98 protein-coding genes and 5 tRNA genes are annotated in these 111,204 nt (G+C 32.0%); 66 read left to right on the top strand and 37 right to left on the bottom strand.

Going from position 1 to position 111,204, the window contains the following annotated elements:
- Positions 1 to 2,826: Calx-beta domain-containing protein (locus Q0945_RS14470; protein WP_299435813.1), on the bottom strand; the 2,826-nt coding region annotated here is incomplete at its 3' end.
- 580 nt (positions 2,827 to 3,406) lie between these two features.
- Between Q0945_RS14470 and Q0945_RS14465 the strand changes: the two genes are divergently transcribed.
- Positions 3,407 to 4,750 carry an NAD(P)/FAD-dependent oxidoreductase gene (locus tag Q0945_RS14465; protein ID WP_299435811.1) on the top strand — a complete coding sequence of 448 codons (1,344 nt, stop codon included), beginning with the start codon at positions 3,407 to 3,409 and terminating at the stop codon, positions 4,748 to 4,750.
- Between the two features lie 72 nt (positions 4,751 to 4,822).
- Here the strand turns inward: Q0945_RS14465 and Q0945_RS14460 are convergent, their stop codons facing one another.
- The gene (locus tag Q0945_RS14460) at positions 4,823 to 5,602 is read right to left on the bottom strand and encodes a C4-type zinc ribbon domain-containing protein (RefSeq protein WP_299435809.1); all 780 of its coding nucleotides are present in this window, start codon (positions 5,600 to 5,602) and stop codon (positions 4,823 to 4,825) included.
- Between the two features lie 2 nt (positions 5,603 to 5,604).
- Positions 5,605 to 6,699 carry a Nif3-like dinuclear metal center hexameric protein gene (locus tag Q0945_RS14455; protein WP_299435807.1) on the bottom strand — a complete coding sequence of 365 codons (1,095 nt, stop codon included), beginning with the start codon at positions 6,697 to 6,699 and terminating at the stop codon, positions 5,605 to 5,607.
- A 53-nt stretch (positions 6,700 to 6,752) separates the two neighbouring features.
- On the opposite strand from Q0945_RS14455, the gene lpxK reads away from it, so the two are divergent.
- Complete coding sequence (lpxK, locus tag Q0945_RS14450; RefSeq protein ID WP_299435804.1) at positions 6,753 to 7,760, top strand: tetraacyldisaccharide 4'-kinase; 1,008 nt, start codon at positions 6,753 to 6,755, stop codon at positions 7,758 to 7,760.
- Here lpxK and Q0945_RS14445 read toward each other — a convergent pair.
- The 9 genes from Q0945_RS14445 to Q0945_RS14405 all read right to left on the bottom strand — a co-directional run bounded on the left by Q0945_RS14445 (position 7,747) and on the right by Q0945_RS14405 (position 16,570).
- Entirely contained in the window at positions 7,747 to 9,960 is a 2,214-nt protein-coding gene (locus Q0945_RS14445) for an ATP-binding protein (protein WP_299435802.1), read from the bottom strand. The genes lpxK and Q0945_RS14445 overlap by 14 nt on opposite strands.
- Positions 9,957 to 10,967, bottom strand: a complete 1,011-nt coding sequence (gene gap, locus Q0945_RS14440) for a type I glyceraldehyde-3-phosphate dehydrogenase (protein WP_299435800.1) — start codon at positions 10,965 to 10,967, stop codon at positions 9,957 to 9,959. Before gap ends, Q0945_RS14445 begins: the two co-directional genes overlap by 4 nt.
- Before the next feature lie 25 nt (positions 10,968 to 10,992).
- Complete coding sequence (gene lipA / locus Q0945_RS14435) at positions 10,993 to 11,868, bottom strand: lipoyl synthase (protein ID WP_121069198.1); 876 nt, start codon at positions 11,866 to 11,868, stop codon at positions 10,993 to 10,995.
- A gap of 85 nt (positions 11,869 to 11,953) precedes the next feature.
- Positions 11,954 to 12,511, bottom strand: coding sequence for a sigma-70 family RNA polymerase sigma factor (locus Q0945_RS14430; RefSeq protein ID WP_298489087.1), 558 nt, complete (start codon positions 12,509 to 12,511; stop codon positions 11,954 to 11,956).
- Between the two features lie 43 nt (positions 12,512 to 12,554).
- The gene (locus tag Q0945_RS14425; protein ID WP_298489086.1) at positions 12,555 to 12,764 is read right to left on the bottom strand and encodes a membrane or secreted protein; all 210 of its coding nucleotides are present in this window, start codon (positions 12,762 to 12,764) and stop codon (positions 12,555 to 12,557) included.
- A 74-nt stretch (positions 12,765 to 12,838) separates the two neighbouring features.
- Positions 12,839 to 13,597: an anti-sigma factor gene (locus Q0945_RS14420; RefSeq protein WP_299435797.1), complete on the bottom strand. Its 759-nt coding sequence runs from the start codon at positions 13,595 to 13,597 to the stop codon at positions 12,839 to 12,841.
- A gap of 2 nt (positions 13,598 to 13,599) precedes the next feature.
- Positions 13,600 to 14,160 (bottom strand): RNA polymerase sigma factor, encoded by a 561-nt coding sequence (locus Q0945_RS14415; protein ID WP_298489082.1) that lies wholly within the window; start codon positions 14,158 to 14,160, stop codon positions 13,600 to 13,602.
- A 203-nt stretch (positions 14,161 to 14,363) separates the two neighbouring features.
- On the bottom strand, positions 14,364 to 15,380 hold the full coding sequence (murB, locus tag Q0945_RS14410) for a UDP-N-acetylmuramate dehydrogenase (RefSeq protein WP_299435795.1): 1,017 nt from the start codon (positions 15,378 to 15,380) through the stop codon (positions 14,364 to 14,366).
- Complete coding sequence (locus Q0945_RS14405) at positions 15,380 to 16,570, bottom strand: pyridoxal phosphate-dependent aminotransferase (protein WP_299435793.1); 1,191 nt, start codon at positions 16,568 to 16,570, stop codon at positions 15,380 to 15,382. Before Q0945_RS14405 ends, murB begins: the two co-directional genes overlap by 1 nt.
- Positions 16,571 to 16,853: 283 nt before the next feature.
- Here Q0945_RS14405 and Q0945_RS14400 point away from each other — a divergent pair, with 283 nt between their 5' ends.
- Positions 16,854 to 18,047, top strand: coding sequence for an aspartyl protease family protein (locus Q0945_RS14400; protein WP_299435791.1), 1,194 nt, complete (start codon positions 16,854 to 16,856; stop codon positions 18,045 to 18,047).
- A 47-nt stretch (positions 18,048 to 18,094) separates the two neighbouring features.
- On the opposite strand, the gene Q0945_RS14395 is transcribed toward Q0945_RS14400, so the two are convergent.
- The gene (locus Q0945_RS14395; protein ID WP_299435789.1) at positions 18,095 to 18,484 is read right to left on the bottom strand and encodes a DUF1573 domain-containing protein; all 390 of its coding nucleotides are present in this window, start codon (positions 18,482 to 18,484) and stop codon (positions 18,095 to 18,097) included.
- 188 nt (positions 18,485 to 18,672) lie between these two features.
- Here Q0945_RS14395 and Q0945_RS14390 point away from each other — a divergent pair, with 188 nt between their 5' ends.
- Together Q0945_RS14390 and Q0945_RS14385 are read left to right on the top strand one after the other, a co-directional pair.
- Entirely contained in the window at positions 18,673 to 21,303 is a 2,631-nt protein-coding gene (locus tag Q0945_RS14390) for a valine--tRNA ligase (RefSeq protein WP_299435787.1), read from the top strand.
- Positions 21,304 to 21,316: 13 nt separating this feature from the next.
- The gene (locus Q0945_RS14385) at positions 21,317 to 21,931 is read left to right on the top strand and encodes a fumarylacetoacetate hydrolase family protein (protein WP_299435785.1); all 615 of its coding nucleotides are present in this window, start codon (positions 21,317 to 21,319) and stop codon (positions 21,929 to 21,931) included.
- Positions 21,932 to 21,985: 54 nt separating this feature from the next.
- On the opposite strand, the gene Q0945_RS14380 is transcribed toward Q0945_RS14385, so the two are convergent.
- The 6 genes from Q0945_RS14380 to rsfS all read right to left on the bottom strand — a co-directional run bounded on the left by Q0945_RS14380 (position 21,986) and on the right by rsfS (position 26,752).
- Positions 21,986 to 22,243, bottom strand: coding sequence for an acyl-CoA-binding protein (locus Q0945_RS14380; RefSeq protein WP_298489068.1), 258 nt, complete (start codon positions 22,241 to 22,243; stop codon positions 21,986 to 21,988).
- On the bottom strand, positions 22,221 to 22,901 hold the full coding sequence (locus Q0945_RS14375; protein WP_299435783.1) for a phosphatidylserine decarboxylase family protein: 681 nt from the start codon (positions 22,899 to 22,901) through the stop codon (positions 22,221 to 22,223). The genes Q0945_RS14380 and Q0945_RS14375 overlap by 23 nt, the downstream gene beginning before the upstream one ends.
- A complete protein-coding gene (locus tag Q0945_RS14370; protein ID WP_299435781.1) occupies positions 22,891 to 23,694 on the bottom strand; it encodes a phosphatidate cytidylyltransferase in 804 nt (267 codons plus the stop codon). Before Q0945_RS14370 ends, Q0945_RS14375 begins: the two co-directional genes overlap by 11 nt.
- Position 23,695: 1 nt before the next feature.
- The gene (locus Q0945_RS14365) at positions 23,696 to 24,307 is read right to left on the bottom strand and encodes an LUD domain-containing protein (RefSeq protein WP_121069211.1); all 612 of its coding nucleotides are present in this window, start codon (positions 24,305 to 24,307) and stop codon (positions 23,696 to 23,698) included.
- Positions 24,308 to 24,378: 71 nt separating this feature from the next.
- On the bottom strand, positions 24,379 to 26,367 hold the full coding sequence (gene ftsH / locus Q0945_RS14360) for an ATP-dependent zinc metalloprotease FtsH (protein ID WP_299435774.1): 1,989 nt from the start codon (positions 26,365 to 26,367) through the stop codon (positions 24,379 to 24,381).
- A gap of 7 nt (positions 26,368 to 26,374) precedes the next feature.
- Positions 26,375 to 26,752: a ribosome silencing factor gene (gene rsfS / locus Q0945_RS14355; RefSeq protein WP_121069213.1), complete on the bottom strand. Its 378-nt coding sequence runs from the start codon at positions 26,750 to 26,752 to the stop codon at positions 26,375 to 26,377.
- Positions 26,753 to 26,845: 93 nt separating this feature from the next.
- On the opposite strand from rsfS, the gene Q0945_RS14350 reads away from it, so the two are divergent.
- The gene (locus Q0945_RS14350) at positions 26,846 to 27,577 is read left to right on the top strand and encodes a biotin--[acetyl-CoA-carboxylase] ligase (protein WP_299435772.1); all 732 of its coding nucleotides are present in this window, start codon (positions 26,846 to 26,848) and stop codon (positions 27,575 to 27,577) included.
- Here the strand turns inward: Q0945_RS14350 and Q0945_RS14345 are convergent.
- Together Q0945_RS14345 and pyrE are read right to left on the bottom strand one after the other, a co-directional pair.
- Complete coding sequence (locus Q0945_RS14345; protein WP_299435770.1) at positions 27,574 to 27,966, bottom strand: SRPBCC family protein; 393 nt, start codon at positions 27,964 to 27,966, stop codon at positions 27,574 to 27,576. The two genes, Q0945_RS14350 and Q0945_RS14345, sit on opposite strands and share 4 nt — an antisense overlap.
- A gap of 7 nt (positions 27,967 to 27,973) precedes the next feature.
- Positions 27,974 to 28,615 (bottom strand): orotate phosphoribosyltransferase, encoded by a 642-nt coding sequence (gene pyrE, locus Q0945_RS14340; RefSeq protein ID WP_299435768.1) that lies wholly within the window; start codon positions 28,613 to 28,615, stop codon positions 27,974 to 27,976.
- A 7-nt stretch (positions 28,616 to 28,622) separates the two neighbouring features.
- Between pyrE and Q0945_RS14335 the strand changes: the two genes are divergently transcribed.
- Positions 28,623 to 29,213 carry an NUDIX hydrolase gene (locus tag Q0945_RS14335; RefSeq protein WP_299435766.1) on the top strand — a complete coding sequence of 197 codons (591 nt, stop codon included), beginning with the start codon at positions 28,623 to 28,625 and terminating at the stop codon, positions 29,211 to 29,213.
- 58 nt (positions 29,214 to 29,271) lie between these two features.
- Positions 29,272 to 29,661, top strand: a complete 390-nt coding sequence (locus Q0945_RS14330) for a VOC family protein (protein ID WP_299435764.1) — start codon at positions 29,272 to 29,274, stop codon at positions 29,659 to 29,661.
- A 110-nt stretch (positions 29,662 to 29,771) separates the two neighbouring features.
- Here Q0945_RS14330 and Q0945_RS14325 read toward each other — a convergent pair whose 3' ends face one another.
- From Q0945_RS14325 to Q0945_RS14305, 5 genes are all read right to left on the bottom strand, one after another.
- Positions 29,772 to 31,520 (bottom strand): M14 family metallopeptidase, encoded by a 1,749-nt coding sequence (locus tag Q0945_RS14325; protein WP_299435762.1) that lies wholly within the window; start codon positions 31,518 to 31,520, stop codon positions 29,772 to 29,774.
- Between the two features lie 83 nt (positions 31,521 to 31,603).
- The gene (locus Q0945_RS14320; RefSeq protein WP_299435760.1) at positions 31,604 to 32,008 is read right to left on the bottom strand and encodes a response regulator; all 405 of its coding nucleotides are present in this window, start codon (positions 32,006 to 32,008) and stop codon (positions 31,604 to 31,606) included.
- On the bottom strand, positions 31,995 to 33,851 hold the full coding sequence (locus tag Q0945_RS14315) for a PAS domain-containing protein (protein ID WP_299435758.1): 1,857 nt from the start codon (positions 33,849 to 33,851) through the stop codon (positions 31,995 to 31,997). The genes Q0945_RS14320 and Q0945_RS14315 overlap by 14 nt, the downstream gene beginning before the upstream one ends.
- A gap of 228 nt (positions 33,852 to 34,079) precedes the next feature.
- On the bottom strand, positions 34,080 to 34,535 hold the full coding sequence (gene coaD, locus Q0945_RS14310) for a pantetheine-phosphate adenylyltransferase (RefSeq protein WP_299435756.1): 456 nt from the start codon (positions 34,533 to 34,535) through the stop codon (positions 34,080 to 34,082).
- A 19-nt stretch (positions 34,536 to 34,554) separates the two neighbouring features.
- Positions 34,555 to 35,529 carry a D-alanine--D-alanine ligase gene (locus Q0945_RS14305; protein WP_299435754.1) on the bottom strand — a complete coding sequence of 325 codons (975 nt, stop codon included), beginning with the start codon at positions 35,527 to 35,529 and terminating at the stop codon, positions 34,555 to 34,557.
- Positions 35,530 to 35,625: 96 nt separating this feature from the next.
- Between Q0945_RS14305 and Q0945_RS14300 the strand changes: the two genes are divergently transcribed.
- From Q0945_RS14300 to Q0945_RS14180, 25 genes are all read left to right on the top strand, one after another.
- Complete coding sequence (locus Q0945_RS14300; protein WP_298489039.1) at positions 35,626 to 36,213, top strand: PASTA domain-containing protein; 588 nt, start codon at positions 35,626 to 35,628, stop codon at positions 36,211 to 36,213.
- 5 nt (positions 36,214 to 36,218) lie between these two features.
- Positions 36,219 to 37,247 (top strand): RluA family pseudouridine synthase, encoded by a 1,029-nt coding sequence (locus Q0945_RS14295; protein WP_299435752.1) that lies wholly within the window; start codon positions 36,219 to 36,221, stop codon positions 37,245 to 37,247.
- A 95-nt stretch (positions 37,248 to 37,342) separates the two neighbouring features.
- Positions 37,343 to 38,104: a peroxide stress protein YaaA gene (gene yaaA, locus Q0945_RS14290; RefSeq protein WP_299435750.1), complete on the top strand. Its 762-nt coding sequence runs from the start codon at positions 37,343 to 37,345 to the stop codon at positions 38,102 to 38,104.
- A gap of 51 nt (positions 38,105 to 38,155) precedes the next feature.
- The gene (locus Q0945_RS14285; protein ID WP_299435748.1) at positions 38,156 to 38,521 is read left to right on the top strand and encodes a hypothetical protein; all 366 of its coding nucleotides are present in this window, start codon (positions 38,156 to 38,158) and stop codon (positions 38,519 to 38,521) included.
- Between the two features lie 175 nt (positions 38,522 to 38,696).
- Positions 38,697 to 42,149 carry a pyruvate carboxylase gene (locus Q0945_RS14280; protein WP_299435746.1) on the top strand — a complete coding sequence of 1,151 codons (3,453 nt, stop codon included), beginning with the start codon at positions 38,697 to 38,699 and terminating at the stop codon, positions 42,147 to 42,149.
- A gap of 126 nt (positions 42,150 to 42,275) precedes the next feature.
- Positions 42,276 to 44,822: a phosphoenolpyruvate carboxylase gene (locus Q0945_RS14275; protein ID WP_299435744.1), complete on the top strand. Its 2,547-nt coding sequence runs from the start codon at positions 42,276 to 42,278 to the stop codon at positions 44,820 to 44,822.
- Between the two features lie 95 nt (positions 44,823 to 44,917).
- Positions 44,918 to 45,286 (top strand): DoxX-like family protein, encoded by a 369-nt coding sequence (locus Q0945_RS14270; RefSeq protein WP_299435742.1) that lies wholly within the window; start codon positions 44,918 to 44,920, stop codon positions 45,284 to 45,286.
- A 7-nt stretch (positions 45,287 to 45,293) separates the two neighbouring features.
- Positions 45,294 to 46,031 (top strand): DUF2071 domain-containing protein, encoded by a 738-nt coding sequence (locus tag Q0945_RS14265; protein WP_299435740.1) that lies wholly within the window; start codon positions 45,294 to 45,296, stop codon positions 46,029 to 46,031.
- Positions 46,025 to 46,777, top strand: a complete 753-nt coding sequence (locus tag Q0945_RS14260) for a methyltransferase domain-containing protein (RefSeq protein WP_299435738.1) — start codon at positions 46,025 to 46,027, stop codon at positions 46,775 to 46,777. The genes Q0945_RS14265 and Q0945_RS14260 overlap by 7 nt, the downstream gene beginning before the upstream one ends.
- 9 nt (positions 46,778 to 46,786) lie before the next feature.
- Positions 46,787 to 47,185 carry a hypothetical protein gene (locus Q0945_RS14255; RefSeq protein WP_299435736.1) on the top strand — a complete coding sequence of 133 codons (399 nt, stop codon included), beginning with the start codon at positions 46,787 to 46,789 and terminating at the stop codon, positions 47,183 to 47,185.
- Positions 47,186 to 47,753: 568 nt separating this feature from the next.
- Positions 47,754 to 48,296, top strand: coding sequence for a DinB family protein (locus tag Q0945_RS14250; protein WP_299435734.1), 543 nt, complete (start codon positions 47,754 to 47,756; stop codon positions 48,294 to 48,296).
- Positions 48,297 to 48,613: 317 nt separating this feature from the next.
- The gene (locus tag Q0945_RS14245) at positions 48,614 to 50,416 is read left to right on the top strand and encodes an AAA family ATPase (RefSeq protein ID WP_299435732.1); all 1,803 of its coding nucleotides are present in this window, start codon (positions 48,614 to 48,616) and stop codon (positions 50,414 to 50,416) included.
- A gap of 87 nt (positions 50,417 to 50,503) precedes the next feature.
- Positions 50,504 to 51,592 carry a hypothetical protein gene (locus tag Q0945_RS14240; protein ID WP_299435730.1) on the top strand — a complete coding sequence of 363 codons (1,089 nt, stop codon included), beginning with the start codon at positions 50,504 to 50,506 and terminating at the stop codon, positions 51,590 to 51,592.
- A gap of 151 nt (positions 51,593 to 51,743) precedes the next feature.
- The gene (locus Q0945_RS14235) at positions 51,744 to 52,355 is read left to right on the top strand and encodes a hypothetical protein (protein WP_299435728.1); all 612 of its coding nucleotides are present in this window, start codon (positions 51,744 to 51,746) and stop codon (positions 52,353 to 52,355) included.
- A gap of 229 nt (positions 52,356 to 52,584) precedes the next feature.
- A complete protein-coding gene (locus Q0945_RS14230) occupies positions 52,585 to 53,016 on the top strand; it encodes a hypothetical protein (RefSeq protein WP_299435726.1) in 432 nt (143 codons plus the stop codon).
- Positions 53,017 to 53,072: 56 nt separating this feature from the next.
- Complete coding sequence (locus Q0945_RS14225) at positions 53,073 to 53,477, top strand: hypothetical protein (protein ID WP_299435724.1); 405 nt, start codon at positions 53,073 to 53,075, stop codon at positions 53,475 to 53,477.
- Positions 53,478 to 54,123: 646 nt separating this feature from the next.
- On the top strand, positions 54,124 to 54,585 hold the full coding sequence (locus Q0945_RS14220) for a hypothetical protein (protein ID WP_299435722.1): 462 nt from the start codon (positions 54,124 to 54,126) through the stop codon (positions 54,583 to 54,585).
- 79 nt (positions 54,586 to 54,664) lie between these two features.
- On the top strand, positions 54,665 to 55,204 hold the full coding sequence (locus tag Q0945_RS14215; RefSeq protein WP_299435721.1) for a Crp/Fnr family transcriptional regulator: 540 nt from the start codon (positions 54,665 to 54,667) through the stop codon (positions 55,202 to 55,204).
- Between the two features lie 330 nt (positions 55,205 to 55,534).
- Positions 55,535 to 55,969 (top strand): hypothetical protein, encoded by a 435-nt coding sequence (locus Q0945_RS14210; RefSeq protein ID WP_299435719.1) that lies wholly within the window; start codon positions 55,535 to 55,537, stop codon positions 55,967 to 55,969.
- An 88-nt stretch (positions 55,970 to 56,057) separates the two neighbouring features.
- Positions 56,058 to 56,486 carry a hypothetical protein gene (locus tag Q0945_RS14205; protein ID WP_299435717.1) on the top strand — a complete coding sequence of 143 codons (429 nt, stop codon included), beginning with the start codon at positions 56,058 to 56,060 and terminating at the stop codon, positions 56,484 to 56,486.
- A gap of 116 nt (positions 56,487 to 56,602) precedes the next feature.
- Complete coding sequence (locus tag Q0945_RS14200) at positions 56,603 to 57,550, top strand: tRNA-dihydrouridine synthase family protein (protein WP_299435715.1); 948 nt, start codon at positions 56,603 to 56,605, stop codon at positions 57,548 to 57,550.
- 68 nt (positions 57,551 to 57,618) lie between these two features.
- Positions 57,619 to 58,002 (top strand): hypothetical protein, encoded by a 384-nt coding sequence (locus Q0945_RS14195; protein WP_299435713.1) that lies wholly within the window; start codon positions 57,619 to 57,621, stop codon positions 58,000 to 58,002.
- A 23-nt stretch (positions 58,003 to 58,025) separates the two neighbouring features.
- On the top strand, positions 58,026 to 58,604 hold the full coding sequence (locus tag Q0945_RS14190; protein ID WP_299435711.1) for a DUF1287 domain-containing protein: 579 nt from the start codon (positions 58,026 to 58,028) through the stop codon (positions 58,602 to 58,604).
- Between the two features lie 279 nt (positions 58,605 to 58,883).
- Positions 58,884 to 59,351: a hypothetical protein gene (locus Q0945_RS14185; protein ID WP_299435709.1), complete on the top strand. Its 468-nt coding sequence runs from the start codon at positions 58,884 to 58,886 to the stop codon at positions 59,349 to 59,351.
- A 346-nt stretch (positions 59,352 to 59,697) separates the two neighbouring features.
- The gene (locus Q0945_RS14180; protein ID WP_299435707.1) at positions 59,698 to 59,970 is read left to right on the top strand and encodes a hypothetical protein; all 273 of its coding nucleotides are present in this window, start codon (positions 59,698 to 59,700) and stop codon (positions 59,968 to 59,970) included.
- Positions 59,971 to 60,204: 234 nt separating this feature from the next.
- Here Q0945_RS14180 and trpA read toward each other — a convergent pair whose 3' ends face one another.
- The 10 genes from trpA to Q0945_RS14130 all read right to left on the bottom strand — a co-directional run bounded on the left by trpA (position 60,205) and on the right by Q0945_RS14130 (position 68,864).
- A complete protein-coding gene (gene trpA / locus Q0945_RS14175) occupies positions 60,205 to 60,966 on the bottom strand; it encodes a tryptophan synthase subunit alpha (RefSeq protein WP_299435705.1) in 762 nt (253 codons plus the stop codon).
- A gap of 7 nt (positions 60,967 to 60,973) precedes the next feature.
- Positions 60,974 to 62,155, bottom strand: coding sequence for a tryptophan synthase subunit beta (trpB, locus tag Q0945_RS14170; protein ID WP_299435703.1), 1,182 nt, complete (start codon positions 62,153 to 62,155; stop codon positions 60,974 to 60,976).
- A 204-nt stretch (positions 62,156 to 62,359) separates the two neighbouring features.
- Complete coding sequence (locus tag Q0945_RS14165) at positions 62,360 to 63,034, bottom strand: phosphoribosylanthranilate isomerase (RefSeq protein ID WP_299435702.1); 675 nt, start codon at positions 63,032 to 63,034, stop codon at positions 62,360 to 62,362.
- A gap of 5 nt (positions 63,035 to 63,039) precedes the next feature.
- Positions 63,040 to 63,822 carry an indole-3-glycerol phosphate synthase TrpC gene (gene trpC / locus Q0945_RS14160; protein ID WP_299435700.1) on the bottom strand — a complete coding sequence of 261 codons (783 nt, stop codon included), beginning with the start codon at positions 63,820 to 63,822 and terminating at the stop codon, positions 63,040 to 63,042.
- Entirely contained in the window at positions 63,822 to 64,814 is a 993-nt protein-coding gene (gene trpD, locus Q0945_RS14155; RefSeq protein WP_299435698.1) for an anthranilate phosphoribosyltransferase, read from the bottom strand. Before trpD ends, trpC begins: the two co-directional genes overlap by 1 nt.
- An 80-nt stretch (positions 64,815 to 64,894) precedes the next feature.
- Complete coding sequence (locus tag Q0945_RS14150) at positions 64,895 to 65,485, bottom strand: aminodeoxychorismate/anthranilate synthase component II (protein ID WP_299435696.1); 591 nt, start codon at positions 65,483 to 65,485, stop codon at positions 64,895 to 64,897.
- Between the two features lie 21 nt (positions 65,486 to 65,506).
- Positions 65,507 to 66,904, bottom strand: a complete 1,398-nt coding sequence (locus Q0945_RS14145) for an anthranilate synthase component I family protein (RefSeq protein ID WP_299435694.1) — start codon at positions 66,902 to 66,904, stop codon at positions 65,507 to 65,509.
- Positions 66,905 to 67,163: 259 nt separating this feature from the next.
- Positions 67,164 to 67,742 (bottom strand): YceI family protein, encoded by a 579-nt coding sequence (locus Q0945_RS14140; protein ID WP_299435692.1) that lies wholly within the window; start codon positions 67,740 to 67,742, stop codon positions 67,164 to 67,166.
- A gap of 38 nt (positions 67,743 to 67,780) precedes the next feature.
- The gene (locus Q0945_RS14135) at positions 67,781 to 68,413 is read right to left on the bottom strand and encodes an NAD(P)H-dependent oxidoreductase (protein ID WP_299435690.1); all 633 of its coding nucleotides are present in this window, start codon (positions 68,411 to 68,413) and stop codon (positions 67,781 to 67,783) included.
- Between the two features lie 4 nt (positions 68,414 to 68,417).
- Entirely contained in the window at positions 68,418 to 68,864 is a 447-nt protein-coding gene (locus Q0945_RS14130; protein WP_299435688.1) for a MarR family transcriptional regulator, read from the bottom strand.
- A 161-nt stretch (positions 68,865 to 69,025) separates the two neighbouring features.
- On the opposite strand from Q0945_RS14130, the gene Q0945_RS14125 reads away from it, so the two are divergent.
- From Q0945_RS14125 to Q0945_RS13995, 27 genes are all read left to right on the top strand, one after another.
- A complete protein-coding gene (locus Q0945_RS14125; RefSeq protein ID WP_299435686.1) occupies positions 69,026 to 70,402 on the top strand; it encodes a DUF1800 domain-containing protein in 1,377 nt (458 codons plus the stop codon).
- 13 nt (positions 70,403 to 70,415) lie between these two features.
- Positions 70,416 to 71,603, top strand: coding sequence for a DUF1501 domain-containing protein (locus Q0945_RS14120; RefSeq protein ID WP_299435684.1), 1,188 nt, complete (start codon positions 70,416 to 70,418; stop codon positions 71,601 to 71,603).
- Positions 71,604 to 71,657: 54 nt separating this feature from the next.
- A complete protein-coding gene (locus Q0945_RS14115) occupies positions 71,658 to 71,969 on the top strand; it encodes a rhodanese-like domain-containing protein (RefSeq protein ID WP_299435682.1) in 312 nt (103 codons plus the stop codon).
- 79 nt (positions 71,970 to 72,048) lie between these two features.
- Positions 72,049 to 73,332 carry a DUF2851 family protein gene (locus tag Q0945_RS14110; RefSeq protein WP_299435680.1) on the top strand — a complete coding sequence of 428 codons (1,284 nt, stop codon included), beginning with the start codon at positions 72,049 to 72,051 and terminating at the stop codon, positions 73,330 to 73,332.
- Positions 73,333 to 73,341: 9 nt separating this feature from the next.
- On the top strand, positions 73,342 to 73,569 hold the full coding sequence (locus Q0945_RS14105; RefSeq protein ID WP_121069260.1) for a PspC domain-containing protein: 228 nt from the start codon (positions 73,342 to 73,344) through the stop codon (positions 73,567 to 73,569).
- 2 nt (positions 73,570 to 73,571) lie between these two features.
- Positions 73,572 to 74,579 (top strand): potassium channel protein, encoded by a 1,008-nt coding sequence (locus tag Q0945_RS14100; protein WP_299435678.1) that lies wholly within the window; start codon positions 73,572 to 73,574, stop codon positions 74,577 to 74,579.
- 89 nt (positions 74,580 to 74,668) lie between these two features.
- The gene (locus Q0945_RS14095) at positions 74,669 to 76,255 is read left to right on the top strand and encodes an alanine/glycine:cation symporter family protein (protein ID WP_299435676.1); all 1,587 of its coding nucleotides are present in this window, start codon (positions 74,669 to 74,671) and stop codon (positions 76,253 to 76,255) included.
- 37 nt (positions 76,256 to 76,292) lie between these two features.
- Entirely contained in the window at positions 76,293 to 76,958 is a 666-nt protein-coding gene (locus tag Q0945_RS14090; protein ID WP_299435674.1) for a helix-hairpin-helix domain-containing protein, read from the top strand.
- A gap of 212 nt (positions 76,959 to 77,170) precedes the next feature.
- Positions 77,171 to 78,343, top strand: a complete 1,173-nt coding sequence (locus Q0945_RS14085; RefSeq protein ID WP_299435672.1) for an acyl-CoA dehydrogenase family protein — start codon at positions 77,171 to 77,173, stop codon at positions 78,341 to 78,343.
- Between the two features lie 87 nt (positions 78,344 to 78,430).
- The gene (gene rpsU / locus Q0945_RS14080; protein WP_121069265.1) at positions 78,431 to 78,625 is read left to right on the top strand and encodes a 30S ribosomal protein S21; all 195 of its coding nucleotides are present in this window, start codon (positions 78,431 to 78,433) and stop codon (positions 78,623 to 78,625) included.
- A gap of 89 nt (positions 78,626 to 78,714) precedes the next feature.
- Positions 78,715 to 79,605: a tyrosine-type recombinase/integrase gene (locus Q0945_RS14075; protein WP_299435669.1), complete on the top strand. Its 891-nt coding sequence runs from the start codon at positions 78,715 to 78,717 to the stop codon at positions 79,603 to 79,605.
- 37 nt (positions 79,606 to 79,642) lie between these two features.
- A complete protein-coding gene (gene raiA, locus Q0945_RS14070) occupies positions 79,643 to 79,945 on the top strand; it encodes a ribosome-associated translation inhibitor RaiA (protein WP_299435667.1) in 303 nt (100 codons plus the stop codon).
- A 101-nt stretch (positions 79,946 to 80,046) separates the two neighbouring features.
- Positions 80,047 to 80,120, top strand: a tRNA-Thr gene (locus Q0945_RS14065).
- 28 nt (positions 80,121 to 80,148) lie between these two features.
- Positions 80,149 to 80,230, top strand: a tRNA-Tyr gene (locus tag Q0945_RS14060).
- 149 nt (positions 80,231 to 80,379) lie between these two features.
- A tRNA-Gly gene (locus tag Q0945_RS14055) sits at positions 80,380 to 80,452 on the top strand.
- Positions 80,453 to 80,556: 104 nt separating this feature from the next.
- A tRNA-Thr gene (locus Q0945_RS14050) sits at positions 80,557 to 80,628 on the top strand.
- A gap of 57 nt (positions 80,629 to 80,685) precedes the next feature.
- A complete protein-coding gene (tuf, locus tag Q0945_RS14045) occupies positions 80,686 to 81,873 on the top strand; it encodes an elongation factor Tu (RefSeq protein ID WP_121069268.1) in 1,188 nt (395 codons plus the stop codon).
- Between the two features lie 66 nt (positions 81,874 to 81,939).
- Positions 81,940 to 82,012 (top strand) — tRNA-Trp (locus Q0945_RS14040).
- A gap of 61 nt (positions 82,013 to 82,073) precedes the next feature.
- A complete protein-coding gene (secE, locus tag Q0945_RS14035) occupies positions 82,074 to 82,262 on the top strand; it encodes a preprotein translocase subunit SecE (protein WP_121069269.1) in 189 nt (62 codons plus the stop codon).
- 8 nt (positions 82,263 to 82,270) lie between these two features.
- On the top strand, positions 82,271 to 82,822 hold the full coding sequence (nusG, locus tag Q0945_RS14030) for a transcription termination/antitermination protein NusG (protein WP_298488947.1): 552 nt from the start codon (positions 82,271 to 82,273) through the stop codon (positions 82,820 to 82,822).
- A gap of 67 nt (positions 82,823 to 82,889) precedes the next feature.
- Positions 82,890 to 83,327, top strand: coding sequence for a 50S ribosomal protein L11 (gene rplK / locus Q0945_RS14025; RefSeq protein WP_121069271.1), 438 nt, complete (start codon positions 82,890 to 82,892; stop codon positions 83,325 to 83,327).
- A 19-nt stretch (positions 83,328 to 83,346) separates the two neighbouring features.
- A complete protein-coding gene (gene rplA, locus Q0945_RS14020) occupies positions 83,347 to 84,036 on the top strand; it encodes a 50S ribosomal protein L1 (protein ID WP_299435662.1) in 690 nt (229 codons plus the stop codon).
- Positions 84,037 to 84,062: 26 nt separating this feature from the next.
- Positions 84,063 to 84,578 carry a 50S ribosomal protein L10 gene (gene rplJ, locus Q0945_RS14015; protein ID WP_299435660.1) on the top strand — a complete coding sequence of 172 codons (516 nt, stop codon included), beginning with the start codon at positions 84,063 to 84,065 and terminating at the stop codon, positions 84,576 to 84,578.
- Positions 84,579 to 84,628: 50 nt separating this feature from the next.
- A complete protein-coding gene (gene rplL / locus Q0945_RS14010) occupies positions 84,629 to 85,006 on the top strand; it encodes a 50S ribosomal protein L7/L12 (RefSeq protein WP_299435658.1) in 378 nt (125 codons plus the stop codon).
- 134 nt (positions 85,007 to 85,140) lie between these two features.
- Entirely contained in the window at positions 85,141 to 88,950 is a 3,810-nt protein-coding gene (rpoB, locus tag Q0945_RS14005; RefSeq protein WP_299435656.1) for a DNA-directed RNA polymerase subunit beta, read from the top strand.
- Between the two features lie 58 nt (positions 88,951 to 89,008).
- Positions 89,009 to 93,304, top strand: coding sequence for a DNA-directed RNA polymerase subunit beta' (gene rpoC / locus Q0945_RS14000; RefSeq protein WP_299435654.1), 4,296 nt, complete (start codon positions 89,009 to 89,011; stop codon positions 93,302 to 93,304).
- Between the two features lie 109 nt (positions 93,305 to 93,413).
- Positions 93,414 to 93,725 (top strand): DUF3467 domain-containing protein, encoded by a 312-nt coding sequence (locus Q0945_RS13995; RefSeq protein ID WP_299435652.1) that lies wholly within the window; start codon positions 93,414 to 93,416, stop codon positions 93,723 to 93,725.
- A gap of 51 nt (positions 93,726 to 93,776) precedes the next feature.
- On the opposite strand, the gene Q0945_RS13990 is transcribed toward Q0945_RS13995, so the two are convergent.
- Positions 93,777 to 95,366 (bottom strand): peptide chain release factor 3, encoded by a 1,590-nt coding sequence (locus Q0945_RS13990; RefSeq protein WP_299435651.1) that lies wholly within the window; start codon positions 95,364 to 95,366, stop codon positions 93,777 to 93,779.
- Positions 95,367 to 95,720: 354 nt separating this feature from the next.
- On the opposite strand from Q0945_RS13990, the gene Q0945_RS13985 reads away from it, so the two are divergent.
- The 6 genes from Q0945_RS13985 to Q0945_RS13960 form a co-directional block, all read left to right on the top strand.
- Positions 95,721 to 98,915 (top strand): gliding motility-associated C-terminal domain-containing protein, encoded by a 3,195-nt coding sequence (locus tag Q0945_RS13985; RefSeq protein WP_299435649.1) that lies wholly within the window; start codon positions 95,721 to 95,723, stop codon positions 98,913 to 98,915.
- Positions 98,916 to 98,930: 15 nt separating this feature from the next.
- On the top strand, positions 98,931 to 99,884 hold the full coding sequence (locus tag Q0945_RS13980; protein ID WP_299435647.1) for a type IX secretion system membrane protein PorP/SprF: 954 nt from the start codon (positions 98,931 to 98,933) through the stop codon (positions 99,882 to 99,884).
- A 10-nt stretch (positions 99,885 to 99,894) separates the two neighbouring features.
- Positions 99,895 to 101,826 carry an OmpA family protein gene (locus tag Q0945_RS13975; RefSeq protein ID WP_299435645.1) on the top strand — a complete coding sequence of 644 codons (1,932 nt, stop codon included), beginning with the start codon at positions 99,895 to 99,897 and terminating at the stop codon, positions 101,824 to 101,826.
- Positions 101,827 to 102,111: 285 nt separating this feature from the next.
- Positions 102,112 to 104,376, top strand: a complete 2,265-nt coding sequence (locus Q0945_RS13970) for a Calx-beta domain-containing protein (protein WP_299435643.1) — start codon at positions 102,112 to 102,114, stop codon at positions 104,374 to 104,376.
- 180 nt (positions 104,377 to 104,556) lie between these two features.
- Complete coding sequence (locus Q0945_RS13965) at positions 104,557 to 110,217, top strand: FG-GAP-like repeat-containing protein (protein WP_299435641.1); 5,661 nt, start codon at positions 104,557 to 104,559, stop codon at positions 110,215 to 110,217.
- Between the two features lie 295 nt (positions 110,218 to 110,512).
- The coding region (locus Q0945_RS13960; RefSeq protein WP_299435639.1) for a hypothetical protein at positions 110,513 to 111,204 on the top strand (692 nt) is incomplete at its 3' end.

The raw sequence follows: 111,204 nt of genomic DNA, 5'->3' as shown, positions 1-111,204 counted from the left end.
ACCAGTCAGGGTAACATCAAAGGTAGCAGTAACGCCAACCCCTTCTGTAACTACCACATCGGTTTGTACGATAGATAAGCCTTCCGTTCCAGTACTATCATCATCGTTGATTGTAGCTGTAGCTGTATCTGTGCCAAAAGTTATTGTACTATTAGAGACATTAGTAATTTGGGCAATAACAGTTTCATTACCTTCTATTATAGTATCTTGAGTAGTTGGTACATTAATAGTTCCAGTAGAATCTCCAGAGGCAATAGTAATTGTTGCATTACTAGGAATAGATGTATAGTCCGTTCCAGAAGTTGCAGAACCAGTGGTTAGGTCGGCAAAGTCCACAGTAATAGCAGTACCAGTATTGTTGACTGTAGATAGTGTAGCAGTAAATATTATATCATTACCTTCAGTAGCATTGGTTGCAGAAAGTGCTATGGTTGCGTTATCATCATCGTTGATTGTACCAATTCCGGTACTATCAGTAATATTTACAGAACTAGTTGAAGTTGAAATTACTACATTAAAAGTTTCATTAGACTCAAGAATTGTATCTTCTTCAGCGGTCACATTAAAATCAACGGTATTTGAACCTGCAGGAAGAACAACTGTCGTTGGACCAGTATAGTCAGCATTGGTAGTAGTGTTATTTGTATAATTTAGATTAAATGTAATATCGGTTTCATAGGTATGTGTTGTACTTATTGTAAAAGTCATGTCATTACCTTCATCCGCAGAAGCATCATTAATAGATACACTTGGTAAAATACTAAATTGCAGAGGGTCATTGTTTCCAAAACCACAGTTTTCTAAACTTCCAGAGCTCAGCGTACTTCTATTTTCTGGATTAATGTTTCCATCATAGGAAGCCAAAGCTTGAATACCTGTATTGAGAGAGCAATTAGTACAAGGGCTAACAACTTGAACATCAAAATCAATTTGATATGCAGGGTCATTTATATCAGATATTCCATCTGGAATTTGTATTGTCAATTTTCGTGTTGGAGCATCATAAGAAGAGGTTGTTCCTACTGGGAAATCAGTAAGTGCTGTAAAATCTAATTGATCAGGAAAAACAAGGGTTACTTCTAAATTCTCAATATTATCATTACCAAAATTCTCGAAGTTTAATGTTAGCGGAATAGTGGATCCAGGAGCTACATTTGTTGTTGTGCTTGATGTCTCTAATTGAAAAGAACCTAAATTTGGCTCATAAATTTCAATACTTAAACCCAATAGATAGATTCCATAAGATTCTTGGTTGGAAGTAATACGCATAGTCGCAGCCGTTTGGTTGTTACCTATGAGTATATTTCCACTATTGTCTAATTCAAATATAGAAGCATCAAAACCTAAAGTATTTGTACTAGCTGGTGTTCTGCTCATAAATTGAGCATCATCTATAGTTATTTTACTATTAAAGAAATTATTACTGGGTCTTTCCGTAGTTGAGAGGCTTGTCCAATTATTTGCAGTATCTAAGATTTGAAGTTCATCTCCTGTAATTTCACGATCCCCTTCTAGTGCTCCAATGATTACGTCTGCTTTAACATTACCTGTAGGAATAGTTTGGAACCCATCAAAATCAATATCTAATATGTTTTCTGTGCCAGTAACATGCGCATAACCATCAAAAAGGGTTATGTTTTTCGGAGGAAGATCATAACTTTCATATACAAAAACTACTTGCCAACCACCAGAAGTTCCAGTATTGCTTCCTGAGTGAGATTGTAATACACCTTCTGCCCCTTTTACATTTGCAACTTGATATGTTCCATAAGGGCTTGCAAGGGCATTAACGTCATCTGTAATATCTTTAAATAAAATAATAGGGTCATTTTCAAAATGTTCAGCTCTACCGTTATAAATAACTTCATCGGCAGTCATTGTTTGGTAGCTACTAGTTCCTGGTAGCTGGATTTTAACCTGATCAAAATCCCAAACTGGTTCGGAACCACCATCGCCAGTATTAGCACTATATTCTTTATTGGAAGCTGCCCAGTATAAAAATACTTTTTTATAATTTAAACAAGCTGTTGATAATTCTGGATTATTCAATACTGCATTACTGGAATTGAATGTAGTAGGGTCAGAATCAATATCAATAAATTCAGTAGTTATGGTAGAGTTACCTCCATTACCATTATATGGGGTTGTTGGGTGTGTACCAATTGTTGTATTTGCAATGAATGTAAAATCACCATTTAAACTAGTAGAATATCTAGGAGCAAATGGTCTTTTAATCTCGGCATCGGTACTACTGTTTGATATGTTAGTAGAAAAACGAACATATCTCATATCTATATGATTAGTGGATCCCCATGATCCGGAACCACTAACAAAACGTATACCAGAATTACTATGTATAAATTGCGATTCTAATGTCCTTGTTGTTGTAGAGCTTGTATAAGAACCAGTAACTCTATGCCATTCTACCCAAACTCCAGAGCTATTTCGTAATTGAATTATAAGTTCTTCGTTGCCTCTACTTGCAGAGTTATAGCTTATAGATAATGTTGCAGAAGTAGCAGTACCTAAGTTAAGATTTCTATAAATTTCTCCAGTACTTTGAATATTATTAAACGTAAGATTACCATTAGATATAGAAATATTACCAGATGTAGCTCCTCCTCCATTAGAATCATTCTCTATCCAATTACTAGAAAAAGTATTTGAGCCGTCATTATTGGAGTATGTAGAGTTATTAAACTCATCATTAAAAGTTACTTGGGCAGCTAGTTTATTTCCGCTTGTTAAAATAGCGATGAATATAGAAGCTTGTAAAATACAGTATAAAACAGGTTTTAATTTGTTTCTAAAGTAAAATTGTATCATGGTCTTTGATTTCTATAAATTGAAAGGCGGTTTTGATATTAGCGCAAAATTATTACCTAGAATTTCTTTAATTAGTTGATAACTATGACTTTGATTTGCGTTATGTAATTCTTTGTAATACAATATGTAATCCCTATATTTTTATAATTACAATCATATTATGATTTTTGTTAATTCAAATAACGCTTAGATTACTAGTATATTGTAGATATACTTGTTTAAGCCTTAGCATTAATCGATGATAAACAAAATTGCCGATTAAGCGATATTTTTATCCGTTGATTGCTTTCTATTATAAAATGTATTTTGTCGATGAAGGGCTGTAAAATATCTATGATTGGGAGTTTTTGTATAGCAATTATTTAGATATATAGACTTATTTTATAGTTTAAATATTTTAATAAAGTAGTTTAATAATATATAGAAAGTAAGATTAGGATTACAATTAATAATTAAAGGCTATTTATTTTTAATCTTTTTTTTATAAAGTAACATTGAGTTTAAAATTTTCCTTTCTAAAAGAAGCAATTTATTATTTGCTATTTTTGTAGACAACTTAAAAATTAACATAAAAACATTTATGTCTCATTCTAAGAAAAAAATCGCGATAATTGGATCCGGTTTAGTAGGTTCTTTGTTAGCTATTTATTTAAGAAAATACGGGCATGATATTACGGTTTTTGATAGGCGACCAGATATTAGAAACGTAAAGTTTTCTGGGCGTTCTATAAATCTTGCAATGAGTAATAGAGGTTGGAAGGCCTTACATGAAGTTGGTATAGATGAAGAAATAAAAAAAATTGCAATACCTCTTAATAAAAGAGCTATGCACGTTATAGGAAAGCCTCTTTATTTTCAGAATTATGGTAAAGAAAATGAAGCTATCTGGTCAATTTCTAGAGGGGTTTTAAATAGAAGAATGATTGATTTGGCTGAAGCCTCTGGAGTAGTTTTTAAGTTTGAAGAGAAAGTGTGGGATGTAGACTTACCTTCTGCAGAACTATTTACTGGCGCTACAGAAAAAGGGGAGTGGAAGTCTTATAAATATGACTTAATTTTTGGTTGCGATGGCGCTTTTTCTCGTGTTAGGCATAAAATGCAACGAAGAAGTAGGTTTGATTATTCTCAAGATTTTATAGATGTTGGTTATAAAGAACTTACCATTTTACCCAATGCAGACGGAACGCATAAGCTAGATAAAAATTCTTTTCATATTTGGCCTAGAGGCAATTTTATGTTTATTGCCATGCCTAATTTAGACGGTAGTTTTACATGTACTCTTTTTATGCCTTTTGAAGGAGAAGTATCTTTTGAAAAGATTAAAACAAAAAAAGAAGCAAAAGACTTTTTTACTACTTATTTTCCTAATGTAATGCATGACATTGAAAATTTAACACAAGACTTTTTTAATAACCCAACAAGTGCAATGGTAACTATGAAATGTTACCCTTGGACGTATTGGGATAAAGTAGCTTTAGTGGGAGATTCTGCACATGCTATTGTCCCCTTTTACGGTCAGGGTATGAATGCAGGTTTTGAAGATATTTTTGTTTTAAATAAGCTCATACAAGAGAATAAAGACAATTGGGGAACGATATTTAAAAAATATCAAGAAACTAGAAAGCCAAATGCCGATGCAATAGCAGAACTTAGCTATCGTAATTTTATGGAAATGAGTCATAAAACAGCAGATTCAATGTTCCTGTTACAAAAGAAGATTGAAAAGCATTTTGCAAGTCTGCATCCTGAAAAGTGGATTCCAGTATATTCTAGAGTAACTTTTTCTGATAAACCTTATGCAGATGCTTTAGCTTATGGAGATAAGCAAGAAACTATAATGCAAGAAGTAATGAAAATACCTAATATTGAGGCTATTTGGGATAGTGTAACGGTTGAAAATAAAATTTTAGAGCTTCTTTCTTAATAATGAGAAGATATTGTAAAAAAGAAAAGCCATCTTTTATAGATGGCTTTTCTTTTTATTGGTGTTTGCTAATTAAAGTTTAGCAAATAATTTTCCCATTTTCACAGCTTCTTCTTCAGCTAAAACAGGGTCTACTAATATTCTACCACTGTGCTCATCTGTAATAATTTTTTTACGAGAAGCAATCTCTACTTGCACCTGTGGAGGAATAGTAAAGAAAGAACCTCCAGATGCACCTCTTTCAATAGGTACTACTGCTAAACCATTTTTTACATTAGTTCTAATACGAGCGTATGCTTTTACCAAACGGTCTTCAATTTTTCCTTGGTATTTTTCAGATTCTTCTAAAAGTGCTTTTTCTTCTTTTTCAGTTTCCGCTAAAATTGCATTTAACTCACTTTTCTTATGCTTAAGGTGTGCATCTCTTTGAGATAAACGCTCTTTAGTTTCAGAAATAATTACTTTCTTTTGTTCTATTTGAGCTTTAAATTCTTTGATGTTCTTTTCCGCAAGTTGAATTTCTAATTCTTGAAATTCTAATTCTTTACTAATAGAGTTAAATTCTCTACTATTACGAACATTTTTTTGTTGCTCTGCGTACTTTTTAATTAAAGTTTTTGCTTCTTCAATTAAATTCTTTTTTGCACCAATTTCAAAATTGACAGTTTCAACATCTGTTTTTAACTTGTCCAGTCTTGTTTTAAGGCCTAGTACGTCATCTTCCAAATCTTCTACCTCTAATGGTAACTCTCCTCGAACATTACGAATCTCGTCAACTCTAGAATCAATTAATTGCAAATCATACAATGCTCTTAACTTATCTTCTACCGTAGCTTCTGCTTTTTTTGCCATATTTATAAATACTTGATTGGATTTGTTATACTTTCCGATAAATGGATTGCAAAATTAGGGATTTTTTTTGTAAGATAATCAACTAAAAGGTTTTTTGTAAACTGCTCAGTTTCATAGTGTCCAATGTCTGCAATCACAATTTTACTTTCTGCCTGATAAAATTCATGGTATTTTATATCAGATGAAATAAAAATTTGCGCTCCAGATTGCTTTACCGCATTAATGGCAAATGCACCGCTACCCCCTAAAACAGCAACTTTAGAGATGTTGTTGCCTAAAAATTTAGAGTGTCTAATTCCAGAAGCCGACATTTGTTTTTTTACAAAATTTAAGAAGTCTTTTTCTTTAGCAGGAGCTTTTAACTCTCCTACCATTCCCATTCCTATATTCTGATTTTTATTTTCTAAAGTGATGATTTCATAGGCAACCTCTTCATAAGGGTGGCTTTTAAACAGTGCATCTAGAACTTTTTCTTCTTTAGATTTAGAAAATGTAATGTTTATTTGTGCCTCTTTTTCATAATGAGTTTTGCCCACTTCTCCTAAAACAGGATTCGCATTTTCATTAGCTTTATAACTTCCAGTGCCTTCTGTTGTAAAACTACAGTTGCTATAGTTGCCTATAGAGCCAGCCCCAGCATTATATAGGGCTTCTTTTATAGTCTCTATAGCGTTAATAGGTACGTAGGTGGTTAGCTTTTTTATAGTGTCTTTCTGTGGAATTAAAATTTTAGTATTTTTTAATCCTAAAACTTCACAAATTTTTGCATTTACACCAGCTTGGTTATTATCTAGCGCTGTATGCATGCTATATATAGCAATGTTATGTTGTATTGCTTTTATAACCACTCTTTCTACATAATTAGCCCCAGTTATTTTTTTTAAACCCTTAAAGATTATGGGATGAAAACTTACTATTAAGTTACATTTTTTAGTGATCGCTTCTTCAACAACCTCTTCCAGAGTATCTAAAGTAACAAGTATTCCTGTTACATCAGTATTTTTGTCTCCAACTAATAAACCCACATTGTCAAAACTTTCTGCATAATTTAGTGGCGCAAATTCTTCTAATATAGTAGTTACTTCTTTAACAATCATTTTTAATTGGGATTATAAGGTTATCAAAGATAAAATATTATATTTTCGTTCTAATGCAACTACTCAGAAAATTACTTTTTCCTGTTTCTTTACTATATGCTTTAGTAGTATATGCACGTAATTGGTTTTATGATATCGGTATTTTTAAGTCTAAATCGTATAAAACACCCATTATTTGTATTGGAAACTTAAGTACAGGAGGTACCGGAAAAACTCCTATGATTGAAATTTTATTGCGTTTGTTTACGCAAACCTATAAAATTGGAGTATTAAGTAGGGGTTATGGGCGTAAGTCTAAAGGTTTTTTGTTGGCTACTAAGAATTCTACAGTAGAAGAACTAGGGGATGAGCCGTACCAGATATATTCTAAATTTCCAGAAATTACAATGGTGGTAGATGCCGATAGGCAAAATGGTATAGCTACTATGGAGTCTAAAAGTACTTCAGACTTTATTTTGCTAGATGATGGTTTTCAACACAGAAAGGTTACACCAGGTTTTTCTATTCTCCTAACTACTTATGATAAATTATATGTAGATGATTGGTATTTGCCTACCGGAAACTTAAGAGATAGTAAAAAAGAAGCAAAACGAGCATCTATTATTATTGTTACAAAGTGCCCAGATGATTTATCTAATGATGAACAGAATAAGATTAAAAAAAGGCTGCAGAGGTATCCAGATCAAGAAGTTTTATTTGCTTACTTTGGTTATAACTCTATTCTAAAAGGAAATTTTAATACAGATTCTTTAGAAGTATTAAAGAATAAAAAGATAACCTTAGTTACAGGTATTGCAAACCCAAAACCTTTGGAAAAATATTTAAGTAAACAAGCTGTACAATTTGAGCATTTAAAATATACAGACCATCATTTTTTTACAGACTCTGAGATTAAGTTATTACAATCTAAAAAATGTATTATTACTACAGAAAAAGATTATGTTAGGTTAAAAGATAAAGTAAGTAATCTTAGTTATATTGAAGTATCTCATCTTTTTTTAAACAAAGGTGAAGATGAATTAACTAAACAAATAGAATATTATTTATCTAGGAGTCGCTAATTTTTTTATCAAAAATATTTTCTCCTATTTTCTGGTAAAATACCTCGGGTTTAAATGGTTTTGTAACAACATCATTACAACCAGCAGCATAAAAACTCTCTAAACTATCATCTAAAGATATTGCTGTAAGTGCAATTATAGGGGTGTGTTTATTAAATTTTCTAATTTCAATGGTAGCTTCTTCTCCACTAATACCAGGCATATGAATATCCATTAAAATGGCATCATACGTATTATTTTTAGCCAAATCTATAGCTTCCATACCATTACTAGCTATATCACTAGTAATCTCTTTTTTGGTAAGCATCTTTTTGGTAATTACTTGGTTTATTTTATTATCCTCTACAATCATTAAATGCAAGCCTTTAAACTCATATTCTTTTTCTGTAATTTCAAAAGGAATATCATCTACAATGGCATCTTTACTTTTTACGGTAACTTCAAAAAAGAAAGAACTACCATTTCCTAATTCGCTTTCTAATTGTATTTTACTATCAAATAAACCTAGTAAACTTTTTACAATAGTTAGTCCTAGTCCTGTGCCACCATATTCTCTATTAATTTGTATAGAACCCTGCTCAAAACCTTCAAAAATACTTTCCTGCATTTCTTTAGAAATACCAATGCCGTTATCTTCTACTTCAAAATATAAGGTAACATCATCCTCTACTTTCTTAAGTAATTTAGCAATTACTTTTACCTCTCCATTTTTAGTAAATTTAAGGGCGTTTCCAACAAGATTCATGAAAATTTGAGAGAGCTTAAGAGGGTCACTCATTAAATGTCTAGGAATATCTTCGTCGTATTGTAAAATAATTTTTGTGCTATTTTCTTTGGCACTTTGCTGTAAGGAGTCAATAACTTCTTTTAAAACCTTTTTAAGGTTAAACTCCATGTTTAGAGGCTCTAATTTATCTGCATCAATTTTATTAATTTGTAGAATGTCATTAATAAAATTTAAAAGATAGTCACCAGAGAATTTTAGTGCTTTTAGGTGTTCTTTTTGGTTCTCACTAGGGTTTTCTTCTAGGAGTAAATGAGTGAGCCCTGTTACAGCATATAAGGGTGTACGGAGCTCATGACTAACTGTAGAAAGAAAATTAGTTTTAGCTTCCATAGCTTGTACTGCACCATCTCTTGCAGCCTGTAATTCTTTATTTTTAGTCTGTAATAAGTCGTTTGTTTTTAATTTAATTTGATTGTTTCTATAAAGTGAAACAGCTAAAAGAGAAATTATAATTAAAAAGGCAGAAGTTAAAACAGCTGTAATTTCTGATCTATTAGCAGATTCATTTAACTCTTCATTTAATTTTTCTAACCTATTAATTTCAGACGTTTTAAAATCGTCTCTAATTTTATCGGCAGTTTTTTGTTCTACTTTTAATTTGTCAATATTAAAAACAGAATCTTTTAGTACTACAAGTTTTTGACTTTGTTCTAATGCTAAACTAAATTCATTTTTCTTTTCATACGCAGTTGTTAAGAGCTCTCTGGCTTCAAAAATTTCTTTGCTAAATTCTTGTTGCTCTGCAAGTTTTAAAGCGGCTTCTCCGTTTGTTATACTTTCTTCAAATTTTTGTGTTTTTATATAAAGCTTGGTTAGGCCAATATGTGCTTTTGTAGCTAAATATTCTTTTTCAAAAACATCGGTATTTATAACTAAAGAGTTAAAGTTTTTAGAGGCACTTTCATATTTTTCTAAATTTAGATAAATATCTCCTTCTGCTAATAAAATATGATTAAAGAAATTACGATCGTTATTTAACTGCTTTGCTTCATTTAACATAAAAATCGCTTGAAAATTTTTATTGTTTCTATAAAGTACTAAAGCTTCTATAAATTTATGAATGGCATCTCCGTATGGGTATTCTATATCTTTTAACAAAACTTCGGCTCTGTCCCAATAGAAAAGAGTAGTTTCTTCGTTATCTAATTTTAAGTATAACTGAGCAAATTCGTGGTAACTATCTATTAAAGATTTTACATTTTCATTTTTTTCTGCTTGTTCAGAAGCTTTATTTAATGCTTCTAACGCTAGATCTATTTTATTTTGATTTTTTAATGTTCTGGCTAAATTAAAGTAAGAAACAGCATCCTTTTCTTGTGTAGAATTTTGCGAAAAAGAGTACGAGCATACTAATAGCAATGCTATTAATAAAGATATTTTTTTAAGGTTTCTATATGTAGATAGATTATTCAAATGTAATTTTTACGAATCATTATATTAATTAGGTCTATTATTCTGGAGCTATAACCAGTTTCGTTATCATACCAACCAATAATTTTAACCATTTTTCCGATAACTGACGTCATCTGAGAATCAAACGTACAAGAATACGAACTATTGTTTATATCTATAGATACTATAGGGTCTTCAGTATAATAAACTATGTTTTTTAACGTGCTGTTTGATGCTTTTTCAAAAGTATCATTAATTTCTTTAATATTTGTAAGTCTTTTTACATTAAATGTGATATCTGTAAGAGAGCCGTTTGGTACAGGAACTCGAATGCCACAACCACCAATAACGTTTTCTAGTTTTGGAAAAATTTTTGTTAAGGCTTTTGCTGCTCCAGTTGTTGTTGGAACAATAGATTGTCCGGCTGCTCTTGCTCTTCTTAAATCATTATGGGGTTGGTCATGTAAACTTTGGTCCGAGGTATAAGAATGTATAGTAGTAATATATGCCTGTTCTATACCGCAAAGTTCCTCTATAATCTTTATCATTGGAGCAGCATTATTTGTAGTACAAGATGCATTAGATATAATATGGTCCTTATTAGTAAGAGAATTTTCATTAATCCCGCAAACAATCATTTTAATAGAATCTTCTTCTGGAGGTACAGATAAAATTACTTTTTTTGCACCATTAGATATATGGTAATCTAAATCTTTTTTAGATTTAAATTTCCCCGTAGATTCTATAACAAGATCAACGGCTTGGTCTTTCCAGTTAATATCTTTTGGGTGGTTGTTATTAAACAGCTTTATAAATTGTTCTCCAATAATAATATGATCTTGGTTATGGCTTATATTTTCATGGAATACACCATGAATACTATCATATTTTAAAAGATGTGCTAGTGTTCTTGCATCCGAAAGGTCATTAATAGCAACTACTTCTAAGTGGTTATGTTGGTTTAATAATCTACAAACGGTTCTTCCAATTCTTCCAAAACCATTAATACCAATTTTTATTTTTTTCATGGAAAAAATAAGCTCTTAAAGAAATTTAGTTTATGTGTTTGTGAGCTTTGTAAGATGACCTTACTAGTGCGCCACTTTCTACATGTCTAAAACCCATTTTTAAACCAATTTCTTCATACTTCTTAAATTGTTCTGGAAGTATAAATTGTTGAACAGGTAGGTGTTTTTTAGTGGGTTGTAAATACTGCCCAATAGTTACAACATCTACTTTTGCATTTCTTAAATCCTCCATTGTTTGGATTACTTCTTCTTCTAACTCTCCTAAACCTAACATAATACCAGATTTTGTTCTGTTTATACCATTTTCTCTTAAGTATCTTAATACCTCAAGACTTCTTTCGTATTTAGCTTGTATTCTTACCTCTCTGGTTAATCTTTTTACAGTTTCCATATTGTGAGAAACAACTTCTGGAGAAACTTCTATAATACGATCTAAATGTCTTTCAATACCTTGAAAATCTGGGATTAAGGTTTCTAAAGTTGTGGTAGGATTCATTCTACGAATTGCTTTTACCGTTTCTGCCCATATTATTGAGCCCATATCCTTTAGGTCATCTCTATCTACAGATGTAATAACTGCATGTTTAATGCTCATTATTTTTATAGAACGAGCAACTTTCTCGGGCTCAGACCAATCTACAGTTTCTGGTCTACCCGTTTTTACACCACAAAAACCACAAGACCTTGTGCAAACATTTCCTAAAATCATGAAAGTAGCAGTGCCTTCTCCCCAACATTCGCCCATATTTGGACAACTACCAGAGGTGCAAATAGTATGTAGGTCATACTTGTCTACTAAGCCCCTTAACTGCGTGTATTTTTTACCTGTTGGTAATTTTACTCGTAACCATTTTGGTTTTCCTTTTGGTGGCTTAACGTGATTTATAGAATCTGTGCTCATAGGTAAATTTTATACAAATATACGAACTAAATTAAGGTGTTATGCTTATAAACAAGCTAGGAAACCTTATTAAAAAAAGTATATTTTATTTGTTTCGGGTAATAACTTCGGCCAATAATTTTTTTGCTCTTAAGAGTTTTACTTTCACATTATTAATAGGCTCATTTAGTTGGGTAGCTATTGCAGCATAAGAAAGTTCATTAAAATATCTAAGATTAATGACTTCTTGGTAGTGTGGTTTTAATTTTTTTATATGTTGTAAAAGCGTTGCTAAATTCTGTTCTGTTATAAGTTGGTCTTCAGCAGAAGGAGCATCATCTAAAACTTTTTTGTAGTCTTCGTTATTATCTTTTACGTTTATGATATCTTTTTTTCTTTTTCTTAAAAGGTCTACATGTATGTTTTTAGAAATTGTAATTAACCATGTCTTAAACTTATAAGAAGAATCATAAGTGCTTAATTTGTCAAAAGCTTTAGAGAAAGTTTGTATGGTTATATCTTCTGCATCACTTTCGTTTTCGGTTCTTTTTAATTGAAAACCATAAACATCATTCCAAAAGATATGCAATAATTTACTATAAGCAATTTGATTGCCTAATTTAGCTTTTTCTATAGTATTATTAATAGTTTGCTTGCTATCCAAAACAGGAGATTTAGATAATGACAGTTTATTTTGTGGCTTTTAACTACTGTAATTCTGGAGTAGCATCTTTTTTGCAATCTTGTTCGCTTGGTAATTTTCCACACATTCCGCAAGCTTCACCTTCTTTATTTAAAAATGGGCTTTGACTAGCACAAGTGCCAGCAAATTTACCATCTTTTTTAGCCCATATTTTAATAGCAATTCCTGCAAAAGCAATGGAAAGAAGACCTATAGTAAGTAGTATCAACTTCATAAATATTTTTTTTACAAAGATATAAAAATAAAGCCCCATTTTGGGGCTTTATGAATACTTTATAAAGGGGTTGCTTAATAAGCAATATTAGCAACTATTTTGTTTGTAGTTGGGCTTATATTACCACCTTTTGGCTCTATTGTTATATAACTAACTGCATTATCGGAATAGGGTAGTGCTGTTAATTTATCTTTACTAGCAGCTTCTTGTACTATTCCTAAATTTAACATTTCTCCATTTACCTCTGCCCACATTTGGTAACATTGGTCTTCAGGTAACTCAGGCAACTTGCTAACATTTATGTAAGATAATTTCTTTACAGGATTAATGTAAGCAACGGCTTTTAAATCTCTAGCCATTTTATTACCTCTTACATTGTATTTTTTAGTCTGCGGATTGTTAAGAACAATAAATTGGTTTCTTACGTCTTCCAATTGTTGTCTCATATCTGCTTCTAATGTTTTTATTTTATTAGTAACAATAGTGTTTTCTTGCTGTAAATTCTTGTTTTGATTCCAGAAAAAATAAGAAGCACTAGCAAACATACACGCAACAATACTTGCAGCAATTGTATATCTAAAAAATTGCTTACGACCAGAACGTTCTGATTTTATTCTAGCATGTATTTTTTCTTTAAGACCTTCAGGAGTTTTTATAGCATGTAATTTAGCATAAGTCTCTAAGTTGTCTTGTAACTCATCGTAGGTTTTTTTAACCTCTGGATACATTGCTATATAACGTTCTACTTGCATAGACTCCATATCATTAGTAGAACCTAATAAATATTTTTCTAGCAGATCAGAATCTAAAAATATTTTTATCTTTTCTTTCATAACTATATATTTAATAGAAGCGCAAGTAATATAGCTGGATTGTATATCTTCTTTAATTCGCGTAAACCAATTTTTAATCTAGATTTAATAGTTCCTAAAGGAATATCTAACTCGTCGCTAGCTTCTTGTTGTGTCATTCCTTGAAAAAACAAGGCTTCTAAAACAATTTGATATTTACTTTCTATTTTATCTAAATTTTCTCGGACGTCAATTAAATCAGGCCTAATACTTTCTACTCCTAAATTATATACGTCAGAAACATCCATTTGGATTTCCTTATCTGTTTTTGTGTTAACACTTCTTAATTTATCTATAGCGGTATTTCTAGTTATTCTAAATAACCAAGTAAATAATTTTGCTTTAGAGGGGTCATAAGAATCCGATTTTTTCCAGATTTTAACAAAACTTTCTTGTAAAACATCTTGAGCTAAATCATTATTTCTCACAACTTTATGAGCTACACCATATAAAGTGTCTCCATAATGTTCATAGAGAAGAGAAATTGCTTTTTCATTCCTCTCTTGCAAAAGTTCTACAATATGTTTTTCAAGTAGTGCGCTCATATAATATTATAAAGCTTTATAAAAATGGAGTTCTCGGCATCCAATAGCTTCTTTTTTACCGTATATATTTGTAAACGCTAAATTATTAAATTGATTGTTATACTTAGCGTATATAAAAAAATATTAAAGTTGTAAATGTACAACTGGTTATTGTACATTTATTTTTGGTTGGTTTGATGTAACCCTCGTATGTTGTACGGGGGTTATTTTATTATGTTAACTTCTGGTACAATGGTAATATTAAATTTTATTTGTACCTCTTTTATAATTTTAGATGCTAATTGTACTATTTCTTCTCCAGAAGCATTTCCATAATTTACTAAAACTAATGCTTGTTTAGTATGTACGCCTGCATCTCCATATCGTTTTCCTTTAAAACCACTTTGTTCTATAAGCCAACCTGCGGGTATTTTATATTCTTTTTCTGTTATTTTATAGAATGGAGCCTCTGGGTTTTTTAAACTAAATTCTTTAAAATCTTTTTCCGAAATAATTGGGTTCTTAAAAAAACTACCACTATTTCCTATTTCTTTTGGGTCTGGTAATTTACTTTGTCTTATGGCTATAACGGCATTAGAAACATCTTGAATAGTAGGATTTGTAATATTTTCCTTTTTTAATTCTTCTTCTATAGAGCCGTAAAATGTATTTAAGATATGATTTTTTTTAGTAAGCTCTAGAAAAACAGCAGTTATTATATGCTTACCTTTTCCTTCTTGTTTAAAAAAAGAATCTCTATATCCAAATTTGCAATCTTCTTTAGTAAAAGAATGTTCTTCTAAAGTTGAGGTATTTATGGTTTGGCATTTTACAAAATGGTCTTTTAATTCTACCCCATAAGCGCCTATGTTTTGAATAGGGGCTGTACCAACTTTACCAGGAATTAGAGACATGTTTTCTAGACCTCCGTAATTGTTTTTTAGAGTCCACAAAACCATGTTATGCCAGTTTTCACCAGCCATTATTTTTAAGGTTACATGTTTTTCGTCTTCTTTAGCAATAGTAATTCCTTTAAGGTTAATGTAAATTACAAGCGCATTTATATTTGTAGTAAGTAGCAGGTTGCTTCCGCCACTTAAAATAAATTTAGAAGGGTAGTCTTTTAAACAAAGAGCTTCTTTTAGTTCTGCTAAAGTAGTAACCTCACAAAAGTTTTTTGCTGTAACAGCAATACCAAAAGTATTGTAATTTTTTAAAGGTATATTTTGTAATATCTGCATTACCCTATATAACTCTTAAGCGCTTCTTTTAGTATAGTAACTGCTCTTTTTAAACTTTCTTGGTCTAATACGTATGCAATTCTTATTTGGTTTAACCCTAAACCATTAGTTGCATAAAAACCAGCTGCAGGAGCTACCATTACTGTTTCTCCTTTGTATCTAAAATCTTCTAACAGCCATTGCGCAAAATCATCGGCACTTTTTACAGGTAGTTCAGCAATACAGTAAAATGCACCATTAGGCATTGCAACTTTTACACCATCTATTTTTTTTAATTCAGTTATTAAGGTATTTCTTCTTTCTACATATTCTTCTTTTACATCATCAAAATAACTTTGCGGCGTATCTAATGCAGCTTCACTTGCTATTTGTGCATAGGTAGGTGGGGATAGTCTTGCTTGAGCAAACTTTATAGCTGTTTTAATAAATTCTTTGTTTTTACAAACTAAATACCCAATTCTTGCGCCACACATACTATATCTTTTAGAAACAGAATCTATTACAATAGCATTATCTTCTAGTCCTTCTTCTTGTAAAATAGAGTAATGTTCTTTATTGTCATAGGTGAATTCCCTATAAACTTCATCAGCAACTAAAAACAGGTCGTGTTTTTTTACAATTTCTGCAAGCCTTTTAATTTCTTCTTTGCTGTACAAGTATCCAGTTGGGTTGCTTGGATTACATATTAATATTGCTTTTGTTCTAGGGGTAATTAGTTTTTCAAAATCATCAATAGGAGGCAGTGCAAAATTATTTTCTATTGTGGATACAACTGGTACTACTTTAATTCCGGTTGCAGTAGCAAACCCATTATAATTAGCGTAAAAAGGTTCAGGAATAATAATTTCATCATCATAATCTGTAATACTACCCATTGCAAAAGATAGTGCTTCAGAACCACCAGTAGTTACAATAATATCTGAAGAATTAACAGAAATATTATTTTTTAAATAATAAGCAGCAATCTTTTCTCTAAAAATATCAGAGCCTTCTGTTTTACTGTAAGCAATAACACTTAATGTATTGTTTTTAACAGCATCTAGAGCTATTTGCGGCGTTTTTATATCTGGTTGCCCTATGTTTAAGTGTATTACCTTAGCGCCATTCTTTTTTGCTTGTTCTGCAAAAGGAACCAATTTACGTATTGGAGACTCGGGCATATTAATCCCTTTATTAGAAATTTTAGGCATATAACAAATTTTATACAAAAATGAGGAAACCTAACAAGACATACAATAAATACGGAGGTTTATTTAGAAGGCTTTTTTTGTTAAATATCTAGGAAATTCACCTTATTTTTTATAATTTTTACAACGTAATGTGTTAAAAATTAAAGGTTTGAAGTGTAGTTTCTCTTTGTGTATACTACTTATTGTGTTCTTTTTTAGTAAAGGATTTTCGCAAACGTTTTCGTTACCTGCTTCAAAAAAGAGTCAAAAAGTAAAATTTCAACTAATAAATAACTTAATTATAATGCCAATTGAGGTTAATGGCACGGAGTTATCTTTTATTTTAGATTCTGGTGTTCAGAAACCTATATTATTTAACTTATCAGACCGAGATTCTGTTCAAATTAATAACGTATCAGAAATAAGTATTAGAGGCTTAGGAAAGGGAGAACCAATAAAAGGACTTAGCTCTATAGGTAACACTTTTAAACTAGGTGATATTAAAAATAGTAATCAACATTTATATGTTGTTTTGGATAAAGATTTAAATTTTTCTCCTAGCATTGGAATTCCAATTCACGGAATTATAGGATATGATTTATTTAAAGACTTTATTGTAGATATAAACTATTCAAAAAAAAGGATTAAGTTTTATTCTCCAGAAAATTATGTATATAAAGAGAGTAAGAAAAGTGAAACATTGCCTATAAATATTATTAGAAAGAAAGTATATGTTGGTGCTAGTGTTTATTTAAATGGAAAAGAAAATTTACCAGTTAAGATGTTAGTAGATACTGGTAGTAGTGATGCTGTATGGTTATTTGAAGATGAAAATATTAATGTGCCTCAAGACAATTATGAAGACTTTTTAGGGAAAGGTTTAGGCGGGAATATTTTTGGAAGACGTACTAAAATTAACAGTATTACATTAGGGACTTTTTCTGTGAAAGATGCGAAAGCTGCTTTTCCGGATATGGAAACTTTTAATTCTATTAAAAGATTAGGAAATAGAAATGGAAGTGTTGGCGGAGAAATATTAAAACGTTTTAATATTGTTTTTGATTATAGAAATAAAAAAATGACGATTCGTAAGAATGGGAATTTTAATAAAGCTTTTCAATACAATTTAAGTGGAATAGATTTACAACATGATGGGGTACGGTATGTTTCTGAACGTATTGCAAATACAAATGGTCTAGTAAAGAAAAACGATAAATCTTTTGGAGATGTTCAAATTCTTTTAGAGAATACTACCAGATTAAGTTTGGTGCCAGAGATTGTGGTATCTGGGATAAGATTGGGAAGCCCTGCAGAAGCGGCAGGATTGCAACAAGGAGATGTAATATTAGCTGTAAATGGCAAACGTATACATAAATACAAAATTCAAGAAGTACTACAAATGCTAAACGATAAAGAAGGGGAAAGAATTGAAGTACTTATAGAAAGATACAATCAAGATGTACTTTTTAGTTTTGTTCTTAAAAATTTGTTTAAATAAGAAAAGCTCGGTATAACCGAGCTTTTCTTTATTATTTTATAGTAAAATTACTTTCCTGCTCCAGAATCTTTTACTTCTCCTTTTATTTTTAAAACTTTTGTAGGAGTGTCTGCATTAGAAATAACAGTTATCGCTTTTCTGATAGGGCCTACTCTGTTAGTATCATATTTAACAGAAATTTCTCCAGTTTTCCCTGGTAAAATTGGGTCTTCTGGCTTTTTTGGAATGGTACATCCACAGCTAGAGCTAACTTTACTTATAATTAATGGCGCATTACCAGTATTTGTAAATTCAAATACACGTACACCATCAGCGCCTTTAACAACTTCACCGTAATCTACGGTTTCTGATTTAAATTCAATTTTTGCAGCAGTTTCCTGTGCAGTAAGGCTAAATCCTAATAAACCTACAAATAATACAAGTACTATTTTTTTCATCATTTTTAGTTTTGGGTGAATTTCAAAAATAAATCTTTTAAGATGAACCTCCAAAATTCTTTTGTTATACTGTAACGTTACTTATTTTTGTTTCGTATTTAAAATTAGATGCAATTTAGATATTTTAACATATCTTTTAATTTAAATATTTAGTAACGTAAAAAATATTATTCAAAAACTGTTCCAAAATGGAAATGCCATCAAAATATAACCCCCAATCAATAGAGAATCACTGGTATGATTATTGGATGAAAAACAATTTTTTTCATTCTACCCCGGACAATAGAGAACCCTATACTATAGTAATACCTCCGCCAAATGTTACAGGAGTGCTTCATATGGGGCATATGCTTAATAATACCATACAAGATGTTTTGGTAAGAAGAGCAAGGTTAATGGGGAAAAATGCTTGTTGGGTACCAGGTACGGACCATGCTTCTATTGCTACAGAAGCTAAAGTTGTAGCAAAATTAAAAGAACAAGGAATAAATAAAAAGGACCTTAGTAGAGAAGATTTCTTAAAACATGCTTGGGATTGGACAGAAGAGTATGGTGGAGTAATCCTTGAGCAACTAAAAAAACTTGGTTGTTCTTGTGATTGGGAGCGTACTAAATTTACTATGGATGACGATATGTCTGCCTCTGTAATAAAAGTTTTTGTAGACTTATTTAATAAAGGGAAAATTTATAAAGGAAACCGAATGGTAAATTGGGATCCTGAAGCAAAAACAACGCTATCTGACGAAGAAGTAATTTACGAAGAAAAGCAAGGTTTGTTATACTACTTGTCTTATGCCATAGAAGGTTCCGATGAAAAAGTTACTATTGCTACTACAAGACCAGAAACTATTTTAGGAGATAGTGCTATTTGTATAAATCCAAATGATGACCGTTTTACGCATTTAAAAGGAAAAAAAGCAATTGTACCATTATCTGGAAGAGTAATTCCTATAATTGAAGACACCTATGTAGATATGGAGTTTGGTACTGGTTGTTTAAAAGTTACACCAGCACACGATATTAATGATAAAGCACTAGGAGAGAAACATAATTTAGAAATAATAGATATTTTTAATGAAGATGCTTCTTTAAATAGTTTTGGATTACATTATGAAGGTAAAGACCGTTTTGTAGTTCGTAAAGAAATATCTAAAGAACTAGAAGAAAAAGGCTTTCTAGTAAAAACCGAGCAACATATTAATAAAGTAGGAACCTCGGAAAGAACAAAAGCTGTTATAGAACCTAGACTCTCGGACCAGTGGTTTTTAAAGATGGAAGAGTTGGCAAAACCAGCTTTAGATGCCGTTTTAAAAAATAATGAAGTAAAATTATTTCCTAAGAAGTTTGAAAATACCTATCGCCATTGGATGGAAAATATTCGAGATTGGAATATTTCTAGACAATTATGGTGGGGACAGCAAATACCTGCTTTTTATTTTGGTGATGGGCAAGATGAATTTGTAGTTGCAGAAACTATAGAAGAAGCATTAGAATTGGCTAAAGATAAATCTGGAAATGAGAGTTTTACTTCTGAAGATTTAAGACAGGATGAAGATGTATTAGATACTTGGTTTTCTTCTTGGTTATGGCCAATAAGTGTTTTTGGTGGAATTTTAGAACCAGAAAATGAAGAAATACAATACTATTATCCTACAAACGATTTAGTAACTGGTCCAGATATTTTATTTTTCTGGGTAGCACGTATGATTGTTTCTGGATATGAGTATAGAGATACAAGACCTTTTGAGAATGTTTATTTTACAGGGCTGGTAAGAGATAAGCAACGCCGTAAAATGTCTAAATCTTTAGGGAATTCTCCAGATGCTTTAAAATTAATAAAGGATTATGGAGCAGATGGTGTTCGTGTAGGTTTATTGTTAAGTGCTGCTGCTGGTAACGATTTAATGTTTGATGAGGCGCTATGCCAACAAGGAAAGAATTTTGCAAATAAAATCTGGAATGGCTTTAGATTAATAAAAGGATGGGAGGTAGAAGATTTACCACAGCCTGAAGCATCTAAACTAGGAATAGAATGGTATACTGCTAAATTCAACGAAACTTTATTAGAGATAGAAGACCACTTTAGTAAGTATAGAATTTCAGACGCATTAATGGCAATTTATAAATTAGTTTGGGACGATTATAGCTCTTGGTTATTAGAGATAATAAAACCAGCATATCAAAAGCCAATAGATAAAACTACATTTAATGCCGTAATTAATTTGTTTGAGCAGAACTTAAAATTATTGCATCCTTTTATGCCGTTTTTAACAGAGGAAGTATGGCAGCACATAACAAAAAGAACTTCAGAAGAAGCACTTATGGTATCTCAATGGCCAGTTTCTAAGGAGGTAAATAAAAATATAATTTCAGAATTTAATTTTGCATCAGATGTTATTTCGGGCATAAGAACTATTCGTAAAGAAAAGAATATTCCTATGAAAGAAGCACTTTCATTATCAGTTTTAAATGCCGAGAAAAATAACAATACATGGGACTCTGTTATTCGTAAACTAACTAATGTAGAATCTATAACGTATGTAGATGCTGCTGTAGAAGGAACATTAACATTTAGGGTAAAAAGTAATGAATACTTTATCCCTATGGAGGGAGCTATAGATGTTGAAGCCGAAATTTTGAAAATAGAAGAAGAATTAAAGTATACTAAAGGCTTTTTAATTTCTGTTCAAAAGAAACTTTCTAATGAGCGCTTTGTAAATAATGCTCCAGAAAAAGTTATTACAATAGAAAGGCAAAAACAGAGTGACGCTGAGGCTAAAATAGAAACTTTAGAAAAGAGTTTAGCAAGTTTAAAATAATTATATAATTAAGATGAAAATAATTGGAATAGGTAAAAATTATGTGAATAATTTAAGTGAAATGCCAAAAGGAGAAGTTGTTCCTTTAATTTTTACAAAACCAGACAGCTCATTACTAGAAAATGATGGGGATTTAGAGTTGCCTTCTTTTTCTGATAACGTTTGGTATGAAGTAGAGCTTGCATTTAGGATAGGAGAAAAATGTAAAAATGCAACAACTGAAAATGCTTTAAGTTTTGTTGATGCTGTAGCTTTAGCAAATGATTTAACTGCAAAAGATGTTCTAACAAAAAGTAGAGAGCCAAATAAAGGTCCTTGGGCTTTAGCAAAGGGTTTTGATGGGGCTACGCCAATATCTTCTTTTTTGCCTATTTCAGATTTTTTAGATGTTACGAATATAAATTTTTCCATGACAGTAAACGGAGAAGAAAGGCAAAAGGGTAATAGTAGTTTAATGATTACTACTTTGGCAGAACTAATAACATATCTATCAGGAATAATGACCTTAAATCCTGGAGATATTTTATTATCAGGAACACCTGCTACAGGAGCTAATAAAGTTAATTCTGGAGATCATATGGTTGGTTATCTAGAAGGGAAACAAATGTTTAGTACTAAGGTTAAGTAAATACACTAGCATATTAATAAAAAAAGTTCCTAGTTTTTTAACTAGAGACTTTTTTTATTTAAGTTCTTTTTCAACTAATAGAATATATTCCCTCATGGCATCTTCTACAGAGTATTTTTTTGCTTGAATTAATGCATTAGCTTTAAAAGCATTAATTAAAGGGGTTTTACTTCCTGGAGAGCTATGGTTTTTATTAGCAATTCTGTAGTAGGCATATAGTTTTAATAAAATATCTGGGGGAATAGGATCATTATAACTATTAATATAATCTACAGTTTTAAGATATTCATTATATAGTTTTTTGTTTTTCATTTGTGTCTACAAAACTAGCAATACATGTTTTAGCTCCTTTAACTTTTTGGTTTAGCTTAACTGTAATAGCACAGTCTAAAGGTAAGAATAAGTCTACCCTTGAACCAAATTTAATAAACCCAGCATCATCCCCTTGTTGTACACTATCACCTTTCTCGGCATAATTTACAATACGTCTTGCTAGAGCCCCGGCAATTTGTCTGTATAAAATATCACCAAATTTTGGAGTATTTATTACTACGGTAGTGCGCTCGTTTTCTTCACTAGCTTTTGGGTGCCACGCCACTAAATATTTACCAGGATGGTACTTAGAAAATTTAATGCTTCCGCTTGCAGCATACCTTGTAACGTGAACATTTAAAGGAGACATGAAAATAGAAACTTGTTTTCTTTTTCCTTTAAAGTATTCATTTTCTTCTACTTCTTCAATTACTACTACTTTACCATCTACAGGGGCTAAAATTTCATCAAAACTTTTTAAAGCAACCCTTTTTGGGTTTCTAAAAAATTGGAGAATTAATATAAGTATTGCAATAGCAATAACTTGTATTCCCCAACGTAACCAAAGAGGAGTAACATAAAATTGTGCTGAAAGAATAAGTATACTAATAATGAAAAAAGTTATTAGAATTATGGTTTGTCCCTCTTTATGAAACATAATTGAATATATTTAAAATTAAATAGGCAAATGGTGCCGCAAATATTAAACTGTCTAATCTATCTAACATACCCCCATGACCAGGAAGTATTGCACCACTATCTTTAACCCCGGCAACTCTTTTTAATTTAGATTCTATTAAATCTCCAAGGCTACCAGTAATTACAATTATAGTAGATAATATAATCCATTGCATTGGACTAATTAGTGTTTCAAATTCACTAATAATGTACGCTGCTATTAATGCAAATATAAAGCCTCCAATGGAACCTTCTATAGTTTTTTTAGGAGAAACTGCAGAATAAAGTTTTGTTCTTCCTATACTACGACCTACTAGGTAAGCAAAAGTGTCATTTACCCATATTAAAATAAAAATTCCCATGATTAGAATTTTTGCAAATTCATTTTCTTGGTAAGGAATCATTGTTAAAAATATGCACCCGCCTCCTACATAAAATAGGCCAATAACAAACTTTTTGGAGGTGTTAAATGGTTTGCTTTTTTTTGAAAATAAGAAATACAAAAGTGCAAAATCTACTACTAAAGTTATGCTTAGTAAAAGGTTAATAAGAATTTTATCGTGAATAAAATATATAAACAGCCACCATAGCGCTAAATAGGCCATGAATATATAGTAGCCTTTAAGGTGAACTAATTTTTTGTACTCGTAAAGGCAAGCTAGGCCAAAGGCCATAAACAAGAAGTCAAACGCATCAGAATTTAAAAAAACGGCAGACAGTAGTAATATTATGTATACGGCTCCTGTTAATGCCCTTCTTAAAATTTCTTTCATACTATAAATCTTCCAAGAATAGCAGGTATAAATTTTTTGTCGTACTACCGTATGTTAAAAAATCATCTGCATTTTCTTTTGTGGCATGAAAGTGTTTTAAAGTAGTAATGTTTGCAGGAATACTATGGCCGTATTTTTTCTTTATTGTTTTTAAGCCTTCACCAATGTTTTCAACTAACTGGCTAGTTGTAGCAAATACTATAACATTGTCAGGAAGTTCATTTAATTTTTTCTCATTTAGTTGATTGGAGCAAACTAAAATAGAACCGTTTTGAGCTATTAAGTGCTCACAGGTGGTAAAAAAGACTTCGCTGTCATTTGCTTGTGCCGTAAATTTTACACCTTCCTTAGAAAATTTAGTCTTTAGTTGTTTGTTCATCACAAAAAATGGAGAGTTCTCCCAATTATTTTCTTGAACAATACTTTTTAATGCTAAAGATATTTCATTAAAAGAGTCGCAATACAAAAATTTACCACCATTTTTTTTAAAATGTATGGTAAATTTTTCATCTACAGGTAGATTTAAATCTGGCATATGAACCCCTCTGGTTTCCGCAGTTTCTTTGGAAATTTTCTTTTTGCCACCGCCAAAAAGGATATCAAATAGCCCCATTTAATTTTCTAAACTTCTATTTTTATTACTTCGTAGTATTATACTTGGACAACGAATATATTTAATATTTATTATTTATTCGTGTCTTCTTGTGCGTTATTAACTGTAGCATCTTCAATAATGGTACTTTCTAGTTTTTTATCTTCATCAGTAAATAACCTTTCTCCAAATATTTTTTCTAAATCTTCTTTGAAAATAACTTCTTTCTCTAAAAGACGTTCTGCCAAAATAGTTAGTTTGTCTTTGTGTTCTGTTAAAACTTCTATAGCTCTTTTGTACTGTTCTTCAATGATTTTAGAAATTTCTTCATCTATTTTTCTTGCAGTTTCTTCACTATAAGGTTTAGAGAAACCATAAGAATCTTGTCCTGAAGAATCATAATAAGTTAAGTTTCCAATTTCATCATTAAGTCCGTATACGGTAACCATTGCTCTTGCTTGTTTGGTTACTTTTTCTAAATCACTTAAAGCACCTGTAGATATTTTATTAAAAATTACTTTTTCCGCGGCTCTACCACCTAAAGTAGCACACATCTCATCTAGCATTTGCTCCGGGCGTACTATTAATCTTTCTTCTGGTAAGTACCAAGCAGCTCCTAAAGATTGACCTCTTGGAACTATAGTGACTTTTACTAATGGAGCAGCATGTTCTAACATCCAGCTAGTTGTTGCGTGTCCAGCTTCGTGGTATGCTATTGTTTTCTTTTCTCCAGGAGTAATTATTTTATTCTTTTTCTCAAGACCACCAACAATTCTATCCACTGCATCTAAGAAATCCTGCTTGTCTACTGCTTTCTTTTCGTTTCTAGCAGCAATTAAGGCAGCTTCATTACAAACGTTAGCAATATCTGCTCCAGAGAATCCAGGAGTTTGTCTTGCTAAGAATTCTAAATCTAAAGTTTCTAGTGTTTTAATTGGTCTTAAGTGAACTTCAAAAATTTCTTTACGTTCTCTAATGTCTGGTAAGTCTACATATATTTGTCTGTCAAATCTACCAGCACGCATTAAAGCTTTGTCTAATACATCTGCTCTGTTAGTTGCAGCAAGTACAATAACATTGGTATTAGTACCAAAACCATCCATTTCTGTTAAAAGTTGGTTTAAGGTATTCTCACGCTCGTCATTAGATCCTGTAAAATTATTTTTACCTCTTGCTCTACCAATAGCATCAATTTCATCAATGAATATTATGGCAGGCGATTTATCTTTAGCTTGTTTAAATAAATCTCTAACTCTAGATGCTCCTACACCAACAAACATTTCTACAAAGTCTGAACCTGATAAAGAGAAGAAAGGAACTTTAGCTTCTCCGGCTACAGCTTTAGCTAATAAGGTTTTACCTGTTCCTGGAGGGCCTACTAATAAGGCTCCTTTTGGAATTTTACCACCTAATGAGGTGTATTTATCTGGGTTTCTTAAAAACTCTACAATCTCTTCTACCTCTTCTTTTGCGCCTTCTAAGCCTGCAACGTCTTTAAAAGAAGTTCTTGTGTCTGTTTTTTCATCAAAAAGTTTTGCTTTAGATTTTCCAATATTAAATATTTGACCACCAGCACCGCCGCCGCCGCCGCCAGACATTCTACGCATTAAGTATATCCAAATACCTATTATTATTACAAATGGGAGTAGGGATATTAAAATATCAGCAATAACGTTAGATTCTTTTCCAAACTCTACAACTGTATCTAAATTATTGTCCTTTTTTATTGCTGTAATTTCATTTTGGAATATTGCTAAATCTCCATAATCCAAAGTGTATTGGGCTACAGTACCAGAAGAAGGTATTATAGGTTTAGAAACAATGTCTTTATGTGCATCTTTTTCTAAAGCTTCTTTGGTAAGAAAAACCTTTGCTTGGTTTGTATTGGTAATAATTAATATTTTATCTACATCACCGTTACGTAAGTAATCCTGTAATTCTGATGTTGTAGTTTTTTTAGCACTTGAAAAATTTTCACTACTAAAATATTGAAAACCTATTAGTAGAACAGCTATTAAGCCATAGATCCACCAAGAATTAAATTTAGGTTTTTTTGAATTTGTATTGTTATCTTTTGCCATTCTTTTATTAATTATTTATGCTAGTTTCTATGGTAGAAAATTTTGCGTCACCCCATAGACCTTCTATGTCGTAAAATTCGCGTACTTGTTTTTGAAAAACATGTACCACTACATTTACATAATCCATTAAAACCCACTCCGCGTTATCCTCGCCTTCTACATGCCAAGGTTTATCTTTAATAGCTTTGCTAACTGTTTTTTGGATAGAGCCGACTATTGCTTTTACGTGTGTATTTGATGTACCGTTACAGATTATAAAATAGTCGCATACTGTATTTTCAATTTCTCTTAAATCAAGTAAGTTTATATCAACTCCTTTTACTTCTTCTATTCCTTGTAAAATTAATGCAATTAACTCATCTGGACTAACTTTCCCTTTCTGCATTCAAAATTTTTAGTTTATACAAAGTTATTATTTTTTTGTTCTTTTACCTCTTGTTTTTAACAATACATTATAAGTTTGTCAAAAAGAATATCAATGGAGATAATCAAACTTAATGCCACGAGCTCTACAAATATGTATTTGAAAGATTTAATATTGTCTTCTTCTGTTAATGATTTTACAGTTGTTACAGCAAAAAAGCAAACATTTGGTAGAGGGCAAATGGGAACTTCTTGGAACTCTGAAGAAGGTAAAAACCTGACTTTTAGCGTTTTAAAAAAGTTTGATAATTTTTTTATCGATAATCAATTTTTATTAAGTATTTGTGTTTCTTTATCTATCTATGAGACATTATATAATTTAAAAGTCCCTAATTTAACTATAAAGTGGCCAAACGACATTCTGTCAGGTACTTCAAAAATTTGCGGAATACTTATAGAAAATTCACTTTCTGGAAGTAAAATACAAACTTCAATAATTGGAATTGGGTTAAATGTTAACCAAATAGTTTTTAATAACTTATTAAACGTCTCTTCTTTAAAATTGTTGTTGGGTAAAAGTATTAATTTGGATGAGTTATTACAATTAATACTTAAAGATTTGAAAGACCACTTATCTTCTTTTCAAAATAGGAGTAAAGAAGAGTTGTGGTCTGTTTATGAGGCTAACATGTTTAGAATTAATAAACCATCTACTTTTGAAGATGGTAATGGTAATTTAATAATGGGTTTTATTAGAGGTGTTACACCACAGGGTAAGCTCCTTGTGGAGTTAGAAGACTCTATTTTAAAAGAATATGGGTTAAAAGAATTGAATCTTAAATACTAAATCTTTGTAAGATTTTCAGATAGTGTTCCCATAAAGTTTGTAATAGGAGACTTTATCATCATAGCCATCATAGCATTAAATTCTCCTGAAAAACTTAGTGCTACTTCACTTTCATTTGTATTTACAGCAGTAATGTCTGCTGTTAAAGTAAATGGTAATTTTTCATTAGCAGCTCCTAGTACTAATTTGCTATAAGGTGTTTGTATTTTTCTTTCTAGTACAATTTCTGGCATTCCTTTTAACGCAAATAAGAATCTATCTTCAGACAAGACTTCAAACTTTGCAATATTATCTGGCATTAATTGCTCAAAATTTTCAAGATTAGTTAAAAATTCAAAGGTTGCTTTATCTCCTTTTGCAATTTTCTTTTTTGGTGTTTCTAAAAACATAAATATATTATTGGTTCCATTGGGATGGATTTTTACGCCACTCCATTAAGGTGTTTAATTGTTCTTCTTTTATGTACCCTGTGTTAGATGCTTGCTCCATTAAATAGGTATAATCTCCTAAAGTGTGAAGGTCTACATCTTTATCTGCAAAATTCTTTTCGGCTACATCAAAACCATAGGTAAAAACTGCTATCATTCCTTTTACATTAGCATTTTGTTCTCTTAGAGCATCTACGGCATTTAAGCTACTCATACCAGTACTTATTAAATCTTCAATAACTACTACAGTTTGGTTTGCTTCTAAATAACCTTCTATTTGGTTTTTTCTTCCATGAGATTTTGGTTCTGGACGAACGTAAATGAAAGGTAAACCTAAATAATCTGCTACTAAAGCTCCCATTCCAATAGCTCCTGTAGCAACACCAGCAATAACATCTGGCTTGCCGTAAAGTTTGTCTACTTGTTTTGCTATTTCTTCTTTAATATAGTTACGTATTGTAGGATAAGAGAGTATAATTCTGTTATCACAATATATTGGAGATTTCCATCCAGAAGCCCATGTAAAAGGATTTTCTGGTTTCAACTTTATTGCATTAATTTGCAATAGTAGTTCTGCTGTTTTTTTAGCTGTATCTTTATCTAAAACCATAACGCAAATGTATAAAGTTTTTGTGAATGAATTGCCTCTTATTTTAACAAATAAAATGCCAGAGACAAGTAGTAATAATGTTTTTTTATTAAACGACGAAGATGCTATAGATGAAGCAATTAATGCGTTAAATAAGAAAAAGTTTTTTAAAGCCTACATATATCATCCTGTTGCAGAGGAGATATTAATAAAATTTACAAAAAAAATTCCTTTAGTTGCAGCAGCAGGTGGGGTAGTAACTAATGGTAAAGGAAAAGTACTTTTTATTTATAGGAATGATAAATGGGATTTACCTAAAGGGAAATTAGACCCAGGAGAAACTATAGAAGAATGTGCTATACGTGAAGTAGAGGAGGAGACTGGAGTTAGAGGTTTAGAAATTCAGAATTTTTTAAAAACAACGTATCATATTTTTAAAAGACATAATATTTATAAGCTAAAAGAAGTGCATTGGTTTGCTATGAAAACTAGTTTTGATGGCGAGTTAAAAGGGCAAAAAAGCGAAGGCATTGAAAAAGTAAAATGGCGAGGGCCTAAAAAAATTAAAGAGCTTTTGCGTAACTCTTATGTTAATATTAAAATTCTTTTTGATGAATAAAAAGTGTTATGGCGCATTTGAATAAAAACTCTCATAATTTGAAATAAAAATAAGGATAATGAAGGCAATTAGTAGAATTATGACAAATATTTGTTCGGTCAATTTAACGGAAAGTAGAGATTTTTATACCAAATTGTTCGACTTTAATGTGGATTATGACAGCGATTGGTTTGTTCATCTAGTTTCAAGGGACAAAAAATTGGAATTAGGGTTAATTGACCGAACGAACGAAATTGTGCCTAAAGATTTTCAAAACAATCCGCAAGGATTCTATGTGACGTTTGTAGTTGAAAATGTGGACGAAATATTTAAAATTGCGAAATCTGAAAAATTTGAAATTTTAAGCGAACCGAAGGACACGTTTTACGGACAAAGAAGATTATTATTGAAAGACCCGAACGGAACTTTAGTAGATATTTCTTCACCGATAAAGGACTTTGAATTTTAAAGTATAAAAATTGGAGTTAAATTTTGACCGAACTAAAAAACATAAAATTAGGTTCTGCGCTTGCTTGTAAAGGCAGCATCTTTTATTACCTATGTTTTTGCAAAAGGTATTTATTCCTCTTTAGGAACTCTATAAACGGGGTAACTTAAGTGCTCTTTTTCGTAAAATTTAGAATTTTTGTAAAGCCAGTTTAATTGCATTTCCCAATTAGCTGCAAAAATTGAATCTTTCGTCTTTTTTTCTAGAAAGTTATTTCTTAATATAGAGTCTTTTTGAAGTATTCTTAGAGCTGTATCTTCAAAAATGTAGGGAGAAAAATGTTCTTTTTGCTGAAGAATAGTATCAAAGAAATTCCAGTTAAAAAAAGAATCTACACAGGCAGGTTCAAGAGTTTCTATTATGTATCTTATGCCAGTTTGGTCTGTAGGTATTATATAGTCTCCTTTATGTAAAGCTGTTTTCTTAAAAGATTTTTTTATGGTCGTGTTATAGTGGTTATAATGCCCTTCGTAGGAGGATGTATTTGTTTCAAAAGTTTTTATCCTATAGTGTTCTAAATTAACTACAGTATCCTTTTCTACTAAAGAATATTCTATATGGTTAAGAGATAAAAGGTCTATAACTTTAGTCCATTCTTTTTTTAGGATATAAGCTTTGGGTACAATTATAGAATCTGTCGCTTTATAATAATTTTGATACGTAACTTCTTTTGTAAAAGGCTTTGTTCTGTCATATTTTAATCTAGGTAAGCCGGTTATTTTGCTAATAAGGGTATCTGCTTTAAAACCTTTAAAACTTAATTTTGTGTTTTTTAATGTATCTATTTCCCATCTTATAGGGTACTGCTTTAAGATGCTTATATTTTTTATGGATTCGTTTCTTATTTCTTTTATTTCCTTATAGTTTTTCTCACTTATGGTAATCATAGATTGTAATAAGCTATACGTGCCTAAAACTCTTTTTTTATATGGTTTTAACATGTGTGTTTCTACCATTAAACCAAGGGTATTCCATAATGTAGTATATCCTGTAGAGTATCTGGGGTTATCCATAAACTGAGAAAAACCAATTTCTGGAGCTTGGTTGTATACATTTACAAAAGGAGTTATGTCCCAATTCTTTTTTTCTAACTCAACTTCTAAATTTGGCATGAGTTCTTTGTGTAAATAGTTGCCTAATTTACCTCCAAGTTTGTTGTGTTGGGTAAATAAATGGGTAAGTGTATATTGGTAATCAGCACCATTACTTACATGATTGTCTATAAAAATATCGGGCTTTACAAGATGAAAAATTTGGGTAAATGTTTTAGAGTTTTTAGAATCCGATTTAATAAAATCTCTATTTAAATCATAATTTAAAGCATTTCCTCTAAACCCATAAGATTCAGGTCCGTTTTGATTAGCTCTTGACGTAGAATTTCTGTTTAAAACACCACCTATATTGTATACAGGAATAGTGGTTAGAATAGTGTTTTTTGGGGTTTCTGTTTCTTTGTTTGCTAAGTCTCTAAATAGTAGCATAGTGGCATCTATACCGTCCGGTTCTCCTGGGTGAATGCCATTGTTTATGAGTATGGTAACTTTTTTTGGGTCTATTTTCTTAAAATTAAATTCGCCCTCAGGATTATACGTTACCAAATGTAATGGGAGTCCGCTATCCGTTTCTCCAATGGTTTGTACATTAATGGAAGAATACTCTTTAGCTAGTTTTAAGTAAAAAGAAATAACTTCTTTATAAGTTGCAGTTTGTTTTCCAGAAGATTTTTCAAAAGGGGTAGAAAATTCTGCTTTTTTTTCTTCCTCAGTAGTTTCACAAGAAAATAGTAAAACTAAACTTAGTACGCTTAATAAGATTCTCATTACCATTTATTTAAAATACGTTTACAAGTAAAATGCACTGTATTTTATTTTGGCAAAAATAGGTAAAATCTTATAGTTATGCTTTAAGCTACTTTCGTAATTTGCTCCATTTCTTCTTTTTTAATTGGTTTATTATTAAAAGTGATTAAATGGTGCGTTTGTTCTTTGTAGTGTTTCCAATTGTTACGGTCAAAATCATCTATAGAAGAGGTAACAATATTAATACGAACAGTTTCTTTTATTGGGATTTTAATAAATTCTTCAAGAAATTGCCATCCGTCCATTATTGGCATATTAATATCAAGAAAAATTACTTGCGGTAATGGGGTGTTATTATTTAACATATCTGTAATGCCATCTATAGCAGCTTTTCCGTTAACAAATTTGTAAAGTTGTTCATATTCCGTAACCAATCCTAGCATTTTTTGAATGCCAAATACAGTTATAGGGTCATCGTCTATTATGCAGATAGAGTTAATCTTTTTCATTGAAAAATATGTTAAATGTGGTTCCTTCTCCCACTGTGCTAGTTACGGTTACTTTGCCACTCATGGCTTCAATTTGGTTTTTAGTAATGTATAGACCAATACCTCTAGAATCTTTATGATTGTGAAAAGTTTTATACATACCAAACAATTTAGAACCGTACTTTTTTAAATCAATACCTAGTCCGTTATCTGAAATACTAACAACAGAATAGCTATTTTCTTTCTTATAACTAATTTTTACAATAGGGTCTTTGTCTGGATTTTTATATTTTATTCCGTTGGTAATAAAGTTCATTAATATGCTATCTATATATGCTGGAATTACTTTTATTTTTGCATTAATAGGAATTTCATTTACTATTCTTGCTTTGTTTTGAATTATATAGGCAGATAAATTTTGTTTAACATCTTCTATTTTACTATTTAGTTTAATAGGGGTTTTTTCTATGTTAATATTAGTGCTAATAGCAACTACTTCATTAAGATTGTCTAAGGTTTCTAATAAATTATCAGAAGCATTCTTAAGCATATTTAAGATGTTTTCCTTTTCTTTTTCCTCTTTTTCATGAGATAAAAAATCTAGAAGCATTGAGAAATTGGCAGTATGCGACCTTAAATTATGGGAAACAATATGTGCAAAATTTATTAATTTTTTATTCTGCAATGAAGTAACATTTATTAAATGCCTTAATTCTTCTTCTTTTTGTTTTAAATGTGTAATATCTGTACTTATACCTACAATGCCATACGCTTCTCCTTTATCATTAGTAAGGGGTATTTTAGAAACAAGAAACGTTGTGGCGTTGCCATCTTTTTTTATACTAACAGTTTCTTTGCTTAAAATAGGGCGGAGTGATTTTATGACACTCACATCATCTTTTATATTCTCTGCAGCAACTTCTTTAGTAAAGAAATCATAGTCATTTTTACCTAATAATTCACTTGGGCCACTAACGCCCATATATTCGCATTCTGATTTGTTTGCTAAAATTTTTCTAGATTCTCTATCCTTTATATATACATTTAATGGTAGGTTGTCTATTAGTGTTTTTAATAAATGCTCATTCTCTTTTACTTTATTGTCTCCTTCTACTTGGTCAGAAATATCTTGAAAAGTTCCTATTAAACCAATTAGTTCATTATTTTTAAATATTGGCTGCCCTGTAGCTATTACCCATTTTTCTACTCCATTAGCAGAAATTATTTGCGATTTTTCGTTCCAGGGTTTCTTATTTATCATTGCATTATGAAAAGCCATAGAAATAGTATTTCTGCTAATGCCATCTTTATAAAAATTTATAGCCGTATCTACATTTGGATTAAAGTCTAAAGGCACCTCATGTATAGTTTTTGTAATGCTGCACCAATTTAATTTGTTAGTTTTTATGTTATAATCCCATGTTCCAATCTTAGTAATTTCAGATTTTTCTAAAAGTAGAGCTTCTAACTTTTCTATCTGTATTTCGTTTATTACTCTGGAGGTTATATTTTCTGCTTGAATAATAATACCAACAATATTTTCTTCACTATCATACCAAGGTATATTAGACCATTCAAACCATTGTGTGTTGCCATTAGGGTCTTTAAATTCTATATCAAAAAGGTCGCTTGGTTGGCCTTTTAAACATTTATCAAGAATTAATTTCCATTCTTCATTTTTCTCTCCATCTATAAATAAGCTGAAAATAGATTTTCCAAAAACGTTTCTAGTTTCAAAATTAAATTCTTTAATCCATTGGTTAGAGGCATGGATTACTTCGAACTTACTATTAATAAACGCAGTAGCTTTTGGCAGCTGTTTTATTAAATAATTATTAGCAAGTTTTAAGTCCTTCTTAAGCATGTTGTTGTATTTTCCTACTAATGTAGTTGGATCATGCCATATAAATAAAGGTTTGTTGTGAACTCGCAAAAAGACGTTGTGTTTTGATCAATTACTATAGGTAAAGATAATGAATTTTATTAAATGAAAGTATTTTCTTACTATATATTGTATATAACAAAAATGAAATCCTCATAAAAAACAAGGTTTTCATTTACATTGTAGGAATAGTCTTATTTAGTTGTTTTTTTAGTTAACTTTTACTGTGTCCGGGACTAGTACAGAATAGTTTCCACCATTACGAATTACGTCTCTTACAATTGAAGAACTTATGTAAGATTTTCCCGAAGATGTAAGAAGAAAAACGGTTTCTATTTCAGAAAGCTTTCTATTGGTATGTGCTATAGCTTTCTCGAACTCAAAATCTGCAGGATTACGTAATCCTCTTAAAATAAAGTTTGCTTCTACTTTTTTGCAATAGTCAACAGTTAAGCCTTTATAGGTGTTTACTTTTATTTTTGGTTCATTTTTAAATGCATCAGAAATAAAACGTATTCTTTCTTCCAGGCTAAACATGTATTTTTTATCTGCATTTATTCCAATTGCAATTATTAATTCATCAAAAAGAGGTAACCCTCTAGTAATAATATCCTGGTGTCCCAAGGTAAGCGGGTCAAAAGACCCAGGGAATATTGCTCGTCTCATGCTAGTAAAGTTACATGTTTTATTTTAAAGCCTCTTCTATAGCACTTTTAAATAGCTCAGCTAAAGATATTCCGGCTTTTTGGGCTTGCTGCGGCAAAATACTTTCTGTAGTTAAACCTGGGGTGGTATTCATTTCTAACATATAAGGTTCATCACCAATAAAAATAAATTCACTTCTAGAGTATCCAGTCATTTTTAAAATATCATATGCTTTTTTTGCAGCGGTAGTTACATTTTTAAGCTGGATGTCATTTATTCTAGCAGGAGTTATCTCGGTAGACTTTCCTTCATATTTTGCTTGGTAGTCAAAAAAATCATTTTCAGTTACAATCTCCGTAATTGGTAATACTATAGTTTCTCCTTTATATTTTATTACACCCACAGAAACCTCTGTACCGTCTAAGAAACTTTCTATTAATATTTCATCATCTTCTTTATAGGCATTTTCTATTGCCGCTTGTAAATCTTCTTTTTTATGCACTTTAGAAATACCAAAGCTGCTACCAGCTTTATTGGCTTTTACAAAACATGGTAGTTTTACCTTATTAATTATAGCATCTTCATCAATCACATCTCCAAAATTTAAATAATAAGATTCTGCAGATTTAATTCCGTATGGTTTTAAAACACTTAGTAAATCTCTTTTATTAAAAGTTAAAGAAGATTGGTAATAGTCACAAGAAGTTTGTGGAATGTTTAGTAATTTAAAATAAGCTTGCATAAGGCCATCTTCTCCAGGGGAGCCATGAATGGCATTAAAAACGCAGTCAAAAGTAATGTGTTGGTCTTCTATGGTAATAGAAAAGTCATCTTTATTTATAGGATATTCTTCGTTATTAGAATCCACATATACCCATTTGTCTTTAAATATATGTATACGGTAAACGTCAAATAAAGTATTGTCTAAATAGTTGTAAACAACATTTCCACTGGTTAAAGATATTTTGTACTCACTAGAGTAACCTCCCATAATTATGGCTACTTTTTTCTTCATAGTATGGTTTTACTTTTTTTAAAAAATAAATAACAAGGTATCAAAGTAAAGAAAAAAGCAATCCGTTTCCTATATTTGTCGGGTCAATTATACTCCATGAGAAATTTCTTTAATTTTTTAAGAAGCAAATCTTTTTTAATCCAAATAGGATTAGCTTTAGTTGTTTCAGTAGTTTTAATATTTGTAATGTTAAATTGGTTAAATAGTACCACCAACCATGGCGAATTTGTAGAAGTGCCAGATTTTTCTAAAATGTCTGTTATGGATATGCGTAAGGCTGTAGAAGATGCTAGTTTGCGTTATGAGGTACTAGATTCTGCAAATTATAATCCAGATTATCCAAGGTTTTCTATCATAGAACAAAATCCGCAAGCGGGAAATAAAGTAAAAGAAAATAGAAAAATTTATTTTACGGTAAATCCATCTGGTTACAAAAAAGTAACAATTCCAAAAATTATACAGGTTACGCAAAGAAATGCTAAATCTATGCTTAGGGCAGTAGGGTTAGATGTACAGCGTGTAATTTATATAGATGAACTTGGTAAGGATATGGTGTATTCTATAAAATATAAAGGAAAAGTAATTCATCCGGGAGATAAACTACCAAAGACTTCTAAAATAGAGCTAATTTGTGGTAACGGAAAAATATCCGATAGAGCACAAATTAAGGCAGATTCAGAATAAAATATATGTTACCATTAGAAGAGGGGCCAGAGCCAAATGAAGAAGAACTTTATGAACATCATAAAGTAGTAGCATCTAAGGGCCAAATACCTTTACGGGTAGATAAGTTCTTGATGAATTTTATTGAAAATGCTACACGTAATAAAATTCAGCAATCTGCAAAAGGAGGCCATATTTGGGTAAATGGTAAAGTAGTTAAGCAAAATTACAAAGTAAAAGCAGAGGATGAGGTAAAGGTACTTTTTGAGCATCCGCCACATGAGTTTTTATTAGTCCCAGAGAATATCCCTTTAGATATTGTGTATGAAGATGATGCTCTTATGGTGGTAAATAAACCAGCAGGAATGGTAGTGCACCCAGGGCACGGAAACTACTCGGGTACTCTAATAAATGCACTTATTTATCATGTAGATAATTTACCTTCAAATAGTAATGAACGCCCTGGTTTAGTACATAGGATAGATAAAGATACTTCTGGTCTTTTGGTTATTGCAAAGACAGAAGCTGCAATGACGCATTTGTCCAAGCAATTTTTTAATAAAACCTCCCAAAGAGAATATATTGCTTTAGTTTGGGGTAATATAGAAGAAGAGGAAGGTACAATAGAAGGCCATGTAGGAAGGCATCCTAAGAACAGATTACAAATGCATGTTTTTCCAGATGGGGAACAAGGAAAAGAAGCCGTTACACATTATAAAGTTATAGAACGTTTGGGCTATGTTACTTTAGTTTCTTGTAAGTTAGAAACAGGAAGAACACACCAAATTAGGGTGCATATGAAACATATTGGGCATACCCTTTTTAATGATGAACGTTATGGTGGTGAAAAAATATTAAAAGGAACCACCTTTACTAAATACAAACAATTTGTAGAAAATGCTTTTAAAATATTGCCAAGACAGGCATTACACGCAAAAACTTTAGGATTTATACATCCGGTTACAGGAGAAAAAATGAATTTTGATTCTGAAATTCCAGAAGATATAGCAAATTGTATAGAAAAATGGAGGCAATACACAAAGCATAGCCAATAGTATAAATTTCTTTAATACTGGTATTGATAAGTCTTTTTAAATGATATTGTAAATCCAGTAAATCCTTTTTATTTTTATACCCTAATTGCAAGAAAATGAAAATAGTTATCTCTCCAGCAAAGTCTTTAGATTTTGAGAGTAAGTTACCAACAAAAAAATTTACACAGCCAAAGTTTATAGAACAGGCAGTAAAGCTAAATGCAATTTTAGCTAAGAAAAAGCCTAAAGATTTATCCGAATTAATGCATATTTCCGATAAGTTGGCGCAATTAAATTGGCAGAGAAATCAAGATTTTACTACTCCGTTTACAGTAACTAATGCAAGGCCTGCAGTATATGCTTTTAGTGGCGATGTATACCAAGGGTTAGATGTTTATTCTCTAAAAGAAGATAAGTTAGACGTACTTCAAAATTCTCTAAGAATATTATCTGGACAATATGGCATTCTTAAACCGTTAGATTTAATGCAGGCTTACCGTTTAGAAATGGGGACCAAGTTAAAAATAGGGCGTAAAGCTAGTTTATATGAGTTTTGGAAAAAAGAACTTACCAGCCATCTTAATTCAGAATTAAAAGACGGAGAACTTTTTGTGAATTTAGCAAGTAACGAGTATTTTTCTGCAATAGATACTAAAGTTTTAAAAGCTCCAGTAATAACCCCAATTTTTAAAGATTGGAAAAATGATAAACTTAAGATAATTAGCTTCTTCGCAAAAAAGGCAAGAGGTTCTATGGTTCGTTATATTGTAGATTCTAATGCTACTACCTTAGAAGATATAAGAGGTTTTAATTTAGACGATTACCAATTTAGTAAGGAACATACTCTTAAAGAGAACGAGCCAGTTTTTATACGATAAAATATATTTTTTCTTCTATCGTTTTCCTTAGTATAGGATAAATTTATCAATATGAAAAAGCAAATAGTATTTCTGGTTTTAGTTTTTATAGCAATAGTAGGTTGTACAGATAGGGACGATAAATTATCAAAAGTAAATCTTAGAATTAAAAATACAAGTACTGTAAATTTTGATGAGGTTACGGTTGTGTCTAGTGAAAATGTGTATAGTAATATTTCTGTAGATTCATATTCAGATTATCTAGAGTTTGATGAATTATATTCTTACGCCTATGTGCAAATTTTAGCAGATGGAGAAACCTATACTTTACAACCTATAGATTTTGTCGGAGAAACCCCTTTATCAGTAGGATTTTATACTTATGAATTGGGTATTGATGCAATAGGAAACGTAGTTTTAAACTTAAAGGTGGATTAACAAGTTTCTAATAAAAAACGCATTAAATTTTATTTTTCTCTAAAAAATCTATAATTACTTTAGAATTGCAATAAAATTGTTAAGAATTTTAGACATATCATATTATTATACCATCTTAAAAAACAGTAATTTTGGTTTTAGTGCTAACTAACTATTAATTAAAATTATAATTACTGTGAAAATCAATACCGTTTTAGTTGCAAATAGGGGAGAAATAGCAATACGTATTTTTAGAGCCTGTGTAGAAATAGGCATAAAAACTGTTGGTATTTATACTTATGAAGACCGTTATTCCTTACATAGATATAAAGCAGATGAATGTTACCAAATAGGCGAAGATAACGAACCTCTTAAGCCTTATTTAGATATAGAGGCTATTATAAAAGTTGCTAAAGAAAATGGTGTAGATGCTATTCATCCAGGGTACGGTTTTCTTTCCGAAAATGCAGAATTTGCTCAAAAATGTGAAGATAACGGTATAAAATTTATTGGGCCTAAGGTATCTGTATTAAAAGCTTTAGGAGATAAAATTACGGCAAAAGAAGTAGCAGTTGCTAACAATATTCCTATTATTCAAAGTAGCGATAAGGATTTAACAACAGTAGAAATTGCCCTTTCAGAAGCAGAAAGAATAGGATACCCAATAATGTTAAAAGCTGCCTCTGGTGGTGGCGGTCGTGGCATGCGTGTAATACGTACCGAAGCAGATTTAAGAAAAGCCTTTCCAGAAGCGCGTAGAGAATCGCTCAATGCTTTTGGAGATGATACAGTTTTTCTAGAAAAATTTGTAGAAAACCCAAAACATATTGAGATTCAAATTGTAGCAGATGAACATGGGAATATGGTGCATTTGTTTGAGCGTGATTGCTCGGTACAAAGACGGTACCAAAAAGTTATAGAGTTTGCACCCTCTTTAGGATTACCACAAGAAACAAAAGATAGTTTATATACCTATGCACAAGATATTTGTAAAGCGGTAAACTATAATAATATTGGTACGGTAGAGTTTTTGGTAGATGATGATGGTAGTATCTATTTTATAGAAGTAAACCCAAGAGTACAAGTAGAGCATACCGTAACCGAAATGGTTACGAATATAGACCTTATAAAAACGCAAATTTTTATTGCTGGAGGTTATAAATTGGCCGACAAGCAAATAAAAATAGAAAATCAAGAATCGGTAACTATTTCTGGCTATGCATTACAATGTAGAATTACAACAGAAGACCCGGCAAATGATTTTAAACCAGATTATGGTGTAGTAACTACCTACCGTAGTGCATCAGGTTTTGGTATTCGTTTAGATGCCGGTAGTGTATATCAAGGAGTTGCTATTTCTCCTTTTTTTGATTCTATGTTGGTAAAAGCATCGGCAAGGAGTAGAACTTTAGATGGCTCTTGTCGTAAAATGATACGAGCATTAGCAGAGTTTAGAATTCGTGGTGTAAAAACAAATATTGCTTTCCTAAATAACATTCTTAAGCATCCTACTTTTAGAAATGGAGATGTTACGGTTAATTTTATTCAGAACGAGCCAAAGTTATTTGAGTTTATAGAGCCAAAAAACCGTGTAAATAAATTAATTCAATTTTTAGGAGACACTATTGTAAATGGTAATCCTGATGTTAAAAAATATAATCCTAATCATGTGTTTTCTAAACCAATAGTTCCTTTATTTCCTAAAAATGAAGGCTATGCAAAGGGAACAAAAGATCTATTGACAGAATTAGGGCCAGAGAAATTTTCGCAGTGGTTAAAAAATGAAAAGAAAGTGCATTTTACAGATACTACAATGAGGGATGCACACCAGAGTTTATTAGCAACCAGAATGCGTACTATAGATATGCTTAAAGTTGCAGAGGGCTTTGCAAAAAACCATCCAGAAATTTTTAGTATGGAAGTTTGGGGCGGAGCTACCTTTGATGTTTGTTTACGTTTCTTACAAGAAAATCCTTGGGAACGTTTGGCTTTATTACGTAAAGCAATGCCAAACCTTTTATTACAAATGCTAATTAGAGGCTCTAATGGTGTGGGGTATAAAGCATACCCAGATAATTTAATTGGTGAGTTTGTAGAAAAATCTTGGGAAACTGGGGTAGATGTTTTTCGTATTTTTGATTCTCTAAACTGGATGCAATCTTTAGCACCATGTATAGAGCATGTACGCAAAAGAACAGGAGGCTTAGCAGAAGGTTCTATCTGTTATACTGGAGATATTTTAGACCCATCTAAAACAAAATATGACCTTAAATATTATGTGCAACTAGCAAAAGACATAGAAAATGCTGGAGCACATATCTTAGGAGTAAAAGATATGGCAGGTTTGCTTAAACCAAATGCTGCTTATGAGTTAATAGGAACTTTAAAATCCGAAATTAATATTCCTATTCACTTACATACACATGATACTTCGTCTACGCAAGCAGCAATGTATTTAAAAGCCATAGAAGCAGGTGTAGATGTGGTTGATGTTGCTCTAGGAGGTTTATCTGGGTTAACGTCGCAGCCAAACTTTAACTCGGTAATGGAGATGTTACGTTTTCATGAAAGAGAAAATATATTAAATGCAGAAAAACTCGCAGAATACTCTAATTACTGGGAAACCGTACGTAATTACTACTATACTTTTGAATCTGGATTAAAATCTGGGACAGGAGAAGTGTATAAGCATGAAATTCCTGGCGGACAATATTCTAACCTAAAAGGGCAAGCAATTGCATTAGGTTTAGAAGATAAATTCCCAGAAGTTACCAAAATGTATGGTGAGGTAAATACTATGTTTGGCGATATTGTAAAGGTAACCCCAAGTTCTAAGGTGGTTGGCGATATGGCGCAATATATGATAAGCAATAGCCTAACAGTACAAGATATTTTAGATAGGGGAGAAGATATTTCTTTTCCAGAATCGGTAAAGAATTTCTTTAGAGGAGATTTAGGGCAACCCGTTGGTGGTTTTCCTAAAAAACTTCAGAAAATAGTTCTTAAAGATGAAAAACCATATACCGAAAGACCAAATGCACATTTAGAGCCTGTAGATTTTGAAAAAGAATTTAAAGCCTTTAAACGGAAATTTAAAAAAGGAATGGGAAGAAATTTAGAAATGACCGATTTCTTATCCTATAAGCTATACCCAAAAGTATTTACAGATGCGTATAATAACCATGTTAAATACGGTAATGTTGTAAACATACCTACCAAAAACTTTTTCTATGGCATGGAAGTAGGAGAAGAAATAATGGTAGAGTTGGACCAAGGAAAAAAAGTACTTATTTCTCTAATGCTAAAAGGAGAACCAGATGAGGCTGGTAATGTTAGTATTTTCTTTAAGATAAATGGGCAGTTACGTAATGTGTTAGTAAAAAACACATCGGTAAAGGTTAAAAAATTAGAGAATAAAAAAGCGGATATTTCTAATGCAAAAGAAATAGGAGCACCATTACAAGGATTATTATCTAGTGTGTTAGTAAAAAAGGGAGAAGCGGTAAAAAGAAACCAGCCTTTATTTATTATAGAAGCCATGAAAATGGAAACTTCGGTTACTGCAACAGCAGATGGTGTGGTAGATAGAATTATTTTAAGCGGTGGTTCCTTAGTAAATTCTGAAGATTTGGTGGTAGTTCTTAAATAAAATGTAAAAAAAATAATGAATTAAACCCCTTTTGTTACTAATACAAAAGGGTTTTTTTTGTCCAAAAAGCTTTGGTATTTTTACTTTTTCAAAATCTATATTAACATTGGCAAGAAATAGAAAAGTATGAAACAAACACCAAGGCTAGAAGAATTTAAAAAATCGGTAACCAATAGATTTAATGTCTATAATAGCCTATTTTTAAATTTGCCTTACCGCAACATAGAGAATGTAGGAATGGTAATTCCTTTAATGTTAGACCAGTGTCAAGAAGGACTTAAATCGGGGAAAAACCCAAAAGAGATTTTGGATGGTTTTTTTGAGAATTATGTAGATCTAAAATCCGAAAAAGATAGGATAGATTTTATGTTTCGTATCATCCAGTACGTAGAGCGCCAAGTGGTGTTATATGATAGTGTAGAAGATGCAGCATTTCCAAAATTATTTGAACATAGTAGTAACCTTACTATTAAAGATTATTTTGAACTGGTAGACAAGAATAAAAGCTGGGATAAAATAGCAGAACAATTATCAACCTTTAGTTCTAGACTAGTCTTAACAGCACACCCAACGCAATTTTATACGCCTGCGGTATTAGATATTATATCAGAATTAAGAACATTAATTTTAGAAGATAATATAGATGATATTGATATTACCTTACAGCAATTAGGGCTTACATCGCTTATAAATTCTAAAAAGCCAACCCCTTTAGATGAGGCTAAAAATATTATTTACATTCTTAGAAATGTGTACTATGATGCTGTTGGGGAGTTGTATGCCTATTTAAGAAAGAATATTAAGAACGCCGAGTTTGAAAACTACGATATAATAAAATTAGGTTTTTGGCCTGGAGGAGACCGTGATGGTAACCCTTTTGTTACGGCAGATATTACTAGTGATGTTGCAGATGAGTTACGTGTAACTTTAATGAAATGCTATTATAACGATTTAAAGAAACTACAAAAAAAGTTAACCTTTGGCCCTGTTCAAGATTCTATTTCTGAGCTAAGAGAAAACTTGTATACAGCCATGTTTAACCCTAAAAAACATGTTGATTATAAAGATATTATAGGTCCTTTAGAAAAAATAAAAACCATTTTAATTGAAAAATTTCATGGGCTTTATCTAGAAGATTTAGATTACTTTATGGATAAAGTAAAAATCTTTAAAACCCACTTTGCAACTTTAGATGTTAGGCAAGATCATAGTATACATACTCAAGTAGTAGAAACAATATTAAAACAAAATGGTTTACTAAAAGAAGACCTTTCGGAGCTTTCAGAAGATGAATTGGTAGATTTATTATTACATAAAGATTTACAATTAAAAGCAGAAGATTTTGAAGAAGGTATTGTACAAGATACTATCAAGAATATTGGCCAATTAAAAGCGATACAAGAGAAAAACGGCCAAGAAGGGTGTACAAGATATATTATTAGTAATTCTGAAGATATATTCTCTGTTCTTTTTGTATTTGGTTTATTTAGATGGTGTGGTTGGGATTCTAAAGAAATTACTTTTGATATAGTGCCACTTTTTGAAACCATGAATGGTATGGACACTTCAGAAGATACTATGCAAAAGTTATTTAGCATACCAGAATACATGGCACATGTAAATAAAAGAAGTAAAAAGCATACAATAATGCTTGGTTTCTCTGATGGTACAAAAGATGGTGGTTACTTAAAAGCCAACTGGTCTATTATAAAAACTAAAGAAAGTCTTTCTGGAGTTTGTGCTAAACACAATGTAAAAGCCATATTTTTTGACGGTCGTGGTGGCCCACCAGCTCGTGGAGGCGGAAAAACACACCGTTTTTATGCAGCGCAAACCAAAGATATTGCAAATAACGAAATACAATTAACTATTCAAGGGCAAACCATAACCAGTACCTATGGTACTAAAGAACAGTTTATGTATAATTGTGAGCAATTATTAACCGCAGGTTTATCTAATAATTTCTTTGGAGATAAGAATGTAATTTCTAAAGACCAAAGAGGTTTAATAGAAGAACTATCAGAACTTAGTTTTTCTAAATATGATGCATTAAAGCACCATGATAAATTTATGCCGTATTTAGAAAATAGAAGTACGCTTAAATATTATACCAAAGCTAATATTGGTAGCCGTCCAGGAAAAAGAGGAAATAAAGCAAAATTAGAACTGTCAGATTTACGTGCCATTTCTTTTGTTGGTTCTTGGAGCCAATTAAAGCAAAACGTACCAGGATATTTTGGTTTAGGAACAGCAATAAAAGCTATGAAAGACCAAGGTAGACTAGAGGAGGTTAAAGCACTATACAGAGATGTTCCTGTATTTAAAGCATTAATGTCTAATAGTATGATGTCGCTTTCTAAATGTTATTTTGAGCTTACTAGTTACATGAAAGAAGATAAGGAATATGGAGATTTCTGGATAATTCTTTTAAATGAGTATAATTTATCAAAAGAAATGTTATTGCTAATATCAGACTCTAAAATTTTAATGGAGAAAGAAGCAGTTTCTAGAGAGTCTATTAAAATTAGAGAAAACATAGTATTACCATTATTGGTAATACAGCAATATGCTTTACAGAAAATTGGAGCAGACTCTTCTTTTAAAGAATTGTATGAGAAGATTGTAACACGTTCTCTTTATGGGAATATTAATGCCAGTCGTAATTCGGCATAAGAGAATACAATGTACTATAAGAGCACCCTTTTTAGTTTTAAACTAAAGAGGGTGTTTTGTTTTAAAAGCTTATTTCAAATTGGTATCTTGTGCTAATGCTATCTAAAATAATAACCTACATAATTGCACTGGTTTGGTTAGTAAATGGACTCTACTGTAAAGTCTTAAACCAAGTACCAAGACATCAAGAAATTGTAAGTCGCATTTTAGGAGAAGAATATGGTTCTTTTTTTACAGTAGCTATTGGTGCAGCTGAGATTGCTATGAGTATTTGGATATTTTCTAGAATAAAGGCACGTTTAAATGCTATAACGCAAATAGTTATAATTAGCAGCATGAATATTCTAGAATACTTTTTAGTACCAGATTTATTGTTGTGGGGAAAATATAACTCCCTTTTTGCATTTTTATTTATAGTGCTTATATATGTAAATGAATTTCATTTACGAAAACAAGAAAATTAGCAAAACTATGTTTAGGACACTCAAAGACCACCCTTTTGCTGTAGAAGCACATTTTAAAAGTTCTTTGGTATTTACTTTTGCAGTACCTAAAGAACAACTACAAGATAAGATACCAGAGTGTTTAACCTTAGACACTTTTCAAGACAAATATGCCTTTGTAGCAGTTGCTATGGTGCAAACCCAAGATTTGCGCCCTAAGGGTTTTCCTAAATTTATGGGGAATAACTTTTTTTTAATTGGATATCGTGTTTTTGTACGGTACACCACTAAAGAAGGCAAAAATTTACGAGGACTCTATATTTTAAAGTCCGAGACCGATACTAAGAAAATGGAATTTATGGGAAATATATTTACCCATTATCAATACACTACTACAGATATTAAACAAGAAGAAACAGCAACTACCAGTAGTATTTCTTCTAAAAAATCAGACTTTTTGGTAACCGTAAAAAAGAATAATAGGGCAGAGGTACCTTTACCTAAACATTCTCCTTTTAAAGATTTTAAAGAAGCACGCAGATTTGCTGGCCCGTTGCCGTTTACTTTTACATATACTAAAGAAAAGAAAGAAGTTTTAATCATAGAAGGCGTGCGCCAAAACTGGAAACCACAAGCGGTAGAAGCCATAGATTTTAATTTTAAATTCTTAAAAGACCAGCAATTAGAAAATGCAGTATTAGCAAATGTTTTTGAAATTAAAAATATTCCTTACTACTGGAAAAAAGGTAGAATAGAAGCATGGTAAAAAAAAGAAAAAAGTTTCAAGGGGTATTAAATATTCTAAGCTTTAATAGGCATTTTTATGTAATTGGGTTGTTGGTGTTGGTAGTACTTATAGCAGCCTTAAATTTTTTTAAAATTCCACCAGTAATCACAGGGATAATTCTTGGGGTATTTCTTTATGGTTTTTTAATGCCGTTGCTAGTATCTGCCTATGTATATGATTTTTCTGGTTATTATCATTTTGCGTGGTTAGAGGAACTAGGATTAAAAAAAGAAAATCCGCAACAAATAGTAAATATAAATGCAGGTTTTGATGAGACTAGTTTTATCCTAGAAAATCATTTCCCAAAAACCAATATTCAAGTGTTCGATTTTTATAATGCCAAAGAACATACAGAGCCTGCTATAGTAAGAGCACGTAAAGTAAGTTTGGTATACCCAAACACCCAACAAATACAAACCAACCATATACCTTTAGAAGATAATTCTGTTGCGATAGTATTTCTTCTTTCCGCCGTTCATGAAATTAGGTCGCATGCAGAAAAGGTGCTTTTTTTAAAAGAATGTAAAAGAATATGTGCTCCAAATGGTAAAATTATTACCGTAGAGCATTTACGCGATATTCCCAACTTTTTGGCATTTTCTATTGGTTTTACCCACTTTTTTTCACGAAATATATGGAAAAAGGCTTTTAAAGAAGCAGGTTTTGCTACTTTTAAAGAAACCAAGTTTACCCCATTTATGTCTATCTTTCTTTGTAGTTCTTAAAAAAGTAGTATGCAAATTCATTTAAAAATTATTGGAGTTTTATGTATGGCTTTGGCATTGGTACATGTTGTTTTTCCAAAATACTTCCATTGGAAAAAAGAGCTACTTTCTTTGAGTCTTGTAAACAAACAAATGATGGAAATACATACACTTTTTATTGCAGTAACCGTATTTCTTATGGGACTACTCTGCGTGTCATCTGCCTCAGAAATAGTAGAAACTCCCTTAGGTAAAAAAATAGCCTTAGGCTTAGGTATTTTTTGGTTATTGCGCCTAATTATTCAGTTTGTAGGCTACTCTCCAAAACTTTGGAAAGGCAAAACCTTTGAAACTACCGTACATGTGGTATTTAGTATATTTTGGTTATATGTAACCGTTATTTTCTTTATAACTGCATTAGGAGCATAAGTAATAGGTTTTCCCAATAAACAGGGTAGTATTTAGTTTATATTCTTTGGAGATTTGTAAAGCAATACTGTTTTTACAAAAGAAGTAAAAACACAAACGAACTTTTTAACTTAATATATAGCTTCTTTAGTATGGATACAGTCTTTTTAAATATAATTTATTTTGTGCTGCCGTTGCTTATAATTGGGCTATTAGTAAAATATATTTTTAATGTAAATGTTGCTATTTTATGGCCTTCGGCAATTATGGTATTACTTTTTGTAGGTATTACTATTTGTTCTCCATTTACTTTAAAGGAACAGGAAGCGGTTTTGTTTCCTGTTTTTTGTGTTCTACAATTAGTAGCGCTTGTGGCTGGTATTGTATTATTGCAAAAACAAAAAATAGTGTGGAGACATTTTTTTATTTCGTTACCCTTTCAGCTTATATATTGGGTGCAACTTTTTTATTATGGAGGTCTCCAGTTTACGCATAAGTTTTAAAACTTAAGTTTTTGAGGATTATTCCATATAAGAAATTACAAAATATGCTTAGATAGAACTATATTTAAATAAAAATAGCTACTACTATGCAAAAACTAATAACTGTAACAGTACTACTAGTATCCTCGGTATTTGCTGCACCTCTTTTAGCGCAACAAGATGTATTTATTAAAGAATATTTAGAGCGACTAGAAAAATCTAAGGAATACTTAATTCTTGTGGCAGAAACAATGCCAGAAGACAAATATACTTTTAAAGCTACGCCAGAATCTATGAGTTTTGCAGAAAATTTAATGCATATTGCTTGGGCAATGGATTGGCATAGCCAATCTTTAATGGGAGAGCGTAAAGCCAGAGACTGGAATACGGATACAGAACTAAAAGTTGCTACCAAATCTAAAAAGGAAATGATTGCTGCAGTAGCCAAAAATTTTGATAAAACCTTAGAATTTATATCAAAATTTGATGTAAATAAACTGGAACAAAGGTTAGATTATTTTGGAGCCAATAGAACAAAAAGACAAATTTTATTATTGCTTGCAGATCATATAACACACCACAGAGGGCAAATGCTTGTTTATATGCGATTAAATAAGCTAAAACCCCCAAGATATGTCCTTTATCAATAAATTTAAAAAATGGCATAGAAAACGGCAACTATTTTTTCCTTTCTGACCCTTCGAGTAATTTTCCCGTTTTTCAGGGAAAATAGTATCTAGAATTTACACGCCTAAAAAACTTCTAAAATGATGGTTTTACCTTCAAAAAACATAATTTTCATATACTTACCGTAGTTTTTAACTTTTTTAGTTAATAAATATGTAGCGGCATTACGCTTTTCTGTTTTTTAGATTACTTTTTTATTAAGATTTTTACTGCAAATAAAAGATAGGGGTTGTTTTCTGGTGAGGGAGTGACTTGTATATCTTAGTTAGGGGCAATAAGAATGAAACTACATAGATTTAAAATACAAGGATTTAAAAGACTCGAAGATATAGAGATTTATCTTGAAGATGCTACATTCTTAATTGGGCAGAATAATTCCGGAAAGAGTTCAATACTAAAAGCTATTGGTGTATTACTTTCTGCAACAAAGACATTATCAAGTTCAGATTATTATTCGGTTGTTGATGAAGAAACTGGAGAAACAAAACCCCAAACGACTACAATAATTCTTGAAGCTGAATTTAGAAATTTACCAGAAGAATCAAAAACTTGGAGAGGTTTCAAAGGCCGTATTTTTGAATATGATAGTGATACAGAATCAGGCCTTTCAGTCACTTATAGGAAAACATACGAATTAGGCAAAGACGTAGTTATAGAGTTTAAATCAAAAATACGAAAGGTAAAAGCTGAATTTGAAGATTGTAAAAAACCACAAGATTATATTGTTAAAGGTATTCAGGAAGAAGTGATTTCTGATTTTTTTCCAGAATTAAATAAAAATATAGGAAAAAGTAAAGGGGCATTAGAAAAATTAGAGCAACTTGATGAAATTTGGGATATAGTAGATGAAGATACTTGGTTTCAAAATCCTGGTGGAATACCAGGTAATGTTTTAAAAATGTTGCCAAGATTTTTGTTAATTCCTGTTGACACTTCTATCAATGAAATTCAGGGCGGCACATCTGGCGTATTAGGTAAAACACTAAACGAACTTTTTCAAGTAGTAAGAGAAAATTCTGATAACTTCAAAAATGCTCAAGAGCATTTAGAAAAGCTTTCAAAAGAATTAGACCCAGAAGATGACACTTCGGAGTTTGGAAAAATGATGACTGAATTAAATTTAGTCTTGACGAGAATATTTCCTGAATCTCAATTACACGCCACGACCGATTTGAGTGACCCGAATAAAGCACTTAAGCCAAGTTTTAATATTGAAATGTCAAGTAATATAAAAACGTCCGTTGAAAATCAAGGAACGGGAATGGTTCGAGCTACAGTTTTTGGTATGTTACGTTTTAGACAAAAATGGCTTTCTGATAAAGAAGATGAACATAATCGTTCACTTGTTATTTGTTTTGAAGAACCTGAAATTTATTTACATCCAAGTGCTGCTAATCAAATGAGAGATGCGATTTATGAATTGAGTAGCTCAAATTCACAAATTGTAGCTTCAACTCATTCACCTTTTTTAATTGATATTTCAAGGAAACCAAAACAAGTTTTAAATAGGCTTATAAGGAATAAAAAGTCAGTGAAATGTAGCACATTTTCAGTGTCAAATGCATTTTTAGAATTGCAAGGAGATGACAAATCCTATGTCAAAATGCTTCTAAAAATCGATGATTATATTTCAAGAGCATTTTACACGAATAATGTTATTATCATTGAAGGAGATACGGAGGATATTTTAATACGAGAATCTTTGGCAAGATTACCTAAAGAAAAGTATTTAAGAATAATTACAAGTTTTGAAATCTTAAAAGCAAGAGGTAAAGCTGCTATTATCGGTTTAGTAAAATACCTAACATCGATGGGAATTAAACCAATAGTTGTTCACGATAGAGATAATGGTATTAATGGTGCGGTAAAATTTAATCAACCTATTAAGAATGCAGTAGGTACAAATGGTAGAATAGTTGAAATGCACGAAAATGTTGAAGATGTAATTGGATATGTAGCGAGTTACGAAAAACCATTCAAAGCTTTTGAACAAACCCAAAATTGGGGAAAAAACTGGGAAGATATTCCAGAAAATTGGCGGAACAAAATGATAGAGATTTTTGGAACTTATATTACGGAATAATTACTACCCCTGCTAGCGCGAGCAACATGCTCGTGCCATATAGGGTATGTTATATAATAGGAGTTGTATGCAATTTAAACCAAACCAATGAGCATATTTAAAATTAAAGAAAATAAGAAGCCTTCTCTAATCGGAAAAATCCTGAAAAGGACACCAAAAGAAAACGCTCTGATTGAAATCAACAACCTTTTTGTTGAAAATGAAGATGACTTGACCAAAGTAAGTTTGGAGCAAATTCAAGAAATAGCGGATAAATACAAACTCCAATTAAATAAAAAGTTCAAAGCTCTTCGACTTGACTTGTTTAGAAAATATATTCACCATTGTTTGGAAGACCACGTAATTGACGAAGATGAAATAAATACTTTTTTGCACTTGAAAAAAATACTGCATTTAACAGATGAGGAAATTAAACAAGTCTTGAATTTTGAAACAAGAAAATTATACGAACAAGAAGTAAAAAGTGCTGTTTCAGATGGAGTTTTAACGCAAGAGGAAAAAGAGAATCTTGAATTGCTAGAAAAAAATCTATTGCTTAATAGCCAAGTTGCGGATGACATTTTGCAAACCAATTCAAATAAAGTTTTGACCGACTTTATAAATCAAGCAGTTTCAGACGAGCGATTGAGTGACGAGGAATTCGAGAAAATGAATGAGATTTCTTTAAGTCTTGGAATTGAGCCAAAACTAAATCAAAGAACAAAAGAAAATCTCGAACGCTATCGACTTTATTGGACTATTGAAAACGGAGAATTACCGATTTATGAAAATCCACCAATTAATATTCAAAAAAGCGAAAATTTGTACTTTATGGCTAACGTAAATTGGCAAGAACAAAGACGAGTAACAAAACGAATAAATTACGGAGGACCAACAGCACGAATAAAAATTGCCAAAGGAGTTTATTATCGAATGGGTAGTATTTCAGCAAAATCAGTGTCAGAAGATGTTTGGCAAATTATTGACAGCGGAAATATATACCTGACAAATAAAAGGTTGATTTTTATGGGTTCGAGAGGAAACAAAACAATCCGGCTAAATAAAATATTAGACATAACACCATATAAAAACGGAGTTGACATTCAGAAAGATGCTGGAAAAAGTCCGTTTTTGGAATTTAAATTAAATGTGGACATTTTTTCAATGATGCTTGTCCGATTAATGAATGAACTATAAAAAACTGTATACAACTCCGTGTATAATTCATTGCTAGTACTCGCCTACTTACGAATATCCCATCGGATTTTCTTATTAAGCGTGTACTTGTTGTATATTAACTAAGAATACGTCACTAATCTTATACAATCACGTTGACCCTAATTATCGAATGCGACCTAGAAGTTTAAAAATTTTTAAAAAAAGAAAAGGTGTTTATATTTCTCCTGAAAATTTAGTCGCCATTTTTTGGACGGGCTTGGTATTTTTAATGGCTTATTTAAAGCAATCTTACGAATATGATTTTAATGGCTGGGAAACTACCCTATTAATTTTATGGTTGGTTTATGTAATCGGACTTATGATTAGCACATTCTTTCGCTATGAACGAGAAATAGGAACATATTGTGGCAAATTAACTTTTTGGGGAGACAGAATACAAGTGAACGATGAAAATTATAACCTATCTCAAATATCAAAATTGGACTTTAATCAGGCATATGATATTAGGGGAATGTTTGTAAATTCTATGCTCGAATTTACTCCCCACTTGTCAAATGGATTAAACAATCTGATGATTCTGGAACTGAAAAATGGAGAAAAAATAAAGCGTAACTTTTTGCAAACCGAATCAGAAAGGCTAAGTCATTTTAAAGAAGTGTTGATACACTATCATAAAAATGGCATTCTTGGATGGTTATCGCTTATCAACATTTTGGAGATTGAAGATTATGATAAAATTCAAGACTTTAAGAAAGAAATAACTATGGCCAACAAAAACTAAACGTAATGCGGACTTTAGAGCAAAACCAAAATTTCTGTGTACACTTATAAAGTCCCTAAATCTTATGGATTTAGTTTTGGAAAAGAAAAAATAAAATTAAAAAAAAGTTAGCATCTAATCTAAATGAATAGTATAGTGTATAGGTGCCTTTTAATTTCCCCTTAAAACAGGGGTGTACGTATTGTTTTTACCAATTATCTTTGGTAAAAGTTTAGAAATTACTACATAAATGAAAAAAATTATATTCTCTATAATAACGGCACTTGGGTGTATTACAGATGAATATTTCACTTTTAAATATGTATGCAATTATCCAGAACAAGGACCAGAATTTTATGGTTTTCCGTTTGTTCAAGAAACTAACACAAGTTGGATTTTTTCTATGTCTGGAGAAATTTATTTATTCGGTTTTTTGGGTAATTTGGTTTTATGGTCACTCTTTATTTTTATACTAGTTGTACGCTTACATAAAATAAAAGGAAAACTAGCACAAAAGATTATTCCTGTATTTGGTTGGTTAATTATGGTTTGGTCTATACTGGTTTCTTTTGTTTATTTTGGAGCTATAGATTGGAGATTAAACGATACCCATGATGATTTTAAAATAAACTATTACCAATCTCATATAGCATGTGAACGAGAGTTTTTGTGGATTAAATAATACAACACTCCTAAAATTAACCAGATAGGAAAAGTTTGCATACAAAAAATGGCGGAATGAAATTTCTAAATAAACTTAAGGCTAATCCTAAAAAGATTTTTTTAATAGATGCATTAGGAGCATTACTAACCGCTATTTTGTTATTCGGAATCTTAGCACAACTGGAAAAATATTTTGGAATGCCAAGCAACGTTTTATATACACTTTCTGGAGTAGCTTTTTGTTTGTTTATCTATTCAATAAGTTGTTATCAACTTATTAATTCAAATTGGAAACCTTTTCTAAAGATAATAATAGGGTGTAATAGTATTTATTTGTTGGTGTCTATGGCATGCATAGTTTTACACTCTGATAAACTAACGGAATTAGGGTGGATGTACTTTATACTTGAATTTGTAGTAATTGGAATAATGATTATTGTGGAATATAAATTATGCTCCAATCAAGCCATTAAAAACTAAAATTTAAGAACTCAAAAAAAGCCAAGTTAGTTCTAACAATTCTACCATTTTTATAGACAAAAAAATAACTAAAATGGGATTTTCGTTAAAACGACATGTTAAAAAATATGCCAAAATCTAGGTGTTTTGGCACAGGTAGATAAGAAAATAGGGTTTAAAAAAATGTTGGGCTAAATCATATAGATGCTTATTTTCAATCAGGAGAAGATTGGGATGCTTCCCTAATTATAGTGAACGGAGCTTCTGAATTATTTGTAAAAGTACTGGGAGATAAAGGAAAATATTCCATAGCTATTTTCGGAGTTGAAAAATTGCCAAGAAACTTTAGTGTTGGTTTAACAGTCTCCTTTACCATAGAAAACGAGTAAAGTAACACAAAGTAAGAACTCTAATTAATACAGAATTATGTTCCTCTAGAAGCGATATTTTTAGGAAGAAATATAAGTAAAGTTCACCAGAGCTAATTGTAGTTTTTTAAACAATGACGTTTAATTAGGCTTAAAAGAAAGTTTGGTTTAAAACAGCAAAAATAGAGGGAAATAAAAATGCGGTTTCTAACCAAGGGTATTTTACCAAAAATGATTTAAGATAGATAGCTTTTATTCCTTTTTAATGGCGTAATTTACACGTTTAAACACATAGCGTTATGAAAAAAAGAGCCTTTAAAATAATTGTTTTTGCAAACCTATTATTTATACTTGGGTTACTGTATAGTTCTTGTGCTCCTAAAATGAATGCGAAAAGCTCTAATGCTAAAAATACGATGGATGGGGTTTGGAAATTAAGCCATTTTTATCATGTAGCAAACGCAGATACACTTATTACCAATACCAATAAAGTACAGCATAAAATATATTTAAATGGTTTTGTAATTTGGAACACAGATCCAGCACCAGATGCATCAGAATGGCATGGGTTTGGAACCTATACTTTTAAGAATGATACTATTACTGAAGTATTAACATCTATGTCTACCTCTATGAAGAGCGATGTTAATACCTATGTTATTCCTATAGAACATAACGGAAAAACTTATAAGCAAGTAAATACGTATTCAAGAAACGATACTATTTTTAAGAATATTGAGGTTTATAAAAAGTTAGATTAGGATATGAAATTTGTAAGAAGGTTATATACATAAGGGTGGTAAAATGAGGCTTCAAGACTACTTAAAAAATATAAAAGCAATGTCAGACGAAAAGGCTGACTTAATTTCTACTTATTTTATAAAAAAATATTTCCCAAAAGAAACAATCCTTATACAAGAAGGGAAGACCAGCAAACACTCTTATTTTTTAGAATCGGGTATAATAAGATGTTATATCATAGATTTAAAAGGGAATGAAGTTACAACTAGGTTTTTTTCTGCGCCAGATTTTTTTAATGATTATTTATCTTTTTTTGAGCAAAAACCAAGCGAAGAAAATTACGAACTACTAACAGACTGTACTCTTTATAGTATTAGTTATGATAATGTGCAACATTGTTTTCATACCATACCAGAGTTTAGAGAGTGGGGCAGAATGCTTTTAACTTTAAACTATACTTTTATAAACCAAAAAATGATTTCTCTTTATAAAGAAACAGCGCAAGAGCGTTATCTTAATTTAGAAAAAAAGAACCCAGAAATTATAGAAAAAGTTCCTTTACACATTATTGCATCTTACTTGGGTATCACTAAGTTTTCTTTAAGTAGAATTAGAAAAGAACTTCAAGAATTGCCATAGGGCAATTTATAATTCTTTGTAGTTCTACATCTTTGTAAAAAAAAAGATGGATGTAGCACTAACACAAGTGCCTATTTGGTTGTCAATACTTTTTATAATTAGCTTTAGTACTATACCTGTTTTTTTAATAAACAAAGCAGTAAAATCTGCTTATGAAAACGGTAATTATAAGACAAGTTCATTGGTAAGAAAAAAGATTACGGTGTTTTATATACTTTATCTTATAATAGTAGGTATCGTATCATTAACAGGCTTTTTTACAAAAAATGTGTTACCCCTAGAATATTTATAGCGACTGTTATACCACTTTTTTTGTTTTACATGGGTTATGTGCAAAGAACTAAATGGTTTGCTATAGTTTTAAAAAATATTAAATTAGAACAGTTAGTTTTTATCCATATTTTTAGATTCGTAGGAGTCTTTTTCTTTTTAGTTTATTTTTATAATGCAATACCTAAAGAATTTGCATTTATAGGAGGCGCAGGAGATATTATAACGGCTATCTTAGTTTTTCCAGTTGTAATAGCATTAAAAAAAGGATATTCATTTGCAAAACTAGTAACCAGTATATGGAATATTATTGGACTAATAGATATAATCTTAGTATTAATAACAGCTGTAGTCTTAACGAACGAAGCTGTTCAGAATAATACAGAAGCAGTAGAGCAATTCGGGACTTTCCCTTTTAGTTGGATTCCTGCTTTTGCACCAGCAACCATAATTTTCTTGCATATATTGGTTTTTAAAAAATTAAAAGAATTGTAATTAAGAAACACATATTGTAAAGCAACCATTTTAAACTAGTAGCATCTTTTTCTAAAGAGTTTTATAAAACATTTATAGGAAAAATACTATGATGAAAGCAAAATGGATTTTAATTCTAGTTTCTTTATTTTTAATAAACTGTAATAGTAGTGATGATTCTAAAGAAGATTGTTCCGCTGTATCCTGTCTAGAAATGGGGTATACTATAGAGTTGATAAGCAAAGATTCTGAGACAAATTGGATTATAGAGAATGGATATACAAAAGAAGATATACAGCTGCTTAACACAGAAGAAGAAATAGTCCCTTTTGGCCTTCATAACGGTAATATTTGGATTACGACATCTAATAGTAATCACGGTATGCATACCCTAATAATTGATGAATTAGAGATTCCTTATAGCTATGATTTTACAGAGCCAGATGGTAGTTGTTGCGATTTTGGAGATTTAACGGATGTTATAGTTCCTAATAATGAATTTAAGGTGAGTGACTTTCAATTAAAAATCTTTTTATAATACTTTCGCAATTTCTTCAATAATCGGAGATTTATATTTTCTGAGGTTTGTACGGGGGGTATCTATTAAGCCTAAAACAAGATATTCCACTATCTTTGCCGCTTCAAAACATAGGAATGTCTTACAAACTATTAGCTTCTCCTTTACAAGGTTTTACCGATTTTAATTTTAGAAATGCACAGCAGCATTTTTTTGGTGGAATAGATACTTATTATGCTCCTTACATTCGGTATAATAAAAAAATGATCATTAAAGGGTCGTATCAAAGAGATTTGGCTCCAGAAGTAAATACAGCTTTAGAGGTAATTCCGCAAGTAATGACGGCTGATGCCGATGCTTTTATATTCACCATAAAGTATATAGAATCTTTAGGGTATAAAGAATTAAATTGGAATTTAGGCTGTCCGTATCCTATGGTCACTAATAGCGGAATGGGTTCTGGTCTTATTTGTAATACCGAGAAAATAGATCATATTTTAGAGCGTGCACATAACGAGACCAATGTTACTATTTCTATGAAAATGCGTCTAGGATACGAAACTGCAAATGAGATATTAGACGCTTTTCCTATACTAGAAAAATATCCGCTTAAGAATGTCGCTATACATGCTCGTCTTGGAAAACAGTTATACAAAGGTGGTGTAGATTTAGAGGCGTTTCAAAAGTGTGTAGATGTAGCAAAACATACCTTATATTATAATGGAGACATTACTTCGGTAGCGCAGTTTAAAAAAATGCGAGAACGTTTTCCTACCATAGAGCATTTTATGATTGGCCGTGGTCTTATTGCAGACCCTTTTTTACCAAGTATGATAAAGGCCGATACCACAGAATACCCCGCTAATAGGTGGAAAATTTTTAAAGAATTTCATGATACCATATACCAGCAGTATGATGCTAAACTTTCTGGACCAACTCCTATAAAAATGAAAATGTTAGGCTTTTGGGAGTTTTTTGCACAATCTACCCATGATCCTAAAAAAGTATATAAGGCAATAAAAAAAGCAGGAAACCCATATAAATACAGAAATGCTGTAGCAGAAATTATTGCAGCACAGAAATAATACTAGTACACTCTAAAACCCCTTAAAACGGGGTTGTTCTTATGAGCGTAATTGAATATTTTTATAGTATGAAAAATATAAAACATATTCTAGTGCTTTTTGTTATGGTAGTTTTAACTGCCTGTAGTGGTTCTGATACCTATAGAGGAGATTGGAAGGCCATTAATAACCAAGGAGAAAAATACCAATTAACTTTTAAAGCTAAGAGTTTTGTTGTTACTAATGCCAAGGGAGAAACTACAAATTACAACTATACCCAAAACAAAGTAAGTATATCTAACGGAGTAGAAACCTATGGTTTAAATTTAGAAGATGGTAGAAAATACCAACTAAATTTCCCGCTTCCAGAAGATGAGTCTGTAGGTGTTTTACTAGACGCTAACGGAAAGGTTTTGTATACTATTGGAAGAGATGAGTACATAACTTACGATGCTATTTTTGCTTTAGACTAAGATAGTTTTTATCAGGATATTTTATGAGAAAAGTATTTTTAGGACTAGTATTTCTTTACATAAACTTTAGTTATTCTCAAGTAGAAGTTAAACTTAATTTGTCTGCTGCTGCTTTAGAGTTAACAAACCAAGACGTAACTTATGACCCAAGTTATTTTTCTATAGATTATCCAAACGGCGATGTACCAAGTGATAAAGGTGTTTGTACAGATGTTGTAATACGAGCCTATAGAAAATTAGGAGTAGACTTACAGAAAGAAGTTCATGAAGACATGAAAGCCAATTTTGGGAAATACCCTAAAATTTGGGGATTAAAAACTACAGATAAAAATATAGATCACAGAAGGGTTCCTAATTTAATGACTTATTTTAAAAGAAAAGGAGCAGAAAAAGAGATTTCTGAGAAAGCAATAGATTATTTGCCTGGAGATGTTGTTTGTTGGAATTTAGGTGGTGCTATAACCCATATAGGAATTGTGGTAAACAAAAAATCTAAAGATGGAAAACGAAATTTAATAGTACACAACATAGGAGCAGGCCAAGTGTTGCAAGATTGTCTTTTTGAGTATAAAATTATTGGGCATTATAGCTATAATTGGTAACAGCTATATGTAATACCTAAACAGTTATATAAGGAATAACCTCTTTTACCAAATTCCTATTTTCTAATAATAGTATTTTATTTATGTTTGATTGTAAATAACAATCTTACGGCAAACCCTTAGTACACATTTTATGAAATTAAAACCGCTAAAGTTTATTGGATTACTTTTTTTAGTTTCCTTTTATTAACAGCAAATACAAGTTGTACTAGTCTTATAGAAGATGAAGTAGATAAACAGAAAGAAGAAGAGGAGGAAGAGGAAGAAGTGATTGCAACAATGACAGCACAGGTTAATGGTGAAGCATTTGAGTCCTATATAATTGGTGATGGGGAAAGTGTTTCTGCTTCCATAAATATAGTATCTACAGGAGGTTACCTCGGAGCTATTTCGGGTTTTGATTTTACTATAGGTTTAAAAAGACCTAAAGCCATTATTTTTTATTTTATCGGAGACGATTATAAAACATTAGGTAATGGAGAAATTTACGATACTATTACTCCAGATTTTCTTTCTAGAGGTGCTTATGCGTGGTATACCCAAAACAATGGTGAAGAAGAAGGAAATGAAGGTTTTGGAGATAATAAAGAGCTTGAAGAAGTTTATGTAAAAATCACTAGTATAGATAAAGAAAAAAAGCTCCTTTCTGGAGAGTTTAATTATAAAGGAACTTCCTCTGTAACAGGTAAAAAGTATGCAATTACGAACGGCGTATTTTCCGATGTAACTTTTGAACTAGAAGAGTAATAGTCTTTTTTGTTTTTGTAATTATTATATTCTTTAGAAGCCAGTAGGTAAATACGCAACACTAAATACTTCAACGGATTGAAATTATGTGTTTTATAAAGAGTACCGTACCATTGTCAGTTCGAGCGGAGTCGAGAACTATTCGTTAGTTCTAAATAGATTTTAATTTCTCTCCGCCTGATATTTCCACAGAATTTGAGCTGTAATCTAGGTAACTATCTACTGACTTATAATATTCTTAATTAATATCACTTTTTGTATCGAATATTTCTTTTGAATCATGTTTTTTTTTGATTTTTTATGTAACAAAATGTAAAAATATGCTACTCATAAGTAAAATATAATTATGGGAGGAGGAGGTTTTGCATTACATGCTATAAAGACTATGAAGCAAAATAGAGCTATGCTTAAAAAGCGTAAATCTATAAAAGAAAATGGTATTAATAGTTATAGTAATATAGAAGAAAAACCAGTTTTTAAAACTGTAAGTAAAGAAGAGTTAAAGCGTTTAAAAAGGGAAATTAGAAAAGAAGGAGATGCTGTTAAAAGAAGAGATTTTATAATTACCGTTGTAGTAATTACAATTTTTACAGGATTATTTTTTCTCTGGGTTCTTTAGAAATGGTTATTTTAAAATTGATACTATTTTTAGATAAATAAGTCTTCCAAATAAAATAAAAGGAAAACCATGCAAAAGAACAGCAAACCAGTCTTTTGTGGTCACACCTATAGCACCACCGGCAATTTATTTTAATTTACCAAGAAGATAAGGTTCTGGAAAAAAAAGGTGCCATGCCTAAGGTTAGGTACAGCACTATAATTAATTTTCTGTTGTTTACTATTTCTATTTTAATTAGCGAATAGTTTTCACAAAATCAGCAATTCCTTTCACACCTTCTTTATGTAAATGTTTTATAAAGGCAGAACCAATAATAGCTCCTTTGGTAGATTTTGTAGCCTGTTTAAAGGTTTCCGCATCTTTAATACCAAAACCAACTACTTGCGGATTTTTTAGCTTCATTTTTTCTATTCTACTAAAATAATCTTCTTGGGTGTTTCCAAAACCAGATTGTGAGCCAGTAACCCCAGCAGAACTTACCATATATATAAATCCGTCCGAAGCAGCATCAATCTGTTGTATACGGTCATCACCAGTTTGTGGTGTAATTAAAAAGATATTTAATAAACCGTATTTTTCAAACGTGGCTTTATACTCACGCTCATACACATCTAACGGAAGGTCTGGTATAATAAGTCCGTCTATTCCAATCTCGGCACAGGTAGCGCAAAAAGCATCTACACCATATTGTAACATAGGGTTAAAATATCCCATAATAATTAATGGAATATTTACCGTTTTACGTATATCTTTTAATTGATTAAAAAGAATCTCTGTAGTCATCCCATTTTTAAGGGCAATAGTAGAGCTCTCTTGTATTGTAGGACCATCTGCCAAAGGGTCCGAAAAAGGAAGGCCAATCTCAATAAAATCTACTCCATTTTTTTCTAAATCCTGAATAATAGTTACAGTATCATTTAAAGTAGGAAAACCAGCACTAAAATATATAGAGAGTAACTTTTTGTCCTCTTGTAGTTTTTGTTTAATACGATTCATAGTCAATTTATAAATTGAAATATTTTATATAGTTATCTAAATCTTTATCTCCACGACCAGAAAGGCTAATTACCACCACATCCTCTGGTTTAAAAGTTTTGTGTTTAAAAACAGCCAAGGCATGGCTACTTTCAATAGCAGGAATAATACCTTCTAATTTTGTTAATTCCAATCCAGACTGCATAGCTTCATCATCTGTTGCAGAGATAAATTCTGCTCTTCCTGTTTTATGTAAATGTGCATGCATTGGGCCCACACCAGGGTAATCTAAACCTGCCGAAATAGAATAAGGCTCAGTTATTTGCCCGTCAGTAGTTTGCATCAATAAGGTTTTGCAACCGTGAATAACGCCTTCTTTTCCTAATGCTGAGGTTGCTGCACTCGCACCAGAATCTACGCCCATACCTGCTGCTTCTACAGCAATAATTTTTACATCTTCTTCATCTAAATAGTGGTAATAGGTACCTGCCGCATTACTACCACCGCCAATACAAGCAATAACATAATCCGGATTTTCTTTTCCTTCTTTCTCTTTTAATTGCCATTTAATCTCTTCCGAAATTACCGATTGAAATCGAGTTACCATATCTGGGTAGGGGTGAGGGCCAATAGCAGAACCAATAATATAATGGGTGTCTACAGGGTTATTAATCCAATCTCGAATGGCTTCATTGGTAGCATCTTTTAAAGTTCTACTGCCCGATAATGCAGGGCGTACTTCTGCACCTAACATTTTCATACGAGCAACATTCGGCGCTTGGCGAGCAATATCAATCTCTCCCATATACACAATACACTCCACTCCCATTAATGCGCAAACGGTAGCAGTAGCAACACCATGTTGTCCTGCGCCAGTCTCGGCAATAATACGTTTTTTGCCAAGGCGTTTGGCCATTAATATTTGACCAATAGTATTGTTTACCTTATGCGCTCCAGTATGGTTTAGGTCTTCTCTTTTTAGATAGACTTTAGTATTGTATTTTTTAGACAACCTTTTTGCTAAATAAAGCGGTGATGGCCTACCCACATAATCTTTTAATAATTGGTCAAATTCTTCTTTAAAAGAAGGTTCTGCCATTATTTTTAGATAGTTTTGTCTAAGGTTCTCTACGTTTGGGTAAAGCATTTCTGGAATAAATGCCCCGCCAAAGTCTCCGTAATAGCCTCTTTCGTCAACGTTATAATTCATATCGTTTATAAGTATTGAGTACAAAGTAGTAAGTACTCCGTTTTACATTTTATTTATTTTTAGGTCTAAAGTCTTAAGTAGTTAGTACTAAGTCTTAAGTAATGAGTCCTAAGTGTTCATGTTCGTAATAATTGTTTTCTAAATTAAAAGTTCTAAGTTATTAGTGTTACTTAAGACTTAGTACTAACTACTTTGTACTTAATACTATTTACTCTGTACTCTACTAATAAACTGCTTTAATTTTTTAATATCTTTTAATCCTGGTTCTATTTCAAACTTGCTATTTACATCTAATGCGTAACAATATTTAGAAGCATCGGTTTGTAAAAATGCATTTATTTTAGCTGCATCTTCAAGTCCAATTCCGCCACTTAAAAAGAAGGGTTTGGTAGAAGGATAATTTTCTAACACACTCCAATCAAAGCTGTAACCATTACCACCTGGAAGTTTTCCTTTAGTATCAAACAAAAAGAAATCACAAACATCTTCAAAATCATTTAAAACCTCAAAATTGAATTCATTTTTTATAGAAAATACTTTAATAATTTCAATTCCTTTGGCTTTTTCTTGTAATTCTTTACAGAATTCAGGACTTTCTTTTCCGTGCAATTGTACTCCTAAAAGATTGTATTCCTGTATTTTGTATAGGATCTCCTGAAGACTTTCATTAACAAATACCCCAACTTTTTTTATGCTATGTTGTAGCTCTGGCATTTGGCTATTAAAGTGTCTTTTTGAAGGTTCCCAAAAGATGAATCCTAAATAATCGGGTGTTAAGCTAGCAACTTCAGAGATATTAAGATTCATGCCACAAATTTTAAGTTTTGGAGTGCCTTCTTTTTTAAACTCTTTTTTTTGTGTGTAATAATAGTCGCTCATCTAAATTACTTTAAATTAGAAATAAAAGAGGTTGCGCTTTCGCCAGGGTTGTTGGTTTTCATAAAATTTTCTCCAATTAAAAAACCTTCAAAACCAAAAGGCTGTAATTCTTTAATCGCTTCTATAGAACTAATACCGCTTTCGGAAACTTTTACAAAATCGTCTGGAATTATGGTAGAGAGTTTTTTACTGGTTTCTAAGCTTACATCAAAAGTTTTAAGGTTACGGTTGTTTACCCCTAACATATCTAAACTAGGCATAATAGATTTTTGTAACTCTTCTTCGTTATGCACTTCTAAAAGCACATCTAAATTTAAGCTTTTTGCAAACTCTGAAAAGGTTTTTATCTCTTCTCTAGTAAGTATGGCTGCAATTAGTAAAATAACGTCTGCACCATAAGCTTTTGCTTCTAAAATCTGATAAATATCTATAATAAATTCTTTACGTAACAAAGGCATTTTTACAGCAGCTCTTGCTATTAATAAATCATCCAAAGAACCGCCAAAATACTTACCATCGGTTAAAACCGACATGCCACAAACACCAGCGTTTTCATAACCAATTGCCACATCTTGTACATTTAAATTATGGTTTATTACCGATTTTGATGGAGAGCGTCTTTTGTGTTCTGCAATAATACCAGTGGCGCTATTTTTTAATGCAGTTGCTAAAGAAACGGTTTCTCTAGAGAAAAGCACAGAACTTTCTAATTGCGAAACAGGAATTAAAGATTTGCGTAAATCTACCTCCTTGCGTTTATCTATAACTATTTTTTCTAAAATATTCATTAGGCGCTAAGGTTTTGTAGTTTTTTAAGGGTTTCTAATCCTTTACCGCTTAATAAGGATTCTTTAGCAAGTTCAAAACCTTCTTTTGGCGTAAGGTTCTTCACAGTTGCAATAGCAACACCAGCATTAGCACAAACAACATTATTTTGCGGTTCTGTTCCTTTGCCTTCTAGAACATTCATAAATATTTTTGCAGACGATTCTACCGTATCACCACCATAAATTTGCGATTGTTGTATAGGATGTAATCCAAAATCTGAAGGTTTTATAATTCCCTCGGTATGGTTAGATATGGTTTTGGTATCTCCTGTTAATGAAATTTCATCATAACCATCTAGAGCGTGTAATACGGTAAAGTTTTTATCAGTATTCTGATATAAATACCCGTACATTCTTGCTAGTTCTAAATTAAATACACCTACCATTTGGTTTTTAGGAAAGGCTGGGTTTACCATTGGGCCTAACATATTAAAAAACGTTTTTACAGCAAGCTCTCTACGGATAGGGGCAACATTTTTCATAGCAGGATGAAACAGTGGTGCGTGTAATACACAAATACCTGTATCTGCTAAACACTTTTCTAAAAAACCAGCATCATTACTAAATTTTATACCAAGATATTCCATTACATTACTACTACCACAGGCAGAAGAAACACCATAATTTCCATGTTTGGTAACTTTAACACCAGCGCCAGCGGTTACAAAAGAGGATAAGGTTGATATATTGAAGGTATCTTTACCATCGCCACCAGTACCACATAAATCAATAGGGTTATAAGCAGATAAATCTACCGCAAGGCAAAGTTCTAAAAGTGCATCACGAAAGCCTTCTAGCTCTTCTATAGTAATGCTACGCATCATATACACGGTTAAGAAAGCTGCAATTTGGCTCGTATTATAATCACCTTTAGCAATATTTACCAATACTTGTTTGGCATCTTCTTTTTCAAGAATATCGTGATTAATAAGTCGGTTTAATATTTGTTTCATAAGCCCCACCTAACCTCCCCAAAGGGGGAGGAAACGGTCTCCATATTTTAATTAATAATAATTGTATTCATTTTTTCTTTTTATTCCCCTCTTTTGGAGGGGTTAGGGGAGGATACCCAGTTTTCTAGTATTTTTTTTCCATTAGGAGTAAGTACAGATTCTGGATGGTATTGTACCGCAGCAACATCGTATAGTTTATGACGAAGGGACATTACTTGTCCGTTTTCATCAAAAGAAGTAGCTTCTAAAACTTCTGGTAAATCTGGATTAACAACCCAAGAGTGGTAACGCCCCACTTCAATCTCCGTATCTAATCCTTTAAATAAAATATCTTCTGGTTTGGTAATTTTTATTTTAGTAGCAATACCATGATATACTTGGTCTATATTTATTAAGGAACCACCAAAAACTTCGGCAATGGCCTGTTGTCCTAAACAAACCCCAAAGATACTTTTGGTAGGAGCATATTTTTCTATTATTGGTTTTAGTAAACCAGCCTCATCTGGAATACCAGGTCCTGGAGAAAGCACAATTTTATCAAAAGCATCAACCTCTTCTAAGCTAAGTTGATCGTTACGTTTTACTACAACTTCGCAATCTAAATCTTCTAAATAGTGTACCAAATTATAGGTAAAGCTATCGTAATTATCTATGACTAATATTTTTTTCATTTTATTCTCTATTTTGGAAATTTAGATAGATTTTGCTATTTCCAATGCTTTAGTTAAAGCACCTAATTTGTTGTATGTTTCTTGTAACTCATCTTCTGCTTTAGAGGCAGCAACTATACCTGCACCTGCCTGGTAGTGTAGTTGGTGGTTTTTACTTAAGAAAGTTCTAATCATTATGGCGTGGTTAAAATTACCATCAAAATCCATGAAACCAATGGCACCTCCATAATACCCTCTACTTGTTTTTTCATACTTTTCTATAAGTTGCATTGCCATATGTTTAGGTGCGCCACTTAAAGTTCCCGCAGGGAAAGTATCTGCCACTACTTTCATGGTTGGGATGTCTTCTTTTTTTTGTCCTGTAACTTTAGAAACTAAGTGTATAACATGGGAAAAGAATTGTACTTCTCTATAGTTTTCTACTTTAACCGTATTTCCATTTCTACTAAGGTCGTTACGCGCAAGGTCTACTAGCATTACATGCTCACTATTTTCTTTGTCGTCTTTAGTAAGTTTTTTTGCAAGAATAGCATCTTGCTCATCATTGCCTGTTCTTTTAAAAGTACCTGCAATTGGATGAATTTCTGCCTTGCCTTCTTTTACAATTAGTTGCGCCTCTGGAGAACTACCAAAGATTTTAAAATCGCCATAATCAAAATAAAATAGGTAAGGGGATGGGTTTACAGAACGTAATGCTCTATATACATTAAACTCATCTCCTTTAAATTCTTGAGAGAAACGTCTGGAAAGTACCAGTTGAAAAACATCGCCACGTTGGCAGTGTTTTTTAGCAAGTTCTACATGTTCTTTATATTCTTCATCTTTTAAGTTAGAAGTAGGTACTCCTTGGATAGTAAAATTATAAGAAGCAAAACTTCTGATATTTAAAATTTGTTCTATTTCGGCAATATTTTCTTTGCTATTGTAACAATGCGCAAAAATATAGGCTTCATTATTAAAATGATTTATAGCTATTATATTTTGATATACGGCATAATAAATATCTGGAATAGTAGCACTATTTTCTTTTTTAGCAAGTTCTACATCTTCATAATACCGTACGGCATCATACGCCATATACCCAAAAAGACCATTGTTTATAAACTTAAAGTCGTTTTTACTGCCTTTAAACTTTTTACTAAAATTATCTAGTATAGAAACAACATCTGTATTTTCTTTAATTTCTATTTCTTCCAAAGTACCATCTGGAAATTGTTGTAAAATTACCTCGTTCTCTACTTTAATAGATGCAATTGGGTTACAGCATATATAAGAAAAACTATTATCATTAGCATGGTAATCGCTACTTTCTAATAGGATGCTATTAGGAAAACGGTCTCTAATTTTTAAATACACACTAACCGGAGTAATGGTATCTGCAAGAATTTTTTTAAAATGTGTCTCTAATTGATATTTCATTAGATAAAGTATTAAGTTTTTTTTTAAAAAGGAAAGGCTTGTCGTGATGACAAGCCTTTTATATAGTTTTACTACAATGATGCTTTGCTCACGTTGTTTTTCGTAAGTTATTCCACCACCAAGTATTTGTTTTATTATTCCTCATTATGTTCCAAATATAAAAAGGATTTTTAAAATAGCCAATAGGCTGTGCTAAAAATAATAAAACCCTGCTACTTTGTTATAAGTAACAGGGTTTTAGAGTATGTTTTAAGATATTTTAAAAAGCTAAATCAACCACTAAATCAAACTCATCATAGATTACTTTATCTTTTAAATTATCAAAGAAGCTAGAAGAGCTATATTTAATATCGTATTTTGTTCTATCTACTTTTAAAGTAGCAGTAGCTTTGTTTTCAAATACAGAAACTACAAATATTATTTCTTTAGTAATTCCTTTAATTGTTAGGTCTCCTGTTACGGTGTAAGAATCTTTATTAAAAGACTTTAAATCTTTAAAAACTAATTTAGCAGTAGGGTGTGCTTTAACACCAAAGAAATCATCCGAAGCTAAATGCCCATCTAATTTTCCTTTCATGTCTCCATCTAAATCTGTTGTATTAATAGTAGTCATATCAACTACAAATTCTCCTCCAGTAAGTTTATTTCCGTTAAAATCTAAAGAACCAGATTTTAAATTGATAGTACCTTCATGGGAACCTGCTACTTTGTAACCTTTCCAGGTAACAGTGCTTTCACTTACTTTAACTGTTTTTTTGTCACCGTCAATTGGTGTGTTTGCAGTAGCTGAAAATCCAAATACTACGGCGATTGCTAAACTTAATAATTTCTTTTTCATCTTTAATTTAATTAATAGTTAATGTTGTTTTCTGTTTGTTATAATTGCGTAAATAGGTTCTCTTTTGATTTACGTACTTTTTTATAATGCTGGGTTTCATCATTTTCTGATCTAAAGCCTATTGTTGCAACTACAGAGGCATTTAAATTTTTATCTGTAAGGCCTAAAATCTTATTGTATTCTTCGGCATCAAAACCTTCCATAGGGCATGCATCAACCTGAATAGAGGCAGCAGCGGAAAGTAAATTCCCTAAAGCTAAGTATGTTTGTTTGGAAGACCAAATATTTTTAATATCATCGGGTAGGGGAGTTAGGTTGCTTTTCATAAAATCACCATATTCTTGTAGAGAATTTTCAGGTAATTTTCTGGTCAAAGCTACATTTGTTAAATAGTCATCTACGTGACTATCATTAAATGTGGTTTGATTTGCAAAAACAACTAAATGTGATGATTCCGTAATCTGTGTCTGTCCCCATGAAGCGGCTTGTAATTTTTCTCTAATTTCGTTATCTGATATAACAAAAACATGGTATGGTTGTAAACCATACGAAGAAGCACTAAGCTGTACAGCATCAAGAATAGTATTTAACTGGTCTTTCGTCAATTTTTTTGAAGAATCAAATTTTTTAGTAGCGTATCGCCATTGTAAACTATCAATATAATTATTCATTTTATTAAAATTTATCCAATAATTGGTTTAGAGTTTCTAATTCTTTTTTTGAAAATTTTTCTACTAGTTTTTTTTCAGCTTCGGCCATGGTAATATCAATTTTCTCTAATTCTTTTTTACCATTGTTTGTTATGCTGATGTCTATTTTTCTTCTGTTTGCTTCACAGATTTTACGCTCTACATAATTTTTTGCAATTAGTTTATCCACTAAGCGCGTTGTGTTACTCATTTTTGTAACCATCCTTTCATTAATCGTACCAAGATTAGCAGGTTTGCCATTTTGCCCTCGTAGAATGCGTAATACATTAAACTGTTGTATAGATATATCATAAGGTTTTAAAGCCTGAGATATTACCTCATTTAATTTGTGGCTAACCAATATAACATGAACAATTGTTCTTTTGTCAATAGGAATCTCTTTATCTGTTTTTAAAATCTTTTCTATATTCATGTCTATACAACATTTGTATAGACAAATATATGTAGATTTATTTTGAGAAATACCTTTTTTAGAATTAAATTTTTGTTAAAAAAGAATTTGTTTTTAACACAAGAAGCTTAAATAATTAAACTATTAAGTGTAAATTGAGTCTAACTACAAAAGATTCAATTTTGAAAAGTACTCATATACAGCATTTGTACCAGCGAGCAGGTTTTGGTATTTCTCCTAAAAAATTGGAGAAATTATCTGGTTTAAAAAAGAAAGAAGTAGTAAAAAAACTTTTTAAATCTTCTAAATCTATTACGCATTTATATATGTCAACTCCAGATATAGATGCATTTATGAAGGCAGATACGCCTAAAAGTGATCCCAAAAAATTTAGAGAACTAATAAAGGTTAGTAGGAGTAAATTAAAGGATTACAATTTAGCTTGGGTAGATAAAATGTCAACTTCTAATGAAGAGTTACGAGAACGTATGACTTTATTTTGGGCTAATCATTTTGTAGTGCGTACCAATAATATAGTTTTTTCCCAACGTTATAATGCAACACTTAGGAAATATGCTTTAGGTAATTTTAGAGATTTTGTAATTGCGATAGCAAAAGAACCTGCAATGCTAAGCTATTTAAACAACCAACAAAATAGAAAAGGTAAGCCTAATGAAAATTTTGCTAGAGAACTTATGGAGCTTTTTACATTAGGTATAGGTTCATATACAGAGAAAGATATTAAAGAATCTGCAAGAGCCTTTACGGGTTGGGGGCATACTTTTAAAGGGGAATTTGTTTTACGTAAGAAACAACATGATTTTGGAGAAAAAGAGTTTTTTGGCGTAAAAGGTAATTTTAGCGGGGAAGATATTATAGACTTAATTTTAAAAAGACCAGAATGTGCCCAGTTTATTGCAAAGAAGATATATCTTCATTTTGTTAATGATATTCCTAATGAAGGTAGAATAGGGGAGCTGGCAATTGTTTTTAGAGAAAACTATAGTATAGATGAGGTAATGCGTTACCTTTTTATGACTAATTGGTTTTATGAGGAGGATGTGATAGGTCAAAAAATTAAATCTCCTATAGATTTATTGGTGCAATTAAAAAGAACAATACCTTTCTCTTTTAAAAAACCAAAGGAGTTTATTTATATACAAAAATTATTAGGACAAGTTTTATTAGAGCCTCCAAATGTTGCAGGTTGGGCCGAAGGTAAAAGTTGGATAGATTCTAATACTATGATGGTTAGGTTAAAATTGCCTTCTGTTTTGTTTATGAATGGTACAATTGCCTTTGATGTTAAAGGGGAATTTGAAGATAGTTATGAAAAGTTTAATAAAAAATCTAATTTTAATAGGAGACTTACAGTAACAAAAAACTGGGAAGTTTTTCATAAAAATTATGGACACTTAAATTATGAAGAGTTGTATCATCATTTAATAAGTACTACAACAAACAAAGGTACTCAGGAATTTTTACAAAGTTTAAAAAAAACAAATAAGCAGGAGTTCTGTGTGCAATTAATGTCATTACCAGAATACCAACTATGCTAAAAAATAAGAAACTATGAAAAGAAGAGACTTTTTAAAAAGTAGTGGTTTAGCAAGCACAGCTTTATTTGTACCTAGTTTTGTTCAAGCTTATGGAGCCACTGGTGTTATTCCTAGTCATAAAAAAATTGTCATCCTACAGTTATCAGGAGGTAATGATGGTTTAAATACTTTAGTGCCGTATACTAATGATATTTATTTTAAAAATAGAAATACAATTGCTAGAAATAAGAAAGATGTATTAGTAATAAATGATTCGCACGGTTTTCATGAAAGTCTAACAGATTTTAAGTCTTTATATGATGCAGGTTTTGTAAGCGTTATAAATAATGTTGGGTATCCTAATCCAAGTAGGTCTCATTTTAGATCTACCGATATTTGGCACACTGCCAGTGGAGCTGGAGAGTATTTAAAAACCGGATGGGTAGGTAGGTATTTAGAAGAGGTAGTAAAAAAACCACTAGGAGCCATAGAGGTAGATGATACTTTATCTTTATTGATGAAAGGCCATTCTATTAATGGTTTAGCAACTAAAGACGCTTCCCTTTTTTATAAAACGACTAAAGATGCCTACTTTGGTAAAATTATAGACAAATATACAGCAACTCATTTAAGCGAACATAATTTGGGTTACTTGTATAAAACGGTAGTTGATGCTAAGTCTTCTGCAGCTCAGATATATGAAAAAACTAAAGTCTATTCTTCTTCTCAAGAATATCCGAATAATGCTTTTGGAAAACAATTGAAGACTATCTCTGAATTTATTAACTCAGGTCTAGAAACGCAAGTATATTATGCAAGCCTTGGGGGTTTTGATACACATGCTAACCAGTTAAATTCTCAGAAAAGACTTTTAGAGGTGTACTCTAAAGGTATAGCAGCTTTTGTAAAAGATTTAAAGAGAACAGGTGCTTTTAAGGATACTATTATTTTAACTTTTTCCGAATTTGGTAGAAGATTAAAACAGAACGCTGCTAAAGGTACGGATCATGGTGCTGCTAATATGGTATTTTTATTAGGAGAAAAACTTAAGCATCCAGGAATGTATAATAAGCCAGATAATTTAGCAAACCTTGATAGTAATGGAGATTTAATATACGAGGTTGATTTTAGAAACATTTATGCCTCTCTTATTAAAGAATGGTTAAAAACAGAACCTAGATCTATCCTAAGCGGAAAATTTAAAGCCCTAGGTCTTGTTTAAGAGAATGTTTAAATAATGTAGTATTTTTGATGTATTAAAATAAAGTAGTAAAAAATGGCAGATTTATCACAACAAGAATGGGAAGAGCAACTAGAAAAAGACGATAATGCTTTTATACTAGATGTAAGAACTCCTGAAGAGGTAGAAGAAGGGTATATCCCAAATTCTACAAACATAGATATATATTTAGGTCAAGATTTTTTAACAGAAGTTGAAAAGTTAGATAAAACTAAGAACTTTTATGTGTATTGCCGTTCTGGTAACCGTAGCGGGCAAGCTTGCGCAATATTAAATAGTATTGGTATAAAAAATGCGTATAACCTAGTTGGTGGTTTTATGAATTGGGAAGGTGAAGTTGCCGAATAAATAAAATAGTTTTAGTACATTAAACCCGCTTTTAAGTGGGTTTTTTTATACCCAATACTTAGATATTACTTTAAAATTCATGCAAGAAGACTTATTACATTTTATTTGGAAACATAAAAAAATACCAACAACTAATTTAAAAACAACAGATAACATACCAGTGACCATTGTAAAAATTGGGCAACATAATTATAAAGAAGGGCCAGACTTTTTTAATGCGCAAGTTCGTGTGGGAGAACAGTTGTGGGTTGGTAATATAGAAATACATTTAAAATCATCAGACTGGTATGCTCATAATCATGAGGTAGATGATAATTATAATTCTGTAATACTTCATGTAGTTTGGGAAGATGATGCTTCTGTTTTTAGGAAGGATAATAGTAAAATTCCAACATTAGAGTTAAAGAATTATATAGAAGAAAAGCTTTTAATAAATTATGAGAATTTATTTAATACTACAAATACTAAGTTTATAAATTGTGAAAAAGATATTAATGAAATAGAAGATTTTATAGCCAATAATTGGCTAGAACGTCTATTTTTTGAACGTTTAGAGCAAAAAACACAAGTTATAAAAGAGCTTTTGTTACAGCATAATAATGATTGGGAGTATGTTCTTTTTATTATGCTTTTAAAGAATTTTGGACTAAAAATTAATGGAGATTCCTTTTTTAGTTTGCAGAAGAGTTTAAGTTCATCTACGGTGTCTAAACTTAAGAATAATGACTTTCAGTTAGAATGTGTGTTATACGGTTTGTTAGGACTTTTAGAAAAAACAGACTGTGTAGATGTTTATTATATTAAATTAAAAAAGGAATACGAATTTGTTAAAAATAAGTTAGGACTTAGCGAAATAGGCATAGAAAAACCTCACTTTTTTAAGCTTAGACCTCCTAATTTCCCAACAATAAGGCTTTCTCAATTTGCAAGTTTGTATGGGAAACATCAAAATTTATTTTCAAAATTGATAAGTGAAACATCTTTAGAAGATTTGTATAGCATTTTTACTGTTTATGCTAGTGAATATTGGGATACGCACTACAGTTTTGGTAAAGAAAGTAAAAAAAGTAAAAAGAAAATTACTAAAAAATTTATAGATTTAATAGTAATAAATACTATTATCCCTTTTAAATTTTATTATGCAAAAAGTCTTGGAAAAGATGTAAATGAAGAGCTGTTAAATATTATTTCAAAAATAGATACGGAAGATAATTCTATTATAAATAACTTTAAAAAAAGAGGTGTACCTATAGCATCTGCAAAAGATAGTCAAGCTTTATTGCAATTATATAATAATTACTGTACAAAAAATAAATGTTTGCAATGTGCAATAGGAGTAAATTTATTAAAAGGAAATACCTAATTTTAAGGCATGAATTTTTTTTATAAAATTTTATATTTTTTCCAGAAACGAGGTTTTGAAGTATGTGGTCGTATTGCAGACCGTTTGGGTATAAGAGCAAGAGTAGTAAGAACGTCATTTATATACGTAACTTTCGTTACTCTAGGCTTTGGCTTTGCATTATATTTATTTGTTGCCTTTTGGTTAAAAATTAAAGATTTAGTGTACACTAAAAGAACTTCAGTTTTTGATTTATAATTATGATAAAACTTTTTAAATCTAAATTTTATTTGGCACTAACATTAATGTTAGTAGTGTTTGTTTTTGGCGTGTTTGGTTACCGTTATATATCTGGTTTTTCATGGGTAGATGCTTGTTATATGACAATAATAACGGTAACTACAGTGGGTTTTTCGGAAGTACAACCTTTAGATGCTAATGGTAAAATATTTACAATATTTTTAATTATTTCCAGTGTATTTATATTTGCTTTTGCAATATCTGTAATAACGGAATATATATTAAGTAGAAATTCAAAAGAACTTTTAAAAAAGAAAAAAGTGAAAAATACTATTAAAAAAATGTCTAATCATGTGGTAGTTTGTGGGTATGGTAGAAACGGAATGCAAGCTGCAGAAAGATTAAGAGCTTATAAAAAGCCATTTTTGGTAATAGAAAAAGATAAAGAAATCATAGAAAAATATGAAGACGATATTTTATTTATTGAAGGAGATGCAAATGATGATGAGGTATTAATTGAAGCAGGAATAGATAGAGCGCAATATTTAATAGCAACCCTTCCAGATGATGCTGCAAACCTATTTGTAGTACTTTCGGCAAGGCAAATAAATAAAAAATTATATATAATAAGTAGAGCTTCTTTAGTAACCTCACAGAAAAAACTACAGCTGGCAGGAGCAAACCAGGTAATAATGCCAGATAAAATTGGAGGAGACCATATGGCATCTTTAGTGGTCATGCCAGATTTAATAACCTTTATGGATAAACTTTCTACAGAAGGAGAACATACAACTAATCTAGAGGAAGTAGCAATTGAAGACTTTGCAGATCAAGTAGATTGTAATTCATTGAGAGACTTAGATTTAAGAAGAAAAACAGGGTGTACAATTATTGGTTATATAGCGCCAGATGGGGAATATATTATAAACCCAGAAGCAGATATGAAGTTGCAGCCAAAAAGTAAAGTAATAGTATTAGGAAGACCAGAACAAATAAAAAAACTAAATGATATGTTTCATATTGTCTAACATTATTTTAGTATAATATTTGATTACGGGCATAATTTTTAGGATATTGCTTGCCGACTAATTAATTCATTAAAAATAACTCAAATATTATGAAGTATAAACTTCTGGCATTTCTTACCTTTTTTTCACCATTATTATCTATGGCCCAAGAGGTCGGGATGGATCAAAAAATAGACCAAGCTTTTAAACCAGTTTCCGATTTCTTTTCCGCAGTAATATTCTTTCCTGTATTTGGTGTTCCATTTGTTTTAATATTACTTGTAATGAGTGCTTTATTTTTTACTTTATATTTTGGCTTTCCAAATATTAGGTATTTTGGAAAAGCGATAAATGTAGTAAGAGGAAAGTATGATGAAGTAGACCATCATGGTGTAGAAAAGTCGGATGTTAATATCATTGATGGCGATATTATAGATACGATAGAGGATGAAAGTAGAGAGGGAGAAGTAACACATTTTCAAGCTTTAGCAACTGCTGTATCTGGTACAGTAGGTAATGGTAATATTGCAGGTGTAGCCTTAGCAATTGCATTAGGAGGCCCAGGGGCTACTTTTTGGATGATAATTTGTGGACTCTTAGGAATGTCTTCAAAATTTGTAGAATGTACATTAGGAGTTCAGTATAGAGATGTAGGAGAAGATGGTACTGTTTATGGAGGCCCAATGTATTATATAAGTAAAGGACTTAAAGAAAGAGGGTATACAGTTTTAGGAAAAATAGCAGCAGCCATGTTTGCTATTTTTTGTATAGGCGGTTCTTTTGGTGGTGGTAATGCAGCACAATCTAACCAAGCTACTATTGTGATAAAGGAATTAATGGGCTTAACAAGTTCTAGCGCAGGAGCAATAATTGGTATTGTTTTAGCAATTTTAGTAGGTGTAATTATAATAGGTGGTATAAAAAGAATTGCACAAGTGACAGAGAAAGTAGTGCCCTTTATGGCAGTAATGTATTTACTGGCATGCCTATATATAATTTTAAGTAATTTCTCTTTAATAGATGATGCTTTTGCATTAATACTATCGGAAGCTTTTAACCCTACTGCAATTGGAGTGGGTAGTTTAATTGGAGTGTTATTGGTAGGGTTTAAAAGAGCTGCCTTTTCTAATGAAGCTGGGGCAGGTTCTGCTTCTATAGCACATTCTGCTGTTAAGACAAAATATTCAGCATCAGAAGGTTTGGTGGCATTATTAGAACCTTTTATAGATACCGTTGTAATTTGTACAATGACAGCTTTAGTAATTGTTATTTTTAATTTTGGAGGCTTCTTTGAGTATGGAGGTGAAGGTTCTGTTATGATTAATGGCGTGGCGTATGAAGGAGCAGGTATAACCTCTATGGCATTTGCACAGTATATTCCTTACTCTAATGTGTTTTTAACTGTTGCCGTTGTTTTATTTGCAGTTTCTACAATGATATCATGGTCTTATTATGGATTACAATCATGGAAGTTTTTATTCGGAAGAGGAAAAACAGCAGACATGGTGTATAAATTACTATTCTTAACTTTTATAATTATTGGAGCAGCAGCAAGTATGAAATCTATTTGGGCTTTTTCTGATGCTATGATTTTTGCAATGGTATTTCCTAACATGGTAGGTTTATTTTTCTTATTCCCTGTTGTTAAAAAAGAACTAGGTAGATATCTGAGTGTTATTAAAGAGGCTAAATTGTAATTCTAAGGCTCTTATTTTGAAAAATATAAAATCCCGTATGCAGTTTTCTAAACAAGAGCAAAGCGGGATTTTCTTTTTGCTATTATTTATTGTTTTACTTCAGGGTGGGTATTATTTGTATGATAAAAATTACGCAAAACCTATAGAAGATAAATTTGTGTTAAATCTTGTAGAGCAAAATAAGATAGACCTTTTAAAGAAAGAAGTAGCTACTAAAAAAACCAAAATACATCTTTTTAATCCTAACTTTATTTCGGACTATAAAGGATATACATTAGGAATGTCTGTTGATGAAATTAATCGTTTACACACCTATAGAAAAACGAATAAGTATGTAAATACAGCTATAGAATTTCAGCAAGTAACCAAAATTTCAGATACACTTCTTAAACAAATAGAGCCTTATTTTAAATTTCCAGAATGGAAGCAGGAAAAAATAAAGAAATCATTTGCATTAAAAAAAAGTAAAAAATCTAATTACATTAAAGAATATAGAGATTTAAATACAGCTACTCCTCTAGACTTAGTAGTAGTATATGGGATAGGAGAAATTCTATCTAAAAGAATAGTTAAGTATAGGGAAAAACTTGGAGGTTTTTCCAATAATAATCAAATATATAAGGTATATGGCTTAAAGCCAGAAGTAGCCAATCGTCTTTTAGAGAAATTCCAAGTATTAAAAGCTTCGGATATTAAGAAGTAAATTTAAAACAGCGCTTACTTTGTATTTGTTTAAAAATTATCATATTTGTAATTTTATATGTTTTAAAACTTTTATTTTTGCATATTGTTTATTTTTTTTACCATATTTCTTATGATATGATAAAAAATAAAGACTTTTTATTGTTATGAGATTAGTAAAATTAAGTTATATTTGGAACTCAAATAAGAATTTTTTGTATTGTAAATTAAGGCATGGATAAAAGATATTTTAGTGAAGAGCACGAGTTATTTCGGGAGAGTCTAAAAAGTTTTCTAAAAAAAGAAGTTGTTCCTCATGTAGATAAATGGGAGAAAGATGGTGTAATTGACCGTTTTATTTGGAAAAAATTTGGAGACATGGGGTATTTTGGATTAACCTACCCTAGTCAATATGGCGGTTTAGAGTTAGATTTATTTTATGCGGTTATTTTCTTAGAGGAACTTCAGAAAATAAATTCTGTTGGTTTTGCCGCCGCAATGTGGGCACATATGTATTTAGCAATGACCCATTTAAATAAAGAAGGGGATGAGCGTATAAAACAAGAATATTTAGCTTCTAGTATAGCAGGAGATAAAATAGGTTGTTTGTGTATATCAGAACCTTTTGGAGGGTCAGACGTTTCAGGAATGAGGACAAATGCAGTAAAGAAAGGGGATTACTATATATTAAATGGTTCTAAAACTTTTATAACCAATGGTGTTTATAGTGACTATTTGGTCGTGGCTGCTAAGACCTCTCCAGAACTAGGTAATAAAGGCATAAGTATGTTGTTGGTAGATCGAGATACTCAAGGAGTTTCTGCTACTAAATTAGATAAATTAGGGTGGAGAGCATCAGATACAGGAGAAATAGCTTTTGATAATGTAAAGGTTCCTGTGGCTAATTTATTAGGGGAAGAGGACAAAGGTTTTTCTTATATAATGCAACACTTTTCTTTGGAGCGTTTAATTATGGCAATTAATGCACATGCTCGTGCAGAATATGCTTTAGATTATGCGATAAATTATATGTCAGAAAGAACTGCATTTGGAAAAAAAATAAATGAGTTTCAAGCTTTAAGGCATAAAATGGTAGAGAGAACTGCTGAAATGGAGATGTGTAAAGAGTATAATTACTCTGTAACCTATAAGTTAAGTCGTGGAGAATATGTAGTAAAAGAAGCGACAATGTCTAAATTATTATCTACAAAAATGGCAGATGAAGTAATATATGATTGTCTTCAAATGCTTGGCGGCTATGGTTTTATGGAAGAATATCCTATGGCTAGATTACTTAGAGATAGTAGGTGTGGTCCAATAGGTGGCGGAACGTCAGAAATATTAAAAGAAATATTGTCAAAAATAATTATAGATAAAAAAACATATAAACCCGTCGTGGAGGTTTAATTTAAATAAAATAATAATAAGGTTTGTTATGTAAATATAAATAGTATATTTGCAGCCTTAATCACAAAAGAGAGGAGGTAGTAGCATATGTTAATTATACCAATTAAAGAAGGAGAAAACATAGATAGAGCTTTAAAGCGTTTTAAGCGAAAGTTTGATAAAACGGGCACAATGCGCCAATTAAGAAAGCGTCAGCAATTTACAAAGCCATCTGTAGCTCGTAGAGCACAAATACAGAAAGCTCAGTATATTCAAGGTTTAAGAGATCAGGAAGAAGTTTAGGTCTGTAAATCTATTTAGATATTTAAAATCCTGCTATTAGCAGGATTTTTTTATGGATTAATTTTAAATTATATACTAACTTTGAGAGTATGATGTTAACTCCTTTTTTAGACTATTTAGGATTAGAAAAAAAATATTCTGTCCATACTGTTTTGGCATATAAGAAAGATATTCAGGAGTTTATATCTTTTTGTGAAGAAGAATATGCTATTGCAGATGTGGTGCATATAGAGTATAAAGTTATTCGTAGTTGGGTAGTTTGTTTAAGTGAAAAGAAAATTTCTAATAGAACAATAAATAGAAAAATAGCATCTTTAAAAGCATATTATAAATTTCTGCAAAAAATAGGGGATATAAAGAAATCGCCATTAGTAAAACATAGGGCATTAAAAGTTTCAAAAAAAATAGAAGTTCCGTTTTCAGAAACAGAAATGGAAAAAATGTTGTCGCAAATTACTTTTAATGAGGATTTTGAAGGTATTAGAGATAAATTAATAATAGATGTCTTGTATGCTACGGGAATGCGTAGAGCAGAATTAATAAATTTAAAGCTTTCAGATTTAGATTTAAAACAAGGCGTTCTTAGGGTTTTAGGAAAAAGAAAAAAAGAAAGAATAATCCCTTTGTTGTCAAAAACCAAAAAGTTATTTAATTCTTATATAGAAGAAAGAAGCGCTTTAACAAAAATTAACGATTTTGAGTATCTTTTTCTTTTAAAATCGGGCAATAAAATCTACGAAACTTTTGTTTATAGAATAATAAATGGGTATTTTAGTAAGGTGTCTTCTAAGGTAAAAAAGAGTCCGCATATATTAAGGCACACATTTGCAACACATTTGCTAAATAAAGGCGCAGATTTAAATGCGGTAAAAGAATTACTTGGTCACTCAAGCTTGGCATCTACCCAAGTGTATACCCACAATGGTATAGAAGAATTAAAAAAAGTACATTCTAAAGCGCATCCTAGAGGAAAAAAATAATAATATTTAATTGTTTAACTTTTTAAATTAATATTCTATGAAAGTAAATGCACAATCCGTGAACTTTAATGCAGATAAGTCTTTAATACATTTTGTACAAAGTAGGTTAGATAAGCTAGAAACTTTTTATGATAAGGTTATAAGTTCGGAGGTATTTTTAAAACTAGATAATAATAAATTGAAAGAAAATAAGATTGTAGAAATAAAATTGAACATTCCTAAAGATAATTTTATAGTAAAAAAACAATGTAAATCTTTTGAAGAAGCTGTTGATTCTGCATGTAATTCTCTGGAAAGAAGGCTAATAAAAAAGAAGCAAAAAATAAGAGCGCAAGCTTAACTAAATTTTTTTCATTTTTTGTTTTGTTTAAACAAAAAAACGTATACATTTGCAGTCCGTTAGAAATAGCGGACTTTTTTATAGCTAAAAAAGTATAAAAAGCCGATGTAGCTCAGCTGGCTAGAGCAGCTGATTTGTAATCAGCAGGTCGTGGGTTCGAGTCCCTCCATCGGCTCTTTAAAAAGTTCTTTAAATAATGGTTTGGGGAGATACTCAAGCGGCCAACGAGGGCAGACTGTAAATCTGCTGACTACGTCTTCGCAGGTTCGAATCCTGCTCTCCCCACAAAAAATTTTAGAAAGTACTTTTAAAAGGTTACTTTTGCAAAGCTAAAATTAAAATTAGCTTTTTGATAAAAGATTATTTTAAAATAGTTTTTTGAAATTTTGAAAATGTTGTAATTTTGCTTTTTGATTTTTTCAAGGAGTAAATAAGCGGGAGTAGCTCAGTTGGTAGAGCGTCAGCCTTCCAAGCTGAATGTCGCCGGTTCGAACCCGGTCTCCCGCTCAAAACATAAAAAAACAGAACAGCCATGGGTTGCTTCTGTTTTTTGTGTAATAAACACCTTTAATGGGCTTTGGTTGTTTAAGGTGTTAAATTGAGCACTTTACGCCGGTGTAGCTCAGGGGTAGAGCGTTTCCTTGGTAAGGAAGAGGTCACGAGTTCAAATCTCGTCATTGGCTCATTTTGAAGATAAAATTTGTACACTAATATAAACTAAAGATTAAAATTCATTAAACATGGCAAAGGAAACTTTCGATCGTTCCAAACCGCACTTAAATATAGGTACTATTGGACACGTAGATCACGGTAAAACTACATTAACTGCTGCTATTACTACGGTATTGGCAAATGCAGGTCTTTCTGAATTAAGAAGTTTCGATTCTATCGATAACGCTCCTGAAGAAAAAGAAAGAGGTATTACAATTAATACATCGCACGTAGAATATGCTACTGCAAATCGTCACTACGCACACGTAGATTGTCCTGGTCACGCCGATTATGTTAAGAACATGGTAACTGGTGCTGCTCAAATGGATGGTGCTATATTGGTTGTTGCTGCTACAGATGGTCCAATGCCACAAACACGTGAACACATCTTATTGGGACGTCAGGTAGGTATTCCAAGAATAGTTGTATTCATGAATAAAGTGGATATGGTTGATGATGAGGAGCTTTTAGAATTAGTTGAGATGGAAGTAAGAGAATTACTTTCTTTCTATGAGTATGATGGTGATAATGGACCTGTTGTTGCTGGTTCTGCTTTAGGTGCACTTAATGGTGAGCAAAAGTGGGTTGATACAGTAATGAAATTAATGGAAGAGGTTGATGCTTGGATTGAATTACCTAAGAGAGATGTTGATAAAGATTTCTTAATGCCAATTGAGGATGTATTTACAATTACTGGTCGTGGAACTGTTGCTACAGGTCGTATAGAAACTGGTGTTGCTAATACAGGAGACGCTGTTGATATTATTGGTATGGGTGCTGAAAAATTAGCTTCTACAATTACAGGGGTTGAGATGTTCCGTAAGATATTAGATAGAGGTGAAGCTGGTGATAATGTTGGTATCTTATTAAGAGGTATTGAAAAGACTGATATTAAAAGAGGTATGGTAATCTGTAAGCCAGGTTCTGTAACTCCACACGCTAAATTTGAGGCAGAGGTTTATATCCTTAAAAAAGAAGAAGGTGGTCGTCATACACCATTCCATAATAACTATCGTCCTCAGTTCTACGTAAGAACAACGGATGTAACAGGTACAATTAATCTTCCTTCTGGAGTAGAGATGGTTATGCCTGGTGATAACCTTACTATTACTGTTGAGTTATTATCTCCAATTGCATTAAGCGTAGGATTGCGTTTTGCAATACGTGAAGGTGGTAGAACAGTAGGAGCTGGTCAGGTAACTAAGATTTTAGATTAAAATAATTTATAGTTTTACATTATGAGGTGTCCGCCATTGGCGGATACCTTTCAGTGTAAAATACACACGGTTGTAGCTCAGTTGGTAGAGCACTGGTCTCCAAAACCAGGTGTCGGGAGTTCGAGTCTCTCCTGCCGTGCAAATTGTAAAAGAAATATTTGTTTCTTTTTTTCTAATCAAACTGAAAAAATAATATAGCTATGTTGTCATACATAAAAGAGTCTATTGAGGAGCTAAAAAATAATGTCACACTGCCTCCGCGTTCGGAGTCATCAAATCTTATGGTGGTAGTTGCGGTGTTTTCAATTTTGTTCGCATTAGCTACTTGGGGTGTAGACTCAGCTTTAAGTAAGTTGGTTCAGTTGTATTTTAATAATGTTTTAAACTAAGCTCAATCATGTCTGAAGTTTTAGAGAAGAAGTGGTATGTGGTAAGAGCTGTTAGTGGGCAAGAGCATAAAATAAAAGGATATATTGAAAGTGAGGTTGCTCGTTTAGGTTTTTCTGATTATTTAGAAGATGTTTTAGTTCCAACAGAGAAAGTTATTCAGATTAGAAACGGGAAAAAAATTAATAAGGAAAGAGTTTATTTTCCTGGTTACATCATGATCAAAGCTAATTTAGGTGGAGAGATGATTCACATTATTAGGTCTATTACAAATGTTATTGGATTTTTAGGGGAAACTAAAGGAGGAGATCCTGTGCCGCTTAGAAAATCTGAGGTAAATAGAATGTTAGGTAAAGTAGATGAGTTAACTGTAAATACAGATAGCGTTGCAATACCTTTTGTTTTTGGCGAAACTGTGAAAGTAATAGATGGTCCTTTTAATGGTTTTAATGGTACTGTTGAAAAAATTAATGAGGAAAAACGTAAACTTGAGGTAATGGTTAAGATTTTCGGAAGAAAAACACCATTAGAACTAAGTTACATGCAAGTAGAGAAAATTTAATATAATTTGTTACATATTTAAAAGTTGTATCGCTTCCACTGGTACACTTTCAATTTAATTAAAAACAATGGCAAAAGAAGTAGGTAAAGTAGTTAAACTACAAGTTAGGGGAGGTGCAGCGAATCCATCGCCACCGGTTGGACCCGCCTTAGGTGCTGCCGGTGTTAACATTATGGAATTCTGTAAGCAGTTTAATGCTCGTACGCAGGATAAACCAGGTAAAGTTTTACCAGTTGTTATCACCGTATACAAAGATAAATCGTTTGATTTTATTGTAAAAACACCACCAGCGGCAGTTCAGCTATTGGAAGCAGCTAAGATTAAAAAAGGATCTGGCGAACCTAACAGAGTAAAATCAGGTAATGTAACTTGGGACCAGGTTAAGGCAATAGCCGAAGACAAAATGGTAGATTTAAATGCATTTACTGTAGAATCAGCAATGAGCATGATCGCAGGAACAGCAAGATCTATGGGTTTAAAAGTTGCAGGTAAAAGACCTTTTTAAAATCTTAAAAGCAATTTAAATGGCAAAGTTAACAAAGAACCAAAAGGAGGCTCGTGCTAAAATAGAAAAAGATAAACTTTATTCTGTTGATGAGGCGTCTGCTTTAGTAAAAGAAATTACCAACACAAAATTTGATGCATCTATAGATTTAGCTGTTCGTTTGGGTGTAGATCCAAGAAAAGCAAATCAAATGGTTCGTGGGGTTGTTACACTTCCACATGGAACAGGTAAGGATGTAAAAGTATTGGCTTTGGTTACTCCAGATAAAGAAGCAGAAGCTACAGAAGCTGGTGCGGATTATGTTGGATTAGATGAATATTTGACAAAAATAAAAGCGGGTTGGACAGATGTTGATGTAATTATCACAATGCCAAGCGTAATGGGAAAATTAGGTCCTCTGGGAAGAGTATTAGGTCCAAGAGGTTTAATGCCTAACCCAAAAACAGGTACTGTTACTATGGATGTTGCTAAAGCAGTTACAGAAGTAAAAGCAGGTAAAATAGATTTTAAAGTTGATAAGACTGGTATCGTGCACACAGCAATTGGAAAGGCGTCTTTCTCTGCTGATAAAATTGCAGGAAACTGTAAAGAGTTATTAGATACTTTAAATAAATTGAAACCAACGGCTTCTAAAGGTGTGTATATTAAGTCAATATTCATGTCTAGTACAATGAGTCCTAGTGTTCAATTAGACCCAAAAACAGTTTAATTAACTGGTAGTTTAAAAATTTAATTATGACAAGAGAAGAAAAAGCAAACGTTATACAAGATTTGACTACGCAGTTAGGAGATAGTTCTACTATTTATTTAGCAGATATCTCTGGTCTTGATGCAGTTACTACTTCGGATTTAAGAAGGGCATGTTTCAAGGCAGACATTAGACTAGCGGTAGTTAAAAATACATTGCTTGCAAAAGCAATGGAGGCTTCTGATAGAGAATTTGGAGAACTTCCTGAAGTACTTAAAGGGAATACTTCTTTAATGTTTTCTGAAGTAGGAAATGCGCCAGCAAAATTAATAAAGAATTTCAGAAAAAAATCTGACAGACCTTTATTAAAAGGAGCTTTCGTAGAAGAAGCAGTTTATATTGGTGATGAGAATTTGGATGCTTTAGTTAGCATTAAGTCTAAAGAGGAAATGATTGGCGAGATTATTGGATTATTACAGTCTCCTGCTAAGAATGTTATTTCTGGACTTAAATCTGGTGGTAGTAAACTATCTGGAATCCTTAAAACATTATCAGAGAAATAGTACGCACTAAAAACAATTATATTTTAAAAATTTATTAAACGATAGTAAAAATGGCAGATTTAAAAGATTTCGCAGAACAATTAGTTAATCTTACTGTAAAAGAAGTAAATGAATTAGCTGATATATTAAAAGATGAATACGGTATAGAGCCTGCAGCTGCTGCAGTTGCTGTTGCTGCTGGTGGAGCTGCTGGTGGTGGTGAAGCTGCTGAAGAAAAATCAGAATTTGATGTAATATTAAAAGCAGCTGGTGCTTCTAAGTTAGCAGTTGTAAAATTAGTTAAAGAATTAACTGGTTTAGGATTAAAAGATGCTAAAGACATAGTTGATAGCGCACCAAAAGCAATTAAAGAAGGTGTTTCTAAAGACGAAGCTGAAGGAATCAAGAATTCATTAGAAGAAGCAGGAGCAGAAGTTGAGCTTAAATAATAGCAACAACATATAGCACTTATGGTTTAGGTCTTTTCGCAAATTTGCGCTTAGACCTAAGCCTTTTTTATATATTATGTATATTAAGAAATATACAACCCATTTAGTATTCACGATCAAAATACTGTCCATAGATGTTCAAAAATCAGACTCAGAGAATTAATTTTGCATCCGCTAAGAACACTCCGGAATATCCAGATTTCTTGGATATTCAGATTAAATCATTTCAAGATTTCTTTCAACTTGAAACTAAATCTGATCAAAGAGGAGATGAAGGATTATACAATACCTTCATGGAAAACTTTCCAATAACTGATACTAGAAATCAGTTTGTATTGGAATTTTTAGATTATTTTATAGATCCACCTAGATATTCAATTCAAGAATGTATAGAGCGTGGACTTACTTATAGTGTGCCTTTAAAGGCTAGACTTAAATTATATTGTACAGATCCAGAACATGAGGATTTTGAAACAATTGTACAGGATGTTTACTTAGGTACTATACCCTATATGACACCTAGTGGTACATTTGTTATAAATGGTGCAGAAAGAGTTGTAGTATCTCAATTACACCGTTCTCCAGGGGTATTCTTTGGGCAATCTTTTCACGCAAATGGAACTAAGCTTTATTCAGCAAGAGTAATTCCTTTTAAAGGTTCTTGGATAGAATTTGCTACAGATATCAATGGCGTTATGTACGCCTATATTGATAGAAAGAAAAAATTACCTGTTACTACTTTATTTAGAGCAATTGGTTTTGAAAGAGATAAAGATATTTTAGAAATTTTTGACCTTTCTGAGGAAGTAAAAGTTTCTACAGCAGGTTTAAAGAAAGTATTAGGCCGTAAACTTGCGGCCAGAGTATTGAACACTTGGCATGAAGATTTCGTAGATGAGGATACAGGTGAAGTTGTATCTATAGAAAGAAATGAAATTGTTTTAGATCGTGACACTATTCTTGAAAAAGATCATATTCAAGAAATTATGGATGCTGATGTTAAGACGGTATTATTACATAAAGAAAATAATGCGCAGTCTGATTATGCAATTATTCATAACACACTACAGAAAGATCCAACAAACTCTGAAAAAGAAGCTGTTGAACATATATACCGTCAATTACGTAATGCAGAACCGCCAGATGAGGAAACTGCAAGAGGTATAATTGATAAATTATTCTTTTCTGATCAACGTTATAACTTAGGTGAAGTTGGTCGTTATAGAATGAACAAAAAATTACAGTTAGATATTGGAATGGACAAGCAAGTCTTAACCAAAGAAGATATTATAACTATTATTAAGTATTTAATTGAGTTAATTAACTCAAAAGCAGAGATTGATGATATTGATCACTTATCTAACCGTCGTGTACGTACAGTAGGGGAGCAATTATCATCTCAATTTGGTGTAGGTTTAGCTCGTATGGCAAGAACCATTCGTGAGCGTATGAACGTTCGTGATAATGAAGTTTTTACACCAATTGATTTAATTAATGCTAAAACATTATCTTCTGTAATTAACTCGTTCTTTGGAACTAACCAGTTATCTCAGTTTATGGATCAAACAAATCCATTAGCTGAGATTACACATAAGCGTAGATTATCTGCACTTGGACCTGGAGGTTTATCAAGAGAAAGAGCAGGTTTCGAAGTGCGTGATGTTCACTATACGCACTACGGAAGATTATGTCCTATTGAAACACCAGAAGGTCCAAACATTGGTCTTATATCTTCTTTAGCAGTTTTTGCAAAAGTTAACCCAATGGGATTCTTAGAAACACCATACCGTAAGGTAACGGATTCTAAAGTTGATATTGAAGAGTTTAGATACTTAAGTGCAGAAGAGGAAGAAGGAATGAAAATTGCGCAAGCAAATATTCCTTTAAAAGAAGATGGTACAATAGATACAGAAAAAGTAATTGCAAGAGAAGAAGGAGATTTCCCAGTTGTAGATCCATCAGAAATACAATATACGGATGTTGCTCCAAATCAAATTGCATCTATATCTGCATCATTAATTCCATTCTTAGAGCATGATGATGCCAACCGTGCATTGATGGGGTCTAACATGATGCGCCAGGCAGTACCATTATTAAAACCACAATCTCCAATTGTAGGTACTGGTTTAGAGCGTCAAGTAGCATCAGATTCTAGAGTATTAATAAATGCTGAAGGAGAAGGTGTTGTTGAGTATGTAGATTCTCAGAAAATTACAGTAAAGTACGATCGTACAGATGAAGAGAGACTAGTTAGTTTTGAAGAAGATTCTAAGACGTACAAATTAGTTAAGTTTAGAAAAACAAACCAAGGAACAAGTATAAATCTTAAACCTATTGTTCAAAAAGGGGACAGAGTTAAAAAAGGGCAAGTTCTTTGTGAGGGATACGCAACAGAAAAAGGAGAATTAGCATTAGGTAGAAACTTAGTGGTAGCATTTATGCCTTGGAAAGGATATAACTTTGAGGATGCAATTGTAATTTCTGAAAAAGTTGTTCGTGAAGATGTATTTACCTCAATCCATGTAGATGAATACTCTTTAGATGTTCGTGATACAAAATTAGGAGCCGAAGAATTAACGCATGATATTCCAAATGTTTCGGAAGAAGCAACAAAAGATTTGGATGAAAATGGAATGATTCGTATTGGAGCAGAGGTTAAGCCTGGTGATATTCTTATTGGTAAGATTACACCAAAAGGAGAATCTGATCCAACTCCAGAAGAAAAATTATTACGTGCTATTTTTGGTGATAAAGCTGGAGATGTAAAAGATGCTTCCTTAAAAGCTTCACCATCTTTAAGAGGTGTTGTAATTGAAAAGAAATTATTCTCTAGATCTATAAAAGATAAGCGTAAGCGTTCCGAAGATAAAGAAGCAATATCTAAATTAGAATTAGAATACGAAGTAAAGTTTCAACAATTAAAAGATATCTTAATTGAAAAATTATTTATCATAGTTAATGGAAAAACATCACAAGGAGTATTAAACGATTTAGGGGAAGAGGTTTTACCAAAAGGTAAAAAATACACCATGAAGATGTTAAATGCAGTAGATGATTTTGCGCACTTAGTTGGTGGAAGCTGGACTACAGATAAAGATACAAATGCACAATTAGCAGATTTATTACATAACTATAAGATTAAGTTAAACGATCTTCAGGGTAACCTAAGAAGAGATAAATTTACTATATCTGTAGGGGATGAATTGCCAGCAGGTATTATTAAATTAGCTAAAGTTTATGTTGCTAAAAAACGTAAATTAAAAGTTGGTGATAAAATGGCGGGTCGTCATGGAAACAAAGGTATTGTTTCTCGTATAGTACGTCATGAAGATATGCCGTTCTTAGAAGATGGAACACCAGTAGACATTGTGTTAAATCCGCTAGGGGTGCCTTCTCGTATGAACATTGGTCAAATTTATGAGACTGTATTAGGTTGGGCAGGTCTTAAACTTGGTAAAAAGTTTGGAACTCCAATTTTTGATGGAGCTACTTTAGATCAGATTAATGCATATACTGATGAAGCAGGTATTCCAAGATTTGGACATACTTACCTTTATGATGGTGGTACTGGTCAGCGTTTTGACCAACCAGCAACAGTAGGTGTAATCTATATGTTAAAATTAGGACATATGGTAGATGATAAAATGCACGCTCGTTCTATAGGACCTTACTCTTTAATTACGCAACAGCCATTAGGTGGTAAAGCACAATTTGGTGGTCAGCGTTTTGGAGAAATGGAAGTATGGGCACTAGAGGCATATGGAGCATCTGCAACATTACGTGAAATATTGACTGTTAAGTCTGATGACGTTATAGGTAGAGCAAAAACATATGAATCTATTGTAAAAGGCGAAACAATGCCAGAACCTGGTTTACCAGAATCTTTTAACGTATTAATGCATGAACTTAAAGGTTTAGGTTTAGACATTAGATTAGAGGAATAAGTAAAAATCGATAAAACGATTTAAGAACACATTGTTAATTTAGTATCACCATTATATTATGGCTAGAATAAAAGATAATAACCCAATTAAAAGGTTCGATAAAATATCCATCGGATTAGCATCTCCTGAAGCAATTTTAGGAGAATCTAAAGGTGAAGTTTTAAAGCCTGAAACAATTAACTATAGAACGCACAAACCAGAGAGAGATGGTCTTTTCTGTGAGCGTATTTTTGGTCCTGTTAAGGATTATGAGTGTGCTTGTGGTAAATATAAAAGAATCCGTTACCGTGGTATTGTTTGTGACCGTTGTGGGGTAGAAGTAACAGAGAAAAAAGTACGTAGAGATAGAGTAGGGCACATTAATTTGGTGGTTCCTGTAGCGCATATCTGGTATTTCCGTTCTTTACCTAATAAGATTGGATACCTTCTTGGATTACCATCTAAGAAATTAGATATGATTATCTATTACGAGCGTTACGTGGTTATACAACCAGGTATTGCTAAAGGTCCAGAAGGAGAAGAAGTTAAGAAAATGGATTTCTTAACAGAAGAAGAGTATTTAAATATTGCGGAGGAATTACCGCAAGAAAATCAATATTTAGAAGATTCTGACCCAAATAAGTTTATCGCTAAAATGGGTGCTGAGTGCCTTATAGATTTATTAGCAAGAATTGATTTAACAGAATTATCTTATGAGTTAAGACATAAAGCAAATACAGAGACTTCTAAGCAAAGAAAGACCGAGGCTTTAAAAAGACTTCAGGTTGTCGAGGCTTTAAGAGAATCTCAAGAAAATAGAGATAACAGGCCAGAATGGATGATTATGAAAGTAATCCCTGTAATTCCGCCAGAATTACGTCCATTAGTACCATTAGATGGAGGTCGTTTTGCTACTTCAGATTTAAATGATTTATATAGAAGAGTTATTATTCGTAATAACCGTTTAAAGCGTTTAGTAGAAATTAAAGCTCCAGAAGTAATTCTTAGAAATGAGAAACGTATGCTTCAGGAATCTGTAGATTCTTTATTTGATAACACACGTAAAGCATCTGCAGTAAAAACAGAATCTAACAGACCATTAAAATCACTTTCAGATTCATTGAAAGGTAAGCAAGGTCGTTTCCGTCAAAACTTACTTGGTAAGCGTGTGGATTATTCTGCTCGTTCTGTAATTGTTGTAGGGCCAGAATTAAAATTATACGAATGTGGTCTTCCTAAAGATATGGCTGCCGAACTTTACAAGCCTTTTGTAATTCGTAAGTTAATTGAAAGAGGTATTGTAAAAACAGTTAAATCTGCTAAGAAGATAATAGATAAAAAAGAACCTGTAGTTTGGGATATCTTGGAAAATGTTCTTAAAGGACATCCAGTATTACTAAACCGTGCTCCTACGTTGCACCGTTTGGGTATACAATCTTTTCAACCTAAATTAATTGAAGGTAAGGCAATACGTTTACACCCATTAGCTTGTACGGCATTTAACGCCGATTTTGATGGGGATCAAATGGCGGTTCACTTACCATTAGGGCCAGAGGCTATTTTAGAAGCACAATTATTAATGTTGGCTTCTCAAAATATCTTGAACCCAGCAAATGGTTCTCCTATTACAGTACCTTCTCAGGATATGGTTTTAGGTCTTTACTATATGACTAAGGAAAGAAAGTCTACACCAGAAGTACCTATTAAGGGAGAAGGGTTAACTTTCTATTCTTATGAAGAAGTAGAGATTGCTTTAAACGAAGGAATGGTAAATCTTAATGCCGGAATTAAAGTTCGTGCTAAAGATTTTAATGAAGAAGGAGAATTAGTAAACAAGATTATACCAACAACAGTAGGTAGAGTATTGTTTAATATGAGAGTTCCTGAACAAGCAGGATATATTAATGATGTCTTAAACAAGAAGTCATTAAGAGATATTATTGGTGGAATTTTAGCTGTAACGGATGTTCCTACAACAGCAGATTTCTTAGATAGAATTAAGACTTTAGGATATGATTATGCCTTTAAAGGTGGGTTATCTTTTAGTTTAGGTGATATTATTATACCGAAAGAGAAACATGAAATGATTGCAGACGCTAATGGTCAAGTAGACGGCATTATGGCAAATTATAACATGGGTCTTATTACTAATAACGAACGTTATAATCAGGTTATTGATGTTTGGACTTCTACCAATGCACAGTTAACAGAGTTAGCTATGAAGCGTATTAGAGAAGACCAACAAGGATTTAACTCGGTATATATGATGCTTGATTCTGGTGCGAGGGGTTCTAAAGAGCAAATCCGTCAGTTAACAGGTATGCGTGGATTAATGGCGAAACCTAAAAAATCTACTGCAGGTGGTGGAGAAATTATTGAAAACCCGATTCTTTCTAACTTTAAGGAAGGTCTTTCTATTTTGGAATACTTTATTTCTACGCACGGTGCGCGTAAAGGTCTTGCTGATACAGCACTTAAAACTGCCGATGCAGGTTACTTAACACGTCGTTTAGTAGATGTTTCTCAAGATGTTATAATTAATATTGAAGATTGTGGAACATTAAGAGGTGTTGAAGTACAGGCACTTAAAAAGAATGAAGAAGTTGTAGAAACTTTAGGAGCTAGAATTTTAGGTAGAGTTTCTTTACATGATGTATATAATCCTTTAACAGAGGAACAATTACTTACTGCTGGTCAGGAAATAATGGAATCTGATGCGAAGAAGATTAATGAATCACCAATAGAAAAAGTAGAAGTGCGTTCTGCTTTAACTTGTGAAGCAAAGAAAGGTATTTGCGCTAAATGTTATGGTAGAAACTTATCTACAAATAAGATGGTACAAAGAGGTGAAGCTGTTGGTGTTGTTGCGGCACAATCTATTGGAGAACCAGGTACACAGTTAACATTACGTACTTTCCACGTGGGTGGTATTGCAGGTAACATTTCTGAAGATAACAAGCTTATTGCTAAATTTGGTGGTGTTGCTGAGATAGAAGATTTAAGAACAGTTACCGGAGAAGATTCTGAAGGGAACCCAGCAACAATTGTAATATCTAGAACATCAGAAATTAAAATTGTAGAGCCAAAGTCTGGAATTATTTTAAGTACAAATAACATTCCTTATGGTTCTCAATTATTTATTGAGAATGGAGCTAAAATTGCGAAAGAAGATGTAGTTTGTTCTTGGGATCCATATAACGGTGTAATTGTTTCTGAATTCCCAGGCCAAATTTCTTATGAGAATATTGAGCAAGGGGTTACGTATCAAGTTGAAATTGATGAACAAACAGGTTTCCAAGAGAAAGTAATTTCTGAATCTAGAAATAAAAAAATAATACCAACATTATTAATTAAGAATGGAGATGAAGTTTTACGTTCTTATAACTTACCAGTAGGTTCTCACTTAATGGTAGATGATAATGATAAGATTAAAGAAGGACAAATTTTAGTTAAGATTCCTCGTAAATCTGCTAAAGCTGGTGATATTACAGGTGGTCTTCCAAGAGTTACTGAGCTATTTGAAGCTCGTAACCCATCTAACCCAGCAGTTGTTTCTGAGATTGATGGTGTGGTTTCTTTTGGTAAAATTAAAAGAGGTAACCGTGAGATAATTATCGAATCTAAATTAGGAGAAGTTAAGAAGTATTTAGTAAAACTTTCTAATCAAATCTTAGTTCAGGAAAATGATTATGTAAGAGCTGGTATGCCACTTTCTGATGGTTCAATTACTCCAGAAGATATTCTTAAAATTAAAGGCCCATCTGCTGTGCAGCAGTATTTAGTTAACGAAGTACAAGAAGTATATCGTTTACAAGGGGTAAAAATTAATGATAAGCACTTTGAGGTTGTTGTAAGACAAATGATGCGTAAAGTGCGTATTGTTGATCCAGGAGATACTATTTTCTTAGAAAACCAATTAATTCACAAGCAAGACTTTATTGTTGAGAATGATGAAATATATGGTAAAAAAGTTATTACGGATGCGGGAGAGTCTGACACTATAAAAGCGGGTCAAATTATTACTGCCAGAGAACTTAGAGATGAAAATTCTATCTTAAGAAGAGAAGATAAAAACTTAATTGAAGCAAGAGATGCAGTAGCTGCTACTGCAACTCCAATACTTCAAGGTATTACACGTGCATCTTTACAGACGAAATCATTTATATCGGCTGCTTCCTTCCAGGAAACAACTAAAGTATTAAATGAAGCTGCTGTAAGTGGTAAAGTAGATACTTTAGAAGGATTGAAAGAAAATGTAATTGTAGGTCATAAAATACCTGCAGGAACAGGAATGCGAGATTATGATAATATCATTGTTGGCTCTAAAGAAGAGTATGATGAAATTATGGCTCGTAAAGAAGCTTTAAAGTTTTAAATTAAAAATAACCCTCGATGAAAATCGAGGGTTGTTTTTTTATAGCTGTTTTCTATACTAACTTTACAATAGTAGAGTTTTATAAGAGTATTAATTTAGAAATAGAATTATGAGTGATGAATCTAAAAAACAACAACAAATAAATATAGAATTAGATGAAAAAACTGCAGAAGGTACTTATTCTAATCTTGCGGTAATTAATCATTCTGTCTCAGAGTTTGTTGTAGATTTTATAAGTATGATGCCTGGTGCTCCAAAAGCCAAGGTAAAAAGCAGAATTGTGTTAACACCACAGCATGCTAAAAAGTTCTTAAGAGCTTTGAGTGATAATGTGGATCGGTTTGAAACAGCTCATGGAGTTATAAAAGATTACGAGCAACAACCTATCCCAATGAATTTTGGGCCAACTGGTGAAGCGTAAAAAAAGCGATGGAATTAAATTTCATCGCTTTTTTTATTTTAGAAAATTCTGCTAATCAAACTCAGAAGTAAAATGTAATTTTACATTAGGATATTTCTGCTGCGTCATTTGTAAAGAGAAACTAGAGTCTGCTAAGAAAACTAGTTGTCCTTTTTTATCTTTTGCTAAGAACTTCTGTTTAACACGAATAAACTCTTTAAATTCATCTGCTTTGTTGTTAGATTGGTCTACCCAACAAGCTTTATGTACAGGGAAGTTTTCATAGCTACATTTTGCACCATATTCATGCTCTAGACGATACTGAATCACTTCAAACTGTAAAGCTCCAACGGTACCAATTACTTTTCTACCATTTAATTCTAAAGTAAAAAGCTGTGCCACACCTTCGTCCATTAGTTGGTCAATTCCCTTGTAAAGTTGTTTAGATTTTAAAGGGTCAGCGTTATTTATATACCTAAAATGTTCTGGAGAAAAACTAGGAATACCTTTGTAGTTTAATTGTTCTCCTTCGGTAAGAGTGTCACCAATTTTAAAGTTTCCAGTATCATGAAGCCCTACAATATCTCCAGGATAAGAGATGTCAACAATTTCTTTCTTTTCTGCAAAAAAGGCATTAGGACTTGAAAACTTTAATTTTTTACCTTGGCGTACATGTAAATATGGTTTGTTTCTTTCAAAAGTGCCAGAAACTATTTTTACAAATGCTAATCTGTCTCTATGCTTTGGGTCCATATTGGCATGTATTTTAAATACAAAACCAGAAAGCTCTTTTTCATTAGCATTTACTAATCTTTCTTCTGCTAATTTTGGTCTAGGAGGAGGAGCAATATTTATAAAACAATCTAATAGTTCACGCACCCCAAAGTTGTTTAGAGCAGACCCAAAAAACACAGGTTGTTGTTCTGCTTTTAAATAAGCTTCTTTGTTAAATTCTGGGTAAACTCCACTTACTAATTCTAGATCATCTCGTAATGTGTTTGCAGCTTTTTCCCCAATTAATTTTGTTAGTTCGGGGCTTTGTAAATCATCAATAGCAATAGTGTCTTCTATATTTTTTTTACTATCACCACTAAATAGATTTACATTTTTTTCATAAATATTGTAGATACCTTTAAAGTCGTACCCCATACCTATAGGAAAACTTAAGGGGGTTACTTTTAAGCCGAGTTTTTGTTCTAAATCGTCTAATAAATCAAAAGCATCTTTACCCTCTCTGTCTAATTTATTAATAAAAACTAGCATTGGTATGTTACGCATTCTACAAACTTCCACTAATTTTACAGTTTGCTCTTCAACACCTTTTGCAACATCAATAACAACAATAACACTATCAACAGCGGTTAAGGTTCTAAATGTGTCCTCTGCAAAATCCTTGTGACCAGGAGTGTCTAAAATATTTATTTTTTTGTCATTGTATATAAAAGCTAAGACAGAAGTTGCAACAGAAATACCTCTTTGTCTTTCAATTTCCATAAAGTCACTGGTGGCAGTTTTTTTTATTTTATTGTTTTTTACAGCTCCAGCTTCTTGTATGGCGCCTCCAAATAATAATAACTTTTCTGTTAAAGTGGTTTTACCTGCATCTGGGTGAGATATTATTCCAAATGTTCTCCTTCGTTGTATTTCGGTCTTAAAATCCATGGTATAAATTTGGTGCAAAAGTAAGGTAAAATATAAAACTATTTTACGGAGTTGTTCTTAATATAAGAAAGTAATATCATCGATTAAATACATTTTTTATCGATGAAATGCATTGTCACAAAATTTTTAAAAAATCTAATTTTATCGACAAACTGTTCCTGTACTGAGAATGAGTAACCTTTTAACGATGATATTAGGTTTTTAAAGAATTTACACAATTTATGAGAAGAAAAGAATTTGATGAAAAGATTTTTACATTTATCTTGCGTTATTATACAATGCTCCCAGCATCTTACTATTTATAAATTTTCTTACTAGCCATGGTGATAAGTAAAACTAAAATTACTACCACTTATGGAACTTTTTACTGCTTATATTTTTAAGAAAAGTATAATATCTAAATTAGGTTTATGTTTGTTTTTAATAACCTCTTCATCTTTTGCTATAGATGATGGTGATTTTAAAACTGAAAGTAAACTTTTTCTAAATTTATTTAGTAGTGATTTAGATTTAGATAATGATGGTATTTTAAATAGTGTAGAAGATAGTAATGCGGATGGGGATGATAATTATTTAACAAATCCTACGGATTCAGACGATGACGGAATTCCTAATTATATGGATATAGATTCAGATAATGATGGTATTTTAGATAATATAGAAGGACAAAAAACATCACTTTATGTTATGCCTTCTGGGTTTGATTCTAACAATAATGGTTTAGATGATGCTTATGAAGGAGCATATGGCTTTGGAATTAATCCATATGATACTGATAATGGGGGGATTCCTGATTACTTGGATATAGATTCTGATATTGATGGTATACGTGATAATATTGAAGGACAAGAATTTACAGATTATATTGCACCCTCAGGGCTAGATATTAATAATAATGGTTTAGATGATGCTTATGAAGGAACATATGGTTTTGGTATTAATCCTATTAATTGTGATGATGATGAATTTCCAAATTTTAGAGATTTTGATTCGGATAATGATGGAATTAAGGATAAGGTCGAAGCTCAAACTTCAGAAGATTATATAGCACCTACAGGAGACGCGAATAATAATGATATAGATGATTCTTATGAATTAGGATTAAATCCAATAGATACAGATGGAGATAATATTCCAGATTATGTAGATATAGATACTGATAATGATGGTATTTTAGATAATGTTGAGAGTCAGTTATATAATAATTATATAGCGCCTTCAGGTATAGATAATAATAATGATGGTTTGGATGATGTTTATGGTGGAGGTGGTATTAATCCCGTAAACTCAGATAATGATGTTAAACCAGACTTCAGAGACATAGATAGTGATAATGATGGTATTCCAGATAATATAGAAGCACAGATTACTGAAGGCTATATACACCCTTTAGGGTTAGATTCAGATTTTGATGGTCTTGATGACGCTTATGAAGGTACAAATGATGAAGGTATTACTGTAGTTAATACAGATGGAGAAGACACACCAGATTATATAGATTTAGATAGTGATAATGATAGTGTTCCAGATAATAATGAAGGAAACGACTTTAATTTTGATGGTGTTCCCGACCAAGTTTACACAGGAGAGGATACCGATGGCGATGGTTTAGATGATGGTTATGAAGGTAGTGATGTAAATGATGGTTTTGATGTAAATGATGAGATTGATAATCCAAGAACTGACTTACCAGATACCGATGGTACAGAGGATGTAAACTATAGAGATTTAGATGATGATGGTGATGGAATAAATACTCCAGATGAAGATTTAGATGGCGATGGTAATCCAACAAATGATGACACGGATGGCGATGGCACACCAGACTATTTAGACGCAATAGATGATAAAGATACAGATGGAGATGGTGTTCCAGATGTAGCAGATTTAGATGACGATAACGATGGTATCTTAGATATGGATGAGGATCCAAATTTAGATGGAGATAATAATCCAGCAACAGATTCATTAGATACCGATGAAGACGGTATTCCAAACTATTTAGATATAGATGCAGATAATGATGGTATTCCAGATAATGTAGAAGCACAAACTACAGATGGCTATATAGCACCAAATGAAGATGATGCAGCTACTTATACTTCAAATGAAGGATTAAACAGTGCGTATCCAGATGGTTTAACACCAGTTAATACAGATGGAGAAGATACACCAGATTATATAGATTTAGATAGTGATAATGATAGTGTCCCAGATAATAATGAAGGGAATGATTTTAATTTTGATGGTATTCCAGACCAGACCTATACAGGAGTAGATACCGATGGCGATGGATTAGATGATGGTTACGAAGGAAGCGATGTAAATGATGGTTTTGATGTAAATGATGAAATTAATGATCCAGCAAATGATTTACCAGATACCGATGGTACAGAAGATGTAAATTATAGAGATTTAGATGACGACGGAGATGGAATAAATACTCCAGATGAAGATGCAGATGGTGATGGTGACCCAACGAATGATGATACAGATGGCGATGGTACTCCAGATTATTTAGACCCAACAGATGATCGTCCGGATACGGATGGCGATGGCGTTCCAGATTATGCAGATTTAGATGATGATAATGATGGTATATTAGATACAGTTGAAGATCCAAATTTAGATGGCGATGACGATCCAGCAACAAACCTGTTGGATACAGATAATGATGGTATTCCAAATTATTTAGATATAGATGCAGATAATGATGGTATTCCAGATAATGTGGAGGCACAAACTACAGATGGCTATATAGCACCAAATGAAGATGATGCAGCTACTTATACTTCAAATGAAGGATTAAACAGTGCGTATCCAGATGGTTTAACACCAGTTAATACAGATGGAGAAGATACACCAGATTATATAGATTTAGATAGTGATAATGATAGTGTTCCAGATAACAATGAAGGGAATGATTTTAATTTTGATGGTATTCCAGACCAGGCCTATACAGGAGTAGATACCGATGGCGATGGATTAGATGATGGTTACGAAGGAAGCGATGTAAATGATGGTTTTGATGTAAATGATGAAATTAATGATCCAGCAAATGATTTACCAGATACCGATGGTACAGAAGATGTAAATTATAGAGATTTAGATGACGATGGTGATGGAATAAATACTCCAGATGAAGATTTAGATGACGATGGTAATCCTACTAATGATGACACGGATGGCGATGGTACACCAGATTATTTAGATGCAATTGATGATACTCCTGAAATTTTTGAAATTGAAATTAATCAAATAGTATCACCAAATTCTGATGGTAAAAATGACTTTTTATTTATACGTGGAGTAGAGAATGCAGTTAATAATTCATTGAAAATTTATAATCGTTGGGGAGTAGCAGTTTATGAGGGAGAAGAGTATAATAATCAAAATAATGTTTTTGATGGTAAATCAAAAGGTAGATCAACAGTAAGTGGAAGTGAATACTTACCAGCTGGAGTATATTTTTATATATTTGAATATGATAACCAAAACGATAGTCTTAAACATGTAACCAATAGTGGTTATATTTATGTAAGTAAGTAATCAATTATAAAACACATGATTATTAAAAAAAGATTTTTAGTTCTTATAGTCTTAGCTTTTATTTCTTTAAAAAAATCCTATGCACAGCAAGATGCTCAGTATACACAATATATGTTCAATACTATGAGTGTCAATCCCGCCTATGCAGGATCTAGAGGGCAATTAAGTATTGCGGCTTTATATAGGGCGCAATGGGTAGGTTTAGATGGAGCACCAAAAACGCAAACATTAAATGTACACTCTCCCATTAGAGATAGTAAATTAGGTTATGGTTTTTCTATAGTTAATGACGAAATTGGGGATGGAGTAGTGCAAGAAACTTATTTTGATGCCGTTTTATCTTATACTATTGATGTTTCCTTAGAAGGTAAATTATCATTTGGTTTAAAAGTAGGAGGTAATTTGCTAAATTTAGATTTTAACGGCCTTCGTAATTTTGATGTTGAACCTGTAGATGCAGATAATATAGAAAATAGATTTTCTCCTAATTTTGGGTTAGGTCTTTATTATCATACAAATAAATTTTATGCAGGCTTGTCTGCACCAAATTTATTACAGACAGACCACTTTGATAACTCTAAACAAGATTCAAATACAGTACAATTTTTATCTCAAGAAAGGATAAACTTTTATTTTATTACGGGTTATGTTTTTGATTTAAATGGAGATTTTAAATTTAAACCAGCATTGTTGACCAAAGTTGTAGGTGGTGCACCATTACAAGTAGATTTTTCTGCGAACTTTATGTATAACGATCGTTTTACTTTTGGAGCAGCATATAGATGGGATGCAGCAGTAAGTGGTATGGTAGGTTTTCAAATATCAGACCAGTTTATGTTAGGTCTTGCTTATGATAGAGAAACAACAGATTTAGGAGGAACACAATTTAATGATGGTTCTTTTGAGGTTTTCTTACGTTATGAGTTAGTTAAATCATTTAGAAGATTAGTTTCACCTAGATTCTTTTAAAATATAAAAAATGAAAAAAAGTATACAAGCATTTATTTTTGCCTTTGCACTTTTTATAGGGGTAGTTTCTAATTCCCAAGATAAAAGAGTTACAAAAGCGGATAATGAATATGAAGAATATTCGTTTAGCCCTGCTATAGATATCTATAAAAAAGTATTAGATAAAGGATATGTTTCTGCAGATTTACTTAAGAATTTGGGAAACTCATACTACTTTAATGCAAATTATAAACAAGCTTCAGATATTTATAAGAGATTAATAGATGATTACGGTAAAGATGTTGGGCCAGAATATTTTTTTAGATACGCGCAAACTCTAAAATCATTAGGAGATTATGAGGGGTCAAATACAGTAATGGATAAATTCTCGGAAATAACAGATAATGATGTTAGAGCAAATGGTTTTAAGGAAGAAAAAAATTATCTAAAAGAAATTAAAAAGAACTCAGGTAGGTATACTATAAAACCTTTTGAATACAATACTTCTTATACAGAATTTGCCCCATCTTTTTATAAAGAGGGGTTAATATTTTCTTCGGATAGAGATACAGGAAATTTAGCAAGGTATAGGCATACATGGAATTCAAAGGATTTTCTAGATTTGTATGATACAAATGATTCTTCTGTTGTTAAATTAGGGAAAGAAGTAAACACGCGTTTACATGAATCTACATCCGCAATTACTAAAGACGGAAGTACACTTTATTTCACAAGAAATAATTTTAAAAATGGTAAATATATAAAAGACGATAAAGGAGTTATTCGACTTAAAATATTTAAAGCAACATATATAGATAGTACTGGTGTTTGGTCTAATATAGAAGAGTTATCTATTAATAGTGATTCTTATTCTGTAGCCCATCCAGCTTTGAGTAATGATGAAAGTACTTTGTATTTTGCATCAGATATGCCAGGAACATTTGGTGCATCAGATATATATAGAGTTAGTATAAAAGAAGATGGAACTCTTGGTGCTCCAGAAAACTTAGGAAGCAATATAAATACAAAGGCTAGAGAAACATTCCCTTTTATAACTAATGAAGATGTTTTATACATGTCATCAGATGGGCACCCAGGGTTAGGAGGATTAGATGTTTTTGCAACTAATATTTCGAACGGAAAACTAAATAGTTCTGTAGTTAATGTGGGTGAAGCTGTTAATAGTAAAATGGATGATTTTACTTTTATTTTTAATTCAGAAACAAAAAAAGGATATTTTGCATCTAATAGAGAAGAAGGGAAAGGAGCAGATGATATATATAGTTTTATAGAGAATGAACCTTTACTGTTAGATTGTCATCAGGCAGTAACTGGAACAGTAAGAGATAAAATTTCTAACGAGGTACTGGTAGGTGCTGCTATAAAAATTATTGATGAAAATAATATAGAAATATCATCTGCTATAACAGATTCTAACGGCACATATTCTATAGACTTAGATTGCAATCAAGGTAATTTTGTTAGAGCAATAATGGAAGGTTATGTGCCTGCAGAGGAATATTTAGGGAAATCTGATGGTAAAGCTAAAATTATTGATTTTTATTTAGAAAGAGATAAGGTTTCTGGAGGATATGGAGATGATTTAGCTAAATTATTGCAGCTAAGTACTATATATTTTAACTTTGATAAATATGACATTCGTAAAGACTCAGAAATTGAAGTGCAAAAAGTAATTGCCGCAATGGAGAAATATCCTAGCCTTAAAATAAAAGTTAACTCGCATACAGATAGTAGAGGTAAAGATTCTTATAACCTATGGTTATCAAAAAAGAGAGCACAGGCAACTGTAGATTATATGATATCTAAAGGAATATCTAAAGATAGACTAGAAGGAGAAGGATACGGTGAAACCAAATTAATAAATAAATGCTCTAATGGAGTAAAGTGTACTGGAAAAGAACATGAGTTAAACCGTAGATCAGAATTTATAATATTAGAATAAATTTATCAAAAAATAATATAAAAGAAAAGCTACCATTTTTGGTAGCTTTTCTTTTATATAAGCATTTTGTTAGTTAGGCTAACAACATTTAATTATAGCTACACCTCTTATTATAGTCTCTATACAACAAATCTTTAGCAAAGAACTCTAAGCTCTTTATTTTTATGTGCAACTTAGTAATGAACTAATAATCTTAAAATTTAGAGATATAGAAAATACTAACTTACTATTATAAACCCCGATTATAGTAATACTATGAGATTCCCCCTTTTTTTAATTTATTTTTTGCTCGCTGCACCTCTTTTGTTAGCACAGGAAACTTATAGAGATAATTTTAGCTCTGTATCTTATTCTAATAATGATGGGACTCTTAATTTTTCAGGTAATTGGAATGAAGTTAATGATGGTAATAGTGCTGCTAATGGAAGAATTAGAATTACTGGCGGTGATTTGCGTTTTGAAGATATTAGTAGAAACTCCCAAAACATTTTTAGGTCTGTAAACTTATCAGGGGCTTCTAGTGCCACTATTTCTTTTGATTGGCAAACAATTGGTTTAGATGGAGGGAATGATACTACAAGTGAATATATGAGTCTTCAAGTTTCTACTGACGGAGTAAATTATACTACCTTAAATACGTTTCATGGTACACAGGCAAATACTTTTAGTCAAAATATATTAGCTTATGCTTCAGCTACAACAACATTTAGATTATATAATGAAAGTACATGGGCTTGGGGAGATTGGGAGTCGGGAGAATATTTTTATATAGATAATTTTAGAATTACTGCCAGTTTTGGTGCTAGAGTATTAGTGGAAGACGTAGCAGTAGAAGAAGATGCAGGTACTGCAACTTTTGATATATCTCATGCAGGATTAAATACGTCGTCTTCATATACTGTAGATTATGTAATAACAGCTGGTACTGCAACTCAAGGTATTGATTATACTGTTAGTTCTGGAATTTATACAGGAACATTAAATTTTAATGGTACATCAGGAGATACCGAGCAAATAACAATTTTAATAACAGATGATACTTTACTAGAAGTATCAGAGACGCTTATAATAAGTTTTAATGCAACTAGTGACGTCTCGGTTGATATTTCGGATACCGCAATAGGTACAATTGATGATAATGAAAGTGACCCTAATGATGTAAGACCTTATGAAGAAAGGTATGCAATGAATATTGTAGGAAATTTTATAATGAAGGGGAACACAAATTTAATATGTACTGCTAACTGTCCGGGAATTCCAACAAGTAATAACCCAACTGTAATAATGGGGTATTCAAATGTAGATGGAGATCCAAGTACAACCAATTCTAGTAGTAGTACAATAACTATTCCAGTTGGAGCTACTGTGGAATATGCCGCATTATATTGGGGAGGTGTTTATAATAGTAGCAATAGTGGAATTACTAATCCGCCACCAACCTTAAATATAGATGAAGTAAAACTAAGAACACCTAGCGGGAGTACTTATAATACAATAACAGCTGATCAACGTAATATTGAGACAAGTGCATTTTCTGGTTGGAATTCTTTTATGTCTTATGCAGATGTTACTAGCTTAGTGCAATCAGGAGGTAATGGTAATTATTTTGTTGCAGATATTCCATTAATAACAGGGAGTTCTTTTACAGGTCCTTATGGAGGTTGGACAATGGTAGTCGTTTACAATGATAGCACAGAAAAATCTCGTAATATTAGTATTTGGGATGGTTTCGATTTTTTTGGTTTTGGAGCTAATGATTCATTTACGGTTACAGGCTTATTAACACCATCTTCGGGAGTATTTGAAAGTAGTGTTGGATATTTTGGTTTAGATGGGGAATCGAGTTCATCTGGTGACTTTGTTTCCATAAACGGATCACCTATTACAAATGCTTTAAACCCAGGGAACAATACATTAAATGGAACTATTTCGGAATATGGAATAGATACAGGAAATAGAAATCCAAATTTTTCTTATAGTTGGGGAGTAGATATAGATGTTTTCGATGTCACGGGACTTGTACCTAACTCTGCTATAGAAATGGATGTGGTTTTGGGTAGCAGTAGCGAAGGGATATGGGGAGGAGTATTTGTGACATCCAATGAAATTGCTTTTCCAACAGTAGCAAGTAAGTCATTTAACCCAGCAACAATTTCTCAAGGTAACGAGTCTCGTGTAACAATAATAATAGAAAACCCAGCTAATGGTGTTAATTTAACAAATTTTAGTTTAACAGATAACCTACCAACAGATATGGTAATTTCAACTACTCCAGATGCAACTTCTTCTAGTGGGGGTACTATTACAGCAATACCAGGAAGTAGTAATTTTACTATTTCAGGAATTAGTGTTCTAGCAGGTAATACATGTTCTTTTAGTTTTGATATTGTGACCTTGAAAATTGGAAATTATGAAAATACTATTTTTCCTATCGACACAACAAATGATCAAAATATACCATTTGCAGGTGAATATACAGGAGAACTTTCCGTATTCCCAAGAACAGTAATTACAAATAGAAGAATAACTTATAGAGTTAAAAAAGAATAATTTTTTTTGTAGTACTTAGATTACAGATGCATTTTTATAGAAATTTTTTAATTTATCTAACCTCTAATTTTTAGACATATACCATGTTTATTAGTGCCTACACAACATTAATTGTTATTGGTATGAGTCTGTCTTTATTTTTGTTATAGTTCCCGCTAAATCTATAATGAAAACTTTACCATGCTTAAAAGCACATTATATAATTCTAGAAAGAATATATACTTAGTTATATGCATTCTATCTATTTGTTTTATAAAAAACATTAAAGCCCAAACAACTTTTACGGAGAGCGCAGTATCTTATGGCTTAAATCTTGGTGGAAGTAAGGATGGAGGGCATGCTTGGTCAGATTTTAATAGCGACGGTTTTATAGACGTTCTTGTTCTTCAGAATAGTACCTCTCAGCGAAATTACCTTATGCGTAATAATGGTGATGGCACTTTTAGCAACGTACAATCGACTTTAGCTTCAGGGATGATAGCTGGTGATAGAGCAGAAAGACAAGCTGCTTGGGGCGATTTAAATGGTGATGGAAAACCAGATTTTATGATGACCAGTTATGGTACAAGTTCATCGGATGTAGCAATTCAAATTTTTATTCAAAATAATGACGGTACATTTGGAAATGGTATTGGGGGTTCTGCTCCAATAACAGTGGGGGAAAACAATAGCGCTACAGTTACTATAAATCCACTTAACGTAGAAGGAGCAGGTTTTTTTGATTTTGAAGGGGATGGCGATTTAGATATCTTTTTTGATAGCCATAGTTTTGGAATAGAACTTTTACGTAATAACTATATAGATCATACAACACATACAGTTACTAACCCTGCACCGGCAGGATTATTTACGCATATAACTCCTGGTAATGGTACTGGTGTAGTAGAGTATGGTTTAAATCAATTTGCAACAGATGGAGATTACGGTTCTGCAGCCGATGTTAATGATGACGGTTGGGTAGATATTTTTATGCGTAAGCGAGATGAAAATGATTTTTTTTTAAATCAAGGGGGAACTTTTACAAACGGAGCAGATTTAGCACAAGCTTGGAATAATAATAAAGGAGGTAATGGACTTTGGGATTTAGATAACGACGGTGATTTAGATGCTGTTTGGACAGAGAACGGACTTACACAAATTTTTAGGAATGACGGACCAGGCGTTTGGACTCCATTAGGAGCGGCAACTTTTCCTGGTTTACCACAACCTTCTAATACAAACAATGGATACTCATCAAATGATATAGATGCTTTAGCAGCAGGAGATATAGATAATGATGGAGATATAGATATTTTGTTTGTAGGAGATGGACAAGGTAGTGCTTCTAATAGGAGAAGTTATTTGTTTATAAACCAATTAAATAGCCCAACCCCTGCACCAGGTGTAATTGGTAGTGGCGCTGCAATGAGTTTTACATTAGACACCGAAATTTTTAACACTAGAGATGGGGAAGGAGCTACTATGATTGATATTGATGATGATGGAGATTTAGATATTTACATGAACATTAATGGTGGTTCTAATGAGTTGTATATTAATAATTTACCTGCGGCAAACAGAAATAATCACTTATTAATAGATGTTTCTGAAGATAGAGGAGCTAACGGTAATACAGGTGGTTTGCCAGCTAGAGTTGCAATTGGTACAAATGTTTTAATTAAAGATTGTGCTGGTAATATAGTAAGTGGTTTACGACAAGTAAACGGGGTGTATGGGCATGGTACGCAAAGTCCAGAAGAAGTACATTTTGGACTGCCATTAGGAGAAAATGAAACCTATATTATAGAAGTAAGGTATCCAAATTTTTATGATGCTTCAGACCCAAATGGGTACTCAAGATTAATATCCACCATAATAGCACAACCAAGTACAATATCAGGTACAAATCATTACGACTTATCTACTACAGATGCTGAAATATTAGAAAATGAAAACCCTCCAGATGCAGAGAACGATTTAGTTGTAGTACCGCAAGGAAACACCGTTTCCGTTCAAATTAATTTATTTGATAATGATACAGAACCCGATGGAGAAGATTTTTTTATAGAAAGTGTTGTGCAACCAGCTATAGGTTCTGTAGTTATAGATGATGCAAATGCAGGTTTGGTAACTTATACGTACAGTGCAGGAACTCCTTTTACGGGAACAAGTTTTGATTATACAATTACAGATTCTACCGTTTCTGTATGTCCCGCATTAGGAAAAAGTGATACAGCAACCGTATATATAGAAGAACCTTGTACAGACTTATCAGGGATAGATACAGATGGTGATGGTATAAATGATGTTTGTGATGTAGATGATGATAATGATGGTATTTATGATGTAGACGAATGTCCGCCATTAGCTGGAGTAGTAGAACCTCAAGCAGATGCCTTAGATTGGATAAAAGGAAACCACAGCATATTTGTTATAGGTAATAATACCAATGCGAATGGATATTTAGAATCTGGATTTCAAAAAGAAGCATATCATAGACAGCTTAGTTTAACAGTTCTTAACGATAATAATGATTTTTCATCTACGGGGTCTGGTGATGGTTCTGGAGTAAGTAGTGTCGTTACTTTTAGCAATGGAACAATGTCATATAGCACTAGTTATATTACAACAAATAGAAACGAATTTAGGAGAACCACTGGAGGAGCATTTAAATCTGGAAATTCTGGAGATGCTGTTTATGTAGAACCAGAACAAGGAGGTGTAGCTGGAGATTTCTATACTGTTGATATTGATTTTACAATAGCAGTAACTGCCTTTAGTTTTGATATGGTAGATATTTTAGATACCATTATTGGAGATGATCCAGTATTAAGTTATGCAGTATACGCAGATGGAGTTTTAATAGCATATATAAAAGATACTATTATTGGAGATGATACTACTGGTCCGGTTACAGTTTTTGATGGAGCCGATTTTCCTAGGGGAGACGTTGTTGCTGGTCAAAATAGAGAAACCACTTTTGGTTTTATAACAGATACTCCAGTAAGTAATGTAGAAATTAGATACGAAATTTTAACAGAAAGTATTACGTCAACAGCTCGTGATCCTCATGGTCTAGATAATTTTGCATATAGTACAGATACACCTTGTACTAATTCTAAAAATACAGATAGTGATGGTGATGGTTGTTCGGATGCTGACGAAGCATATTTAGGTTTAGTATCTAATGCAGATTCTGATGATAGCGGAACTTATGGTTCAGGAACACCAACGGTAACTTCCACAGGACAAGTTATAGGAGCAGGGTATAATACTACTAATACATATTATCAAGACGTAGGCGTAAACGCATGTGAAGATAATGATGGCGATGGAGTTCCAGATGGGGTAGATTTAGATGATGATAATGATGGTATTTTAGATTTGGTAGAGAACCCAAGAACAGTATTATGGGTTACACAAAACTCTCCAAATACAGAAGAGCAAAATACAATAGATAAATTAACAGACTTAGGGTATACGGTAACTGTAGTAGATGATAATGTTGGAGGCAATGCTAATGACTATGCAGTAACTTTTTTGTTTGAGCGAGTAAATAGCGGAACAGCCTATGCTAATGTGGAAAATATAGCAACTACTTCAAACGGAGTAATCACTAGTGAGAATGCACTTTATGATGAAATAATAGGAACAACAGGTTCTACAGGGAGTACAGCTACAAATTTTATAAATATTATAAATAATACACATCCAATAACAGATGGGTTATCTATCGGTAATTACGATGTAGGCGATGCTGATTTTTATGTAAACGGAGTAGTTTCTGGAACAGAATTAGGAAGACATCCAAACGGACAAAAAGATTTTGCGGTTTGGGAACCCGGTGATGCCTTAGATACTGGAATAGCACCTGGAAGAAGGACTATAATACCTTTAACAAGAGGTTTTAATACAGCTGGAGAAGATTTATTAGTAAATGCCATTGTTTGGACGGCGAGTATAGATACTGATAAAGATGGCATAAATAATGACTTAGATTTAGATAGTGATGGAGACGGAATTCCAGATAATGTAGAAGCGCAAACCACTTTGGGATACATCCTATCTAACAATGATACAGACGCAACATATACAATTAATAACGGAGTTAATTCTGCTTACTTAGGAGGATTAACCCCAACCAATACCGATGGAACAGATCAACCCGATTACTTAGATTTAGATAGTGATAATGAGGGCCATGGAGATACAACAGAAGCAGGGATTGCCTTAGCAGGAGAAGATATAGATAATGATGGTTTAGATGATGGAATAGATACCGATGTAACAGGGTATAATGATCCAGGAGGAACCATAGATAATCCAATAACTCCATCATTTACTTTGCTAGATTCTGATAATGATGCAGGTACAGGAGGCGATGTAGATTTTAGAGATGCTTTAGATGACAGACCGGATAATGATAATGATACTATTGTAGATGCCTTAGATTTTGATGATGATAATGATGGAATTTTAGATACGGATGAAGGTTGTGGCAACCTAATAATTAATCCATCCTTTGAACAACAAGATTTTACAGATGCTGCTATTTTCCCTGGAGGATTTACTGATGCTTCAGGAACTTTTATAGGAGCAACATACAATGCCAATACTTTAGCAGGTTGGACATATACGCAAAACCTTGATGGTTGGGTAGGTGGAGAAAGTCCTGCATGGTCATCTAATACTTTTGCAGAAGAATACCATGGTACGCAGTACTTAGACGTTATGGGAAATAATAATGTTACCAGCGGTATAAATAATATTTTATCCCAAGTAATAAATACTACGGTTGGTAATACATACAAGTTCTCGTTTTTTTGGGGAGAAGATGTAGGTCATGCACCAGGAGCACAAGTAACTTTAGATGTAGATGTTATAGATGCTTCAAGTAATTCTCTTATCAATCAAACCTTATTAACAAAAGCAGAAGGCGTTGTTGCAGGAATAATGGGGCCAAAAAAGTGGTTTTATTATGAAAGAACCTTTGTGGCAACAACAGCACAAACAACTATTTCTTTTGAAGCTACTCCTAGTTATACTGCTGATGGAGCTGCATTAGATTTTGTAACGGTAGAAGATATCACTACTTGTAAAGATACCGATAATGATGGCGTTCCAGACAGTATGGATTTAGATAGTGATAATGATGGTATCTATGATGCTGTAGAAGCAGGTCATAACCAAGCCCATACAAACGGAGTAGTTAATGGAGTGGTAGGTATAGATGGGGTGCCAAATGCAGTACAAAGCGAACCAAATAATGAGACTGTAAATTATTCATTAGCAGATTCTGATGGAGATAATAATATAGATGCTATAGAGGTAGATTCGGATAGCGATGGCTGTAATGATGTGCAAGAAGCAGGTTATACGGAAAGCGGAACAGAAATAGGGGAGTTAGAGGGAACTGGATATAATGTTGTAAATGGATTAGTAACTGGTAATTCTGATGGATATACTACTCCAGTTGATATTAATACGAATTTAGTTTTCGATTATAAAGAAGCAGGTACAGCTCCTGTTATTAACACAGAACCTAGTAGTTTAACTATCTGTCCAGGATGTAGTGGTACAATGACCGTCGTTGCAACAAACGGAGATATATTTCAGTGGCAATTATTTAACGGTACAACTTGGGATAATTTACCTAATTCTGGTATACATAGTGGTGTAAATACCAATACCTTATCTATAACAAATCCAACATCTAGTGATAATGGGAATCAGTACAGAGTTTTAGTTTCTAATTCTATGTTTGTCTGTACAATGGATACTTCTATTACTGCAGTTTTAAACCTTAGAGTTGCAACAGTAATTACAAATAGAAGAATAACGCATAGGGTAAGGAAAAACTGATTTGCATAAAAAATTATGCGCTTGAAACTTTTGTTTTTGTTGAGGTTATCGATAAAAGGAATAAAGTTTTTTAAGTGTTTTATTTTACTAAAACCTCACTTTTTAAGAGGTATACAATACTAATGTACACTTACACAACATTTATTTTCCAACGGAGGATGTAAAGTTATTTTTGTAGAGTGTAGTAAGATCATAGTGTAAAAGTTATGGTTTCTTAAAAGAAAGATTACAGGTATATACTTAAAATATATAGAAAAATTATAGTACTAAAATGGCCAAAACTAAAAACCTACAAATGAAAAAGTTTCTATTACCGATGTTGTTATTTATATCGGGAATTGCGTTTTCGCAACAAACAGTTCTTTTAGAGGATCAATGTAATTGCGAAGTGTTAAGTGGTACAGATGTTACAGCTCCAGGTGTTGGTACACCTACAGGTGCAGATATAGGGGATATTTATGTAAATACAGATACGGGTACAATTTATTTCTGGGATGGAAATACTTGGGAGTTAACCTCTACAGATAGTCAACAGATACAAACGTTTAGTTTTGATACTTTAACTAATGAGTTAACATTAACATTAGAAAACGGAGGCAGTATAACTACCGATTTAAGTTCTTTAAACCAAAACGCGGCAGAAGTTAGTTTTGACAATAGTACATCTTTACTAACAGCGACTAATGTACAAGATGCTATTGATGAGATCAATGCAGCAGCAGGTACGGTAGCATTAGTAGATAATTTAGATGGTACATATACTTTTACAGATGCATCGGGTACAGATGTGATCATCTCAGATACATCCATTTCAACATTATCTACACCAGTAAATGGTGTATATACGTATACAGATGAAGCAGGAAACACCCAAACTATAGACACCAATGCAAGTAGTAACCCTTATGATAATAGTACATCTTTACTAACAGCGACTAATGTACAAGATGCTATTGATGAGATCAATGCAGCAGCAGGTACGGTAGC

The sequence above is a fragment of the uncultured Maribacter sp. genome (genome assembly GCF_947500405.1).
GTDB lineage: Bacteria > Bacteroidota > Bacteroidia > Flavobacteriales > Flavobacteriaceae > Maribacter_B.
Note: the sequence above shows the minus strand (reverse complement) of the source record. Positions and strands in the feature narration are given on the sequence as shown.

What these genes read in the sequence shown, in the direction of transcription:
- Q0945_RS14375 (WP_299435783.1), bottom strand. Translation starts at nt 22,901, where the DNA reads ATGTTTCATAAAGAGGGACAAACCATAATTCTAATAACTTTTTTCATT.
- Q0945_RS14305 (WP_299435754.1), bottom strand. Translation starts at nt 35,529, where the DNA reads ATGAAGAAAAAAGTAGCCATAATTATGGGAGGTTACTCTAGTGAGTAC.
- Q0945_RS14465 (WP_299435811.1), top strand. Translation starts at nt 3,407, where the DNA reads ATGTCTCATTCTAAGAAAAAAATCGCGATAATTGGATCCGGTTTAGTA.
- rpsU (WP_121069265.1), top strand. Translation starts at nt 78,431, where the DNA reads ATGTTAATTATACCAATTAAAGAAGGAGAAAACATAGATAGAGCTTTA.
- Q0945_RS14235 (WP_299435728.1), top strand. Translation starts at nt 51,744, where the DNA reads ATGCGACCTAGAAGTTTAAAAATTTTTAAAAAAAGAAAAGGTGTTTAT.
- Q0945_RS14460 (WP_299435809.1), bottom strand. Translation starts at nt 5,602, where the DNA reads ATGGCAAAAAAAGCAGAAGCTACGGTAGAAGATAAGTTAAGAGCATTG.
- nusG (WP_298488947.1), top strand. Translation starts at nt 82,271, where the DNA reads ATGTCTGAAGTTTTAGAGAAGAAGTGGTATGTGGTAAGAGCTGTTAGT.
- Q0945_RS14425 (WP_298489086.1), bottom strand. Translation starts at nt 12,764, where the DNA reads ATGAAGTTGATACTACTTACTATAGGTCTTCTTTCCATTGCTTTTGCA.
- Q0945_RS14095 (WP_299435676.1), top strand. Translation starts at nt 74,669, where the DNA reads ATGAAGTATAAACTTCTGGCATTTCTTACCTTTTTTTCACCATTATTA.
- Q0945_RS14345 (WP_299435770.1), bottom strand. Translation starts at nt 27,966, where the DNA reads ATGTTTTTAGAAACACCAAAAAAGAAAATTGCAAAAGGAGATAAAGCA.
- Q0945_RS14275 (WP_299435744.1), top strand. Translation starts at nt 42,276, where the DNA reads ATGAAACAAACACCAAGGCTAGAAGAATTTAAAAAATCGGTAACCAAT.
- Q0945_RS13965 (WP_299435641.1), top strand. Translation starts at nt 104,557, where the DNA reads ATGCTTAAAAGCACATTATATAATTCTAGAAAGAATATATACTTAGTT.
- Q0945_RS14215 (WP_299435721.1), top strand. Translation starts at nt 54,665, where the DNA reads ATGTCAGACGAAAAGGCTGACTTAATTTCTACTTATTTTATAAAAAAA.
- rplL (WP_299435658.1), top strand. Translation starts at nt 84,629, where the DNA reads ATGGCAGATTTAAAAGATTTCGCAGAACAATTAGTTAATCTTACTGTA.
- lpxK (WP_299435804.1), top strand. Translation starts at nt 6,753, where the DNA reads ATGCAACTACTCAGAAAATTACTTTTTCCTGTTTCTTTACTATATGCT.
- murB (WP_299435795.1), bottom strand. Translation starts at nt 15,380, where the DNA reads ATGCAGATATTACAAAATATACCTTTAAAAAATTACAATACTTTTGGT.
- ftsH (WP_299435774.1), bottom strand. Translation starts at nt 26,367, where the DNA reads ATGGCAAAAGATAACAATACAAATTCAAAAAAACCTAAATTTAATTCT.
- tuf (WP_121069268.1), top strand. Translation starts at nt 80,686, where the DNA reads ATGGCAAAGGAAACTTTCGATCGTTCCAAACCGCACTTAAATATAGGT.
- Q0945_RS14135 (WP_299435690.1), bottom strand. Translation starts at nt 68,413, where the DNA reads ATGAATAATTATATTGATAGTTTACAATGGCGATACGCTACTAAAAAA.
- Q0945_RS14165 (WP_299435702.1), bottom strand. Translation starts at nt 63,034, where the DNA reads ATGAGCGACTATTATTACACACAAAAAAAAGAGTTTAAAAAAGAAGGC.
- Q0945_RS14120 (WP_299435684.1), top strand. Translation starts at nt 70,416, where the DNA reads ATGAAAAGAAGAGACTTTTTAAAAAGTAGTGGTTTAGCAAGCACAGCT.
- Q0945_RS14200 (WP_299435715.1), top strand. Translation starts at nt 56,603, where the DNA reads ATGTCTTACAAACTATTAGCTTCTCCTTTACAAGGTTTTACCGATTTT.
- Q0945_RS14205 (WP_299435717.1), top strand. Translation starts at nt 56,058, where the DNA reads ATGATGAAAGCAAAATGGATTTTAATTCTAGTTTCTTTATTTTTAATA.
- Q0945_RS14415 (WP_298489082.1), bottom strand. Translation starts at nt 14,160, where the DNA reads ATGAGCGCACTACTTGAAAAACATATTGTAGAACTTTTGCAAGAGAGG.
- Q0945_RS14325 (WP_299435762.1), bottom strand. Translation starts at nt 31,520, where the DNA reads ATGAGAATCTTATTAAGCGTACTAAGTTTAGTTTTACTATTTTCTTGT.
- Q0945_RS14335 (WP_299435766.1), top strand. Translation starts at nt 28,623, where the DNA reads ATGTATAAAGTTTTTGTGAATGAATTGCCTCTTATTTTAACAAATAAA.
- Q0945_RS14300 (WP_298489039.1), top strand. Translation starts at nt 35,626, where the DNA reads ATGAGAAATTTCTTTAATTTTTTAAGAAGCAAATCTTTTTTAATCCAA.
- rpoC (WP_299435654.1), top strand. Translation starts at nt 89,009, where the DNA reads ATGGCTAGAATAAAAGATAATAACCCAATTAAAAGGTTCGATAAAATA.
- Q0945_RS14385 (WP_299435785.1), top strand. Translation starts at nt 21,317, where the DNA reads ATGAAAATAATTGGAATAGGTAAAAATTATGTGAATAATTTAAGTGAA.
- Q0945_RS14100 (WP_299435678.1), top strand. Translation starts at nt 73,572, where the DNA reads ATGATAAAACTTTTTAAATCTAAATTTTATTTGGCACTAACATTAATG.
- Q0945_RS14245 (WP_299435732.1), top strand. Translation starts at nt 48,614, where the DNA reads ATGAAACTACATAGATTTAAAATACAAGGATTTAAAAGACTCGAAGAT.
- Q0945_RS14190 (WP_299435711.1), top strand. Translation starts at nt 58,026, where the DNA reads ATGAGAAAAGTATTTTTAGGACTAGTATTTCTTTACATAAACTTTAGT.
- rplK (WP_121069271.1), top strand. Translation starts at nt 82,890, where the DNA reads ATGGCAAAAGAAGTAGGTAAAGTAGTTAAACTACAAGTTAGGGGAGGT.
- Q0945_RS14255 (WP_299435736.1), top strand. Translation starts at nt 46,787, where the DNA reads ATGCAAATTCATTTAAAAATTATTGGAGTTTTATGTATGGCTTTGGCA.
- Q0945_RS14115 (WP_299435682.1), top strand. Translation starts at nt 71,658, where the DNA reads ATGGCAGATTTATCACAACAAGAATGGGAAGAGCAACTAGAAAAAGAC.
- Q0945_RS14195 (WP_299435713.1), top strand. Translation starts at nt 57,619, where the DNA reads ATGAAAAATATAAAACATATTCTAGTGCTTTTTGTTATGGTAGTTTTA.
- Q0945_RS14285 (WP_299435748.1), top strand. Translation starts at nt 38,156, where the DNA reads ATGAAAAAGCAAATAGTATTTCTGGTTTTAGTTTTTATAGCAATAGTA.
- trpD (WP_299435698.1), bottom strand. Translation starts at nt 64,814, where the DNA reads ATGAAACAAATATTAAACCGACTTATTAATCACGATATTCTTGAAAAA.
- Q0945_RS14390 (WP_299435787.1), top strand. Translation starts at nt 18,673, where the DNA reads ATGGAAATGCCATCAAAATATAACCCCCAATCAATAGAGAATCACTGG.
- Q0945_RS14455 (WP_299435807.1), bottom strand. Translation starts at nt 6,699, where the DNA reads ATGATTGTTAAAGAAGTAACTACTATATTAGAAGAATTTGCGCCACTA.
- Q0945_RS14180 (WP_299435707.1), top strand. Translation starts at nt 59,698, where the DNA reads ATGGGAGGAGGAGGTTTTGCATTACATGCTATAAAGACTATGAAGCAA.
- Q0945_RS14110 (WP_299435680.1), top strand. Translation starts at nt 72,049, where the DNA reads ATGCAAGAAGACTTATTACATTTTATTTGGAAACATAAAAAAATACCA.
- Q0945_RS14090 (WP_299435674.1), top strand. Translation starts at nt 76,293, where the DNA reads ATGCAGTTTTCTAAACAAGAGCAAAGCGGGATTTTCTTTTTGCTATTA.
- rsfS (WP_121069213.1), bottom strand. Translation starts at nt 26,752, where the DNA reads ATGCAGAAAGGGAAAGTTAGTCCAGATGAGTTAATTGCATTAATTTTA.
- Q0945_RS13980 (WP_299435647.1), top strand. Translation starts at nt 98,931, where the DNA reads ATGATTATTAAAAAAAGATTTTTAGTTCTTATAGTCTTAGCTTTTATT.
- Q0945_RS14270 (WP_299435742.1), top strand. Translation starts at nt 44,918, where the DNA reads ATGCTATCTAAAATAATAACCTACATAATTGCACTGGTTTGGTTAGTA.
- trpA (WP_299435705.1), bottom strand. Translation starts at nt 60,966, where the DNA reads ATGAATCGTATTAAACAAAAACTACAAGAGGACAAAAAGTTACTCTCT.
- Q0945_RS14240 (WP_299435730.1), top strand. Translation starts at nt 50,504, where the DNA reads ATGAGCATATTTAAAATTAAAGAAAATAAGAAGCCTTCTCTAATCGGA.
- Q0945_RS13990 (WP_299435651.1), bottom strand. Translation starts at nt 95,366, where the DNA reads ATGGATTTTAAGACCGAAATACAACGAAGGAGAACATTTGGAATAATA.
- Q0945_RS14075 (WP_299435669.1), top strand. Translation starts at nt 78,715, where the DNA reads ATGATGTTAACTCCTTTTTTAGACTATTTAGGATTAGAAAAAAAATAT.
- Q0945_RS14265 (WP_299435740.1), top strand. Translation starts at nt 45,294, where the DNA reads ATGTTTAGGACACTCAAAGACCACCCTTTTGCTGTAGAAGCACATTTT.
- gap (WP_299435800.1), bottom strand. Translation starts at nt 10,967, where the DNA reads ATGAAAAAAATAAAAATTGGTATTAATGGTTTTGGAAGAATTGGAAGA.
- secE (WP_121069269.1), top strand. Translation starts at nt 82,074, where the DNA reads ATGTTGTCATACATAAAAGAGTCTATTGAGGAGCTAAAAAATAATGTC.
- Q0945_RS14350 (WP_299435772.1), top strand. Translation starts at nt 26,846, where the DNA reads ATGGAGATAATCAAACTTAATGCCACGAGCTCTACAAATATGTATTTG.
- Q0945_RS14105 (WP_121069260.1), top strand. Translation starts at nt 73,342, where the DNA reads ATGAATTTTTTTTATAAAATTTTATATTTTTTCCAGAAACGAGGTTTT.
- trpC (WP_299435700.1), bottom strand. Translation starts at nt 63,822, where the DNA reads ATGAATATTTTAGAAAAAATAGTTATAGATAAACGCAAGGAGGTAGAT.
- lipA (WP_121069198.1), bottom strand. Translation starts at nt 11,868, where the DNA reads ATGAGCACAGATTCTATAAATCACGTTAAGCCACCAAAAGGAAAACCA.
- Q0945_RS14250 (WP_299435734.1), top strand. Translation starts at nt 47,754, where the DNA reads ATGCAAAAACTAATAACTGTAACAGTACTACTAGTATCCTCGGTATTT.
- Q0945_RS14400 (WP_299435791.1), top strand. Translation starts at nt 16,854, where the DNA reads ATGCCAATTGAGGTTAATGGCACGGAGTTATCTTTTATTTTAGATTCT.
- Q0945_RS14220 (WP_299435722.1), top strand. Translation starts at nt 54,124, where the DNA reads ATGAAAAAAAGAGCCTTTAAAATAATTGTTTTTGCAAACCTATTATTT.
- Q0945_RS14225 (WP_299435724.1), top strand. Translation starts at nt 53,073, where the DNA reads ATGAAATTTCTAAATAAACTTAAGGCTAATCCTAAAAAGATTTTTTTA.
- Q0945_RS14230 (WP_299435726.1), top strand. Translation starts at nt 52,585, where the DNA reads ATGAAAAAAATTATATTCTCTATAATAACGGCACTTGGGTGTATTACA.
- rplA (WP_299435662.1), top strand. Translation starts at nt 83,347, where the DNA reads ATGGCAAAGTTAACAAAGAACCAAAAGGAGGCTCGTGCTAAAATAGAA.
- Q0945_RS14295 (WP_299435752.1), top strand. Translation starts at nt 36,219, where the DNA reads ATGTTACCATTAGAAGAGGGGCCAGAGCCAAATGAAGAAGAACTTTAT.
- Q0945_RS14330 (WP_299435764.1), top strand. Translation starts at nt 29,272, where the DNA reads ATGAAGGCAATTAGTAGAATTATGACAAATATTTGTTCGGTCAATTTA.
- rpoB (WP_299435656.1), top strand. Translation starts at nt 85,141, where the DNA reads ATGTTCAAAAATCAGACTCAGAGAATTAATTTTGCATCCGCTAAGAAC.
- Q0945_RS14395 (WP_299435789.1), bottom strand. Translation starts at nt 18,484, where the DNA reads ATGAAAAAAATAGTACTTGTATTATTTGTAGGTTTATTAGGATTTAGC.
- Q0945_RS14370 (WP_299435781.1), bottom strand. Translation starts at nt 23,694, where the DNA reads ATGAAAGAAATTTTAAGAAGGGCATTAACAGGAGCCGTATACATAATA.
- raiA (WP_299435667.1), top strand. Translation starts at nt 79,643, where the DNA reads ATGAAAGTAAATGCACAATCCGTGAACTTTAATGCAGATAAGTCTTTA.
- Q0945_RS14260 (WP_299435738.1), top strand. Translation starts at nt 46,025, where the DNA reads ATGGTAAAAAAAAGAAAAAAGTTTCAAGGGGTATTAAATATTCTAAGC.
- Q0945_RS14420 (WP_299435797.1), bottom strand. Translation starts at nt 13,597, where the DNA reads ATGAAAGAAAAGATAAAAATATTTTTAGATTCTGATCTGCTAGAAAAA.
- Q0945_RS14185 (WP_299435709.1), top strand. Translation starts at nt 58,884, where the DNA reads ATGACAGCACAGGTTAATGGTGAAGCATTTGAGTCCTATATAATTGGT.
- yaaA (WP_299435750.1), top strand. Translation starts at nt 37,343, where the DNA reads ATGAAAATAGTTATCTCTCCAGCAAAGTCTTTAGATTTTGAGAGTAAG.
- Q0945_RS14145 (WP_299435694.1), bottom strand. Translation starts at nt 66,904, where the DNA reads ATGAAATATCAATTAGAGACACATTTTAAAAAAATTCTTGCAGATACC.
- Q0945_RS14405 (WP_299435793.1), bottom strand. Translation starts at nt 16,570, where the DNA reads ATGCCTAAAATTTCTAATAAAGGGATTAATATGCCCGAGTCTCCAATA.
- Q0945_RS14150 (WP_299435696.1), bottom strand. Translation starts at nt 65,485, where the DNA reads ATGAAAAAAATATTAGTCATAGATAATTACGATAGCTTTACCTATAAT.
- Q0945_RS13975 (WP_299435645.1), top strand. Translation starts at nt 99,895, where the DNA reads ATGAAAAAAAGTATACAAGCATTTATTTTTGCCTTTGCACTTTTTATA.
- coaD (WP_299435756.1), bottom strand. Translation starts at nt 34,535, where the DNA reads ATGAGACGAGCAATATTCCCTGGGTCTTTTGACCCGCTTACCTTGGGA.
- Q0945_RS14315 (WP_299435758.1), bottom strand. Translation starts at nt 33,851, where the DNA reads ATGCTTAAGAAGGACTTAAAACTTGCTAATAATTATTTAATAAAACAG.
- trpB (WP_299435703.1), bottom strand. Translation starts at nt 62,155, where the DNA reads ATGAATTATAACGTTGACGAAAGAGGCTATTACGGAGACTTTGGCGGG.
- Q0945_RS14085 (WP_299435672.1), top strand. Translation starts at nt 77,171, where the DNA reads ATGGATAAAAGATATTTTAGTGAAGAGCACGAGTTATTTCGGGAGAGT.
- Q0945_RS13985 (WP_299435649.1), top strand. Translation starts at nt 95,721, where the DNA reads ATGGAACTTTTTACTGCTTATATTTTTAAGAAAAGTATAATATCTAAA.
- pyrE (WP_299435768.1), bottom strand. Translation starts at nt 28,615, where the DNA reads ATGGTTTTAGATAAAGATACAGCTAAAAAAACAGCAGAACTACTATTG.
- Q0945_RS13995 (WP_299435652.1), top strand. Translation starts at nt 93,414, where the DNA reads ATGAGTGATGAATCTAAAAAACAACAACAAATAAATATAGAATTAGAT.
- rplJ (WP_299435660.1), top strand. Translation starts at nt 84,063, where the DNA reads ATGACAAGAGAAGAAAAAGCAAACGTTATACAAGATTTGACTACGCAG.
- Q0945_RS14130 (WP_299435688.1), bottom strand. Translation starts at nt 68,864, where the DNA reads ATGAATATAGAAAAGATTTTAAAAACAGATAAAGAGATTCCTATTGAC.
- Q0945_RS14365 (WP_121069211.1), bottom strand. Translation starts at nt 24,307, where the DNA reads ATGGGGCTATTTGATATCCTTTTTGGCGGTGGCAAAAAGAAAATTTCC.
- Q0945_RS14380 (WP_298489068.1), bottom strand. Translation starts at nt 22,243, where the DNA reads ATGAAAAACAAAAAACTATATAATGAATATCTTAAAACTGTAGATTAT.
- Q0945_RS14320 (WP_299435760.1), bottom strand. Translation starts at nt 32,008, where the DNA reads ATGAAAAAGATTAACTCTATCTGCATAATAGACGATGACCCTATAACT.
- Q0945_RS14140 (WP_299435692.1), bottom strand. Translation starts at nt 67,742, where the DNA reads ATGAAAAAGAAATTATTAAGTTTAGCAATCGCCGTAGTATTTGGATTT.